The sequence below is a fragment of the Nocardia violaceofusca NBRC 14427 genome, assembly GCF_963869435.1.
GTDB lineage: Bacteria > Actinomycetota > Actinomycetes > Mycobacteriales > Mycobacteriaceae > Nocardia > Nocardia aobensis.
In genome coordinates this window covers 1-95,291 of sequence record NZ_CAWMPM010000041.1, presented here as the reverse complement: position 1 = coordinate 95,291, position 95,291 = coordinate 1, and the positions used below count along the sequence as shown (strand labels likewise).

Annotated in this window: 89 protein-coding genes, 1 tRNA gene and 2 pseudogenes; 47 read left to right on the top strand and 45 right to left on the bottom strand. The window is 67.6% G+C overall.

Annotated elements, in window-relative coordinates; genetic code table 11:
• Window positions 1–120 (bottom strand): annotated as a pseudogene (locus AC5592_RS30335) (oxidoreductase); the annotation flags it as partial.
• 167 nt (window positions 121–287) lie between these two features.
• Between AC5592_RS30335 and acs the strand changes: the two are divergent.
• From acs to AC5592_RS30315, 4 genes are all read left to right on the top strand, one after another.
• Window positions 288–2,276 (top strand): acetate--CoA ligase, encoded by a 1,989-nt coding sequence (gene acs / locus AC5592_RS30330; protein ID WP_036497383.1) that lies wholly within the window; start codon window positions 288–290, stop codon window positions 2,274–2,276.
• Window positions 2,277–2,485: 209 nt separating this feature from the next.
• Complete coding sequence (gene nhaA / locus AC5592_RS30325; RefSeq protein WP_063066166.1) at window positions 2,486–3,697, top strand: Na+/H+ antiporter NhaA; 1,212 nt, start codon at window positions 2,486–2,488, stop codon at window positions 3,695–3,697.
• Window positions 3,698–3,736: 39 nt separating this feature from the next.
• On the top strand, window positions 3,737–4,228 hold the full coding sequence (locus AC5592_RS30320; protein WP_036497381.1) for a phage holin family protein: 492 nt from the start codon (window positions 3,737–3,739) through the stop codon (window positions 4,226–4,228).
• Window positions 4,229–4,249: 21 nt separating this feature from the next.
• Entirely contained in the window at window positions 4,250–5,221 is a 972-nt protein-coding gene (locus AC5592_RS30315; RefSeq protein ID WP_036497380.1) for an alpha/beta fold hydrolase, read from the top strand.
• Between the two features lie 13 nt (window positions 5,222–5,234).
• On the opposite strand, the gene AC5592_RS30310 is transcribed toward AC5592_RS30315, so the two are convergent.
• The 4 genes from AC5592_RS30310 to nth all read right to left on the bottom strand — a co-directional run bounded on the left by AC5592_RS30310 (window position 5,235) and on the right by nth (window position 8,646).
• Window positions 5,235–6,428 carry a MarP family serine protease gene (locus AC5592_RS30310; RefSeq protein ID WP_036497378.1) on the bottom strand — a complete coding sequence of 398 codons (1,194 nt, stop codon included), beginning with the start codon at window positions 6,426–6,428 and terminating at the stop codon, window positions 5,235–5,237.
• Entirely contained in the window at window positions 6,425–7,174 is a 750-nt protein-coding gene (locus tag AC5592_RS30305; RefSeq protein WP_051024135.1) for an NUDIX hydrolase, read from the bottom strand. The genes AC5592_RS30310 and AC5592_RS30305 overlap by 4 nt, the downstream gene beginning before the upstream one ends.
• A gap of 114 nt (window positions 7,175–7,288) precedes the next feature.
• Window positions 7,289–7,942: a TlpA family protein disulfide reductase gene (locus AC5592_RS30300; RefSeq protein WP_036497376.1), complete on the bottom strand. Its 654-nt coding sequence runs from the start codon at window positions 7,940–7,942 to the stop codon at window positions 7,289–7,291.
• Window positions 7,939–8,646 carry an endonuclease III gene (gene nth / locus AC5592_RS30295; protein WP_232329615.1) on the bottom strand — a complete coding sequence of 236 codons (708 nt, stop codon included), beginning with the start codon at window positions 8,644–8,646 and terminating at the stop codon, window positions 7,939–7,941. Before nth ends, AC5592_RS30300 begins: the two co-directional genes overlap by 4 nt.
• 262 nt (window positions 8,647–8,908) lie before the next feature.
• Between nth and AC5592_RS30290 the strand changes: the two genes are divergently transcribed.
• Window positions 8,909–9,148 carry a hypothetical protein gene (locus AC5592_RS30290; RefSeq protein WP_030516432.1) on the top strand — a complete coding sequence of 80 codons (240 nt, stop codon included), beginning with the start codon at window positions 8,909–8,911 and terminating at the stop codon, window positions 9,146–9,148.
• 268 nt (window positions 9,149–9,416) lie between these two features.
• On the top strand, window positions 9,417–10,091 hold the full coding sequence (locus AC5592_RS30285) for a Crp/Fnr family transcriptional regulator (RefSeq protein WP_019044571.1): 675 nt from the start codon (window positions 9,417–9,419) through the stop codon (window positions 10,089–10,091).
• A gap of 31 nt (window positions 10,092–10,122) precedes the next feature.
• Here the strand turns inward: AC5592_RS30285 and AC5592_RS30280 are convergent, their stop codons facing one another.
• From AC5592_RS30280 to sp36, 3 genes are read right to left on the bottom strand one after another with little or no spacing between them, the layout of a single operon-like run.
• Window positions 10,123–10,914, bottom strand: a complete 792-nt coding sequence (locus tag AC5592_RS30280) for an MBL fold metallo-hydrolase (protein WP_063066165.1) — start codon at window positions 10,912–10,914, stop codon at window positions 10,123–10,125.
• A gap of 9 nt (window positions 10,915–10,923) precedes the next feature.
• Window positions 10,924–11,391, bottom strand: coding sequence for a RidA family protein (locus tag AC5592_RS30275; protein ID WP_036497372.1), 468 nt, complete (start codon window positions 11,389–11,391; stop codon window positions 10,924–10,926).
• Window positions 11,388–11,552, bottom strand: coding sequence for a Sp36 family protein (gene sp36, locus AC5592_RS30270; RefSeq protein ID WP_085997207.1), 165 nt, complete (start codon window positions 11,550–11,552; stop codon window positions 11,388–11,390). The genes AC5592_RS30275 and sp36 overlap by 4 nt, the downstream gene beginning before the upstream one ends.
• A gap of 164 nt (window positions 11,553–11,716) precedes the next feature.
• Between sp36 and bagA the strand changes: the two genes are divergently transcribed.
• Window positions 11,717–12,754, top strand: coding sequence for an ATPase BagA (gene bagA, locus AC5592_RS30265; RefSeq protein WP_051024132.1), 1,038 nt, complete (start codon window positions 11,717–11,719; stop codon window positions 12,752–12,754).
• Window positions 12,754–13,962, top strand: coding sequence for an ATPase BagB (gene bagB, locus AC5592_RS30260; RefSeq protein ID WP_051024130.1), 1,209 nt, complete (start codon window positions 12,754–12,756; stop codon window positions 13,960–13,962). Before bagA ends, bagB begins: the two co-directional genes overlap by 1 nt.
• A gap of 100 nt (window positions 13,963–14,062) precedes the next feature.
• On the opposite strand, the gene AC5592_RS30255 is transcribed toward bagB, so the two are convergent.
• On the bottom strand, window positions 14,063–14,386 hold the full coding sequence (locus AC5592_RS30255) for a WhiB family transcriptional regulator (protein ID WP_030516437.1): 324 nt from the start codon (window positions 14,384–14,386) through the stop codon (window positions 14,063–14,065).
• A 281-nt stretch (window positions 14,387–14,667) separates the two neighbouring features.
• On the opposite strand from AC5592_RS30255, the gene AC5592_RS30250 reads away from it, so the two are divergent.
• The gene (locus AC5592_RS30250; protein WP_036497371.1) at window positions 14,668–17,031 is read left to right on the top strand and encodes a penicillin-binding protein; all 2,364 of its coding nucleotides are present in this window, start codon (window positions 14,668–14,670) and stop codon (window positions 17,029–17,031) included.
• Window positions 17,032–17,098: 67 nt separating this feature from the next.
• On the opposite strand, the gene AC5592_RS30245 is transcribed toward AC5592_RS30250, so the two are convergent.
• Window positions 17,099–17,563 (bottom strand): GatB/YqeY domain-containing protein, encoded by a 465-nt coding sequence (locus AC5592_RS30245; RefSeq protein ID WP_062994581.1) that lies wholly within the window; start codon window positions 17,561–17,563, stop codon window positions 17,099–17,101.
• A gap of 148 nt (window positions 17,564–17,711) precedes the next feature.
• Here AC5592_RS30245 and AC5592_RS30240 point away from each other — a divergent pair, with 148 nt between their 5' ends.
• The 4 genes from AC5592_RS30240 (at window position 17,712) to AC5592_RS30225 (ending at window position 20,912) form a co-directional block, all read left to right on the top strand.
• The gene (locus tag AC5592_RS30240) at window positions 17,712–18,698 is read left to right on the top strand and encodes a metallophosphoesterase (RefSeq protein WP_039775551.1); all 987 of its coding nucleotides are present in this window, start codon (window positions 17,712–17,714) and stop codon (window positions 18,696–18,698) included.
• Window positions 18,699–19,130: 432 nt separating this feature from the next.
• Window positions 19,131–20,279: a DUF8017 domain-containing protein gene (locus AC5592_RS30235; protein WP_063066164.1), complete on the top strand. Its 1,149-nt coding sequence runs from the start codon at window positions 19,131–19,133 to the stop codon at window positions 20,277–20,279.
• 56 nt (window positions 20,280–20,335) lie between these two features.
• Window positions 20,336–20,409: transfer RNA gene (locus AC5592_RS30230), tRNA-Pro, on the top strand.
• Window positions 20,410–20,588: 179 nt separating this feature from the next.
• Window positions 20,589–20,912 (top strand): hypothetical protein, encoded by a 324-nt coding sequence (locus AC5592_RS30225; RefSeq protein WP_157122317.1) that lies wholly within the window; start codon window positions 20,589–20,591, stop codon window positions 20,910–20,912.
• A gap of 43 nt (window positions 20,913–20,955) precedes the next feature.
• Here AC5592_RS30225 and AC5592_RS30220 read toward each other — a convergent pair whose 3' ends face one another.
• Both AC5592_RS30220 and AC5592_RS30215 read right to left on the bottom strand, forming a co-directional pair.
• Window positions 20,956–22,224 carry a low temperature requirement protein A gene (locus AC5592_RS30220; RefSeq protein WP_063066162.1) on the bottom strand — a complete coding sequence of 423 codons (1,269 nt, stop codon included), beginning with the start codon at window positions 22,222–22,224 and terminating at the stop codon, window positions 20,956–20,958.
• A 69-nt stretch (window positions 22,225–22,293) separates the two neighbouring features.
• Window positions 22,294–23,337 carry an ABC transporter substrate-binding protein gene (locus AC5592_RS30215; protein ID WP_063066161.1) on the bottom strand — a complete coding sequence of 348 codons (1,044 nt, stop codon included), beginning with the start codon at window positions 23,335–23,337 and terminating at the stop codon, window positions 22,294–22,296.
• Between the two features lie 211 nt (window positions 23,338–23,548).
• Between AC5592_RS30215 and AC5592_RS30210 the strand changes: the two genes are divergently transcribed.
• A complete protein-coding gene (locus AC5592_RS30210) occupies window positions 23,549–24,553 on the top strand; it encodes an isopenicillin N synthase family dioxygenase (RefSeq protein WP_063066160.1) in 1,005 nt (334 codons plus the stop codon).
• Window position 24,554: 1 nt separating this feature from the next.
• On the opposite strand, the gene AC5592_RS30205 is transcribed toward AC5592_RS30210, so the two are convergent.
• Window positions 24,555–25,388, bottom strand: coding sequence for an SAM-dependent methyltransferase (locus AC5592_RS30205; RefSeq protein WP_036497360.1), 834 nt, complete (start codon window positions 25,386–25,388; stop codon window positions 24,555–24,557).
• A 367-nt stretch (window positions 25,389–25,755) separates the two neighbouring features.
• Between AC5592_RS30205 and nicT the strand changes: the two genes are divergently transcribed.
• Together nicT and AC5592_RS30195 are read left to right on the top strand one after the other, a co-directional pair.
• Window positions 25,756–26,862 (top strand): Nickel transporter NicT, encoded by a 1,107-nt coding sequence (nicT, locus tag AC5592_RS30200; RefSeq protein ID WP_063066159.1) that lies wholly within the window; start codon window positions 25,756–25,758, stop codon window positions 26,860–26,862.
• 137 nt (window positions 26,863–26,999) lie between these two features.
• On the top strand, window positions 27,000–28,400 hold the full coding sequence (locus AC5592_RS30195) for a lipase family protein (RefSeq protein ID WP_063066158.1): 1,401 nt from the start codon (window positions 27,000–27,002) through the stop codon (window positions 28,398–28,400).
• Window positions 28,401–28,505: 105 nt separating this feature from the next.
• On the opposite strand, the gene AC5592_RS30190 is transcribed toward AC5592_RS30195, so the two are convergent.
• Entirely contained in the window at window positions 28,506–30,131 is a 1,626-nt protein-coding gene (locus tag AC5592_RS30190; protein WP_063066171.1) for a succinic semialdehyde dehydrogenase, read from the bottom strand.
• A gap of 136 nt (window positions 30,132–30,267) precedes the next feature.
• Between AC5592_RS30190 and AC5592_RS30185 the strand changes: the two genes are divergently transcribed.
• Window positions 30,268–31,089, top strand: coding sequence for a crotonase/enoyl-CoA hydratase family protein (locus AC5592_RS30185; RefSeq protein ID WP_062994590.1), 822 nt, complete (start codon window positions 30,268–30,270; stop codon window positions 31,087–31,089).
• 115 nt (window positions 31,090–31,204) lie between these two features.
• On the opposite strand, the gene AC5592_RS30180 is transcribed toward AC5592_RS30185, so the two are convergent.
• The 5 genes from AC5592_RS30180 to AC5592_RS30160 all read right to left on the bottom strand — a co-directional run bounded on the left by AC5592_RS30180 (window position 31,205) and on the right by AC5592_RS30160 (window position 36,243).
• Window positions 31,205–31,972 (bottom strand): SDR family NAD(P)-dependent oxidoreductase, encoded by a 768-nt coding sequence (locus AC5592_RS30180; RefSeq protein ID WP_036497328.1) that lies wholly within the window; start codon window positions 31,970–31,972, stop codon window positions 31,205–31,207.
• Window positions 31,969–32,655 carry an acetoacetate decarboxylase family protein gene (locus tag AC5592_RS30175; RefSeq protein WP_036497327.1) on the bottom strand — a complete coding sequence of 229 codons (687 nt, stop codon included), beginning with the start codon at window positions 32,653–32,655 and terminating at the stop codon, window positions 31,969–31,971. Before AC5592_RS30175 ends, AC5592_RS30180 begins: the two co-directional genes overlap by 4 nt.
• Before the next feature lie 133 nt (window positions 32,656–32,788).
• Window positions 32,789–34,402 (bottom strand): acyl-CoA synthetase, encoded by a 1,614-nt coding sequence (locus tag AC5592_RS30170; protein ID WP_063066157.1) that lies wholly within the window; start codon window positions 34,400–34,402, stop codon window positions 32,789–32,791.
• A gap of 45 nt (window positions 34,403–34,447) precedes the next feature.
• Complete coding sequence (locus AC5592_RS30165; protein ID WP_198163970.1) at window positions 34,448–35,689, bottom strand: hypothetical protein; 1,242 nt, start codon at window positions 35,687–35,689, stop codon at window positions 34,448–34,450.
• A 5-nt stretch (window positions 35,690–35,694) separates the two neighbouring features.
• Entirely contained in the window at window positions 35,695–36,243 is a 549-nt protein-coding gene (locus tag AC5592_RS30160) for a Cif family virulence factor (RefSeq protein ID WP_036497324.1), read from the bottom strand.
• Window positions 36,244–36,642: 399 nt separating this feature from the next.
• On the opposite strand from AC5592_RS30160, the gene AC5592_RS30155 reads away from it, so the two are divergent.
• The 7 genes from AC5592_RS30155 (at window position 36,643) to AC5592_RS30125 (ending at window position 43,463) form a co-directional block, all read left to right on the top strand.
• Entirely contained in the window at window positions 36,643–37,566 is a 924-nt protein-coding gene (locus AC5592_RS30155; protein ID WP_063066155.1) for an NAD(P)-dependent oxidoreductase, read from the top strand.
• Window positions 37,556–37,963, top strand: coding sequence for a carboxymuconolactone decarboxylase family protein (locus AC5592_RS30150; protein ID WP_036497322.1), 408 nt, complete (start codon window positions 37,556–37,558; stop codon window positions 37,961–37,963). The genes AC5592_RS30155 and AC5592_RS30150 overlap by 11 nt, the downstream gene beginning before the upstream one ends.
• A gap of 14 nt (window positions 37,964–37,977) precedes the next feature.
• Window positions 37,978–39,462, top strand: coding sequence for an FAD-dependent oxidoreductase (locus AC5592_RS30145; RefSeq protein WP_063066170.1), 1,485 nt, complete (start codon window positions 37,978–37,980; stop codon window positions 39,460–39,462).
• A gap of 26 nt (window positions 39,463–39,488) precedes the next feature.
• The gene (locus tag AC5592_RS30140; protein ID WP_063066154.1) at window positions 39,489–40,349 is read left to right on the top strand and encodes an LLM class F420-dependent oxidoreductase; all 861 of its coding nucleotides are present in this window, start codon (window positions 39,489–39,491) and stop codon (window positions 40,347–40,349) included.
• Between the two features lie 69 nt (window positions 40,350–40,418).
• Window positions 40,419–41,678, top strand: a complete 1,260-nt coding sequence (locus AC5592_RS30135) for a glycosyltransferase family 4 protein (RefSeq protein WP_036497320.1) — start codon at window positions 40,419–40,421, stop codon at window positions 41,676–41,678.
• Entirely contained in the window at window positions 41,672–42,403 is a 732-nt protein-coding gene (locus tag AC5592_RS30130; protein WP_036497318.1) for a class I SAM-dependent methyltransferase, read from the top strand. Before AC5592_RS30135 ends, AC5592_RS30130 begins: the two co-directional genes overlap by 7 nt.
• On the top strand, window positions 42,390–43,463 hold the full coding sequence (locus AC5592_RS30125) for a prenyltransferase (RefSeq protein ID WP_036497316.1): 1,074 nt from the start codon (window positions 42,390–42,392) through the stop codon (window positions 43,461–43,463). The genes AC5592_RS30130 and AC5592_RS30125 overlap by 14 nt, the downstream gene beginning before the upstream one ends.
• Before the next feature lie 41 nt (window positions 43,464–43,504).
• Here the strand turns inward: AC5592_RS30125 and AC5592_RS30120 are convergent, their stop codons facing one another.
• Window positions 43,505–44,191 carry a class I SAM-dependent methyltransferase gene (locus tag AC5592_RS30120; protein ID WP_036497315.1) on the bottom strand — a complete coding sequence of 229 codons (687 nt, stop codon included), beginning with the start codon at window positions 44,189–44,191 and terminating at the stop codon, window positions 43,505–43,507.
• A 169-nt stretch (window positions 44,192–44,360) separates the two neighbouring features.
• Between AC5592_RS30120 and AC5592_RS30115 the strand changes: the two genes are divergently transcribed.
• Window positions 44,361–44,927, top strand: a complete 567-nt coding sequence (locus tag AC5592_RS30115) for a TetR/AcrR family transcriptional regulator (RefSeq protein ID WP_083870533.1) — start codon at window positions 44,361–44,363, stop codon at window positions 44,925–44,927.
• Between the two features lie 28 nt (window positions 44,928–44,955).
• Here the strand turns inward: AC5592_RS30115 and AC5592_RS30110 are convergent, their stop codons facing one another.
• On the bottom strand, window positions 44,956–45,447 hold the full coding sequence (locus tag AC5592_RS30110; protein ID WP_036497314.1) for a glutathione peroxidase: 492 nt from the start codon (window positions 45,445–45,447) through the stop codon (window positions 44,956–44,958).
• Between the two features lie 313 nt (window positions 45,448–45,760).
• Here AC5592_RS30110 and AC5592_RS30105 point away from each other — a divergent pair, with 313 nt between their 5' ends.
• On the top strand, window positions 45,761–47,377 hold the full coding sequence (locus AC5592_RS30105) for a GMC family oxidoreductase (RefSeq protein WP_063066153.1): 1,617 nt from the start codon (window positions 45,761–45,763) through the stop codon (window positions 47,375–47,377).
• A 489-nt stretch (window positions 47,378–47,866) separates the two neighbouring features.
• Here the strand turns inward: AC5592_RS30105 and AC5592_RS30100 are convergent, their stop codons facing one another.
• Both AC5592_RS30100 and AC5592_RS30095 read right to left on the bottom strand, forming a co-directional pair.
• Window positions 47,867–48,148 (bottom strand): hypothetical protein, encoded by a 282-nt coding sequence (locus AC5592_RS30100; protein WP_036497311.1) that lies wholly within the window; start codon window positions 48,146–48,148, stop codon window positions 47,867–47,869.
• 6 nt (window positions 48,149–48,154) lie between these two features.
• Window positions 48,155–48,340 (bottom strand): hypothetical protein, encoded by a 186-nt coding sequence (locus tag AC5592_RS30095; RefSeq protein ID WP_036497309.1) that lies wholly within the window; start codon window positions 48,338–48,340, stop codon window positions 48,155–48,157.
• Between the two features lie 351 nt (window positions 48,341–48,691).
• On the opposite strand from AC5592_RS30095, the gene AC5592_RS30090 reads away from it, so the two are divergent.
• From AC5592_RS30090 to AC5592_RS30065, 6 genes are all read left to right on the top strand, one after another.
• Complete coding sequence (locus tag AC5592_RS30090) at window positions 48,692–49,582, top strand: helix-turn-helix domain-containing protein (protein WP_063066169.1); 891 nt, start codon at window positions 48,692–48,694, stop codon at window positions 49,580–49,582.
• Window positions 49,579–49,785, top strand: coding sequence for a DUF397 domain-containing protein (locus tag AC5592_RS30085; RefSeq protein ID WP_063066152.1), 207 nt, complete (start codon window positions 49,579–49,581; stop codon window positions 49,783–49,785). The genes AC5592_RS30090 and AC5592_RS30085 overlap by 4 nt, the downstream gene beginning before the upstream one ends.
• Before the next feature lie 132 nt (window positions 49,786–49,917).
• A complete protein-coding gene (locus AC5592_RS30080; protein ID WP_084507399.1) occupies window positions 49,918–50,430 on the top strand; it encodes a MarR family winged helix-turn-helix transcriptional regulator in 513 nt (170 codons plus the stop codon).
• A 178-nt stretch (window positions 50,431–50,608) separates the two neighbouring features.
• Window positions 50,609–51,034 (top strand): CBS domain-containing protein, encoded by a 426-nt coding sequence (locus AC5592_RS30075; RefSeq protein WP_063066151.1) that lies wholly within the window; start codon window positions 50,609–50,611, stop codon window positions 51,032–51,034.
• 164 nt (window positions 51,035–51,198) lie between these two features.
• Window positions 51,199–52,239: a tellurite resistance/C4-dicarboxylate transporter family protein gene (locus tag AC5592_RS30070; RefSeq protein ID WP_157122315.1), complete on the top strand. Its 1,041-nt coding sequence runs from the start codon at window positions 51,199–51,201 to the stop codon at window positions 52,237–52,239.
• An 86-nt stretch (window positions 52,240–52,325) separates the two neighbouring features.
• Complete coding sequence (locus AC5592_RS30065; protein WP_036497302.1) at window positions 52,326–52,991, top strand: LutC/YkgG family protein; 666 nt, start codon at window positions 52,326–52,328, stop codon at window positions 52,989–52,991.
• Window positions 52,992–53,343: 352 nt separating this feature from the next.
• Here AC5592_RS30065 and AC5592_RS30060 read toward each other — a convergent pair whose 3' ends face one another.
• The gene (locus AC5592_RS30060; RefSeq protein ID WP_036497300.1) at window positions 53,344–54,081 is read right to left on the bottom strand and encodes an SDR family oxidoreductase; all 738 of its coding nucleotides are present in this window, start codon (window positions 54,079–54,081) and stop codon (window positions 53,344–53,346) included.
• Between the two features lie 104 nt (window positions 54,082–54,185).
• Between AC5592_RS30060 and AC5592_RS30055 the strand changes: the two genes are divergently transcribed.
• Together AC5592_RS30055 and AC5592_RS30050 are read left to right on the top strand one after the other, a co-directional pair.
• Window positions 54,186–54,857, top strand: a complete 672-nt coding sequence (locus tag AC5592_RS30055; RefSeq protein WP_063820324.1) for a TetR/AcrR family transcriptional regulator — start codon at window positions 54,186–54,188, stop codon at window positions 54,855–54,857.
• Window positions 54,858–54,874: 17 nt separating this feature from the next.
• Window positions 54,875–55,090, top strand: coding sequence for a hypothetical protein (locus AC5592_RS30050; protein WP_036497299.1), 216 nt, complete (start codon window positions 54,875–54,877; stop codon window positions 55,088–55,090).
• A gap of 78 nt (window positions 55,091–55,168) precedes the next feature.
• Here AC5592_RS30050 and AC5592_RS30045 read toward each other — a convergent pair whose 3' ends face one another.
• Both AC5592_RS30045 and AC5592_RS30040 read right to left on the bottom strand, forming a co-directional pair.
• The gene (locus AC5592_RS30045; RefSeq protein WP_036497346.1) at window positions 55,169–56,635 is read right to left on the bottom strand and encodes a catalase; all 1,467 of its coding nucleotides are present in this window, start codon (window positions 56,633–56,635) and stop codon (window positions 55,169–55,171) included.
• Window positions 56,636–56,705: 70 nt separating this feature from the next.
• Window positions 56,706–57,128: a Fur family transcriptional regulator gene (locus AC5592_RS30040; RefSeq protein WP_039775502.1), complete on the bottom strand. Its 423-nt coding sequence runs from the start codon at window positions 57,126–57,128 to the stop codon at window positions 56,706–56,708.
• 173 nt (window positions 57,129–57,301) lie between these two features.
• Between AC5592_RS30040 and AC5592_RS30035 the strand changes: the two genes are divergently transcribed.
• Window positions 57,302–58,648, top strand: coding sequence for a serine hydrolase domain-containing protein (locus tag AC5592_RS30035; protein WP_063066149.1), 1,347 nt, complete (start codon window positions 57,302–57,304; stop codon window positions 58,646–58,648).
• A 24-nt stretch (window positions 58,649–58,672) separates the two neighbouring features.
• On the opposite strand, the gene AC5592_RS30030 is transcribed toward AC5592_RS30035, so the two are convergent.
• Window positions 58,673–59,089 carry a nuclear transport factor 2 family protein gene (locus tag AC5592_RS30030; protein WP_063066148.1) on the bottom strand — a complete coding sequence of 139 codons (417 nt, stop codon included), beginning with the start codon at window positions 59,087–59,089 and terminating at the stop codon, window positions 58,673–58,675.
• Between the two features lie 94 nt (window positions 59,090–59,183).
• Between AC5592_RS30030 and AC5592_RS30025 the strand changes: the two genes are divergently transcribed.
• Window positions 59,184–59,780, top strand: a complete 597-nt coding sequence (locus AC5592_RS30025; protein WP_036497294.1) for a TetR/AcrR family transcriptional regulator — start codon at window positions 59,184–59,186, stop codon at window positions 59,778–59,780.
• A 69-nt stretch (window positions 59,781–59,849) separates the two neighbouring features.
• Here AC5592_RS30025 and AC5592_RS30020 read toward each other — a convergent pair whose 3' ends face one another.
• Together AC5592_RS30020 and AC5592_RS30015 are read right to left on the bottom strand one after the other, a co-directional pair.
• Window positions 59,850–60,884, bottom strand: a complete 1,035-nt coding sequence (locus AC5592_RS30020) for an aspartate-semialdehyde dehydrogenase (protein WP_063066147.1) — start codon at window positions 60,882–60,884, stop codon at window positions 59,850–59,852.
• Window positions 60,885–60,886: 2 nt separating this feature from the next.
• Window positions 60,887–62,152: an aspartate kinase gene (locus AC5592_RS30015; RefSeq protein WP_036497291.1), complete on the bottom strand. Its 1,266-nt coding sequence runs from the start codon at window positions 62,150–62,152 to the stop codon at window positions 60,887–60,889.
• A 388-nt stretch (window positions 62,153–62,540) separates the two neighbouring features.
• On the opposite strand from AC5592_RS30015, the gene AC5592_RS30010 reads away from it, so the two are divergent.
• Window positions 62,541–62,957: a secondary thiamine-phosphate synthase enzyme YjbQ gene (locus AC5592_RS30010; RefSeq protein WP_030516482.1), complete on the top strand. Its 417-nt coding sequence runs from the start codon at window positions 62,541–62,543 to the stop codon at window positions 62,955–62,957.
• A gap of 6 nt (window positions 62,958–62,963) precedes the next feature.
• Here AC5592_RS30010 and AC5592_RS30005 read toward each other — a convergent pair whose 3' ends face one another.
• On the bottom strand, window positions 62,964–63,539 hold the full coding sequence (locus AC5592_RS30005) for a dihydrofolate reductase family protein (RefSeq protein WP_063066146.1): 576 nt from the start codon (window positions 63,537–63,539) through the stop codon (window positions 62,964–62,966).
• Between the two features lie 193 nt (window positions 63,540–63,732).
• On the opposite strand from AC5592_RS30005, the gene AC5592_RS30000 reads away from it, so the two are divergent.
• The 3 genes from AC5592_RS30000 (at window position 63,733) to AC5592_RS29990 (ending at window position 65,910) form a co-directional block, all read left to right on the top strand.
• Window positions 63,733–63,918, top strand: a complete 186-nt coding sequence (locus AC5592_RS30000; RefSeq protein ID WP_036497343.1) for a DUF1918 domain-containing protein — start codon at window positions 63,733–63,735, stop codon at window positions 63,916–63,918.
• A gap of 273 nt (window positions 63,919–64,191) precedes the next feature.
• Window positions 64,192–64,650 carry an SRPBCC family protein gene (locus AC5592_RS29995; RefSeq protein WP_063066145.1) on the top strand — a complete coding sequence of 153 codons (459 nt, stop codon included), beginning with the start codon at window positions 64,192–64,194 and terminating at the stop codon, window positions 64,648–64,650.
• 54 nt (window positions 64,651–64,704) lie between these two features.
• Complete coding sequence (locus AC5592_RS29990; RefSeq protein WP_063066144.1) at window positions 64,705–65,910, top strand: low temperature requirement protein A; 1,206 nt, start codon at window positions 64,705–64,707, stop codon at window positions 65,908–65,910.
• Window positions 65,911–65,923: 13 nt separating this feature from the next.
• Here the strand turns inward: AC5592_RS29990 and AC5592_RS29985 are convergent, their stop codons facing one another.
• From AC5592_RS29985 to leuA, 8 genes are all read right to left on the bottom strand, one after another.
• Window positions 65,924–66,751: a hypothetical protein gene (locus AC5592_RS29985; RefSeq protein WP_063066143.1), complete on the bottom strand. Its 828-nt coding sequence runs from the start codon at window positions 66,749–66,751 to the stop codon at window positions 65,924–65,926.
• A 74-nt stretch (window positions 66,752–66,825) separates the two neighbouring features.
• Window positions 66,826–68,442, bottom strand: a complete 1,617-nt coding sequence (locus tag AC5592_RS29980; RefSeq protein WP_036497285.1) for a GMC oxidoreductase — start codon at window positions 68,440–68,442, stop codon at window positions 66,826–66,828.
• A gap of 126 nt (window positions 68,443–68,568) precedes the next feature.
• The gene (locus AC5592_RS29975) at window positions 68,569–69,279 is read right to left on the bottom strand and encodes a type 1 glutamine amidotransferase (protein ID WP_063066142.1); all 711 of its coding nucleotides are present in this window, start codon (window positions 69,277–69,279) and stop codon (window positions 68,569–68,571) included.
• Window positions 69,279–70,514 (bottom strand): Mur ligase family protein, encoded by a 1,236-nt coding sequence (locus tag AC5592_RS29970; RefSeq protein ID WP_063066167.1) that lies wholly within the window; start codon window positions 70,512–70,514, stop codon window positions 69,279–69,281. Before AC5592_RS29970 ends, AC5592_RS29975 begins: the two co-directional genes overlap by 1 nt.
• Window positions 70,515–70,588: 74 nt before the next feature.
• Window positions 70,589–71,206, bottom strand: coding sequence for a pyridoxamine 5'-phosphate oxidase family protein (locus tag AC5592_RS29965; RefSeq protein ID WP_036497338.1), 618 nt, complete (start codon window positions 71,204–71,206; stop codon window positions 70,589–70,591).
• A gap of 36 nt (window positions 71,207–71,242) precedes the next feature.
• Entirely contained in the window at window positions 71,243–72,997 is a 1,755-nt protein-coding gene (locus AC5592_RS29960) for a hydroxysqualene dehydroxylase (RefSeq protein ID WP_198163969.1), read from the bottom strand.
• 129 nt (window positions 72,998–73,126) lie between these two features.
• Complete coding sequence (locus AC5592_RS29955; RefSeq protein WP_232329613.1) at window positions 73,127–75,292, bottom strand: nucleotide-binding protein; 2,166 nt, start codon at window positions 75,290–75,292, stop codon at window positions 73,127–73,129.
• 242 nt (window positions 75,293–75,534) lie between these two features.
• Window positions 75,535–77,337 (bottom strand): 2-isopropylmalate synthase, encoded by a 1,803-nt coding sequence (gene leuA, locus AC5592_RS29950; protein WP_036497282.1) that lies wholly within the window; start codon window positions 77,335–77,337, stop codon window positions 75,535–75,537.
• Between the two features lie 200 nt (window positions 77,338–77,537).
• Between leuA and AC5592_RS29945 the strand changes: the two genes are divergently transcribed.
• Entirely contained in the window at window positions 77,538–78,179 is a 642-nt protein-coding gene (locus AC5592_RS29945) for a hypothetical protein (RefSeq protein ID WP_036497280.1), read from the top strand.
• Between the two features lie 57 nt (window positions 78,180–78,236).
• On the opposite strand, the gene recR is transcribed toward AC5592_RS29945, so the two are convergent.
• Together recR and AC5592_RS29935 are read right to left on the bottom strand one after the other, a co-directional pair.
• The gene (recR, locus tag AC5592_RS29940) at window positions 78,237–78,845 is read right to left on the bottom strand and encodes a recombination mediator RecR (protein WP_030516496.1); all 609 of its coding nucleotides are present in this window, start codon (window positions 78,843–78,845) and stop codon (window positions 78,237–78,239) included.
• Window positions 78,846–78,866: 21 nt separating this feature from the next.
• Window positions 78,867–79,205, bottom strand: a complete 339-nt coding sequence (locus AC5592_RS29935; protein WP_083870525.1) for a YbaB/EbfC family nucleoid-associated protein — start codon at window positions 79,203–79,205, stop codon at window positions 78,867–78,869.
• Between the two features lie 171 nt (window positions 79,206–79,376).
• Between AC5592_RS29935 and AC5592_RS29930 the strand changes: the two genes are divergently transcribed.
• From AC5592_RS29930 to AC5592_RS29920, 3 genes are all read left to right on the top strand, one after another.
• The gene (locus tag AC5592_RS29930; RefSeq protein WP_051024119.1) at window positions 79,377–79,982 is read left to right on the top strand and encodes a hypothetical protein; all 606 of its coding nucleotides are present in this window, start codon (window positions 79,377–79,379) and stop codon (window positions 79,980–79,982) included.
• A 41-nt stretch (window positions 79,983–80,023) separates the two neighbouring features.
• Window positions 80,024–80,845, top strand: a complete 822-nt coding sequence (locus AC5592_RS29925) for a MerR family transcriptional regulator (RefSeq protein WP_063066140.1) — start codon at window positions 80,024–80,026, stop codon at window positions 80,843–80,845.
• 62 nt (window positions 80,846–80,907) lie between these two features.
• Window positions 80,908–81,261: a VOC family protein gene (locus tag AC5592_RS29920; protein ID WP_036497276.1), complete on the top strand. Its 354-nt coding sequence runs from the start codon at window positions 80,908–80,910 to the stop codon at window positions 81,259–81,261.
• A 165-nt stretch (window positions 81,262–81,426) separates the two neighbouring features.
• Here AC5592_RS29920 and AC5592_RS29915 read toward each other — a convergent pair whose 3' ends face one another.
• On the bottom strand, window positions 81,427–81,861 hold the full coding sequence (locus AC5592_RS29915; protein ID WP_036497274.1) for an SRPBCC family protein: 435 nt from the start codon (window positions 81,859–81,861) through the stop codon (window positions 81,427–81,429).
• 137 nt (window positions 81,862–81,998) lie between these two features.
• Here AC5592_RS29915 and AC5592_RS29910 point away from each other — a divergent pair, with 137 nt between their 5' ends.
• The 3 genes from AC5592_RS29910 to AC5592_RS29900 all read left to right on the top strand — a co-directional run bounded on the left by AC5592_RS29910 (window position 81,999) and on the right by AC5592_RS29900 (window position 85,908).
• On the top strand, window positions 81,999–82,721 hold the full coding sequence (locus AC5592_RS29910) for a hypothetical protein (RefSeq protein ID WP_063066139.1): 723 nt from the start codon (window positions 81,999–82,001) through the stop codon (window positions 82,719–82,721).
• A 419-nt stretch (window positions 82,722–83,140) separates the two neighbouring features.
• Window positions 83,141–84,592, top strand: coding sequence for an FAD-binding oxidoreductase (locus tag AC5592_RS29905; RefSeq protein WP_063066138.1), 1,452 nt, complete (start codon window positions 83,141–83,143; stop codon window positions 84,590–84,592).
• Window positions 84,589–85,908, top strand: coding sequence for a class I SAM-dependent methyltransferase (locus AC5592_RS29900; protein ID WP_063006937.1), 1,320 nt, complete (start codon window positions 84,589–84,591; stop codon window positions 85,906–85,908). Before AC5592_RS29905 ends, AC5592_RS29900 begins: the two co-directional genes overlap by 4 nt.
• A gap of 64 nt (window positions 85,909–85,972) precedes the next feature.
• On the opposite strand, the gene AC5592_RS29895 is transcribed toward AC5592_RS29900, so the two are convergent.
• The 4 genes and pseudogenes from AC5592_RS29895 to AC5592_RS29880 form a co-directional block, all read right to left on the bottom strand.
• Entirely contained in the window at window positions 85,973–89,563 is a 3,591-nt protein-coding gene (locus AC5592_RS29895; protein ID WP_063066137.1) for a serine/threonine-protein kinase, read from the bottom strand.
• 198 nt (window positions 89,564–89,761) lie between these two features.
• Entirely contained in the window at window positions 89,762–91,924 is a 2,163-nt protein-coding gene (locus tag AC5592_RS29890) for a 3-hydroxyacyl-CoA dehydrogenase NAD-binding domain-containing protein (protein ID WP_063066136.1), read from the bottom strand.
• 37 nt (window positions 91,925–91,961) lie between these two features.
• Window positions 91,962–93,173: an acetyl-CoA C-acetyltransferase gene (locus AC5592_RS29885; RefSeq protein ID WP_036497267.1), complete on the bottom strand. Its 1,212-nt coding sequence runs from the start codon at window positions 93,171–93,173 to the stop codon at window positions 91,962–91,964.
• Window positions 93,174–93,472: 299 nt separating this feature from the next.
• Window positions 93,473–95,291: pseudogene (locus AC5592_RS29880) on the bottom strand (hypothetical protein); the annotation flags it as partial.

Genomic DNA, 95,291 nt, shown 5'->3' with positions numbered 1-95,291 from the left:
GGTCGGCCAGCCCCGCCGGTTCGCCTTGTGCCGGTGGACTTCGGCGAGCGCGTCGCGGGCGCGGTCGGCCGCATCGCGGACACCGGGCAGCTCGACCAGGGGTTGCAGCACATCGGTCACGACCCACACGCTAGCCGAGCGCATCACGGGGCCGACCGGGGTCCGCGTCCCGGGCCCACCGTTCGGGACCGGTACGCGGCGCAGGTCACAGTCCGTTAGGGTCACATCGTGGCCGCGGTCACGCTGCGGCCGACGCGTATCCGATGGACAGGCCCGATGGAGGCGAGATGACCGACACCACCGCTGAGCACCGAGACGTGTACCCGCCTACCGCCGAATTCGCCGCGGCGGCCAATGCCGATGCGTCCATCTACGAGCGGGCGACGGCGGATCGCGACGGGTTCTGGGCCGAGCAGGCGCAGCGGCTGCACTGGCATCAACCGTGGGATCGGGTGCTGGACTGGGACGACGCGCCGTTCGCGCGCTGGTTCACCGGCGGCAAGCTCAACGTCGCCTACAACTGCGTGGACCGCCACGTCGCCGACGGCTACGGCGACCAGGTCGCCATCCACTGGGAAGGTGAGCCCGGCGATTCCCGCTCGATCACCTACGCCCAACTGCAGGCCGAGGTGAGCCAGGCCGCCAACTACTTCACCGAACTCGGCCTCGTCGCCGGCGATCGGGTCGCGATCTACATGCCGATGGTTCCCGAGGCCATCGTCTCGATGCTGGCCTGCGCGCGGCTGGGCCTGACCCATTCGGTGGTCTTCGCCGGCTTCTCCCCCAGCGCCCTGCGCCAGCGCGTCGACGACGCCGAGGCCCGCCTGGTGATCACCACCGACGGACAGTGGCGCCGCGGTAAGGCCGCACCGCTGAAGGAAGCCGTCGACGAGGCGCTCTACGCCCACGGCGACGTGCCGCACAGCGTGGAACACGTACTGGTGGTGCGCCGCACGAATATCGAGATCCCGTGGACCGAGGGCCGCGACCTGTGGTGGCACGAAACCGTCGCCCAGGCCAGTCCCGAGCACGAGGCCCAGCCTTTCGATGCCGAGCACCCGCTCTACATCCTCTACACCTCCGGCACCACCGGAAAACCCAAGGGCATCCTGCACACCTCCGGCGGCTACCTGACCCAGGTCGCCTACACCCACCACTACGTCTTCGACCACAAACCCGGCGCCGACGTGTACTGGTGCACCGCCGACATCGGCTGGGTCACCGGGCACTCCTACATCGTGTACGGCCCGCTGGCCAACCGCGCCACCCAGGTCGTCTACGAGGGCACCCCCAACTTCCCCGACGAGCACCGGCACTGGCAGATCATCGAAAAGTACGGTGTCACAATCTATTACACCGCACCCACGCTGATCCGCACCTTCATGAAGTGGGGCCGCGAGATCCCCGACGCCCACGATCTGTCCTCACTGCGCGTGCTCGGCTCGGTCGGCGAACCGATCAACCCCGAAGCGTGGCGCTGGTACCGGGAAGTCATCGGCGCGGGCAGCGCACCCATCGTGGACACCTGGTGGCAGACCGAAACCGGCGCCATCATGATCTCCCCGCTGCCCGGCATCACCCCCGCCAAACCCGGCGCCGCCATGGCCCCGCTGCCCGGCATCACCGCGAAAGTCGTGGACGAGGAAGGCAATTCGGTCGAAAACAATCGAACCGAAGCCGAATCTTCGGACCGCTCCGCAAGCTCCGCGGTCGTCGGATACCTCGTGCTGGACCAGCCGTGGCCGTCGATGCTGCGCGGCATCTGGGGCGACGACGAACGCTACAAGGCCACCTACTGGGAACGCTTCGCCGCCCAGGGCTGGTACTTCGCCGGCGACGGCGCCAAGATCGACGCCGACGGCGCGCTGTGGGTCCTGGGCCGCGTCGACGACGTCATGAACGTCTCCGGCCACCGCATCTCCACCGCCGAAGTCGAATCCGCGCTCGTCGGCCACCACAGCGTCGCCGAGGCCGCGGTCGTCGGCGCCAGCGACGCCACCACCGGACAGGGCATCGTCGCCTTCGTCATCCTCACCGGCGGCTCGAACAACTCCGGACAACAACTGGTGGACGAGCTCAAGGCCGAGGTCTCCCGCGAGATCAGCCCCATCGCACGCCCCCGCGAGATCCACATCGTGCCCGAACTACCCAAGACCCGCTCCGGCAAGATCATGCGCCGCCTGCTGCGCGACGTCGCCGAGGGCCGCGAACTCGGCGACACCTCCACCCTGGTCGACCCCAACGTGTTCGAAGCCATCCGCGCCTCCAACGCCTGATCGACCGCGCTTGTCGAGCCCACGTCCGGTGCCGCACCGGGCGTGGGCTCGCCCGTTCGCGCCGCTGGAACGCGAAGGCGGCGGTAGCCGGCCACATCGGAACCGGTAAAATTCGTCGAGGAGTGCCGGGAAGTCTGGTCGGCGTGTGGTTGGTGAGCCCGTTGCGGGAGTGCCCGCCGCAGTCGCCGTCCGCTCCCGAAAGGATCTCCGTGATCGTCGCGCTGCGCTCCGAGCTCGCTCGTTATCTCCGCACCGAAACCGTCGGCGGCGCATTACTGCTCGTCGCCGCGGCGGTGGCGCTGCTGTGGGCCAACTCTCCGTGGCGCGACAGCTATTTCGCGATGGTGGACACGCCCCTCGCGATCCCGCCGCTGCATCTGGACCTCACTCTGGGCGATTGGACCGAGGACGGTCTGCTCGCGGTGTTCTTCTTCGTCGCCGGGCTCGAGCTCAAACGCGAACTCGTCGTCGGCGAGCTGGCCGATCGCAAACGGGCCACGCTCCCGGTGGTGGCCGCGGTGGGCGGGGTGATCACCCCCGCGGTGATCGCCTTCACCATCGGCTGGGGTGTGCCGGGGATGGATCGCGGCTGGGCGATTCCGGTGGCGACCGATATCGCCTTCGCGCTGGCCGTCCTGGCCATGACCGGCTCGCGAATTCCGTCCGGGGCGAGGGTGTTTCTGCTCAGCCTGGCCGTCGTCGACGATCTGATGGCGATCGTCTTGATCGCGGTGCTGTTCACGACCACGGTGGCCGTCGGCTGGCTGGCCGGCGCGGCCGCCTGCTTCGCGGGCTGGGCCGTGGCGCAACGACTGCGTATTCGTACCCCGCTGGTGTATGTGCCGCTGGCGCTGCTGTCGTGGTACGCCCTGCACGAGGCCGGGATTCATCCCACGCTGGCGGGTGTGATCTGCGGGCTGCTGACCCGGGTACGCCCGGATCCGGAGGAGGACGAGGCGCCGGCGGCCCGGCTGGAGCATCTGTTCCAGCCGATTTCCGCGGGCGTGTGCGTCCCGTTGTTCGCTCTGTTCGCCTCCGGAGTTCCGTTGTCCACCAAGGTTTTCGGCGAAATGTTCACCTCCCGGCTGTCCCTGGCGATCATCGCCGGACTGCTCATCGGCAAAACCGTGGGCATCTTCGGCTCGAGCTGGCTGGCGATACGGTTCGGAATCGCCAGGCGGCCCGCCGGTCTCGGCAATCGGGATATGTCGGCCCTGTCGGTACTGGGCGGGATCGGTTTCACCGTTAGCCTCTTGGTGGCAGAACTCGCGTTGCCCGACCGGGCCGCGACCGAACTGGCGAAAGCCGCCGTGTTGATGACGTCCTTGGCGGCCTCTCTGCTCGGTTCGGCGCTACTGTTGCGGCGTGGGCGGGCGCATCAGGCGCGGCGAGACGCGAGTGCGGCCACCGAATACGAGTGAAGGCCGGACAGCACCGGGACATGGAGAAGGGTCGAGCAATTGAGCTTCACAAACGGCGGTAACGACGCGGGCCGAAACCGGACCATCACCTCGATTCCGCTGTCCGAGGTCGATACCACCGCGAATGCCAGCGTCGGGGATCTGGTGCGCGACGCCGCCGAGCAGATGTCGACGCTGGTCCGCGCCGAGGTGGAGCTGGCCAAGGCCGAGGTGACCGGCGAGATCAAGAAGGGCCTGCAGGGCAGCGTCTTCTTCATCGGCGCGCTGACGGTGCTGCTGTTCTCGTCGTTCTTCTTTTTCTTCTTCCTCGCCGAGCTGCTGGATGTGTGGCTGTACCGGTGGGCGGCGTTCCTGATCGTCTTCGTGCTGATGATCGTCGTGGTGGCGGTGCTGGGGCTGCTCGGCTACCGGAAGGTCCGCAAACTGCGCGCGCCGGAGAAGACGATCGAATCGCTCAAGGAAACCCGGACGGTGCTGCCGCACGGCTTCGGCTCACACGCCGACGGCCCGGCCGGCAAGCCGACGGCATAGTCCGGCGATTACGCTTTCGGCGTGTCGTCGAATCCGCTTCCCGATCCGTCCAGCGTCCGCTTCGACGGCCCGTGGACGCATCGCGACGTGCACGCCAACGGCATCCGCTTCCACATCGCCGAGGGCGGCGCCGACGATGCGGTGGGCGATCCCGCGCGGCCGCTGGTCGTCCTGCTGCACGGCTTCGGCGATTTCTGGTGGTCTTGGCGGCATCAGCTGACCGGCCTCACCCAGGCCGGCTATCGCGCGGTCGCGGTCGATCTGCGCGGGTACGGCGATTCCGACAAGCCTCCGCGCGGCTACGACGGCTGGACGCTGGCCGGTGATATCGCCGGCCTGGTGCGGGCGCTCGGGCATACCGACGCCACCCTGGTCGGCCATGCCGAGGGCGGGCTGGTGTGCTGGGCGACCGCGGTGCTGCATCCGCGGGTGGTGCGGTCGATCGCGCTGATCGCGTCACCGCATCCGGTGGCGTTGAAGCGGGCCGTGCTGCGCGATCGTCGCCAGCGCGCGGCCTATCTGCCGAATTTCCTGCGGTATCAGCTGCCGCGGTACGGCGAGCGCCGGCTGACCCGCCAGGACGGATTCGAAATCGAACGTCTCGTGCGCGAGCGGGTCGCGCCGCGGTGGGCGGGCACCACGGAGTTCGTCGACACCGCCCAGCGCATGCGCTCGGCGATCCGGATACCCGGCGCGGCGCACTGCGCCCTGGAGTATCAGCGCTGGGCCTTCCGCAGTCAGTGGCGTCCGGACGGCCGCCGCTTCCTGGCGGCGATGCGCGAACCCGTCCGTGTGCCGACGCTGATCCTGCGCGGCGACGCCGACCACTACATGCTCGAATCCACCGTGCGCGGCGCCGGCAAACTCGCGCCCGGCCGCCGCGTGGTCACGATTCCGGCGGCGGGGCACTTCGCCCACCAGGAGAATCCGGACGCCGTCACGACGGAACTGTCGAAACTGCTGGGCGACCCGGCCACCGCGCAATACGCCTGACGCGAGCGGATCCTCAGCTCAGGACGCAGTCACCGGTGCCGACGGGCGCGGTCGAATTCGACGCGGCCTCCAGATCGGATTCGACCTCCTTCAAGGTGAGGACATAGCCGGTGTCGTCGTCGGTGACCGCCGCGCCGAAGACCACGCCCAGCACCTCACCGTCGGTGTCGACCAGGGGGCCACCGGAATTGCCGGCGCGGACCCGGCCACGCACGGTGTAGACCTGCCGTTCGACGGTGTTGCTCTTGTAGATGTCGGGACCGGTCAGCTCGAGCGTCTCGCGGACCCGGGCCGCGCTGGCGGTGTAGGGGCCACCGCCGGGATAGCCGAGGACGATCGAACTCTGGCCGGACTTTCCGGGCGACGGCGCGAGCGGGATCACCGGCGCGTTGAGTCCGGGAACGGCCAGGATGGCGACGTCCTTGGACGGATCGAACAGCACGACCGTCGCGTCCAGGCGGCCGCGCGCGGTGTCGACCTGCACGGTGGAGGTGCCCGCGACCACGTGCGCATTTGTCATGATGCGCTCGGGCGCCACGACGAATCCGGAGCCCTCCAGCGCGCGCTGGCAACTCGGCGCGACCCCGTTCACACGCAACACGCTGTGCTGAAGATTCAGCGCGACGGGCGTGTCGAGAACGCTCGGGTCCGGCGGCTCGACCGCGGCGATCGGCGCGCGGCCGAACGGGCCGATCACCTCCGGCAGGCCCGACGTGTTGAGCAGTTTGGAGAATTCGTTCGGCACCCGGCGCAGCCAATTCGGCGCGACCCCGTTCACGTCGGCGAGCACCCGGGAACCGTTGACCGCGGCCGCGATACCCGGTTGCGACGACGATGCCAGCGGCAACGCCAGCAGCCAGGCGGTGACCAGCACGGCCACGCACTGCAGCGCCGCACCCACCACGCTGTCGATACTGCGGGTGAACGGATGCCGCATACCGCTGCGCGCCGCGCGGCCGAGCACCATGCCCGCCACCTCGCCGACGATCACCAGCGCGACGATGAGCACGACGCCCACCAGGACGCGCTTACGGCCCTCGCTGATGTGCTGCAGGATGTGCGGCGCGATCAGGATGCCGGCCACCGCGCCGAGCACCACACCGAGAAATCCGAGCGCCGAGGCCACCGCACCCTGTCTCCACCCCGAGGTGGCGGCCAGCAGCGCGATGATGACGACCGCGAGGTCGAGCCACCCGGAACTACTCATAACGTCATCCCCACTGCCGCGAGCGAAGCCTGCAGATCACGCACGTCGTGGTGATCCCAGTCCCGCTCCCATCCCGATACCGCAAGCAGACCGGCGAGCACACCGGCGGTGAAACCCCAGACGAGCATGCCATCGACGGCGAAGGCCGGCCCCATGTACCCCAGGGGATGGCGAACGACGAACCGGTTCGCCGGGTCGATCAGATCCGCCAGCGGCACCCGCACCACGCGGGCGGCTTCGGTTTCGCTGACCACCCCCACCTCCCCGGGCGTGCGCCAATACGCGACCACGGGCGTGACGTCGAACCGGGACGGTGGGACGAAGATCTTGGGCAGGACGGCGAACGGTTCGACACCCACGGGGTCGAGACCGGTCTCCTCGCGCGCCTCGCGCAGTGCGGTGCCGACGGGACCGTCGTCACCCGGCTCCACGCCTCCGCCGGGGAACGCGACCTGCCCGCGATGTTGGCGCAGGGTGGCCGCACGCTGAGTCAGCAATACGTCCGCGTCGGCGGGCAGGCCGCCACGAGCTCCCGGATCGGCGTCCGGCGAACCGCCGAACAACACGAGTACCGCGGCCTCCCGGGGTCGCAACGCGGCCGATACCAGCTTGCCCGCGGTGCGATTGAGCACCTGATTCACGCCCGTCGGATCGGCCGGTTCGTGTTCGGCGACTCCGCGCAACCAGTCCGGGATGTCGGTGGCGAGCAGGTGCGGCCGGTGTTCTGCTGTCGAATTGTCGTTCATATCGGATCTATCGAGCACGGACGAGGTCCTCCACGGTTGTGCGCACTGCCTCCGCGTCCGGTCCGTACCGGTCGTGCCGGATCAATCCCTCGCCTGTCCTCGCGTCCCGCCCGTTCACACCCGCACCCCCAATTCCTGCGCGACCGTGGCGGCGACGTCGTCGGCGGTATCGAACGGCCGGACCACCACCTTCGCGATCGAACCGTCGGCGCGGACCAGGACCGAGACCGGCAGGACCGCCGGCGCCCGCACCGCCGTCCGCACCTTTCCGGCGCCGTCCTGCGTACCCGGCAGATGCACGTCGAGGTCGCGCAACCGGGCCATCGCCTTGGCCTCGTCGGGATCGCTGTGCACGGTCAGCACGGTCAGCGCGCTACCGGCGCGGGCCGAGAATTGCTGCAGCGCGGGCAGTTCCCGCGCGCACGGCTCACACCAGTAGGCCCACAGATTCACCAGGGCCGGACGGCCGGCCAACGCCTCGCCGAGGTCGACCGGACGCCCGTCGGCCAGACATTCGAGCGTGATTCCGGCCAGCGGACCGGCGGCAGGCGTAGGTGGCCGCCCCGTCGGATCACCCGGCCGCGGGCAATCGGCCAGTGCGGCCGCGGCACGCTGCCCGTCGGACACCGCAGCCGGCCCACCCTGGACCGCGGTGGTGGTGACGGACGGGCCGCGGTCGTCGCCGCGCGGCCAGACCGCGACCGCGAGCGCCACCACCGCTATGAGAATGACGAACGCCCATCGCCACGCCGTCGGAACCGATTTCACCGGCCCACCAATTCGAGCAGATGCTCGGCCTCGGGTCCCTTCACCAGTGCGGCGGCCGTCACGGGGTCGGTCGGGCCGATTCCGAACGAGGGGCAATCCTTGGCCAGCAGGCAGGCGCCGCACGCCGGTTTACGGGAATGGCAGACGCGGCGGCCGTGGAAGATCACCCGATGCGAGAGCATCGTCCATTCCTTGCGCTCGATCAGTTCGCCGACGGCGTGTTCGATCTTGACCGGATCGTCCTCGGTGGTCCATTTCCATCGCTGCACCAGCCGCGAGAAATGGGTATCGACAGTGATTCCCGGCACATCGAAGGCATTGCCGAGGATGACATTGGCGGTCTTGCGCCCGATGCCCGGCAATTTCACCAATTCGGACATCGTGTGCGGCAGCACGCCCTCGTGCTGTTCCACCAACGCCTGTCCCAGCCCGATCAGCGAACTCGTCTTGTTGCGGTAGAAGCCGGTGGGCCGGATGTATTCCTCGAGTTCCGTGCGGTCGGCCGCGGCATAGGCCTCGGCGTCGCGGTACCGGGCGAACAATGCCGGGGTCGTCTGATTCACCCGGACGTCGGTGCATTGCGCGGAAAGGATTGTGGCAACGGCCAATTCGAGCGGGGTGGTGAAATCCAGTTCGCAGTGCGCGTCGGGAAATGCCAGCGCCAGCGTGCGATTCATCCGCCGGGCGCGGCGTACCAGACCCAGCCGGGTTTCGTCGGCGAATCGGGCGGCCGGTTTCGAGTTCGCACTCGCGGATTTCTGCGGAGATTTTTTTCGAGCCACTGAACTCGATTCGGTCGATGTGACCGACGCCGCATCGGTGGCCGTCGCGGCCGTCTCGTGCCCGTTCACGGCGGTGGATCTGGGTTCACGCACTCGTCCACCATACGGAACCGCACCGACGTGAGCGCGATCGCGAACAATCCCCGTGTTCCATCTGAGACCTTCTCCGTGTTTACTCACCCGTATGCAAGGACTCGCTGTGGTGCTCTTCCCGGTGGTGTTGATGCTTTTCGCACTGTTCATGGAACGTGTCGAAAACCGCCTGCGCAAGCTGCTCGAACCGGGTGAAGAGGTCCAGCAATATCTGGACAGGGCTAGCAATGCCGAGGTCAACGAGCTGGCCAAGTTGGGCGTGCCCGCGCACGCCGGCTCCGGCGGCCGCCGCCGTAATCGCGACGAATTGGACGTCGCCCAGGCCAGCTGACCCGATTCCGCCGCCCGGCGATACCGCCGCCCCGACCCGCGAATACCCGAGCCCGGGAACTTTCCGCGGCGCCGCGCCCGTTCACAAACCGCACGTTACGTGGTGTCTGTCACTACGCTGCGTGGATGGCAAGTAGACTGCACTGTCGGCCGAACGCTTCGGTCCAGCACTGTGGCGAGCGACGCCGAGCCAGGCGGCAGCCTGCGTACCACGTAGGGACCCGCTGACGCCGCAGTAAGCACCGTCAATTCCCATAAGGAGCACATTCGTGGACGAGGCCCTCGCCAGAGCAGGCATCTTCCAAGGCGTCGAGCCCACCGCGGTGGCTGCTCTCGCCAAACAGCTTCAGCCTGTGGATTTTCCACGTGGCCATGTCATTTTCAACGAGGGCGAGCCCGGCGATCGGCTGTACATCATCACGTCGGGCAAGGTGAAGATCGGCCGCCGTTCCCCGGACGGGCGCGAGAACCTGCTGACCATCATGGGCCCGTCGGACATGTTCGGCGAGCTGTCGATCTTCGACCCGGGCCCGCGTACCTCCACGGCCACCACGGTGACCGAGGTGCGTGCGGTGACCATGGATCGCGATGCGCTCAAGGCGTGGATCGACCAGCGGCCGGAGATCGCCGAACAGTTGCTGCGGGTGCTCGCCCGTCGCCTCCGGCGTACCAACAACAACCTGGCCGACCTGATCTTCACCGATGTCCCGGGTCGAGTCGCCAAGGCGCTGCTGCAACTCGCGCAGCGGTTCGGCACTCAGGAGGCCGGTGCCCTGCGGGTCACCCACGACCTCACCCAGGAAGAGATCGCCCAGCTGGTCGGCGCCTCGCGCGAGACGGTGAACAAGGCCCTGGCCGATTTCGCCCACCGCGGGTGGCTGCGGCTCGAGGGTAAGAGCGTGCTGATCTCCGATTCGGAGCGGCTGGCTCGCCGGGCGCGGTAGGGATTTCCCACCGCGCTCCGGCGCATCCGGCTCAGTTCCGGCCGCGCAGATAGGCGAGCTGGGCCTTGACCGAGCTGCGCGCGGCCGGCCACAGCCGTTTGTCCACATCGGCGTAGACCTTCGCCACGATCTGCAGCGGTGTCGCGTTCTCACCCAGTTCGCGCAAGGCCGCCCGCACCTGGTCCAGGCGCTGATGCCGATGCTCGATGTAGTAACCGATCACCGGCTCGGCCCGCGGGTGGTCGGGGCCGTGCGCCGGGAGCAGCGCACGGCCGGGGGCGTGCCGGGCGAGCAGCGCGAGCGAGTCGAGATAGTCGCCGAGTGCGCCGTCCCTCGATTCCAGCACCGTCGTACCGCTGCCGAGCACGGTATCGCCGGTGATCAGCGCGTCGTCGAGCAGCAAGCTGACCGAATCCTGGGTGTGCCCCGGGGTGCCCAGCACCGTCAGGCGCAGCCCGGCCGCCTCGACCACTTCGCCGTCGGTGAGCGGCGCCGAGGAGCCGGACAGATATTTCGGATCCATCGCCCGTACCGGCGTTCCGGTCAGCTTCACCAGCCGATCGATGCCGCCGGTGTGGTCGTGATGGTGATGGGTGATCAGCGTCAGCGCGATATTGCCGTCGGTGGCGCGGGCGATCGCCTCGCTGTGCGCCTTGTCCTTGGGCCCCGGATCGATCACCACACAGTCGGATCGATCCGGCGCCCGCAGAATCCAGGTGTTCGTACCCTCCAGGGTCATCTGGTTCGGATTGTCGGCCAACAACACCGAAGCGGTCCCGGTGACCGGCCGCAGTTGTCCGTACGCGGGATGAGTGAGGGTCATCTCCCTTGCCTACCGCACTTCGGCGATCAGCTCCACCTCAACCGGAGTGTTCTTGGGCAACTCGAAAACGCCGACCGCGGACCGGGCGTGCACTCCCGCCGCGCCGAAGACCTCGCCCAGCAGCTCGGACGCGCCGTTGATCACCAGCGGCTGATCGGTGAAACCCGGCGCCGAGGCGACGAATCCCACCACCTTCACGATTCGCACGACCGCGTCCAGACCGACCAGATCGTGGACCGCGGCCAGCGCGTTCAACGCGCACAGCCCGGCCGCACGCGCGGCGTCCTCGACGCTCACGTCGGCGCCGACCTTGCCGGTCGCCGACAGCGCGCCGTCGACGAACGGCAGCTGGCCGGCGGTGTAGACCAGCGAACCGCTGCGCACGGCCGGAATGTAGGCGCCCGCCGGAGCCGCGACCGGCGGCAGGGCGAGACCCAGCCGTTCGAGGTTGGCCCGCCAGTCGGTGCCGGCCGTCACTGCTTGGGCCGCTTCAGGTAGGCCACGTGCTGCTCCCCGGTCGGCCCCGGCAGCACCGTGACCAGTTCCCAGCCGTCGGCGCCCCACTGATCCAGAATCTGTTTGGTCGCATGCGTCAACAGCGGCACCGTCGCGTATTCCCAGACCGTCACATCACTCATGTCGCAGAAGCGTACTGGGTGAACCGGCGGTGAATTGTGCGGCCGAGCGACTCGTCACGGACCGATCAGCACATTTCCGGCTCGCACGGAAGTGCGCTGTGTCCTACCAGACAGTAGGGCGATCCTCTGGTCGCTGTTTCGTAACGGGTTATAGGCTCGCGAGCGTGGGAGTACCGACAGCAGTACCCGTTTCGCAAGAGCCGGGACTGAAATTAGGGTGGCCGGACCGAGCCGACAAAGCGCGGCTGCATTACGTGTCCGGCAAGGGCGGGACCGGAAAATCTACGGTCGCAGGCGCTTTGGCGCTCGCATTGGCCGCCGGCGGGCGCCGGGTGCTGCTGGTCGAGGTGGAGGGCCGCCAGTCGATTGCCCAATTGTTCGATCTGCCGCCGCTGCCGCCCACCGAAACCAAGATCGCCACCGCCGACGGTGGCGGCGAGGTGATGGCGCTGGCCCTCGATATCGAACACGCCTTCCTGGAATATCTCGACATGTTCTACAACCTCGGCTTCGCGGGCCGGGCGATGCGCCGGATGGGCGCCATCGAATTCGTCACGACCATCGCTCCGGGGCTGCGCGACGTGATACTGACCGGCAAGATCAAGGAATGCGCGGTCCGCACCGACAAATCCGGTAAGCGCGTCTACGACGAGATCGTGGTCGACGCCCCGCCGACCGGTCGCATCGCCGGATTCCTCGACGTCACCAAGGCCATGGCCGAGGTCGCCAAGGGCGGGCCGATCGCCGGGCAGGCCGAGGGCGTGGCGGCGCTGCTGCATTCCGAGCAGACCGTCGTCCACCTGGTCACCCTGCTCGAGGCGCTGCCGGTGCAGGAGACCGCGGACGCGATCGCCGAGTTGACCGAATCGGATTTCCGGATCGGCACGGTCATCGTCAATCGCGCCACCGAGGGCTTTCTCCCCGCCCCGGTGCGTGCCCGCGTCGCGACCGGTGACCTCGATCTGGACGCCGTCCGCGCGGGGCTGGCCGAGGCCGGAATCACGGTGGACGACAACGACTTCCAGGGCCTGATCCAGGAGGCCGTGGAACATTCGGCCACCCTGCAGGCCCAGGACGACAGCTCCGCCGAACTGGCGAAGGTGGATATCAGCCGCCTGTATCTGCCGGCGTTGCCCGACGGCATGGACCTGGGCGGACTGTACGAACTGGCCGAACATCTGAGCGCGCAGGGAGTCCGCTGATGAGCCATCCAAGCCCGCTGATCCCGCCGGCGACTCCGCTGCTGGATGTCGGGGCCGTCATCGCCGACCCGACCGCCCGGGTGGTGGTGTGCTGCGGCTCCGGCGGGGTCGGCAAGACCACCACCGCCGCGGCGATCGCCCTGCGCGCGGCCGAACAGGGCCGCAAGGTCGTGGTGCTGACCATCGACCCGGCACGACGGCTGGCCCAGTCCCTGGGCGTCAGCGACCTCGGCAACGCTCCCCAGCGCGTCCAACTGCCCGAGACGGCCAAGGGTGAGCTGTACGCGATGATGCTCAACATGCGCCGCACCTTCGACGACATGGTGCTCGAGCACACCAGTCCGGACAAGGCCGAGCAGATCTTCGCCAACCCCTTCTATCAGACCGTCGCCTCCTCCTTCGGCGGAACGCAGGAGTACATGGCGATGGAGAAGCTGGGCCAGCTGGTCGCCAAACGCGAGTGGGATCTGGTCGTCGTCGACACCCCGCCCTCGCGCAATGCCCTGGACTTCCTCGACGCGCCCAAGCGGCTCGGCAATTTCCTCAACGGCCGGATGATCCGCGTCATCATGGCGCCCGGCCGCGGCGTGGGCCGCTTCGTCACCGGCGCGATGAGCCTCGCCGTGCGCGGGGTGTCCACGGTCGTGGGCGGGCAGATGCTCAAGGACGCGTCGCTGTTCCTGCAGTCGCTGGAATCGATGTTCGGTGGCTTCCAGGACCGCGCCGAACGCACCTACGCCATGCTCTCGCGGCCCGGAACCCATTTCGTGGTGGTCGCCGCGGCCGAGCCGGACGCGCTGCGCGAGGCGTCGTTCTTCGTGGATCGGCTCTCCACCGACGGAATGCCGCTGGCCGGGCTGGTTCTCAATCGCACTCATCCGGTGCTGTGCACCCTCTCGTCGGCTCAGGCGACCGCCGCCGCGGACCGGCTCAGCCCGGGCCCGGGCAGTGCCTCCGACGGCACCTCGAAGGAGGCCGTGGCCGCCGCGGACGCCGCCACCGATCCCGCGACGCTGACCGCCGACATACTGCGCATCCACGCCCATCGCGCGGTCACCGCCAAACGCGAACAGCATCTGCTGCACCGCTTCACCGGCGCCCATCCGCGGGTGCCGATCGTGACGGTGACCGCGCTGCCGTTCGAAGTGTCCGATCTGGACGCGTTGCGTGCGGTCGGCGAACAGCTCGCCGGATCCGACGCGGCCTGAATTCTCCAATGGTGATGACGTGCGGCCCCGATTCCGCACGTCACCGGGCGAAAAACGATCCGAGCCCGCACACGCGGACTCGGACCGTACGACTACTCGACTACATCGCGACCTTCTGCTGACGCTGGGCGCGGAAGAAGTCCGCCCAGGAGGTCACCTCGGGATGCTGCTTGAGCAGCGCACGCCGCTGCCGCTCGGTCATCCCACCCCACACACCGAATTCCACTCGATTGTCGAGAGCGTCGGCACCGCACTCCATGAGCACCGGGCAGTGCCGACAGATGGTGGCCGCCTTGCGCTGGGCGGCACCACGCACGAACAACTGGTCGGGATCCACTTCCTTGCATCGGGCCTGGGACACCCAGGCGATTCTCGCTTCGGCCTGCTCCACGTCCAATCGAGCGATGGGGGTAGTCATGTGCATTTGGTGTGCCCCTTTGCAGTCCGAACACCGGGTCAACGGCGCTCCGGAATCGCGTGCAGCCCACAGCAACCCAACCCCGCTGCGCTCCGCACCACATTCCACTTTGAGTGTTAGCTCTATCACACTGGGTTCTCAATCTAGGTAAAGGTATGGGCCCAGCGCAAGACCGTGCCCGTAATTTCTGGTACGCCCGTCCCTGCGGAGGCCGCGCGACCAGGTGTCATGGCGCGCCGCCGACCGCGCACCGCGCGTGTGACGGCGGGCCAATTAGGCTGGGGCGCGTGCCGATCTCACATACGCTCGCGAGGCTCGCCGGCGCCTGCGTCCTAGCGGCCGTACTCGTCGCCGGATTGCTGTTCCCGCTCGCCGGCGGCTTCGGGTACATGTCGAACCGCGCAGCCGATGCCGTGGACAACGTTTCCTCGGAATTGGTGGCGGGCACCGCGCCGGCGGTGTCGACGATGGTCGATGCGACCGGAGCCCCCATCGCGTGGCTGTACGAACAGAGACGTTTCGAGGTCCCGAGCGACAAGATCGCCAACGATATGAAGTTGGCGATCGTCTCCATCGAGGACAAACGCTTCGCCGAACACGGCGGCGTCGACTGGCAGGGCACGCTGCGCGCATTCCTGACCAACACCTCGAGCGGTGAAGTCCAGCAGGGCGCCTCGACCATCGACCAGCAGTACGTGAAGAACTTCCAGCTGCTGGTGGTCGCGAAAACGGACGCCGAACGCCGTGCCGCCATCGAAACCACGCCGGCCCGTAAACTGCGCGAAATCCGAATGGCGCTGACCTTGGAGAAAGAACTCACCAAGGACGAGATCCTCACCCGCTATCTGAATCTCGTACCGTTCGGCAACGGCTCCTACGGCATTCAGGACGCCGCGCAGACCTATTTCGGCGTCGATGCCAAGGATTTGAAGGTCGCGCAGGCCGCCATGCTCGCCGGTATGGTCCAGTCCAGCTCCAAACTCAACCCCTACACCAACCCCAAGGGCGTGCTGGAGCGGCGTAATACCGTGCTGGACACCCTGATCCAGAACATTCCGAGCCGGGCCGACGAATTCCGGGCCGCGAAGGAACAGCCGCTGGGTGTGCTGCCGGAGCCCAAGGGCCTGCCGCGCGGATGCATCGCCGCAGGTGACCGGGGTTATTTCTGTGATTACGCGCTGCAGTATCTGGCCAATGCCGGTATCAGCAAGGATCAGATGGACAAGGGCGGATATCTGATCCGCACCACCTTGGATCCGGCGGTGCAGAATTCGGTCAAGGCCGCCGTCACGGCGAACACCGATCCGAATCTGGAGAATATCGCCGAGGTCATGAGCATCATCGCTCCCGGCCAGGACTCCCACCACATCCTGGCGATGACCTCGAGCCGTACCTACGGTCTGGATCAGGGCGCACATCAAACGGTCCAACCGCAGCCGTATTCGATGGTCGGTGACGGCGCCGGATCGATTTTCAAGATCTTCACCACGGCCGCCGCGATGGAGAAGGGCCTGGGCACCAGCGCTCAGTTGGACGTGCCCTCGTTCTTCGCCGCGAAGGGGATGGGTAACGGTGGCGCTCCGGGCTGTCCGCCCGCCACTTATTGCGTGAAGAACGTCGGCAATTACCGATCGCCGGAGTCGGTGACCGAGGCGTTGGCGCAGTCACCGAATACCGCGTTCGTCAAGCTCATTCAGGATGTCGGCGTGACACCGACGGTCGATATGGCGGTACGGCTCGGGATGCGCTCCTACACGGAAGCGGGCACCTCCGGCCACGGCAATCAGAGCCTGGCGGACATGATCAAACAGCAGAATCTGGGCTCGTTCACCCTGGGCCCGGTCGCGATCAATCCGCTGGAATTGTCCAATGTCGCAGCGACGCTGGCCTCCGGCGGAAAGTGGTGCCCGCCCTCGCCGATCGCCGAGGTGATCGACCGCGACGGTAAGCAGGTGCCACTCACCCAGCAGGCCTGTGAACAGGTCGTCGAGCCCGGGCTGGCGAATACGCTGGCCAATGCGCTGAGCCAGGACGCCGTGGGCGGTACCGCGGCCGGTTCCGCGCATGCGGTGGGCTGGAACGCCCCGGTCTCGGCCAAGACGGGAACCACCGAAACCCACCGGTCCTCGGCATTCCTCGGCTTCACCAATGCGATGGCCGGCGCCGCCTACATCTACGGCGACTCCCCGACGCCGGGCGAGATCTGCTCGTTCCCGCTGCGTACCTGCGGTGACGGCAACCTGTACGGCGGTAACGAACCGGCTCGCAGCTGGTTCGGCGGTATCAAACCGGTACTCGACAAATTCCCGCCGCCCGGATTGCCGCCGCTGGACGACAAATACGTGCGCGGCTCGAACAACGCGCAGATTCCGGATGTGAACGGGATGTCGGAGTCCGAGGCCCGCTCGGTGCTCATCGGCGCCGGCTTCCAGGTGTCGACGGTCACCACGCCCGGGTCGGCGGCGAAGGGCACGGTCACCGCGACCACGCCGAACGGCTCGGCCATTCCCGGATCGGTGATCACGGTGCTCGTCAGCGACGGCACCCAGCGGGAGATTCCGCGCCCCGGACCGGCGCCCGCCCCGCCGATGCTCCCGGGTCTGCCGCCGATACCGAGGCTGCCACCGATCCCGATTCCGATCCCCCGGTAGCGATCCGCGAGAGGCCGGCGAATGTGCGACACATTCGCCGGCCTCCTGCTTTGTCCGGGTAGCGGCCCTACAACCGGGCTTTGACCGCGGCCGAGATCCGCGAACCATCGGCCCGGCCCGCGGCCAGCGCCGTCGCGACCTTCATGACCTGGCCCATCTGCTTCATGCCCGGGCGCTCGCCGAGCTGCTCGGCCACATCGGCGATGGCGGTGTCGGCGATGTCGGCGACCTCGGCTTCGGTGAGCGGGGTCGGCAGATATTCGTCGATGATCTCCTGCTCGGCGCGCTCGTTGGCGGCCAGCTCGCCGCGACCGTTCTGTTCGTAGACGACGGCCGCCTCATTGCGCTTCTTGGCCTCCTTGCCGAGGACCGCGATCACCTCGGCATCGGAGAGCTCCTTCGCCTCGGTACCGGCGACCTCGGCGTTCTGCACGGCTGCCAGCAGCATGCGCAGCGTGCTGAGGCGCAACGTGTCCTTGGCCTTCATCGCCGCGGTCAGATCGGCGCGCAACTTCGATTTGAGTTCCGACATGCGCCACACGCTAGCCGTTGCACGCGGACCCTCCCACCGCATTTCCGCGTGTCGAGCCGGGTGGACGGGCACGCGGACGCCCCACAAACCGGATGCCTGTGCGGAATCACACTCGGTATTCGTCACAGTGGTCGCCTATTCTGGGCTGATGCCCGTATTCTCGTCCCCCGCACTTCGACGAGCAGCGCTGGGCTCCGGAGCTAAGGTCGCCGCCGCGGCCGCCGGTACCGCAGTGGCCGGAATCGGCTATGCCTCGCTGATCGAACGCAATGCCTTCGTCCTGCGCGAGGCCACGATGCCGGTGCTGCAGCCGGGCTCGTCGAGCCTGCGTGTGCTGCACATCAGCGACCTGCACATGACGCCCGGCCAGAAACTCAAACAAGCCTGGGTTCGCGAACTCGCCGCCCTGGAACCGGACCTGATCGTCAACACCGGCGACAATCTCGCGCATCCGAAGGCTGTGCCCGCGGTGGTGCAGTCGCTGACGGCGTTGCTCTCCCGTCCGGGCATCTTCGTGTTCGGCAGTAACGACTACTTCGCGCCCGTGCCGAAGAACCCGCTCAAATACTTCGACAAGAACCACAAGCGCGTGCACGGCGATCCGCTGCCCTGGCAGGATCTGCGCGCGGCGTTCACCGAACGCGGCTGGCTGGATCTGACGCATGTGCGGCGCGATCTCGAGGTCGCCGGAATCAAGATCTCCACGGCCGGCGTCGACGACCCGCATCTGGCTCGCGATCGCTACGACACGGTCGCCGGCTCGCCGAACCCCCTGGCCGATCTGAGCATCGGACTCACCCATTCGCCCGAACCGCGGGTGCTCGATCGGTTCGCCGGTGACGGGTACGACCTGGTGCTGGCCGGTCACACCCACGGCGGGCAGCTGTGCCTGCCGGGATTCGGCGCGCTGGTCACCAACTGCGGTATCGATCGGTCCCGGGTGAAGGGGCCGTCGCGCTGGGGTGCGCACACGCGGCTGCACGTGTCCGCGGGTCTGGGCACCTCGCCGTGGGCGCCGTACCGCTTCTGCTGCCGCCCCGAGGCGACCCTGCTGACGCTGGTGGCCGCCCCGCCGAAAGGCCCCATCGCCGACAGTGGCCATGGCGTCTCGGAATCGGAGGCCGTGGCGCGCTAGGGTGGCGTGCCGAGGCACGACATCAGGCAGGGGTACACGGTGAACAGTGGGTTCGAGCGGAACGACGACCCGACCGCGCGACGAGAACCCACTCCCGACTCGAACGAGACCCCGCCGACACTGGCGATCCGGCGGGTGCCGGGCGCGACTTTCCCTGTGTCACAAGGATCTCCGTGGGCTCGGCCGGGGTCGATCCCTACCGCTCCCGGCGGCGCGTCCGAACCCGCACGATCCGGCTCCCCGGCCGAGCCCGCGGCGCCGGACGCCGGCCGGTCCCCCGGATCGCTGTTGGACGGGAACGACACTGCCGGAGGACAATCCGGGCCGGCCCATCCGTGGTCCCCACACGGCGGCGCGAGCGGAGACGCCTCTCGCGGCACGAATGCGGGCCCGGGACCCCACCATCCCGACGCTCCTCCGACATCGCAGGGCATGCCGCTGGGCTTCGCTCCGTCGCCGCACGGTTTCGCCGCCCCGGGCGGGCCCGGTACGCCGCACAACCCGAATCCCTTCGGCGGGCAGTGGAATTCCGGTGCGCCGGGCGCACGGTCGGGGCCGGGCGGATCCGATGCGCCCACCACCGCCTTCGGGGCCCGACCCGGGACGCCGCAATGGCCGGGCAGCGCGATACCGGGCACGAATAGCGCTTCCCAGCAACAGTTCTCGGCACCGCACGGTAACGGGCGCCCCGAGCCGGATTGGCAATTGGGGGTCGGATCACATCCCGCTCCGCAGCAGGCGTCCTGGGGACCGCCGACGGCCCAGCATCCGCACACCGCGCTGCTACAGGCCCCCGAGCAACAGCCCCGGCGACGAAAGGCTCTGCTGCTCAGCGGAATCGGAGTGCTGGTCGTCGTGGCGATCGGCGCGACGGTGGCGGTGGTCGCGAGCCGGCATTCCGACTCGCCGACCGCCGCGGGTCCCGGCAAGCCCTCCATGGTCAGTGCGCTCAGTAGCGAAAACCAGCCTCCCCCACCGCCGTCGCGGCCGCAGCAGACCGCACCGCAGCAGTCTGCGCCGAAACCGCAGCCCGGCCCCGCGCCCCCGCCGATGGTTCCGGGCTACCAGGTCGTTCAGATCCTGGATCGCGGTGCGGCCTACGACGCCCCCGCGGAGTGGAAGGTCGATCCGATCGGTACCGCCGCCTGGGGTTCGGGATCGAACCCGCTGGAGATCGCCGGCTTGGCACAGGACGGCAAGAACTACTGCCCGAACTACACCCGGACCAACGCCTTCCTCACCATGTCTCCGCAGGCGGACCCGGCCGCGGCCGCCGCGGATATCGGGGCCCGGATGGCCAAGTTCGGCTGGTCGAACGCCACCGTCGCCGCCCCGGCCCCCGCCCAGCCGATGGTTTCGCTGGACGGGCAGCTGCACGGCGCCTTCGTGGAGACCACCGGCAGCGCGCCCCCGCCGGCCCCCGGCTGCGCCACGACCTTCGCGGTCTATACCTTCGCCTTCCCCAGCGAGAACGGGAACTTCGTCATGACCGTCGCCGCCGACACCGGCGTCGACAAGTCCGTGGACAAGGAAACCGCCAAGCGCATCCTCTCCACCATCCGCCCCCTGCCTGCCCGCTGACCTGCGGATTTAATGATCCGCTCCCCCCTGCTGTAAGCTACGACAGGCTCAACTCACGGGGTGTGGCGCAGCTTGGTAGCGCGCTTCGTTCGGGACGAAGAGGTCGCAGGTTCAAATCCTGTCACCCCGACTCGTGTGTGGAGACACGGCAGAGGCCCTGACCAATCCACTGGTCAGGGCCTCTTGCTTTGCCGGATGCGTATCGCGGTGCCGGGTTCGGGAGACTTCACCGTCCACAGCCCGATCCTCTGGGCGAGCTCCCTTCCCATTTCCGGGACCACCGGAAAACCTTGTGCTACAACTTTGTTCGTGGTGGCACTCATCGGCTTGGTGGTGATCCTGGGGATCATCATTCTCATCGCGGGAGCGATTCTGTTGATCGTCAGTCTGGCGAAAGCGCCGGGGCGGCGGCAAGCAGCTTCCGCCCCGGAGGCGTCGCAGCACCAAGACCTGCCGATGTGGACTCCGCCGCAGAATCAAGACGTCCCGTTGTGGAGCCCCCCGCAGAATCAGGATGTTCCCCTGTGGAGTCCCCCGCAGAACCAGGACGTGCCGCTGTGGAGCCCTCCGCAGCAGCATTCCACGCAGCAACCGCCGGCTCAGACGCCGTACTGGTCGCCCGGACCGCGGTAGGCACGGGCTCGCTCACGCGTCTGTCCGGCATCCGAGACCGTGTTCACTCCAGATGCGCCAGCATCTCGCGCTGGTGCCGGTAGCCGATGGTTTCGTAGCCGACCACGGTGATGAACGGGGAGAGCATCACCACCAGCAGGCAGACGGAGATCGAGACGCCGAACGCGGCGAGGATCACCGCGAGGGCCAGCACCAGGGCCGTGAGGGTCAGCAGCAGGATGTGGAATGGGTCGGGCGCCGACAGCAGCAGCGTGTGCAGTAGATAGACCATCAGCAGGTAGACGCCGACCGGCAGCGCCAGGGCCAGGACGACCGCGACCGAGCCGATATGGGAGTGGTGCTCGAGTGACAGGCCCGCGACGTGCAGGCCCGCGCCGGCGCCGGCGATACCCATGTAGAGCGGGATGTGGCCGTATCCGAACAGGTAGCCGCGGTTGCGGCGGTGCACGAGGATCTCGCCGAACGGGGTGGTGAAGTACACCCACCACATGCCGAAGGTCAGGCCCACGCCGGCGACCACGATCGCGATCGCGTCGGCACTCCAGTCCGCACCGTCGCTGCCGCCGAGCAGCCCGCCCGAGGAGGCGACCGTGCCGACCACGCCCTCACCGAGGGCGATGATGGCGAACAGGCTGTAGCGTTCGGCGACGTGGTGCGGATGCCACGGGGTGCCGCTCGCGCGGCCCTGGGTCAGCACCGGTACGAGCAGTTCCAGCACGCCGAGCAGCACGCATCCCACACCGGCGACGAGCAGCGGCATGGGGACGAATGCGATGATCACCCAACCGATTTGGGCGATGATCGTCCAGCGGATACTCCCGTAGCCGACGTGCCGGAAGGAGGGCGACTCCCGCCCGGCGCGCCACCACTGCAGCACCATCGCGATCCGCATCACGATGTAGCCGACGACCATCAACCGCACGTCGAGGTGATGGCCCACGTCGACCGAGTGGAACATCGCGGGCAGGCCGAGGGCGAAGACCACGACGCCGATCATCACCACCATGGTGAGCACGCGGTACAGCCAGTCGTCGGTGTCGAACGCCGAGGCGAACCAGCTGAAATTGATCCAGGCGTTGACGATCGCGAACATCGCCAGCACGAAGGCGACCACCGCCTTGCCCGCATGCCCGTCGGCCACCATCTCGGCGAAATACGACGCCGAGGTGCCGACCGCGACCACGAAGGTCAGATCGAACAGCAGCTCCAGCGGTGAGGACACGCGTCCGGGTTCGTCGGGATCGCGGCCGGTCATCGGGATGCGGCGGTGCGCCGGTCCGCGGGCGCCGCCGGTGGTCACGGAGTCGCTCATGGGCACCGATGATGCCGTACCGGCGGGTCGGCTCGCCGCTACCGACCCGCCGGGGCACGACGTGCTGCGCTACTTCCCGGACGCGTCCGAGGACTGCAGCAGCGAGTTGAACTTGTTCGTGTAGAACTTGCTCGGATCCAGCTTGTGATCGATGGCCCCGGTGTCCTCGAGCCAGCTCTGCCAGCGGGTGAAGTCCTCATCCGACAGCTTGCCGTAGCGGGCCGGAACACCCACGGACAGCCAGTATTTCAGCGTCGAGGTGTCCTCACCGGCGCGGTGGCGGGCGTTGATGATCTCGGTGAACTTCGCGATCACCTGCTCGCGCGGCGTACTGCGCTCCCACTCGATCGCCTTCGCGACGCCGGTGGTGAAGGCGCGGACCACGTCGGGATTCTTCGCGATGAAGTCGTTGCGGAAGACGTAGGGCCCGCCGTTGATCGGACCGCCGTATTCGTCGAGTTCGGTGAAGATCGGCCGCACCCCGCCGTTGGCCACCGCACGCTGCTGGAACTGGCCGTTCAAGGCCGCGGCGTCGATCTGTCCCTGCCGCAGCGCCTGTTCGATATTCGGCGGCGGCAGCGCCACCAATTGCACCGATTTGATCTGGTCGACGCTCAGCCCGGCCTTTTTCAACGCATCGTGGATATCGGCCTCGTTCTGGCCACCGAGCGTATTCACGCCGACCTTCTTGCCGACCAGATCGGCGGCCGTACGAATCGGGCTGTTGTCGAGCGTGTAATAACCCTGGAAGGACTTTTCGTCCGACCCGTAGTAGTTGACCACCGCGGTGATGGGCGCCCCGGCGCCGGCCAGCTTGGCGACCGCACCGGCGAATGCCCCGCCGAAGTCGATCTGCCCGGTCGCGGCGGTCTGGATTTCCTGCGGACCGCTGATGGTGTTGCCGACGTAGTCGAGTTTGATCTTGCCGTCGAAGAATCCGAGGTTCTCCGCGACCTCCGGAAGCGTGACCTGATCGGTCCAGCCCAGATACCGCAGCGAGGTCACCCCGTTCTCGGTGTGGGCGGACCCTCCGCTGCCGCACGCGGTGAGCAGCACAGCGGCAGCCGTACCGGCTGCGAAAATGGATAATGCGGTGCGGATACGTCCGGACATCAGGTAATTCCTCTCGACACTGCGCACGACGGCACGGTGGTGCGCGTCGGCCCGGCCGAGCCTAGGTGGTGCGAATTACGAAGCCTCCCCTTTGAATCACGACGATTCGGTTGGAGCGATTGCATTCCGGGCGAGTCCAACCCTTTCGGACACCTGCGCGAATGCGGTAGATCTGGGGATTACCGCCCGCGAACGAGGATGAGGATGTGCGATGACCGACCGCGTACTCCCGGTACTCGATCTGACGACCGCGGATTCCGATCCACTGCGGTTCCGCAACGAATTACGCGAGGCCACACACGAATTCGGGTTCTTCTATCTGGTCGGTCACGGCGTCGCACCCGAGCGCGGCGCCGAACTGCTCGCCTTGGCGCGGCGGTTCTTCGCGCTGCCGGAGGCGGCCAAGCAGGAGATCAGTCAGTTGCGCAGCCCGCAGTTCCGCGGCTATTCGCGACTCGGCGGCGAGCTGACCAACGGCCGGGTCGACTGGCGCGAGCAGATCGATATCGGGCCGGAGGCCGAGGCGATCGCCGGGGCGGAGGGGTACTGGCGATTGCAGGGCCCCAATCTCTGGCCGACGGCACTTCCGGAACTACGTCCCGCACTGCGTGATTGGGACGAATCTCTCGCTCGGGTCGGGCGTGCCCTGCTGCGGCACTGGGCCGCGGCACTCGGTGCGCCGGAGAACTTCTTCGATCCCGCGTTCGCGGACCGCCCGGCCACCCTGATCAAGGTGGTCCGCTATCCCGGTAACCCGGACAATCCCCAGGGCGTCGGCGCGCACAAGGATTCCGGTGTGCTCACACTCCTGCTGGTGGAACCGGATTCGCACGGTCTGCAGGTGGAGCTGTCGTCCGGGGATTGGGTGGACGCGCCGCCGCTACCGGGCGCCTTCATCGTGAATATCGGCGAATTGCTCGAGGTGGCCAGCGGCGGCTATCTGCGTGCCACCCGGCACCGCGTACTCGCCCCGGAACCGGGCACCGACCGCATCTCCGTCCCGTATTTCCTGAATCCGGCGCTGAACGCCCGCATACCGCTGCTACCACTGCCACCGAACCTCGCCGCGGACGCACGCGGAGTCACCGCCGACCCGGACAATCCGATTTTCGACACGTACGGGCAGAACGCCTGGAAATCACGCATCCGGGCGCATCCGGACGTCGCCGAACTCCATCACGGCATCACCCCGAGCGCACCCGCGCGGGCGTATTGACTCACGGCTTGCGGCCGACGCCGCCCAGGATGCACCGGCGCACGTCCGACAGCGGTGTGAGCCGCGGTCCGTCCGGCCACCAGTCGTCGCACAGTACGAGCCCCGGTTCGACCATCTTCAAGCCGCCGAACAGGGCCTGAATCTCCTCCCGGGTGCGGAATCGCCCGCTGCCCATCGGACTGTGGACGAACCTGTCCTCCATCTTGCGGGCCAGTTCGCTCGGCCCGGAGTCCTCCGGATCGTAGAAGTGCGCGATCGCCACGTACGAACCGGAGGGCAGCGCGTCGATATAGGTCCGCATCAGGGCCGAGGCGTCGTCATCGAGATAGTGCTGCAGGGTCCCGATCTGAAACAGCGCCAGCGGCCGGGAGAAGTCGAGGTCGTCGCGCACCGTCGGGTCGGTGAGCACCTCGTGCGGGCGGAAGATGTCGCAGGCGACGATGCTGGTCTGCGAATTCGACTCGAGCAGCGCCCGTGCGTGCGCCAGCACCATCGGATCGTTGTCGACGTAGACCACCCGGGCCTCCGGCCGGATCCGCTGCACCACCTGATGGGTGTTCTCCGCCGTCGGCAGCCCCGACCCCAGGTCGAGGTACTGGTCGATCCCGGCCTGCGCGGCCAGGAAGCGGCACGCTCTGATCAGGAAGTCGCGGTTGGCCCAGGCCAGATCGTTCACCTGCGGGGCCACGGCACGCACCTGGGCGAGCACTTCACGGTCGACTTCGAAGTTGTCCTTGCCGTTCAGGGCGGCATCGTAGACGCGCGCGATACTGGCACGAGCGGTATCCACCCCGACCGGCACCACACTCGGGTACGCGGCAGAAGACTGCGACATGAAGGCTCCCCTGGCATTGCTGAAACGGCATTGCTGAAACGCTGACCCTGTGGAACTGGTACCCGGCACACAGCCGTCGCACTACAGACTGTGTTACGCCGAGTCTCCCCTATTTCCTGGGCTTACGGGCGCATACCCGACATTTCATCGCGCGGAGATCCGCTCGCCCCGTCGTCGCGACCTGCGATGACCGTGGTCGCACGGGCGCCGGTCGTTGGTATAGTCCGCAGAGTTCTCGCGATGGGAACGGGAAACCGGTGTCAATCCGGTGCGGTCGCGCCACTGTGTTCAGCCCATGCTGTCAGCCAGACCCCTTTCGTCGCTGCGCACGGACGGGGACGCGGGTTCCCCAGAAGGGTTGGGGCCCATGTCCTCTCGTCGCCGTCTACTTCGCGATGTCCTGCGGGACTGGTCCCGGCGCGACTGGCTGGAGGCCGGGGTGCTGCTCGGCGTGGTCGCGCTGATGCATCTGATCGGATTCGGCCTGCTGTTCGGTGCGATCGCCCCGCACGGTTATCGCATCGGCACCGAGGTCTTCGGCATCGGGCTGGGCATCACCGCCTACACCTTCGGGCTGCGTCACGCCTTCGACGCCGACCACATCGCCGCCATCGACAACACCACGCGCAAGCTGATGAGCGACGGCAAACGCCCCAAGTCGGTCGGATTCTGGTTCGCGATGGGACATTCCACGATCGTGTTCGTCCTCGCCGCGCTGGTGGTGGCCGGTGCGCACGTGGTGGGCACACTGGTCGACGAGGACTCCTCGACCCGCAAGACACTCGGCACCATCTCGACCGTGGCCTCCGGCTCGTTCCTGTATCTGATCGGTTTGCTCAATGTGGTTGCGCTGATCGGTATCTGGCGCGTGTTCCGCCGGCTGCGCGACAGCGGGCACTACGATCGCGCGGAGCTGGAGGCGGCGCTCGATTCGCGCGGATTCCTGGCCCGCCTGCTGGCGCCGGTGATGCGGATGGTGGGGCGGCCGGTGCACGTCTATCCGGTCGGTGTGCTGTTCGGCCTGGGGTTCGACACCGCGACCGAGGTGGCGCTGCTCGCACTCGCCGGGTCCGGCGCGGCGGCCGGACTGCCCTGGTACGCGATCGTGGTGCTGCCGCTGCTGTTCGCCGCCGGGATGAGCGTGATGGACACGATCGACGGCCTGTTCATGAACGTCGCTTACGACTGGGCGTTCTCCGATCCGGTGCGCAAGATCTTCTACAACCTGGCCATCACCGGTCTGTCGATCGCGGTGGCCCTGTTCATCGGCTCGATCGAGCTGATCAAGGTGCTGCACGACGACACCGGATTCGGCGGTCCGGTGGCGGAGTGGATCGCCGGCATCGACCTCAACAACGCGGGATTCGCGATCGTCGGATTGTTCGTCCTCGCCTGGATTGTCGCGGTCGCCTACTGGCGGCTGGCGAAGGTGGACGAGCGCTGGGCGCCCACGCCGACCGAAGAATCGGCCTGACCGTTCGAACCGCATCTCGTCGAGCCGCACACAATCGGCGGCCGACGACCGAAATTCTTGCGACGGCGATCACACCTGTGCCATAGTTCGCTGCATATGTGAGACGGAGCAGTCTCGCATTAGCGAAGGAGCCGAGTGTGACCGAACCCTGGACGCGCCGCATCCGCCGGACGATTTGCGTACTCGCCGCGGCGACGGCGCTGACCGTGCCGGCCGCGGTGGTGGCCCATCCGCCCAGCGCCACCGCCGAACCCGCGCCGGTCGCACCCGCGGCCCCGATCCCCCTGCCGCCCGAGCTGGATCCGGGCTTCTATCACCCCGCGGCGGAGATCGTCGCGGCGAAACAGCCCGGCGAGATCATCGCCGCGCGGCAGGTGCGGGTGGCCAATCTGGGGCTGATACCGGTCAACGTCGACGCGTGGCAGATCTCCTACCGGTCGAACGACAGCCGGGACCAACCGATTCCGGCGGTGGCGACAGTTCTGAAACCACGTGGTTCGGCGCCGGACAAACTTGTCTCCATGCAGATCGCCGAGGACTCCCTGGCCGGCTACTGCGCACCCTCCTACGCGATCCAGCACTTCTCGGCCGGTCCGTTCCTGGGCCAGATCGTCGCCCCGGCCGAGTTCGTCATCGCCCAGGGGGCGTTGCAGCAGGGCTGGGCGGTGGTGATTCCCGATCACGAGGGACCGAACAACGCCTACGCCGCGGGTCCGCTCGCCGGCCGGATCACCCTCGACGGCATTCGCGCGGCCCGCGACTTCGAGCCGATGCGGTTGAGCCCGCAGACCAGAATCGGTCTCTACGGCTACTCCGGCGGCGCGATCGCGACCGGCCACGCCGCCGAACTGAAAAGCGGCTACGCCCCGGATCTGAATATCGTCGGCGCGGCCGAGGGCGGTGTGCCCGCGGATCTCGGCATGACACTGAACGTGGCCAACGGACAAGCGACGTCGGGCCTGGTTCTTGCCGCGGTGATGGGCCTGACGCGCGAGTATCCGGAGTTCGCCCGCTTCGTCGACGAGCATATGGACCCGCTGGGCAAGGGCCTGACCACGCTGCAGAGCGGATTGTGCGTGCAGTATGTCAGCGCGCTGCTGCCGTTCCTGAATCTGAAAGGGATGCTGCGGGTTCCGGGTGATCCGATGCAGCAGCCCGCGGTGGCCGCCGTGCTCGACGAGACCCGGATGGGTCGATCGGTGCCGGATATGCCGATGTACATCTGGCAGGGCAATCCGGACGAGATCATCCCGGTCGGCCAGGTGAACACCCTCGTCGACAGCTACTGCCGAAACCCCTCCGCCACAGTGCAATACACCAGGGAACACTTCGCCGAACACGTGGCCACCGAGATCTCCGGCGGCGGGGCAGCGATGCTGTGGTTGCGCGACCGGCTCGACGGCGTGCCGGCCCAGCCCGGGTGCCACACCGCCGATGCCGGATGGTTGTTGCTGGACCCCAACGGTTTCCAGATGCTGGCCTCGACCTTCGGTGAGACCTTCGCGTCGTTCTTCGGCAAGCCGATCGGCGTGAAGTAAACCGGAGCGATCGGCGCAGGACGCCCGGCACAGCGAGGTGCGGGGAGGCGAAGGGCCCGTTCGACGTGGGGGGGCGAACGGGCCCTTCGAGTACCGGTGCGCCGGTCAGCGAATGCGCAGCCGCCGGCTCAGACGCAGTGTCAGCAGGGTGCTCTTGAGCTGCTTCTCGAACGGCATACCCGCCCGCGCCGAGAGCACCTGCTTCTTCTGCACGCCGACATTGACCGTATCGGTGTATTTGAGCAGACCCGCATCGCCGTGCCGGGTGCCGACGCCGGACTGCTTCACGCCACCCGAGGGCGTCATCTTCGCCGAATAGGTCGCGACGAACCCGTCGTTGACGTTGACATTGCCCGCCTCGAGCCGGTCGGCGAGCTTCTCGGCCCGAGCGAAATCCGTACTCCAGATGCTGGCGTTGAGGCCGTAGGTGGTGGCATTGGCCTGCCGGACGGCCTCGTTCTCGTCGGTGTAGCGGTAGACGGTGACGACCGGGCCGAAGGTTTCGACGGTCGCGTGCTCCATCTCGGGGGTCACACCGGTCAACACGGTGGGCTCGTAGAACGCCGGGCCGATATCCGGGCGGGCCTTGCCGCCGGTCAGCACGGTCGCGCCCTTCGCGACGGCGTCGTCGACGTGGGCGGCAACCCGCCGCATGTGATCGACCGAGACCAGTGAACCGAATTCCGGATCGGCGGTGTACGACGCACCCGCCTTCGACCCCAATTCCTCTGCCGCGGCGACGAATCGGCGCACGAACTCGTCATGGACGCGGTCGTGCACGTAGATGCGCTCGATATGCATACACGCCTGACCGGAGTTGCCGTACACGGCGAAGATCGCGCCCGGGATGACCTCGTCGAGGTTGGCGTCCTCGAGCACGATCATCGGATTCTTGCCGCCGAGTTCGAGGCTGCAGCTGATCAGGTTGCGGCCCGCGCGCTCGCCGATGGTGCGGCCGGTGGCGGTGGAGCCGGTGAACATCACGAAATCGCTGTGGTCGATCAGGGTCGGGCCGACGTCGGGTCCGGTACCGCAGACGACCTGGATCAGATCGCGCGGCAGCCCCGCCTTGCGCAGCAGTTCGACGCCGTAGAGCGTGCACAGCGCGGTCTTGTTGTCCGGTTTGATCACCACGCCGTTGCCGGCGATCAGGGCCGGGATCGAATCGGAGATCGAGATCGCGAAGGGGAAGTTCCACGGCGCGATCACCGCGACGACGCCCTTGGGCCGATGCTGTTCGGTGGAGGTGGAGATGATGGGCATCGCGCCGCCACGCCGGATCGGTTTGAGGATCCGCTCGGCGTGTTTGAGGTAGTGGCTGATCACCATCACCGGATCGCACGATTCCTCGATGGCCATCCGGCGGGTCTTGCCGCAGCCGATCTGAATCAGATCCGCGATGGTGTCGAGTTCGGAGAGAATCAGCTCATGGGCCTTCTCGAAGACCTGCAGCCGGCGCTTGACCGGCCAGTTCGCCCATTCCCGCTGCGCCGCCCGCGCCTTGTCGGCCGCCGCGGCGACGTCCTCGGGCGAGGACTGCGGCAGCTCACCGACGACCGCGCCGGTGTACACCTCGATCATGTCGTAGGGTTCGCGCTTCTCCCCCGCGGTGCCCGCGGTGATCAGCCCGGTGAGGCGGTCGATCAGCGTCTTCGTGATCCGCGGCGGCAGCGTGCTCGCGGCGAAGCTGTGCGACGTCGCCTCAGCGCCGCTGTGCGTGGTTGTCTCCATCAGCGATCTCCATAACTTGCCGCCCGTGACGGCGGTCACCATCATCCAAACTAGAACACGTTATTGTTCTGTACAACGTTGCGGGGTAACTTCGTCCGCAAAACGCGAGTAATACCATGAGGAAAGTGGGTCGGCGATGACGACGGCAGCAACTGAAACAGGTAGCAACACGGAACCGCACGCGCTGCTGGAGCGACGCGGCGCGACCCTGATCGTCACCATGAACCGCCCGGCCGTCCGTAATGCGCTGTCGGCCGAGATGCTCGACCTGATGGTGCAGGCCTGGGACACCGTCGACAACGACCCGGAGATCCGCTCCTGCATCCTCACCGGCGCGGGCGGCGCGTTCTGCGCGGGCGCCGACCTCAAGGCGATGACCAAACAGGATCCGGCCAAGAACATGAGCGCGGGCGGCGCGTTCGACCCGACCAACATTCCGGGTCTGCTCAAGGGCCGCCGCCTGACCAAGCCGCTGATCGCCGCCGTCGAGGGCGCGGCCATCGCCGGCGGAACCGAGATTCTGCAGGGCACCGACATCCGGGTCGCCGGCGAGAGCGCGAAATTCGGTGTGTCCGAAGCACGCTGGAGCCTGTTCCCGATGGGCGGCTCGGCGGTACGTCTGCCCCGGCAGATCCCCTACACCGTCGCCGCCGACATCCTGCTCACCGGCCGCCACATCACCGCCGCGGAGGCCAAGGAGTACGGCCTGATCGGACATGTGGTGCCGGACGGGACCGCGCTGGACAAGGCGCTCGAACTCGCCGAGAAGATCAACGCCAACGGCCCGCTGGCGGTGCAGGCGATCCTGAAGACCATGCGCGACACCGAGGGCATGCACGAGAACGAGGCATTCAAGATCGACGCGCAGCTCGGCCTCACCGTCTTCCGCAGTGACGACGCCAAGGAAGGCCCGCGCGCCTTCGCCGAGCGCCGCAAGCCGGAGTTCAAGGGCCGCTGACACCGCATCCGGCTGTCCACCGGATGCGTGGCGGGTGAACATATCGTGCAAACCTCGGCGAGATTGCGAGAAAACTCGATTTCTCGCCGAGGTTTGCACGATCAGTTCAGCACCATCACAGTTCGGGCTTCACCATCCGAGTGACCTGCTTGCGCAGGAAGTTCGGGGCGAAACGTCGTGCCAGCCACAGCGGCTTGGCCGGACCGGGGAAGATGAACAGCGGCGCCTTCGGGTCCGCGACGGCGCGTTCGGCGGCATCCAGCACCCGGTCGGGCGTGATGCCCTTCTGACCGGCGACCACCGCCTCGTTGGCGGCCCGAATGCCTTCCAGCAGGGGGGTTTCCACGATCGGGGGGCAGATCGAGATCACCCGTACCCCGGTCCCGTTCAACTCCTGCGCCAATGCTTCGTGATAGCAGACGACGGCGAATTTGGAGGCCGAGTAGGCGGCCAGGCCCGGCGAGGGCAGCCAGCCCGCCACCGAGGCGAACAGCACCAGGGTCCCGCGGCCCGCCTGCTTCATCTCCGGCACGACGGCCTGGCAGATGTTGATCGTCCCGCCGTAGTTGATGTCCATCACCCGGCGCATATCCGAAACATCGTGCGTCAGAGCGGAACCCACCCGGCAGAGGGCGGCCGCGTGCACGACGTGCTCGATCGGGCCGAGGTCGGAGCGCACCTTGTCGACCACCGCCCGCACCGCCTGCTCGTCGGCGACATCGCAGGCGTAGGTGCTCATATTCGGTGAGCGCCGCGCCGTCTCGGCCAGGCCGGTCTCGTTGATGTCGAGTGCGGCCACCCGATAGCCCCCGGCCGCCAGCCGCTGGGCCGCCATGCGCCCCATGCCGCTGGCCGCACCGGTCACCACTGCCGTCTTGCTCATCGAACCTCCACCGCGTCTTCGAAAGTCATGCGCAGCAGTCCGATCCGGCTGCTGAAGAGTGCGCGCTTGGGCAACCCCAGGGCGCGCATCTGTTCGGCGACGGGATGATCACCGAGCTCGATCCTGGTGCCGCCCAGCCCCATTCGCACCTGCGACGGGTTCATCACCCATGGCGTGCGGCGCAGGATGCCGTCCATATGGGTGTAGGCCGCGATCGACGCGCCGCCCATGCCGCCGGGGGACGGCACCCCGCCACCGACCTCCATCGCCACCACCAGGCGATCGTCGATGCGGACCTCGCAGCGCTTGCCGCGACGCACCGGCGTGATCCGGATATCGGCGATCTCCTTGGGGAAGCCCCAGATCTCGCGGCCCGCCGCGCAGGTGAAGGTCTGGTTCACCGGCAGCCACGGGATGTAGACACCGAGGTCCCGATCCCGGCCGCGCACCATGAGGGTGAGGCCGAATTCGTGATAGGGGCCCAGGTCGCCGTCCACGTAGCGCACGAAGACCAGCGAGCACACCCCGCGTCCGGCGACCGTGAGTGGCTCGAGTCCGGTCGGCGCCACGATCTCCCGGGCCGCTGCCGCGTCGACGAGAAATGTCGCCGCGCAGGCGTCGGCGTCGCGGATCTCGACCGGCATCCTGACTTTTTCACCGAGTACGGAATGCACCGCTGTCATCCTCCAAGTAGAACACGTTCCAGTCTGATTCGGCAGGCCCTCTCGCCCCGGAAATCCCACTCACCGAGATCGCCCGGACACGGCTGCGCCGAACGCCGCGACAGCGACGTCCGGCGCGGGGGCCCGACAGGATTCAGGAGCCGACGGTGTAGGTCGGCGGGTGGGATTCGGCATGGCCTTTCGCCCACCGGTAGTCCGGTTTGCCGCTGGGTGTGCGCCCCACCGCGTCGACCACCCAGATGCTGCGCGGCAGTTTGTATCCGGCGAGGTGTTTGCGGACGTGCGCCTCGAGGTCGGCGAAATCGAGCGGATCGGCGCCGGCGATCGACACCACCGCCGCGACCTGATGGCCCCAGCGCTCGTGTGGAACTCCGATGACCACCACGTCGTAGACGCCGTCGTGGGCCTTGACGACGGCCTCCACCTCTTCGACGAACACCTTCTCGCCGCCGGTGTTGATCACCATGTTGCCGCGGCCGATCAGGGTGATGGTGCCGTCGGCCTCCACCCGCGCGCGGTCGTCGGTGATGACCATGCGGACGCCGTCGACGGTCTTGAACAGCTTGTCGGACTTGGCCTGGTCCTTGTAGTAGCCGAGGGGCACCGAGCCCTTCTTGGCCATCCAGCCCTCTTCGCCGGGCGCCACCTCCCGGCCCTCCTCGTTCACCACGACCGCGCCGCGTCCGGTCTGGACACGCGGCCCGCGGGACGGGTCGTCGTCCTTCTGTGCCACGCCGATGCCACCGAATCCGGTTTCGGAGGACCCGATCGAATCGGTGATCACCGCATGCGGGAACAGCTCCAGCATCTCGTTCTTCACCGGCTGCGACAGCAGCGCCGCACCGGAGGCCAGCGCGACCACCGAGGAGGCGTCCACCGGTGCCTGCCGATAAGAGTTGAGCAGCGGCCGCGCCATGGCGTCACCGGTGATGACCACGATGTTGACCCGCTGGGACGCCACCACCTGCCAGACCCGGTCGGCGTCGAAGCGCGGCTCGTACACGACGGTATTGCCCGACCACAGCGCGGTGAAGGTGGGCATCAGCGCCGCGGCGTGGATCAGGGGCGGCAGCAGTAGCCAGCGCAGCGGGTCGTTCTGCGATCCGACCCGGGACTGTTCGAACTCGTCGGCCACCGGCACATTCGTGTAGAAGTCGATGCCGCCGCCGAGCACCCGCCACATGTCCTCCTGGCGCCACATCACGCCCTTGGGCATGCCGGTGGTGCCGCCGGTGTACATCATGAACAGGTCGTCGGCGCTGCGCTCACCGAAATCGCGTGCGGTGGAGGTGCTTTCGAAGGCGTCGGCGTACGGGGTCGATTCGCTGGGAAGGCCCTCACCGCCCTGATCGTCGTCGACGACGAAGGCATGGCGCAGCGTGGTCACCTGCGGACGGACCTGATCCACGACCTGCGCGTAGCACCGGTGGTGCACCACCGCCTCGAGGTCGGCGTTGTCGTAGACGTAGCGCAGTTCGTCCGCGCCGTAGCGGTAGTTGATGTTGATCGGGACCGCCCGGATCTTGAAGGCGGCGATCAGCGTTTCCATCGTCTCGATGCTGTTGTGCATCTGGAAGCCGATGTGGCTGCCCTCCCCCAGCCCCACCGCGGCGAAGTGGTGGGCGAGCTGATTGGCGCGGCGTTCCAGGTCCTGATAGGTGACCCGGCGCTCGCCCTGAATCAGCGCCACCCGATCCGGCATGGCGTCCACGGCGTGCTCGAACAGGTCGGCGAAATTGTTCGGCATATCTGAGATCTCTCGTCGATTGCGGCGGTTCGGGACTGAGGGCGGTCAGACGACCGTCAGCGGCAGCGACTGCCGGGGGCTGAAGTGGAAGTCCGCCCCGGTGCTGAACCGAGTGATCGCGACCTCCGGCGACTCCCGGAAAGGCGTTGCGGCGGCGGTGATCTCGACGACGAGTTCACGCTCGTCACCCTCGCGGGCATGCACGTCGAACCGCGGGTTCACCCCGCGCACCATGGCGGCCAGCGGCTCCAGATGTTCGGCGTCGACCGCGGCCGGCCAGCCGCCGTCGCGTACGCCCGGGCTGTCGCGCGCGATGCGCAGGATCGCGGAATCGTGATAGGCGTCGACCTGCATGTCGACGTAGGGCAGTGGATTCCACGCCGGATGCAGGCGCAGGACCTGAGCGAGGTCTTCGAAGCCGGTACCGAGGCCGAGGAGCGCCCGCAGGCGTTCGGAGGTGAGCCCGGCGATCCCGGTGAACTGTTTGCGCGCGATCGCGGCGGTGGTCTCCGCATCCGCGCGCTCGCCGACCGCGATCAGGAATCCGAGGTTCAGCAGATGCTGCTGCAGGCATACCTCGTCGGCCATCCGGACCAGCGCCGACTGCGAGAAATCCGCGAAGTCGATATCGCTCAGCAGCGGCCCGCGGTAGTCCGACCGCCCCGGGCCGCCGGCTTCGATCGGCGCCAATTCGATATCGACAGCGGCGAATTCGGCCATGCGCGCCGCATTGCGCGGAACCGCGGGCGGTTCGTTGGCGGGATCGATGCGAACCGTCCACGCGCACACCGGCACTCGATCGGCCGGCTGCCGGGGCGGCCGGTGGATCGGGCGCACCTGCGCGTGCGGATTGGTGGCCAGTGCGGTCGCGTCGAAGGTGGGGTCCTCGATGGTGTGGCACATGGCCACCACGTAGTCCTCACCCATCGGCTCGACGTCGGCGAGCGCGCCGCAGTGGTCGAGCCAGAACTCGCCGTTGTGGTCGTCGTCGACGCGGAACCGGAAGTCCATGAACTGCGGCGGCGCGCCGATATCCAGTTGCAGCCCTTTGAATATGGTGACGACGCCGTCGCCGGGGATGTCGAGGGCCGCGCGCATCCGGCGGGTGTAGATCGGGCTGGCCAGTTGCCATTCCTCGATCGCGACCTCGGCCATCCCGTCGCGGCCGAAGGCCCCGATCGAATGCGCCATCCCCGAGCGATCGATGAGATGCCCGCACAGCAGCAGTTCGGGCACCAGGGCCGCCAGCTGCTCCCGGCTCAGTGTGGCGAAGCGACTCGCGCTCATGGAGCTCACCACAGCGGGACCGGCGACTCGCCGATCTTGTACCAGCCCGGCAGCGGCCCGGCGCCCGAACGCTCGATCCGCTTCTGCATACCCTCCGAGAGCGCGTTCGCGGTGATCATCTCCACGAACAGCGCGGAGACGTTGCCGAAGTCGAAAAAGTCACGCTGCCAAGACCATTGGAAGTCGCCACCGTAGCGGAACCAGCTGCCGCCGATGCCCTCCGGGCTGTAGTGGCTCCCGTCGGGGCGGGTGTTCTCGTTGACCTGTTTCCACAGTCCGATCACGTTGCCGCTGCGCTCGTCGACGACGAATTCCTGGTACGGGTAGGTCCAGCCCTCGAGGCCGTCCATCTCCTGCCCCAGCGCGAGTTCGCGGATCTCCTCGCGGCCCACCGCCATGAACTCCTGGGTCGGGCCGTAGTTCCAGCCGTAGGTGGCGTCCTCGGTGTACATGTCGGCCAGCGGCCGCCAGTCGCCCGCCGCCTCGCAGCGTTCGTTCTCGACCACCCAGCGGCGGACCATCTCGTCGAGTTCGTCCCGGGAAAAACCGGACATCGCAGCTTCCTTCACATTCTGTGTCGAGGGCCGGCGCCGATCTCCGGCGTGGCCTGATCCGGGCGGTCACCGGGCTGCGGCGACCGCGAACGTCGTGGTCCGTCAGCCCGTTTTCGAGAACGAGTTCAGGCCGGGATATCCCTCGCGGACAGGCGCGAAAGACACATCGCTGGACATGTGTCTGGACGGTACCACCGCAAGCGGGGGCCGACAATGGATCGACTATTTTTGCCACCGGGAAGCGGTCGTTCGACCAGTGTGCCGCGGGCCGTCCACGCCGTGGTCGGCGCCGATTCCACACCCTCGGCACAGCCGCGGAATTGAAACAAGTTCTTGCGCCAAGATCAGAGTCGAACCTATAGTTCCGTACACGTGTCCAGACAGCTCCGAAAGGTACCCATGAGCGGGTCCACGAACGACAGCACCAGCGCCGCCGGCTTCATCGGCCTCGGCAATATGGGTGCGCCGATGGCCGAGCGGCTGCTGAACCGCCCCGGTGGCCTCATCGTCTGCGACACCCGGGCGGAGGCCGTACAGCCGTTCGTCGACGGCGGCGCCGAACCGGCGAAGACGGCGGCCGAGGTCGCCGAACGGGCCGGGGTGATCTCGGTGGTCGTCCTGAACGACGAGCAGGTCCGATCCGTGGTCACCGGTCCGGACGGACTGCTGAGCACCGCGCGCCCCGGCACGGTGATCGCCGTGCATTCGACCATCAGCGACCGGACCGCGGTCGAACTCGCCGGCATCTGCGCCGGACACGAGGTGGACTTCGTCGACGCCCCGGTCAGTGGTGGCGGCGCGGGGGCGAAGAAGGGGTCGCTCGCGGTCATGGTGGGCGGCAGCGCCGCCGCCTTCGAGAAGGTGCGCGAACCGTTCGGCTACTGGGCCGAACTGGTGGTGCACGCGGGCGAGGTCGGCGCCGGCACCCGGATGAAACTGGCCCGCAACCTGCTGCATTTCGTCTCGTTCACGGCCACCGCGGAAGCCCAGCGACTGGCCGAGGCGGCCGGGCTGAACATCGTCGACCTGGGCAAGGTGGTCCGGCATTCGGATGCCATCACCGGCGGTGCGGGCGCGATCATGCTGCGCGACACCACCGCGCCGATCGCCGCGGACGACTTCTGGCATTCGATCTTCACCCACACCCGCGACCTCGGCGAGAAGGATCTGTCGCTGGCCCTGGCCCTGGGCGAGCGGCTCGGCGTCGAATTGCCCTTCGCCCGAATGGCTTTGAGCGGGCTCGGCGACGGCCTCGGCGTCGGGCCCGGCGAAGTTTCCCGGGCCGCGCGCACCGACACTTCGGAGGAGAGCAATGAGCGCTGACACCGACGGCCTCACGCCCGAGCAGCGTCGCGCGCGCGGAGTGGCCAAGATGAGCGAGGTCTACGGCTGGGAGATATCCGACGGACCCGGCGCCCATTTCGCCGTGACGGCGGATCACCTGTTCGCCGATATCTGGAGCCGCCCGGAACTGTCCGTGCGTGATCGCCGCCTGCTGCTGCTCGGCGCGCTGACCGCGCAGGGACATCTGGACGTCACCGAGATCCAGGTCAGCGCGGCCCTGCGCAACGGTGAACTCACCGAGGAACAGCTGCGCGAGATCGCGATCTTCCTCTGCCACTACACCGGCTGGGCCGCCGGGACCAAGCTCGACAGCGTCGTCGGCAAAGTCGTGGCCGCCGAAAAGAAGGCTGCCGAAAAGAAGTCCGCCGAGAAGTGAGGAACGAACCCACCATGTCCGACACCCTGGGTGTGCGACCACAGCCCGCCGCCGATATCACCGACTGGGACTACGAGGCCGATGTGGTCATCGCGGGATACGGCATCGCCGGCGTCGCCGCGGCGATCGAGGCCGCCCGGGCCGGCGCCGACGTGCTGGTGCTCGAGCGCACCGGCGGCTGGGGCGGTGCGGCCTCCCTGTCGGGCGGATTCATCTATCTGGGTGGCGGCACGCCGCTGCAGAAGGCGCTCGGTTTCGACGACACCCCGGAGAACATGGAGAAGTTCATGCTGGCCGCCCTCGGGCCCGGCGTGGACGAGGCCAAGATCCACGATTACTGCCAGGGCAGCGTCGAACACTTCAACTGGCTTGTCGCCCAAGGGGTTCCGTTCAAGGAGGAATTCTGGGGCGAGCCGGGCTGGGAACCCCCGCACGACGAGGGCCTGATGTATTCCGGCGGTGAGAACGCCGCGCCGTTCAAGGACATCGCCACCCCCGCCCCGCGCGGGCATCTGCCGCAGATGCAGAACAAGCGCATCGGCGAGCAGGGTGGCGGCTACATGCTGATGAAGCCGCTCACCGACACCGCCGAATCCCTCGGTGTGCGAGCCGAATACGACATCCGGATCCAGCGGCTCGTGGTCGCGGACGACAATCGCGTCGTCGGCGTGGTGGCCAAGCGCTACGGCAAGGAGATCACCGTCCGCGCCCGTCGCGGCGTGGTGCTCGCCACCGGCAGCTTCGCCTACGAGCAGCGGATGATCGAGGGCTACGCGCCGCGACTCATCGGCCGGCCCGCCGCCGCGATCGAGGAACACGACGGCATCGGCATCCGAGTCGCCCAGGCGCTCGGCGCCGAACTGGCGCATATGGACGCCACCGAGGTCGCCTTCTTCGGCGATCCGCAGATGATGGTTCGCGGCATCCTGGTCAACGGCCGGGGACAGCGCTACATCGCCGAGGACACCTATCCGGGCCGGATCGGCCAGGCCACGCTGATCCAGCAGGACAACCAGGCCTACCTGATCATCGACGAGGCCGCGCTCGAGGAAGCGCTGAAGACCGAGACCAGCAGCCCCTTCTTCCGCCAGCCCCCCACCTGGGCGGCGGAGACGGTCGAGGAACTCGAAAGCGATATGGGCCTGCCCGCGGGTTCGCTGCAGGCCACCGTCGAGGTCTACAACCGACACGCCGAATCCGGCTCGGACCCGCTGCTCGGCAAGAAGCCGGAGTGGGTGAAGCCGATCGGCACGCCGGTGGCCGGATTCGACATGCGCAACTTCACCGCCGGCTTCACCCTCGGCGGCCTGCGCACCGATCTGGATTCCCGGGTCATCCACGTCACGGGCGAACCGATCCCCGGCCTGTACGCCGCGGGCCGCTGCACCTCCGGCGTCTGCGCGGGCGGCTATGCCAGCGGCACCTCCCTCGGCGACGGCAGCTTCTACGGTCGCCGCGCGGGCCGCGCCGCCGCCAACGACGGTCCGGCATCGAACTGATGCCCGACCGAATCGAAAGGAACCCCATGCGTTTCGGCATCGTCCTGTTCACCAGCGACCGCGGCATCCGGCCCGCGGTCGCGGCCGCGGCCGCCGAGGAGCGCGGCTTCGAGTCGTTCTTCGTGCCCGAGCACACCCACATCCCGATCAAACGGGAGGCGGCGCATCCGCTGACCGGCGACGAGAGCCTGCCCGACGACCGCTACATGCGCACCCTCGACCCGTGGGTCGCGCTGGCCACCGCGGCGGCGGTCACCGAACGCATCGAATTGTCCACGGCGGTGGCACTTCCCACCGAACACGACCCCATCACGCTGGCCAAGACGATCGCCACCCTGGACCATCTGTCCGGCGGCCGGGTCAGTGTCGGCGCCGGATTCGGCTGGAACACCGACGAACTCGCCGACCACGGCGTGCCGGGCAACAAGCGCCGCACGGTGCTGCGCGAATACCTCGAGGCCATGCGAGCGCTGTGGACCGAGGAGGAGGCGAGCTACGACGGCGACTTCGTGAAGTTCGGCCCCAGCTGGGCGTGGCCGAAGCCGGTGCAGTCCAAGGTGCCGGTGCTGATCGGCACCGCGGGTACCGAACAGGGTTTCCGCTGGATCGCGCGCTCGGCCGACGGCTGGATCACCACCCCGTACGAGACCCACACGCTGCTGGAACGCCTGCAACTGCTGGGCAAGGTGTGGCAGGAGGCCGGTCGCGAGGACACCCCGCGGGTGGTCGCCCTCGACGGCAAACCCGACACGCAGCGGCTGACCGAATGGCACGCCGCCGGGGTGACCGACGTACTGTACGGACTGCCGGACAAGTCCGAAGCCGAGGTGCTGGCCTATCTCGACCGCCTGGCCGGCAAGCTCGCGCCCCTGCGCGCGAGCGCCTGATCGACAACCGCGCGCGAGCGCCTGAACCACTACGCGACCTGGCGCCCGAACAGGAAGTGAGCCGAAGACGTGCGTATCGCCCTGCTGTCCTACCGCAGCAAGACCCACTGTGGCGGGCAGGGGGTGTATGTCCGGAAGTTGAGTCACGGCCTGGCCGAACTCGGCCATGAGGTCGAGGTCTTCTCCGGTCAGCCGTACCCGGAACTGCTCGATCCCCGAGTGCGGCTGACCGAGGTGCCGAGCCTGGATCTGTACCGCGATTCCGACCCGTTCCGCACGCCGCGGCCCGGAGAGATCCGCGACCGCATCGACCTGCTGGAACTGGGCACGATGTGGACCGCGGGCTTCCCGGAGCCGCGCACGTTCAGCCTGCGCGCGGCCCGGCTGTTGCGTTCGCGCGCCGCGGATTTCGATGTGGTGCACGACAACCAGTGCCTCGGTTCCGGACTGCTCGACATCGCCCGGCGGGTGCCGCTGGTGGCCACGATCCACCACCCGATCACCCGCGACCGGGCCGTCGATCTGGCGGCCGCCCCGTGGCGGCGCAAGGCGTTCGTCCACCGCTGGTACGGATTCCTCGGCATGCAGCAGCGCGTCGCCCGGCTGATTCCGGATCTGATCACCGTCTCCTCTACCTCGGCCGCCGATATCGCCGACGACTTCGGCGTCGACGCCTCCCAGTTACGGGTGGTCCCGCTCGGCGTCGACACCGAACTGTTCCGGCCCCGCGAGCGCCGCGTACCCGGCCGGATCGTGGCCGTGGCCAGCGCCGACAAACCGCTCAAGGGCATCTCCCACCTGCTGCAGGCGCTCGCGCGGTTGCGGCTCACCCACGACGTCGAATTGCAGTTGGTGGCCAAGCTGGAACCGAACGGCCCCACCGAGAAGCTGATCGCCGAACTGGGCATCTCCGATATCGTCACGGTGTCGAGCGGACTGTCCGACGAGGCATTGGCCGAACTGCTGGCCTCGGCGCAGATCTCCTGCATTCCGTCCATGTACGAGGGCTTTTCGCTGCCTGCCGTGGAGGCGCTGGCCAGTGGCACCGCCCTGGTCGCCAGCCGGGCCGGCGCGCTGCCGGAGGTGGCGGCCGACTGTGCCGAACTGGTCGAGCCGGGCAATGTGGACGAACTGACCGGCGTCCTCGGAAAACTGCTCGACAATCCGCGTCGCATCGACGACCTCGGCGCCGCCGGGCGCCACCGCGCACTCACCGTCTTCAGCTGGGAAGCCGTGGCAGCCCAGACGGTTTCGGTGTACGAACGCGCCATCGCCCGCCGCCAGGGCACCGATCTGACCGCCGATACACAGGAGGCGACCGTATGCTGACCGTCGATTTCGACCGCTTGGGGATCGGGCCGGGCGTCCGGGTCATCGATGTGGGATGCGGCCAGGGTCGCCATTCCTTCGAGGCGTACCGGCGCGGCGCCGATATCGTCGCCTTCGATCAGAACGCCGACGACCTCGCCGATGTGAAGGTCATGTTCGGTGCACTCGCCGAGGCCGACGAGGCTCCCGACTACGCGCAGGCCGAGACGGTCCAGGGCGACGCGCTGGCCCTGCCCTTCGAGGACGGCGAATTCGACGTCGTCATCGCCTCCGAGATCCTCGAGCACATTCCGGCCGACGACGGCGCCATCGCCGAACTGGTACGCATCCTCAAACCCGGTGGGGCCCTGGCGATCACGGTGCCGCGCTGGCTGCCCGAGCGGATCTGCTGGCTGCTCTCGGACGAATACCACGCCAACGAGGGCGGGCATGTGCGCATCTACCGCGCCGACGAACTGCGCGGCAAGGTCACCGCGCGCGGGATGCGATTCATCCACAGCGAACACGCGCACGCCCTGCACGCTCCGTACTGGTGGCTGAAATGCCTGGTCGGGGTGGACAAGCCCGACGCCCGGCCGGTGCAGCTGTATCACCGGATGCTGGTGTGGGACATGATGAAACGGCCGTGGCTGACCCGTGTCGCCGAATCGGCCCTGGACCCGGTGATCGGCAAGAGCGTCGCCCTGTACTTCACCAAGCCGGCGGTGTCCGGTGCGCGCCGCTGAGCTGCCCTCGATTCCCGGCGTCCTCACCGCCCGGCAGTGCCGGGCCACCGCGGAATCCATTGCCGCACAACAGCACAGCGACGGCGCGATCCCGTGGTTCCGGGGCGGGCACACCGACCCCTGGGACCACGTCGAGTCGGCGATGGCGCTGACGGTGGCGGGTCTGCACGATGCCGCGCGCGCCGCCTATGCCTGGTCGGCGGACACCCAGCGCGCGGACGGCTCCTGGCCGTCGCAGTTCCGCGGCGACGTCGTCGAGACCGCCGACACCGACACCAATTTCTGCGCCTACATCGCCACCGGTGTCTGGCACCACTACCGCTGCACCGGTGATCGGCGCTTCGTGGACACGATGTGGCCGACCGTGCGCGCGGCCATCGATTACGTCATCTCGTTGCAGCAGGGCCGCAACGGCGAGATCTATTGGCTGCGGACCGAAAAGGGCATCCTGCCCGAGGCGCTGCTCACCGGCTGCTCGAGTATGTTCCACAGCATCGGCTGCGGGCTGGCGATCGCGGAACTGCTCGGCCTGGCCCAGCCGGAATGGGAGGTCGCGGCGCTGCGCCTCGGCCACGCGCTGCGGCATCATCCGGAATCCTTCGCCGAGAAGGACCGGTATTCGATGGACTGGTACTACCCGGTGTTGGGCGGTGCGCTGCGCGGCGAGGCCGGACATGCCCGGATCGCCTCGCGCTGGAGCGATTTCGTGGTCGGTGAGATCGGCATTCGCTGCGTCTCCGACCGCCCGTGGGTGACCGGCGCCGAAACCTGTGAACTGGCATTGGCACTGGACACCCTCGGCGACCGCGATCGCGCGCTGCGACTGCTCGCGAGCATCCAGCACCTGCGCGAGGACGACGGATCCTATTGGACCGGACTGGTTTTCGCCGACGGTAAACGCTGGCCGGAGGAGCGCACCACCTGGACCGGGGCGGCGGCGGTGCTGGCCGCCGACGCGCTGACCCGCACCACCGGCGGCAACGGCGTCTTCCGTGACCTGGCGCCCAGTGCGGATATCGCGACCGGCCTCACCTGCGACTGCGTGCGCTCGCCCAGCTGAGGCGGCCGCGACACGGCCCGGCCACCTCAGCCTTCCTCGCTTCAGCCCTTACCGCCGCATCCCGTGCCGCGCTCGAGCAGCCGCAGCGATCCGATGGCCGCGACCTCGCGGAAATTGCCGCTGTCCAATGCCTTTCGATAGATGTGGTACGGGGCCTGCCCGCCGTCGGCCGGGTCCGGGAAGACGTCGTGGATGGCCAGCACGCCACCGGCCGCCACCCAGTGCGCCCAGCCGTCGTAGTCCCGCTGGGCCGCGGCCTCGGTATGTCCGCCGTCGATGAACAGCAGCCGGATCGGGCTGCGCCAGTGCTTCGCCACGGTCGCGGAGGGGCCCACCACGCCGATCACGGTATCGGTCAATTCCGCCCGCACGATGGTGCGGCGGAACGTGGTCAAGGTGTCGAAGCGGCCGGTTTCGGGGTCGACCAGCGAGGTGTCGTGATATTCCCAGCCGGGCTGATGTTCCTCGGACCCGTGGTGATGGTCGATGGTGTAGACGGTGGCGCCGGTGTCGCGGGCCGCCGCGCCGAGATATATCGCCGACTTACCGCAGTAGGTGCCGATTTCCACGATTATTCCGTCGCCCGCGTAACGCCGCGCGGCCTCGTAGAGCGCCCGTCCCTCCTCGACCGGCATGAAGCCCGTCGCCTGCTCGGCCAGCTCGAACAATCGCCGAGTATCCGCGGAAATATCGGATTCCGCGGGAATTATCGAATCGGCACGAGTCATCAGAAGAACACCTTTCGGAAATCATCTCTCGATACTTTGCGAGCGGATGCGATATTGTGTGATTTGCGACCGTATCCACTCCGGCAACAGGTATGCGAGTTGCTTTCGAAGCTTCACTACAGTAGCATCCAGACACGTGTCCGATCCCATTTCCACCGAGCCTACACCGGTGAATATGGAGGCAACTCGCCGCCGCCTCACCGAGAAGCAGGCCGATACCGTCGACCGGCTGACCAAGGCCGCGCTGGAGGTGCTGTCGCGCGAAGGCTTCGCCGGCCTCACCGTGCGCATGGTGGCCGCGGCCGCCGGAGTGGGTACGGCCACCGCCTACACCTATTTCTCCTCCAAGGAACACCTGGTCGCCGAGGTCTTCTGGCGGCGACTGGCGGCCGACGCGCCGCCGGAGCCCGAGGCCGGCGCCGACCGGACCACCCGGGTGGTCGCGGTGTTGCGGCAGATCGCCATGCTGGTCGCCGACGAACCCGCACTGGCCGGCGCGGTGACCAGCGCACTGCTGGGCACCGACCCCGACGTCGCACATCTGCGCACCCGCATCGGGACCGAGATCCGGCGGCGCCTGCTGGACGCCTTGGGCCCGGATGCCGATCCCGATGTGGTGGAAACGCTGGAATTGCTTTACGCCGGCGCCCTGGTGCGCGCCGGGGTGGGTTACGCCTCGTACGCCGAAATCGCCGATCGACTGGAAAAATCGGCCCTGCAGGTGCTGCGGGACTGATCGCGTAATTCCCGGCGCATTCCGGAAATTACGGCAATACCGCTTCGATGGCGGCGACCACATTCGGATCCTGCGGTTCGGTGCGCGGACGGAAACGGCCGACGACCTTACCGTCGCGATCGACGAGGAATTTCTCGAAATTCCACTGAATATCGCCGGCGTCGCCTTCGGCATCGGCGGTCTGCACGAGTTCGCGATACAGCGGATGCCGGTCGTCACCGTTGACGTCGACCTTGGCGAGCAACGGGAAATCCACGCCGTAGGTGGTCGAGCAGAACTGCTGGATCTCCTCCGCGGTGCCGGGCTCCTGCCCCATGAACTGGTTGCACGGCACGCCGACGACGCTGAATCCGCGCGAGCCGTATGCCTGTTGCAGCGCAACGAGTCCGGTGTATTGCGGTGTCAGACCGCATTTCGAGGCGACGTTGACCACGAGCAGGGCCTTGTCACCGGCGAGTTCGGCCAGGGTCGCGGGCTCGCCGGCGAGGGTCTGGACGGGAATTTCACGAATATCGGTCACAGTCGAAATGATAGGTCGAATCTCGGCGGGTGCGAGCGCGACTTCCGTCGCCGGACCCGTCCACGGACGGGGTGCCTAGGGTCGCCGCATCCTCGCACGGACGAACTAACTGCAACCTGTTCTATAGTGTGACGTGGACAACATCCCTGGTCATAGCCAGGAAGTCGCTCCCGGACCGCGTCCCGCGCATCATTTTTCCCCACCGCGCGTCTTCACCATTATTAGAACTTGTTCTACAGTGAGCTGAGGCACGCTCCCGCGCCGAGCGCTGCCGCGATCAGCCGCTACCACTTCGAAGATGAGGTAACCGAACATGACCGACACCAGCGCAGCCGATTACATCGTCATCGGCGCGGGCAGCTCCGGTGCCACTGTCGCTAGTCGGCTCGCCGAGCAGGGCGCCAGCGTCATCCTGCTCGAGGCCGGCCGCAAGGACAACACCAAGTTGGTCACGGTCCCGGGCATGATCACCACGGTTCACACCGTCCCGCAGCTCAAGCACCAGGTCACCTGGTCGCAGTACTCGATTCCGCAGAAGCACGCCGCGGAGCGCCGGGTGCCGATGACGCGCGGCAAGGTGCTGGGCGGTTCGAGTTCGGTCAACGGCATGCTCTTCGTACGCGGCAACAAGGCCAATTTCGATTCCTGGGCCGCCGAGGGCTGTGCGGGCTGGAGCTACGAGGATGTGCTGCCGGCCTACAAGCGCCTGGAGAACTGGGAGGACGGCGCCAGCGACCTGCGCGGTTCCGGCGGCCCCATCGAGGTGACCCGGCAGAAGGACCTCACCCCGATCGCCAAGGAGTGGATGGAGGCCGCGGCCGAGACCTTCGGCGTCCCGGTCATCGAGGACTACAACGGCGAGTCCCAAGAGGGCATCAGCATCTTCCAGCAGAGCGTGAAGGACGGCCTGCGCTACAGCTCCTCGCGCGGCTTCATCACCAACCGCCCCAATCCGAATCTGAAGGTCGTCACCAAGGTGCACGTGGCGCGCGTGGTGATCGAGAAGGGCCGCGCCATCGGCGTCGAGGTCATCGAGAAGAAGGGCCGCCGGATCATCCGCGCCGAGAAGGAGGTCGTGGTCTCCGGTGGCGTGATGGGTTCCGCGCACATCCTGATGCTGTCGGGAGTCGGCCCCGCCGGGCACCTGCGCGACCTCGGCATCGAGGTCAACGCGGATCTGCCGGTCGGCCAGAACCTGCACGACCACCTGTTCGTCCCGATGACCTTCATCTCGAAGAAGGCGCTGCACCGTGGCATTCCGTCGCATTTCGCGGCCGGTTTCCTCAAGGAACTGCGCAGCCCCGGCAGCTCCTGGTTCGGGCGTACGGTCTTCGAATCCGTGGGCTTCGTGCGGACCTCGTTCGCCAAGGACATCCCGGATATGCAGATCCACACCCTGCCGTGGAGCTACCCGACGCCCAACCAGGACGAGGACAAGCTGCACATGGTGGACAAGCGGGAAGCGCTGACGATCTTCCCGACGCTGATCTACCCGAAGAGCCGCGGCGAACTGCGCCTGGCCTCCACCGATCCGCTGACCTCGCCGCTGATCGACCCGGGCTACCTCTCTGACCCGGCCGATATGGACTTCCTGGTCGAGGCCATCGGCATGATCCGCGAGGCCGCGGCGAACAAGGCGATCGCGGGCGACATCACCGAAGAGTTCTCCCCCGGCCCCGCGTTCCAGGACGAGACGGCGCTGCGTCGCGAGCTGCCGATGCGGATCCACTCGGTCTACCACCCGGTCGGCACCTGCCGGATGGGCGTGGACGAGCGCGCCGTCGTCGACCCGCAGCTGCGGGTGCGCGGCATCGAGGGCCTGCGCGTGGCCGACGCCTCGATCATGCCGAGCATCACCGGCGGCAACACCAACGCCCCGTGCTACATGATCGGCGAGAAGGCGGCCGAATTCATCACCGCCTCCGCATAATTCGCCTCGCTCCACCGGCCCCGGTTGTGATCACCGATCGCAACCGGGGCCGTCGTCGTCCGCGGGGTCGGCTGTCGCCGAGATCGTGTCGACGGTGAACGGTGAGCGTTCCCGAGGGGACGGCGCGTGTACTGATCGTGCAAACCTCGCTCGAATTTGCGGTTTTCACGCATTTTCGTGGAGGTTTGCACGATTAGTTCACATCTGGGGATGGGTGGGGTCGGTTTGGTTCGGACGTTGGGGTGTGGCGGGGTATCAGGTCGTTCAGGCAGGGGAAGCTGGTGGCGGGGGTGGCGCGTAGGGCTTGTGCGATTGCCGCGTACCAGTGTGGGTCGCCTTGGATCGCCGGGGCGGATGGTGTTCGTGGAATGCGTTGCGGCAGAGAAGGTGTCATACGTCGTTCCTTGTCGGGCGAGACGACGCGCGAGGCGTTGCGGTGGTGGGGAGTTGCGGTGGCCTGCGGGGTCGGGAGGGGACCCCGCAGGCACCTCAGGCTCGCTCGCGGCACTCGGTGGGGAGTGTGGACGGTGGCGTCGGAACGTCCTGCGAGCGAGGCGTTTTCATGGTGGGCCCGGTGCGGCAGGCGGCGCATTGGGCGGTGGTCACGGCGTCGGGGTCGTGGCCGAGGGTGGTGAGGATGTTGCGGCAGCTGCTGAGCATGTCGCAGGTTTGCGGGGTGCAGGCCGCGTGGCGGTCGGCGTGGATCTCGCGGTGCATCCGCTCCGGGGAGATCGGGTTGGCGAGCGGGCCGTGGAAGATCGGATTGGTCATGGCCGGTCAGATTCCGAAGTGCGGGCGGTCGGCGGGGTGCAGGGCGCCCGTCGCGACGAGCCACAGTTTGGCCTGTAATTTGCGGGGGCACACCGTGATCGGACAATCGAGATGGTCCTGCATGATGCGGTGAGCGAGCGCGGTGGTCATGGTCGGCAGGGCGCTGTGGATGATCGGTCGCAAACCGTGCACGGGAGAACACCTCCGGACATCGTCGGGGCACCAGCGGACACGCGGCTGCTGGTACTCCCGATGGCCGGGGCCATTTTCGGCCACCACCTTGCGGCGTCGGTGCTACGCGGTAATGTCTCGTCGGTATCATCACGGTTGTAGTCGCATCCGGGGGCAACGGTTGTGCGACTTGCCGATTCGAGTTTCCCGGCCATCGGGGTGGCTCAAGAAGACCACCGACTGAGCCGGCGGGACAATAGCGCCATGCATATGCAACGAAGGTTCTGCGACGGCCCAGAGCGGTTCGCACGGGGGTAGCCGATTTCTTTCCTCGTGCAAACGGCGACCGCTCACGATGCAAACGAGGAATCCGTGACGAACATTGGCGAGGACAGTTCGACCACCCTGCCCCGGCGACAATTGGGAAGGTATCTCAAGGAGGCCCGCCTGGGCGTGGGCCTGCGGTTGGAAGACGTTGCGCCGCTTATGCAATGGTCGGCGAGCAAACTGTCTCGTTTCGAGGCCGGAAAGTCGCCCAGCATCCGTGTGCTCGATGTGGAGGCGCTGTGCCGCATCTACGACATCGACGATCCCGAGGTGCGCGCGGGGCTGATAGGCCTAGCGAAACAGAGCACCGAGAAAAGCTGGTGGCAGGCATTCGATGATGTGATCACAGGAAATTTCGACTTGTACGTCGGATTGGAGTCGTCATCGGAAAAGCTGTCGATCTTCCAACCCCATATCGTCGCCGGTCTCCTGCAAACCCCGGCCTACGCTCGCGCGGTTGAACGCGGCTACTACTCCGACATCAGCGAGCAGGAGTTGGAACGACGAATCCAGCTGCGGGTCAAGCGCCAGATGTTGCTGACTCGGAAGGTCAAACCGGTCATGGTTGGATTCGTCATCCATGAATCGGTCCTGCACACCGTTGTGGGCAGTGGAAAGATCATGGCGGCGCAATGCCATCACCTGGCGAATCTTCCGGCTAACGTCACCGTGAGAGTGCTGCCCTACGAGTCCGGATTTCCCGCCGGTCTCCCGACGGGTCCGTTTGCCATCCTGGACTTCGGAACCGACTCGAAGGGACGCGAACTGTCTCCGACAGTCGTGTACATCGAATCCTTTGCAGGCGATCTATATCTCGAGCGAGTGAAGGACGTAGCCAGGTATCGTCAGGCGTACAGCGTCATTCGGGAGGCGGCGCTCGACGTTGTGGACAGCAAGCGCCGACTGCGGCAGATAGCAAGGGAGCACGAACGGTGAACCTGGATCTAGCCGGTGCCGAGTGGTTCAAATCCAGCCGTAGCGGTGGCGGCAAAGAGTGCGTGGAGACAGCGTTCCTCACCACCGGACACATCGGAGTCCGCGACTCCAAGAACCCCACCGGCCCCGCCCTCGTCTTCACCCCTGCCGAATGGGACGCCTTCACCACCGACCTCCGCAACGGCACCCTCGACCACGCTTGATCTCTCCCTAGGCTCACGTTTCCTTGTGCCGCAGAGGAATTCGATTCGCCGACTGATCGCCTTCAAGGTCGGACATGATGCGGCGACTTCGATCGATTTGACGCATCATTTGCACATTGCAACTCTTGTCTAATGCAAGGCCATGAGGAGACCGACGCGGCGGCCGCCGACGCCGCGCCCGAACACAGCACCACCGCCGAGATCGCGGCACTCGAAGCGCTGACCCGGATGCTGGTTTCCATCGCCTGGGACAGCGCTCACGCCGCACCACCCGGCGTCACCTTCCCGCAAATGCGCTTTCTGCTGATCCTGCAGGCCCTGGGCCGGGTGTCGTCGTCGCGGTTGGCGGCCGCGCTCGGCGTCAACGCTTCGTCGGTGACGCGGCTGGCGGACAGGCTCGAGGCCCGCGGATACGTGGCGCGGGGAACCGATGCGCACAACCGCAGCGTCGTCACCATCGAGGTCACCACGGCCGGACAGGCCGTGGTCGATCAGGTGTTGCAGCGGCGGAAGGTCGCCTTCGGATCCTTGCTGGACGGCCTCACTCCCGAGGCACGCGACCGCGTGATCGTCGCGGCGCGGGATCTGGTGCAGGCCGCCGCCACCACGCCCTTCGTCACCGCGACCGGGCCGGGGTCGTTATGAGCGGCGGGCATTCGCGCGCAACGCATCTGGGCGATTTCCAGGTCACCCCGAGACTGCTGCTCATCGCCGCACTTGCGATTCCGGTCGGCGGCGCGGCCGCGGTGGCCGCGCCCGCCGCCGCCTGCATCTCACCCGCGAATACACCACCGACCCACTGGAGACGTTCTTCACCCACGAGATGATGACCGCCGACCCGCTGGTGCTCGGAACCGACGACCTCATCGACCCGATCCTCCCCCGGACCCACTACGCCGGGCTCTATCCGGTGGTCGACGGTTCCGGAGCACTGGTCGGCGTGACCACCCGCCAGGTCCTGCAGCACAGCCCCGGCACCACGGTCGGTGCGGCCACCCTGGACATCCGGACCTCGGTCCATCCCGACAACACCCTGCGCGAGGTGGCCAACGCCCTCGCGATGGCGCACGTGACGGCGGCACCCGTGGTCGCGCGCGACGATCCGAACCGCTTGTGCGGCATCATCACCCTCGAACAGCTGCTCCACGCCCGCCGCCGCGACCTGCACGAGGAACACCACCGCGAACGGCTACTGGTGGTACGCGAGGAACGCCTCACCGAGAACACCCACAAGGCCACCGCCGCCTGAGGGAGTAGATCGTCATGGACCGGACCACCGTAGATCTGCCGGGCAAGCTTCCTTCCCATGGAGGCGGAGCCGCGTCTCCACAGACCGCGGGACGACGATCCGTATCGCGGTACGGCGCGGTGTGGATGCGGGGCTCGGCGGCGTCTGCGTGAAACACTCGCGCTGTGAGCGAGTCGTTCGGGCGGCGAATGCGTTTCGTGGCGGATCTCGGTCCGGGGTGGTTCGCCTCGGTCATGGCGACCGGCATCGTCTCGCGGGCCGTCGGCGCGGCGGGGTGGGAGTGGGGTGGCAATGCCCTGCTGATCGTCGGCCTGATCGCCTACGTCGTGCTCGTGGTGGCGACCCTGCTGCGCATCGCATTCTTCCGCGACCGCGTGATCGGCGATGCGGTGAATCCCGCGACCGGCTTCACCTATCTGGCCTTCGTCGCCGCCACCGGGGTGATGTCGGCGGGGCTGTCCCGGCACGCCTGGGTGGGTGCGGCGCTCGCGCTGTTGCTGGTGGCGACGGTCGTGTGGGCGGTTCTGGTGTACGCGATCCCGGCGCTGCTCATGCTGCATCACGGCGCACCGACCGCGGTGACGGGCGCCGACGGCACCTGGTTCCTCTGGGTGGTCGGTACCCAATCACTCGGGGTGGCCGCCACCGCACTGCCGCAGCCGTGGGGTCAGCGTTTCGCGGTGCCGGCGCTGCTGTGCTGGTCGGTCGGCGTGGTGCTCTACGGCATCGTGGCGACGGTGGTGCTGGGCACCCTGTTCGGTACCTCGCTGACCGCGGAGCGTCTCGCGCCGACGTATTGGATCTTCATGGGCGCCACCGCCATCAGTGTGCTGGCCGGCACCCAGATCATGAATCAGCGGGCGGTGGCGTTGATCGCGACGGTGCGGCCCATGCTCGAGGGGGCGACGCTGGTGCTGTGGGCGTTCGGCACCTGGCTGATGCCGCTGCTGCTGGCGGCCGGCATCTGGCGGCATCTGGTCCGGCATTTCGGGCTGAGCTACGAACCGGGCCTGTGGAGCATCGTGTTTCCCGTGGGCATGTACGGCGTGGGCACCGCCGAACTGGGCAAGGCCACCGGCGAACAGTGGATGGTCGACTTCGGGCACGGTGAGGCATGGGTGGCGCTGGCGGTGTGGGCGGCCACCGCGGCCGATCTGGCGGTTACGCTGATCCGGCGCCGGCGAACCCGGGAATTCGTGGGCTGAGCTCGCGATCTCCTACCGCACGGTAGCCTGGTTCGCGAAGTACGATCCGGCGGGAGGAGCCGGAGGAATGGAACGGGAGATTCACGGTGACCTCGCGGGAGGATTTCCTGCGCCGCGTGCGCGATGCCCTCGAGGCGCTACCGAATGACGAACGTATGGTGCCGGTGCCGCGCAACTATCAGCGCAACGCCCCGGTGCACTCGGCCGCGGACCAGGCCGAGATCGTCGAACTGTTCATCGATCGCCTCAAACATTATGGCGCCCAGGTCCATCGGGTCGGCGCGGACGAGATCCCCGGTGCGATCGATTCGGCCCTGCGCGCCCACGGCGCCCGCTCGGCGCTGGCCCCCGACGGCCTGCCCGAGCATTGGCTGCGGCGCTGGGAACTGACGGGCGAGCATCGGGTCCTCGACGATCAGCCGCAGCTGTCGATCCTCGATCGCGAACGCACCGATGCCGTGGTCACCGGATGTGCCGGCGCGGTAGCCGACGCCGGCACCCTGATTCTCGACGGCGGGCCGGGGCAGTGCCGCCGCGATGCCGCCGTCCTGGCCGACTGTCACATCTGCGTGGTCCGCGTCGAGCAGATCGACTACTCGCTACCGCAGGTCCTGGACAAGCTGGACCCGCGCCGGTCCATCACCTGGTTCGGCGGCCCGACCGCCATGACCGATCCGGAGGCCGATTCCGGCAAGGTCGGCGGAGTCATCGAGGAGACCGAGCGACGGCTGGTCGTCGTCATCGTCGGTTGATCGAGCCGCCCGTTTTTCCCAGCCCCCTTCACAAGCGCTCGTTAAGGGCGCGGCAAGCGCACCCCGGCATTGTCGTCGTCGACACCGGGGGTGCTCCTGCCGCGAGAGGGGGCGGCAGGATCACCCACCGGCTGCGACCGAGGCGTTCCGCTCGGTCTGTCGACGAGGGGTGACAGGCCGAGCGGATCACGATTCGGCAGCGGCGCGGGTGTCCGACTCGAGGAATGATGGGGGTATGGAAACTGCGGTCGTCTTCGTCCTGGCTTGCCTGATCTACTGGTGGGGCTTGATCTGACCGACGGCGCCCCACCGGGCAGCACCTCGCCGGACCGACCACCGGCGAGCGGATACCTCAGCGGCCGGTGGGCAGGTTCGCCCCGCCGGTGACGTCGAGCACCACACCGCTGACGAAGCCGTTGGTGGCGATCATGTGCACGGCCCGCGCCAATTCCTCCGGATCCCCTACGCGCCCGACGGGTGTGGTGGCGGCGAGGCCGTCGAAGAGGGTGCGGCGCTGTTCCTCCGGCACCCGCTCCCACCATTCGGTGTCGATGACGCCGGGGGCCACGGCGTTCACCCGCAGCGGGGCGAGTTCGACCGCCAGCGGAGGCACCATGGCGTTCAGCGCCCCGTTGATCGCGGCCAGTCCGGCGGTGCCGGGGAAGGCCGCATGCGCCGACGCGGCGGTGATCAGGGTGATCGACCCGTTCGAAACCAGATGTGGCAGAGCGGCTTTGACGATTCTCACCTGCGGCCAGAACTTGCCGTCGAACCCCTGCGCCAGGTGGTCGAGATCGAGTTCGGCGAACGGACCACTGCCCGCCGAACCGCTGACCGCGACGACGAGGTGGTCGATGGGGCCGGACTGCGCGAAGAAGGCCGCGATCTGCTCGGCATCGGCCGCGTCCATCCGGTAGCCGCTGGTCTTACCACCCAGCCGAGCCACTGCCGCGTCGAGTTTGTCCTGACTGCGGCCGGTGACCACGACCTCGGCACCCTCGTTCGCGAACAGCGCGGCGGTGGCCGCGCCGATTCCGGAACTACCGCCCATGACGACGACGCGCGGGATGCCGGTGCTGGAAGCGCTCATTGCTACTGTTCCTGTCCTGTACAGTTTGTCGAGACTGACAGTCTCGACAACGAGCGTAACGGGTGCGGTATTCCCGCGCGTCGCCACCGCTGGGAGGTAGGTCCATGGGAACAGCACCGCGGCAACCGGATTCGCAGTCGTCCGAACGCGCGCACACCGGCCGGCGCCGGAACGAGGCCACCCGTCGCGCGATTCTCGACGCCGCCCTCGCTCAGCTCGCCGCCTCCGACGGCGGATCGGTCACGGTCGATTCCATCGCGGCCGCGGCCGGGGTCGGCAAACAGACGATCTACCGCTGGTGGCCGTCGAAGGGCGCGGTGCTGCTCGACGCGCTGCTCGACCGCGCGCGCCGGTCGGTCCCGACTCCCGATACCGGCTCGGTGCGCACCGATCTGCTGGCGGTCGCCGATTCCACTTTCACCGGGGCCCAACAGGTTTCGACCGCTCCAGCGCTACGCGCGCTGGTGCGCGAGGCCGCCCGCGACCCCCACCTCGCCGAACTACTACAGGAGTTCACCGGAGCCCGCCGCGCCGCCGCGCGCGATATCCTCGAGCGGGCGATCACCCGGGGCGAACTGCCCGGCGATACGGATGCGGACCTACTGGTGGATCTGCTCTACGGCCTGTTCTGGTACCGCTTCCTGCTCGGCCATGCCCCACTCGACCACACCACGGCGGCACGGCTCGTCGACATCCTGCTCCCGCCCGCGGTTAACACTTCTCACACACCCGGAGATGAGTCAGCGGATCCGATCCCACGGATCGAAACCCCCTGACGGAAGGCCTGTTCACGATGACTCGGATTTCGCGACTCACCGCCGGCGCACTGGTGTGTGGCGCCGTCCTGCTTCCCCTCGCCCCCGCCCAGGCCGAAACGGTGCCGCAGGCCGCCGCCGTGTCCGCGACTCAGCCGGTCGCCGACGGCGGCACCGGCTCGTCCACGCAGTCGATCATGTGCACCATCGTTCGCCTGATGCTGATGAACCAGGGCCCCACCTGGTGCCAGTAGCGGCCGGCGCCGCGCGGCACTGATCACAGACGACGGGCCGCACCGAAGTCCGGTGCGGGCCCGCAGCTTTCGTCAGGTTCAGCCGTTGCCGTTCAGACCGGCGCGCACACCTTCCTCGATGCGCTTGCCGATCTCCGGATCGACGTTCTTCCAGTAGTCGAACACCCGGCTCAGCACCGGCTCGCGCACGCCGCCGAGCACATGCCCGACCACGTTGTCCACCAAACGCTCCCGCTGCTCGTCGTTGAACACCTCACGCACCAGCGTGCCCGGCTGCGCCCAATCGCTGTCCTCGGCGTGCTGGACGTATCCGGCGCGCACCTGTTCGGGCTCGAAACTCCACGCCGCCTCCTCCGGGGCCGCGGCCGCGTCGGCATGCGGTCCACCGAACGAATTCGGCGCGTAGACAGGCACTTCCGGCGCGTTGAAGTCGTAGCGCATGGCACCCTCCTTGGAGTAGGAGTTCACCTCGGCCGCCCGCGCGCGGTTCGGCGGCAGCTGGTGGTAGTTGGTGCCGATGCGGTAGCGATGGGCGTCGGCATAGGCGAAGACCCGGCCCAGCAGCATCTTGTCCGGCGAATAGCCGATACCCGGCACGATCGCCGACGGCTCGAACGCGGCCTGTTCGATCTCGACGAAATAGTTGCGCGGGTTGCGGTTCAGCGTCCAGGTGCCGACCTCGATCAGCGGGTAGTCCTTGTGCGACCACACCTTGGTCAGATCGAACGGGTTGAAGCGGTAGTTCGCCGCCTCGCCCACCGGCATGATCTGCACATACAGTGTCCAGCTCGGGAATTCACCGCGTTCGATGGTTTCCCACAGATCCTGGCGGTGATAGTCGGGGTCGGTCCCGGCCAGCCGGTCGGCCTCCGCCTGGGTCAGGAATTCGATGCCCTGATCGGTCTTGAAGTGGTACTTCACCCAGAACCGTTCACCCTCGGCGTTGATCCACTGGTAGGTGTGCGAGCCGTAGCCGTTCATGTGCCGGTAGGTCTTGGGAATGCCGCGGTCACCCATCAGCCAGGTCACCTGATGCGCCGATTCCGGGCGCAGGGTCCAGAAGTCCCACTGCATGTTGTGATCGCGAAGGCCGTTGCCCGGCAAGCGCTTCTGTGAGCGAATGAAATCGGGGAACTTGATCGGATCCTTGATGAAGAACACCGGGGTGTTGTTGCCGACCAGATCGTAGTTACCGTCGGGCGTGTAGAACTTGACCGCGAATCCGCGCGGATCGCGCCAGGTGTCGGGGCTGCCCTGTTCACCGGCGACGGTGGAGAATCGCGCCAGCGATTCGGTCCGCGCACCCGGCTGGAACAGCTTCGCCTTGGTGTAGCGGCTGACGTCATTGGTGACGACGAGCTCGCCGAAGGCGCCCGCACCCTTGGCGTGCACGATCCGCTCCGGCACCCGCTCCCGGTTGAACTGGGCGAGCTTCTCGATCAGGTAGTGGTCGTGCAGGAGAATCGGGCCCTCGGTGCCGGCGGTCAGCGATTCGTTGTCGCTGGGGACCGGAGTGCCGGTGTTGGTAGTGGTCGGCCCACTGATCGGCTTGGTCATCGCAGCCTCCTGTTTCAGCTGTCGCCCGGGATGTCCGGGCCATCGTGATGGCGCGTCGTCACCGACGGCATTGCGGGCAGAGTCCCCAGAACACGACCTCGGCTTCGTCGATCGTGAACCCGTGCGCATCCGACGGGTCGAGGCAGGGGGCACGGCCCACGGCACAGTCGACGTCCACGACCGTGCCGCAGTTCCTGCACACCAGGTGGTGGTGGTTGTCGGCGATGCGAGTTTCGTACCGCGCCGCCGAACCGGCCGGTTCGATCCGGCGCAGCAGACCCGCGCCGACACAGGCGTGCAGTACGTCGTAGACGGCCTGTGTCGACACCGAACCCAGCTCCTGCCGGACCGCGGCGGCCACCCGGTCGGCATCCGAATGCGGATGGGCGGCAACCGCTTCCAGCACCGCCACCCGTGGGCGGGTAACCCGCAGGCCGGCCGCACGCAATCGTTCGCGTGGATCGAAACCTTCGGTGTGCATGAGCCCAGTCTGCCCGTTTTCTGGAATAAGTCAAGAAAAGACCGCCAGGGATGTTCCCGGCGTCACATCCGCTCGCTCGGCGTTCGACCGAACGCCGCGACGCCGATTCCGATTTGATTGCGGCGGTTGCGTGTTGGGCACCGTGACCAGATGCCCGTCGTTAACCTCGACGCATGGGACGCCTACACGGCTGGGTCATCGGGGTTCTCGTGGTCGTACTGATCGGTGGCGCCTGCGCCACCGCGGTACCGGCACGTGCGGAGGATCCACCGACCTGCGCCGTCTCGTCCGGACACGAATTCGAACGGGCCACGCCGGAATCGGCGGGCCTGGATTCGGCGCGGCTGGCGTCCGCCCTACGGTTCGCCGACGAACGGAACCGGCTGAACGTCAAGATCTTCCGGCACAACTGCCTGATCGGATCCGGCGCGCACAACGACGCCACCGACGCCACGCCGTGGAATATCTGGAGCGTCACCAAAAGCGTGGTCTCGCTGATCGCCGGAATCGCCTGGGATCAGGGCAAACTCGATATCGATGCGCCGATCGACCGCTATCTGCCGCCCGGACTCGGCGACGCCGCCCACCGCGCGATCACCGTCGAGGATTTGCTCACCGAGCGCTCCGGCCTGCGTGTCGGAGTGATCAACGAGGGCATCTCCGGGGTGGTGCCGATCGATCCGAACAGTGCCGTGCAGGCGCTCGGGGTCCCACTCGACAATCCGCCCGGCACCCGGTTCTCCTACAGTCAGCGCAACGTCGATCTGCTGTCGTATGTGATCGAGCTGGCCGTCGCCGAACCACTGCAACAGTTCGCGCAACGGGAACTGTTTTCCCCCTTGGGCATTCAGCGCGGCGACTACTACTGGGCCCGCGACCGTTCCGGTCACACCTACGGCTACGCGCATCTGATGATCCCGCCGGACGATCTCGCCAAGATCGCCCTGCTGGTCGCCGGCCACGGCGACTGGAACGGGGTGCGAGTGGTCTCGGCCGACTATCTGCACCGCGCCCAGCAGACGGGCCCGGGCCGCGAGTGTTACGGCTATCTGTTCTGGGCCCGTCCCGGGTGTATCGAGATTCCGTCGTTCCTGCCCCCGGATGTCTTCGCGATGTCCGGACTCGGTCTGCAGGACGTCTTCTTCATCCCCAGCCTGGACCTCACCGTCGTGTGGACCGGCGTCTTCGGCAACCGAAGCAACGGTGGCCCGACCGGGATCGTTCAGAACCTGACCGAGCTGACCTGGGAATTCTTCCGGCGACTGCTCGGCGCCTTCGAACAACCGCCGATCGCGGACCCCGGCCCCTATGTCGAGCCGCCGGTGACGTTGGACCCCCGCGCCTTCTTCGATCCCGATATCACCGTCGCGGTATTCGGCATCGGGCCCGACGCCTATCCCGGGTGCACCGTGCTCTCCTGTCTGCAGACCCCGCTGGCGCCGCCCTTCTCCGACGCACCGCCCGGCTGTGCGCTGCTGGCCTGTCTCGGCCCGGACCCTCGAACCCCCGGCATCCGTTGAGGAGGACCGCGCCGGCTGCGCGGGTCAGCCGGCGATCCGCGCGAACCGCGCGGTATCCATGTAGTCCCGGAACAGGGTCACTTCCCCGTTCCGCACGTGCACCACGTTGACCGAGGTGCGCACTCGCGCACGTGGTGCGCCGGGCACCGTCATATCCACCTCGTTCTCCACGAAAAGCACTCCGTCCTCGGCGGTTTCGTAAACCGTGGGATAGACACCGTGCACCTCGATACCCGACACACCCGACCAGCGTTGCGCGAGGTGTTCACGAATCGCCTCCCGGCCCTCGAGCCGCTCCGGCATTCCCGCGATCGGGAACGGGATCTCGAATACCGCATCGGGAGCGAGCGCCGCGACGAAGGCGTCGGCATCACGCACCGGCAATGTCGCGAACAGGTCCTCGACCACCTGGCGGGCACTGCGCACCGAACTGGAAACCATGACAAACTCCCTCTGTTAGAAGCGGAACATACGCCCCGTTTATGATCCGGAACGCACGCCCCGTTTGTCAACGGTTACCGGGTAGACTCGCGCTGTGGCGGAGAAACAGTCAGCGGACCCGGCGGCCGAACCGCGCCGCGCCCTACGCGCCGACGCCCGCCGCAACCGGGAGCGGGTACTCGCAGCCGCGCGGGAAGCCTTTGCCGCCGAAGGTATTTCGGTCCCGCTGGACGAGATCGCACGGCGCGCCGGGGTGGGCCCCGGAACCGTCTACCGCCACTTCCCCACCAAGGAAGCCCTCTTCCACGCCGCCATCGTCGACAACATCGAGCGCATGATCGACTACGCGCGCGGGCTCGAATCCGCCGACGATCCGGGGGCCGCCTTCTTCGACCTGCTGGACCACATGGTCGCCGAAGGAGGCGTCAAGCGGGACCTCGCCGATGCGCTGGGCGGTCACGAGACGATCGAGATCACCGGTCCCACAAAGGAATTCCAGGCGGCCATCGCCCGGTTGCTGCGCCGCGCGCAGGATGCCGGCGCGATCCGCGGCGATATCGAATTCGATGATCTGATGCGGGTACTGAAGGGCACCTTCGCGGGTACGCACACGGCCACCGGCGAGCAGCGAGCCCGCGCTTTCGCCGTCGTGTTCGACGGACTCCGGGCCCGCTGCGCGCAGGCCGGCTGAGCGATCGGCAGCGAAACGGGCCGCCCGTAATCGGACGGCCCGTTCGAAGCGAACCTCGACAACGCAGTGTCAGCGCTGCGCGAGCAGAACTTCCGCGATCTGAATCGTGTTGAGCGCGGCGCCCTTTCGCAGGTTGTCACCGGAGACGAACAGCGCCAGGCCGCGCCCCTCCGGCACGCCCGGATCCTGGCGGATCCGGCCGACCAGCGACGCGTCCTTACCGGCGGCCTCCAGCGGCGTCGGGACGTCGACCAGTTTCACACCGGGCGCATCGGCGAGCAGTTCCTTCGCCCGCTCCACCGAGAGCGGCCGCGCGAATTCGGCATTGATCGACAACGAATGCCCGGTGAAGACCGGCACGCGCACACAGGTGCCGCTGACCAGCAGCTCCGGCAGGCCGAGAATCTTGCGACTCTCGTTGCGCAGCTTCTGATCCTCGTCCGTTTCACCGGAACCGTCGTCGACGAGCGAACCCGCCAGCGGCAGCACATTGAACGCGATCGGCGCGACGTATTTGTTCGGCGCGGGGAACCGCACGGCACCGCCGTCGTGGGTGAGCTTCTCGGCATCCCCGATCACCGCGCGGGCCTGGCCGGCCAGCTCCTCGACACCGGCCAGTCCACTGCCGGAGACGGCCTGGTAGCTGGAGACGATCAGCCGCTGCAGTCCCGCCTCCTCGTGCAGGGGCTTGAGCACCGGCATGGCGGCCATCGTGGTGCAGTTGGGGTTGGCGATGATGCCCTTGACCAGGTTGCGGGTCTGTTCGGGATTCACCTCGCTGACCACCAGCGGCACCTCGGGGTCCTTGCGCCATGCCGAGGAGTTGTCGATGATGGTCACCCCCGCCGCCGCGAACCGCGGCGCCTGCACCCGCGACATGGTGGCGCCGGCCGAGAACAGGGCGATATCCAGTCCGGACGGATCGGCGGTCTCGGTGTCCTCGACCACGATCTCGCCGCCACGCCAGGGCAGCTTCTTGCCCGCCGAACGCGAGGAGGCGAAGAATCGCACCTCGTCGGCCGGAAAGTCGCGCTCCTCCAGCAGTTTTCGCATCACGGCGCCGACCTGCCCGGTCGCGCCGACCACACCTACGCGTACGCCCACAGTTATCGCCCCGATCCCGCGTGCACGACCGCGACCTCGTCGCCGCCGAGGTCGAACGCCTTGTGCAACACCTGCACGGCGCCGTCCAGCTCGGTGTCCTTGACCAGCACGGAAATGCGGATCTCGGAGGTGGAGATCAGGTCGATGTTGATTCCGGCCTTGGCCAGCGCCTCACAGAAGGTGGCGGTGACGCCGGGGTGGCTCTTCATCCCCGCGCCGACCAGCGACACCTTGCCGATGTGGTCGTCGTAGAGAACCTGGCTGAAGCCCAGCTCGCCCTGACGCTTGGTCAGGAACTCCACCGCGCGCGGCCCGTCGGACCGGGGCAGGGTGAAAGTGATGTCGGTCTTGCCCGTCTCGACCTTGGAGATGTTCTGCAACACCATGTCGATGTTGATCTCGGCGTCGGCGATGGCCCGGAAAACCTTGGCCGCGTAGCCCGGCTCGTCCGGCAGGGCCACCACGGTCACCTTGGCCTCGCTGCGATCGTGCGCGACGCCGGTGAGAATTGCGTCCTCCAAGGGGATGTCCTCCATCGATCCGTAGATATAGGTGCCCTTGCGGTCGGTATAGGACGACCGCACGTGCACCGGAACGTTGTAGCGGCGGGCGTATTCGACGCAGCGCAGCATCAGCACCTTGGCGCCGGTGGCGGCGAGTTCGAGCATCTCCTCGAAGCTCACCTGTTCCAGCTTCTGCGCATCCGGCACGATCCGCGGATCGGCGGTGAACACGCCGTCGACATCGGTGTAGATCTCGCAGACGTCGGCCTCCAGCGCGGCGGCCAGCGCGACCGCGGTGGTGTCGGAGCCGCCGCGGCCCAGCGTGGTGATGTCGCGGCTGTCCTGCGAGACGCCCTGGAAGCCCGCGACCAGCACGATCAAACCCTCGTCGAGGGCATCGCGAACCCGGGACGGGGTCACGTCGATGATGCGGGCGTTGCCGTGGGTGCCGGTGGTGATGACTCCCGCCTGGGAGCCGGTGAACGACCGCGCTTCGGCGCCGAGCGAGTGAATCGCCATGGCCACCAACGCATTCGAGATACGCTCACCGGAGGTCAGCAGCATGTCGAGTTCGCGGGCCGGCGGCGCGGGCGCCACCTGCTGGGCCAGGTCGAGCAGTTCGTCGGTGGTGTCACCCATGGCCGAGCACACGACGACCACGTCGTGCCCCTGCTTCTTCGTCTCGACGATCCGCTCAGCGACGCGCCGGATTCGCTCGGCAGACTCGAGCGAAGATCCTCCGTACTTCTGAACGACGAGAGCCACAGTGGGGTCCTCCAAGATCGACTAGCTGCTGTTACAGCCAATAAGACTACCGATCGGAGTCCGCTCGGTGGTCGGCTACCTCCGAGCGGCAACCGGGAGCCGGCGGGTTCGACCACCGAATTCGCTACCCGGACCAGCGGCGATCCCGCCCCGGGACGGCGCGGCGGGGCACGGCCGCGACGGCAGAGCCCTTGCGGGGCATCGGAATCGGCGCGAACAGCCTCGTTCATCAGCGGTTTTCCGGATCCGCCGGAGCCCGTGACCCGATCCCGCCCGAACAGCCGGCGTACCGGTGTGAGTAATCACACCGACCGGTTTAGCACCCGGTCGGCGAACCCCTTCCCGCGAGTTCCCGGTGTACCTCGCGGCGAAAGCGCACGATGGGCCTATGAAGAGCATCGAGATCGAGCTGCACACCGGTGATCGCGAGGTCGTCCACGACCTCACCCCGCAGTGCGCCACGTTTCTGCGCGAGGCCGGCGGCGGCGACGGACTGCTGCACGTCTTCGTCCCGCACGCCACCGCCGGCGTGGCCCTGATAGAGCTCGGCGCGGGCAGCGACGACGATCTGCTGCGCGCCCTGCGCGATCTGCTGCCGGCCGACGATCGCTGGCGCCACGCCCACGGCTCGCGCGGGCACGGCCGCTCGCACGTCATGCCCGCGCTGATCGCCCCGTACGCCACCGTGCCGGTGCTGGGCGGCGAGCTGACGCTCGGCACCTGGCAGTCCATCGCCTTCGTGGACCTCAACGTCGACAACCCGATCCGCCGGGTGCGCCTGTCCTTCCTGCGCGATGCCGGGTGATCCTGCTCAGCCGCGCTCGAACCAGGCGACCTGGGCACCGTTGCCGAATTCCTGCCGCCGGACCGGCCGGAAGGCGGTCGGCGAGAAGTTGCCCGACACCACCGAGATCCCGGCGCCGAGCAGCACGGGATAGCTCTTGATGATCACCTCGTCGATCTCGCCGATCAGGGCGCCGGCGAGTGTGCCGCCGCCGCACAACCAGACGTCCTTGCCGTCCTGCTGCTTCAACTTCCGCACCAGCGCGACCGGATCGTCGGCCACGACCTCGACATTCGGATCGTCCACCGGGTCCAGGGTGGTCGAGACGACGTACTGCTTCATATGCGCGTACGGGCTGGTGATACCGATCTCCAGCGCGGGTTCGTAGGTCCCGCGCCCCATGATCAGCGTGTCCCATTCCCGATTCGGAGTGTCCACCGGCAGATTCACGTGCGGGCGGATATGGGTGGGCACCACCTCCGGATACCGCTCGTTGAACCAGTCCGACATCTCCTGGGACACGGGATAGATGTCGAACTCGCCGCCCGGGCCGGCGATATAGCCGTCGAGGGAGACGCCGACGTAGTAGACGAGCTTTCGCATACCGATACCGCCTTGATTGTTGCACTCTGACTGTAGTGGTTGAAACGTAGTACTACAGCCGCAGTGGTGTCAAGTGGGGTGGCAGGTTTGCCGCGCGCCGGTTCCGGGGATCGCTGAGAGCGGGCGATTTCGCACGACAGGGAACTGCGGCATCGACTTGTGAGCAGTATCACATCGAACGATAATGGCGGTCATGCAGGCGCATGTAGGCGATCACATCCTCGTCCACAGCAATGCTGTGGGAATGCCCGAACGCACCGGCGAAATCATCGAGGCGCGCGGCAGCGACGGCGCCCCGCCCTACGTCGTACGGTTCGAGGACGGACACGAAAGTCTGGTCTTTCCGGGGCCCGACTGGGAGGTCCTCCACCACCGGTAGCTGTGCGGACGAGCAACGTCAAGCCCCCTTTCCCACCCGGGGGCAGTCCCTCTTCGGGCAAGTCACCACTCACCCGGCAATCGCCGGGCCACCGACGCGGCGCGCCGGCGCCGAGTACGCCGCCGATCCGCCCCGGCAGCGCGACCGCAAACGCGGCACGCCCGACCGAACCTAATCAGACTGGTCGGTCTCTGTAACTCGAGGAACAGACCACACGGTTGACGACCGCGTGTGACGGCGGAGACAATCGGCCGAAGCAGTGGAGGGCAAGACATGCGCACGAAGACCGATCACCGATTCATCATCGATGTCGAACCCGATCAGGTTCAGGAAGCATTGCTGGCCGTCGAGCGGATTCCGGAATGGTCGCCCGCGCATCGAGATGTGCGCGTCGCGACCCGCGACGAATTCGACCGTCCCCGCCGCGTCTACGCCACGGTGACGACCCTCAACAACTCCGACCGTCAGGTCCTCGAGTACCACTGCACCCCGGAACGCATCTCCTGGGAAGTGGTGGAGAGCGCCGCCGGTGGCGGCGGCAAGGGCTGGTTCGACATCGAGGAGACCGACGAGGGCACCGAGGTCTGGTACCACTCCGAGGTGTACCTGCCGATCCCCGTTCCCGGTCTGCTGCTCAAGCGCACGCTGTCGCGGGCCAACGACGAGGCCGTGCAGAACCTCATCGAGTACATCGAAAAATTTCCCTTCGGCGAGAACTACGAGGTCGGCTGACCGAGAAGTTCGCCGTCGCGGGCGCTGACGTCGGCTTCCTGCCACGATGTGCGAATGACCGGTGTCAGACGCACACGCATTCAAGCGGTCACCGAGGACGCCTCGGTAACCCAGCTGGAACTCTTCTTCGACCTCGTCCTGGTTTTCGCCTTCACCCAGGTGACCGATCTGGCCGCCCACGACGTCACCGCGCTCAACATGCTGCGGGCCGTGCTGGTGCTCGCGGTGATGTGGTGGGTGTGGATCGCCTACGCCTGGCTGGGCAATGTGGTGAAGGCCGACGAGGGGCTGGCCCGGGTGGCGATGTTCGCGGCCATGGGCGCCGGACTCATCGTGGCCGAGGTGATTCCCGAGGCGTTCCACGACATGCCGGGCGGCTGGTACGGACCGCTCGTGTTCGCCATCGGATATCTCGTGATCCGGCTGGTCCATCTGGGGATGTTCTGGCTGGCCAGTACCGAGGACCGGCAATTGCGCGGCCAGGTCGGCCGCTGGGCGGGCGGCTCGATCACCATCGGAACCACACTGCTGATCGTGGCGGCCGTCGAACACGGCACGGTGCAGATCGTGCTGTGGATCGCGGCCATCGCCGGCGATATGGTCTGGACCTTCTTCGCCGGTAACGACTGGCGCGTGAATTCGGCCTCGCACTTCGCCGAGCGGCACGGCCTGATCGTGATCGTCGCGCTGGGTGAATCGATCGTCTCCATCGGCGTCGGCGTGGCCGGGCTGCCGATCTCGTGGCCGATCACCGTGGGATCGCTGCTGGCACTGGCGGTTTCGGGCCTGCTGTGGTGGGCCTACTTCGACGTCGCCGCGACCGTCGTGGAACGCGCGATGACCGAGGCCTCGGGTCCGCGCCGGATCCGGATCGCGCGCAATTGCTACACCTTTCTGCACTTCCCGATGGTGGCCGGCATCGTCGCCATGTCGCTCGGATTGAAGAAGACGCTGAACTATCTCGGTGGCGCGGCCGGCCATACCCTGCACGATCGGCTGCACGGCATTCCCCTGTTCGCGCTCTACGGCGGCGTAGTGCTGTACCTGCTGGCACTGGTCTGGTTCCGGCACTACGCGACCCGGGTGGTGCTGTGGCCGCGCCTGGCCACCGCGGCGGTGCTGATCGCTCTGGTTCCGATCGCCGGACAGCTGCCGGCGATGGCCGCACTGGGACTGCTGTGTGCCGTGCTCACCGTGCTGATCGTCTGGGAGACAGTGCGTTACGCGCAGCCCCGCGACGCGGTGCGGCACGCGCACTGACCGCCGAAGCGGACTAGCGCGGTGCGCGATCGGGCGAAATACGCTGCTGGAGTTTGTGATCCACCGCCTCCGGCACGTGCCCGCCCTCGCGCACCGCGTCCCTCATCTGATTGATGTTCTCGCGCAACACATCTCCGACCAGTTCGTCGGTGCGCGGATCGGCCAGCACCTGGAAGACGATCCGGAAGCTGGTGTCGGCGATACCGCGGATGATCTCCTCGTGGAACGGCAGGTAGCGCACCCGCCCGACCGCCGGATCCTTCTTGATCAGCTCGAGGATCATGCCGTCGAGTTCGTCGCGGTTCTCCTCCAGCGCCGCGGCGATGTTGTGGGTGTACCGCCCACGACGCAGCACATCGGCGACCTCCTCCAGCACGGCCATGGTGACCGGGCGCCTGACCGCGTCGACGATCACGCCGACCGATCGGTTCACCACCGCGGCGGTGACCCGGTCGCCGAAGGCCCGGTCGGCGACGCGGGCCAGCCGGACCAGAATCACGATGATGCGCAGCAGCCGGAAACCCCGGAAGAACGGGCTGGTCACCGGGATCATGCCCAGGACCTCGTACCAGTAGACGAACGGGAAGGTCCACGACCAGTCCGCCCGCCGCCAGCGCCAGAGGAATTCGAGGGCGAACACCGCGCAGATCGAGATGTCGACCACCACGATCACGTGATACGTGTGCTGCGGCACGGTGAAGAAGGTGATCCAGGTGACCAGAGCCACCGAAACCACGGCGAGCACCAGCATCAGCAGGTCGGTCCACAGCGCCGGCGGCTTGCGCGGATATCCCTCGGGCAACGATCCAGCCGGGTACTGCGCCACAACGGTCCCTTCCACATCGAACGGGTACCTGCCGAGAGTAGCGGCACCGGCGGCGCCGGGAAGCCGCCCCGAAGCTCGGGGCGGCGGAATCAGCGCCCGGCGCGGATGATCGCCTCGACGTTGCGTTCGGCCAGCGCGGTGATCGTCAGCGACGGATTGGCCGCGCCCGTGCTGCCCGGGATCGCCGCGCCGTCGACCACGTACAGCCCCGGGTAGCCGTTGACCCGGCCGTAGTTGTCGGTGGCCCGGCCCAGCACCGCACCGCCCAGGGGATGGGCGGTGAACGGAGCATTGGCGTCGTAGCCGAGCACCTGATAGTCGAACAGCGCGCCCGACCGTTCGGCGATGCGCTGGTCGACCGCGCGGCAGGCGGCCACGATCCGATCCTGAGCCGCACGCGGCCAACTCAGGGCGGGGGCATTGCGCGCGGCGTCGTAGGTGATGCGCGTCCGGGTCGGATCGATCACCAGCCCGAGTGAGGCCAAGGCGCCGGTCTCCACCGGAATTCCGGGGATGTACCAGCTCTCCAGGGTCAACGGCATGCCGGATTCGTCGAAGATCCGGCTGGCGCTCGGCACGCCCTGCCCCAGCCCCGAGAGCCGGCTCTCACCGCGGGCCAGCGCGACGTCGCCGTTGGTGCCCCAGCCGTCGCCGACATGTTCGTCGAGGTTGGGCAGCGTGCCGGTGGCGCGGGCGCGAACCAGCAGTTCGGTGGTGCCGATGGATCCGGCGCCGAGGAACAGCTTGTCGCAGGTCAGAGTGCGGATGCCCAGGACCTTGCCGGTCGGGTCGATTTTCGAGACCTGGAGGACGTAGCGGTCACCGTCGCGGCCGATGTTGTCCACCCGATGTCCCGGAAACACCGACGAGCGGCCCGTGGCATGCGCGTACTTCAGATAGTTCTGGTTGAGGTCGAACTTCGCGCCGTTCGAGTTGCCGAGATTGCTGCGGGCCGCGGTGGCCGACGCGCGCGTGGCACCGGCCAATTCGGCGCGCACCGTATCCCATTTGAAGATGGACTCGTTGGGCACCGGCTCGTATCCGGCCGCGCGCACCTGATCGTCCCACATCCGGGAATGGGCGAACGGCGGCGAATTGTAGATGTCGGCCGGCATGACCGACAGGCGGAGCATCTGCCGCACGCGCGGATAGTAGGTGCGCTCCAATTCGGTGTAATCGACTGTGCCACCGAAGATCTCGTCGAAGTGCCGGCGCTCCGGAGCGATCATGCATCCGGAGAAGATCACCGATCCGCCACCCACGGCCGCGGCCCGCCACACATCGATCCCGTCGAATTCGGTGACATCGAGGACACCGCCGAAATCGGCGAAATGCATGGCGACCTTGGTGATGCCGGTGAAGCTGGTGCGATGCCAGAATCCGCGGCCGTCGGGCAGATCGTCGCCGGTGAAGATCTCTCGCCAGGGATCGTTCGGCCAGCGCGACCCGCGCTCCAGCACGGTATTGGCGATACCCGCCTCGGCCAGTCGCAGTGCCGCGACCGCGGCGCCGAAGCCGGATCCGATCACGATCGCCTCGGTATGCTCCGGCGGATCCGCGAGCGGCACGAAGATCTCCGACACCCAGTTGCGGAACATCCCGTCCCACGCCGGATCGGCGGTGGCTGTTCCGGTCTCGCGCAACGCGCCCGTGGCACCCAGCAAAACCGCAGCACCGGCCGCCTGTAAAAAGGCACGTCTCCGCACCGGCCACCTCCCTCATCACGCATGGCCGCGCGCGAGATTACCGCCGAACTTCCTATCTCTCAACAGGATCGGCGCCGGCGACCGCGCTGTTACATGCGCGATCGCTATATCACGTAGTAGAGGGACTCAGGCGCGCAGACGTTCGCGACGCAGCCGCTCGACCTCGGGCAGATCGAGCGGTTCCAGTTCGCGACCGCCGAGGGCCCGCGTGAGCAGGTGGTCGGCCAGTTCGGGGTTGCGGGCAAGTGCCGGGCCGTGCATGTAGGTGCCGAGCACCGAGCCCTGCACCACACCCTCGAGGCCGTCGCCCACACCGTTGCCGACGCCCTTGGTGACCCGGCCCAGTCCGGTCGCGTCCGCACCGAGAGTCGTTCCGCCCCGGTGATTCTCGAAGCCGGTCAGCGGCTGGGACAGGCCGGCGAGCAGCGGTGTGGTGGCGACCTCGCCGATGGACCGGACCCGCTGCGGCGCGGTGGTCACGTCGAACAGGCCGACACCGTCCACGCGCTCCCCCGCCGAGGTTTCGTACCAGTTGCCCAGCACCTGGATCGCGGCGCAGATGGCAAGTACCGGAACACCTTTCGCGGCCGCACGCTGCAGACCCGGATAACGCTGCAGATGCCTGGTCGCCAAGCGCTGCGCGGAGTCCTCGGCGCCGCCGAGGGTGTAGATGTCCAGCGTCTCCGGCACCGGGTCCGCGAGCGTGATCTCCACGATCTCGGCATCGATACCGCGCATACGCAGCCGCTGCCGCAGCACCAGCGCATTGCCGCCGTCACCGTAGGTGCCCATCACATCGGGCAGCACCAGCCCGATGCGTACCGTCGATTCAGCCATCAGTGGTTTCCGTCCAGATCGCGATTCAAATCCCGGAAGGCGGTGTAGTTGGCGAGCACCTCGACCCGCCCGGGCGGACAGGAAGCGATGGCGCGCAACGGATTCGGCACGGTCGTGTGCTCGACACCGGCGTAGGTCAGCCGCACGCCCAGGTCGGTGGCGCGCTCGCCTGCCGCGACCACCTGAGTGCCTTCGAAGTGCTCGAAGCGCACATCCCACAGCCAGGACAGATCCTCGCCGTCGGGCACCTGGCCGTTGACCGCGATCACCAAACCCGTGGCGTCGGGGTCGATCATGGACAGCGCCTCCTGCCACCCGGCCGGATTCTTGGCCAGCAGCAGGCGCGCGGAGTGCTCACCCACCTGGACGGTGCGGTAGCGCCCCGCGATCTCGCGAACGGTTCCGGCGGCCTGCGCCGCGGTTTCCGCACGGCCGCCCAGCGCGACCGCCGCGGCCACCGCCTGTGCGGCGTTACCGCGATTGGCGCGCCCCGGAAGTGCAAGGTGCAAAGGCAGTTTCAGCCCGTCGGGCCCGCACAGATACTCCGCGTCGACCCACCACTGCGGAGCGGGCCGATGGAAGTCGGCACCGGTGCTGCGCCAGTGGTTGCCCTCCCAGACGATCGGCTCGCCGCTGCGAGGGCAGCTGGTGGCGTCGACCGCCCAGCCGCTGCCCGCCGACACCCACACCACATTGGGATGGTCGTAGGCGATCGAGGTGATCAGCACGTCGTCACAGTTGGCGATCAGCACGGTGTCGGGATGGCGGGCCATACCCTCGCGCAGTTTGCGCTCGATCATGTTGATCTCGCCGACCCGGTCGAGCTGATCGCGGCTCAGATTCAGCAGCACCACCGCGGCCGGGTTCAGCGCATCGGCCACGTGCGGCAGATGCAGTTCGTCGACCTCGATGGCGGCCAGCGGCGCCGCGCGGTCCACACTGAGCGCGGCGACGATTCCGGCATCCATATTGGCCCCGTCGGCCTGGGTGACGACGCGGCCCAGTTCGGCCAGCGCGGCCGCGGTCATCCGGGTCGTCGTCGACTTGCCGTTGGTGCCGGTGACCAGCACCGTCCGCCGATCGCGGCCCAGCTGGGTCATGATGTCCGGGGCGATCTGCAGGGCGATCAGCCCGCCGATCATCGACCCCTTACCGCGTCCGGCCTTCTGCGAGGCCCACGACGCCGCTGCCGCCGCCCGCAGCGCCAGCCGTCCGCGCACCGAGATGTCTGCCACCACGCGAGTGTATTGGTGGACGGACACCCGTGTGCGACCGGCCGATGTGATCTGCGACCGGGAGCGGGAGGCGGTCAGTAGAGCATGCGCCGGTAGTTCTCCGGTGCGTAGTAGTCCCGCAGCTCTTCCAGCGATTCGGTGGTGTTGCGCTGTACCTCCTTCACCAGGACCGCGTGGCCGGGCAACGGATCCTCCGGCCAGCGTTCGGGCCGCCACAGCTCGCTGCGCAGCAACGCCTTGGCGCAGTGGTAGAAGATCTGCTCGATCGCCACCTCGATGGCGAGGATCGGCCGGTGCCCCTTGACCACCATGTCGTCGAAGTAGGGTGCGTCGCGCAGCAGCCGCGCCCGGCCGTTGATCCGCAGCGTCTCGTTGCGTCCGGGGATGAGGAAGAGCACACCGACGTGCGGATTGGACAGGATGTTGAAGTATCCGTCGCCCCGGCGGTTGCCCGGCCGCTCCGGGACGGCCAGCGTCCGGTCGTCGATCACGTGCACGAAGCCGGCCGGATCGCCCTTCGGGGAGGCATCGCAACGCCCGTCGGCGTCGCTGGTCGCGAGGATGGCGAACGGCGCGGTCGCGATCCACTCCCGATCGAGCGGATGCAGGCGCGTCCGCTCCTTCGTCGCGGCGCGCGGCGCCGGCTCACCGAGCAGTTCCCGAAGTTCGGCGGCGCTGGTGATCTCGCTCATCACCCCATTGAACGCGCGAGATCCGCCGCGCGCCACCTACATCGGGACGTCGAACATATTCGGCTGTCCGGCCGCGTAGCGCGCGCTGTCGGCCTGGCGCAGCGGCTCCAGCTGCGGCGCCCGGTACAGCTGGAACAGCCGGCAGCGGGCGGCATTCGACCCGGCGACGTCCAGCAGCGCGTTCACCGCGGTGCGAGCAGCCTCGCAGGCACCTTCCATCGTCGCGAGATCGATGTTCGTGCGGACGTAATCGCCTGCGAGGAACAGGTTTTCCAGACCACCATGCGCATTCGGGCGCGCCGCCCACGAACCGGCGGTGTTGATCAGCAGCGGATCGGCGTTGGTGTTGCGGTTCTGCGCGGCGTCCCAGCTCACGCCGGTATCCAGGAACCACGACACCAGATCCGAATCATCCAGCGCCGCACGGCCTTCCAGATGCCGCTGCAACTGCGCCCAGACCTCGCGGGCGATTTCGTCGTGGGTGCACTCGATCGCCGGCTTGCCGTACAGGATGCCCGGTGTATTCCAGTCCGAGATGTCGACCGACAGGCAATCCCGCACCGAACCGTCCCCGGATTCGGAAAGCCTTGTGCGCGACCAGAACTGATTCTGCGCGATGGAGGTGAGCGACCACGGGGAGTCGACATAGGCGGTGTGGCCGCGCGCGATCTGGGTGGGACGGCGCAGATAGAACTGCATTCCGCTCATCCAGTTCACCACCAGGCCGTCCATGGCCGCCAATTCCGGCTGCACGGCGAGGATTTCCGGCGTCCACAGTGTGCGCGCGACCTCGACCGGCACCGCCAGCACGAAGTAGTCGGCGTCGACCGCCCGCTCGCCGCCGCCGACGGCCACCCGGGCGCCCGAGATGCGCCGCTCGCGCACGTCGAGCCCGCGCAGTTCGGCGGTGTCGAAACGCACCCCCAGGCCGCGCAGATGGGCCACCCACGGGTCGATCCAGGCCTCGTTGGTCGGGCCGTTCAGCAGCCGGTCCAGCGGTCCGTCGTTACCGGTCTCCAGCGGATTGCCCAGGAACTGCTCGCCCATGGAACCGATGGTCCGGGTACTGGCGTGATCGTCCTTCGCCGCGACCAGCAGTGTGGTGAGGGTGCGCGACATCAGCATGCGGAATTCCTGTGAGCGACCGCGGGCGCCCACGAAATCGCGCCAGGCGAGTTTCTCCCACTCGCCGAAACGGCGATCGTCGCAACTGGTGTTGAAAACCAGGAGCCGATTGGCGAAATACGCCGCATCGGTCATCGGCATCTTCATCGAGGTGGAGATCACCGAGGCGACGGTCTGACGGAAATCGTCGGGGGTGGCCCACGGTTTTCCGGCGCGACCCATCGGCACGATGGTGTCGTCGGCGCCGGCGCGGGAGAATCGCGCCTCGGCGGCCGGGACCAGATTGTCCCAGACACCGTTGGCATTACCCGCGAACGGAATTCGCCGCATGGTGTCGGGAAGGTGGTGATAGAAACCGGGGAAGAATCGGAAACCGTGCTCGCCCGGCAGATCGGCACGGCCGCCGCGACCAGTGTCCGGCACCGGAATGCTGCGCGCCTTACCGCCCAGCGCCCGGCGTTCGTAGACCGTGACGTCGAATCCGCGTTCGGCCAATTCGTGCGCCGCGGTCAGTCCGGCGACGCCGCCACCGAAAATCGCGACCCGCCGACCGGGATCGGCATTCGCACGAATCGGGCGCATCATGGCGCCCGCGGTTATCACACCCGCGCCGGCCGCCCCGCGAAGTACCGTCCTTCGCGAGACGGCCCCGTATTTCTCTGCCATCTATCGGGACCTCCACACCGCGGGTAACTGTATGCGGTGCGGCCGGGCTCTGTCTCGATCGGGGTGACAATTCGGCCGGGCAGCGATTCGGCGGGGAGAAATCCTCGCAAAACCGGTGCCCGGCGCGAATCAGTAGCCCTGCGGGCCCGGATAGTGCCCCTGCGGACCCGGATACTGGGTCTGCGGACCCGGGAACGGCGGCTGCGGGACGTGATATCCGAAATCGTCGGCGACCATGGCCGCCAATTCCAGCAGCGCCCGCCGGGTCGGCTTGCCGACCAGTTCCAGATCGATCTCCGCGCCCTCGGCGAGATGATCGTCGAACGGCACCACCTGCACCGCGCGGGTGCGGTCGAGGAACAGCTTGCGCAGCTGATCCAGGTCGACGGTCGAGGCGCCGCGGCGGGAGGCGTTGACCACCACCACGGTCCGCTCCACCAGCTTGCTGTAGCCGTGGTGCTCGAGCCAGTCCAGCGTCGCCGAGGCACTGCGCGCGCCGTCGATGGCCGGGGAGGTGACCAGGATCAGCGAACTCGCCATATCCAGCACACCGGCCATCGCCGAATGCATCAGGCCGGTACCGCAGTCGGTGAGAATGATGTTGTAGAACTGCTGCAGGATGCCGATCGCGCGCCGGTAGTCGGCCTCGCTGAAGGCCTCCGAAACGGCCGGATCCTGTTCGCTGGCAAGCACTTCCAGCCGGCTCGGCGCCTGCGAGGTGTGGGCCCGCACATCCGAGTAGCGGCCGATGTGCTGATCCTCGAGCAGATTGCGGACCGTCGAGCGGGTCTGGCGCGGCACCCGGTGGGCCAGGGTCCCGAGGTCGGGATTGGCGTCGATGGCGATGACGCGGTCACCACGCAGCGAGGCGAAGGTCGAACCCAAACCGACTGTGGTCGTGGTCTTTCCGACGCCGCCCTTGAGTGACAGGATGGCGATCCGGTAGTCGCCGCGCACCGGCTGATTCACCCGGTCCACCAGTTCGCGGTAGATCACATCGGCCGACGATTCGCCCGGATTGATGGCGCCACCGGTCACCTTGTGCACGGCGCGGCGCCAGCCGCTGCGCGGTGAACGCCGCGCCCGCTTGAGCAGATTCAGGTCGTTGACCGAACTGCCCGGCTGCACCGGCTGGGTCATGTGCTGCGGCTGGAACGTCGACTGCGGCGGCTGCTGCTGATACGCCTGCGGCAGTTGCTGTTGCGGCCCGGGGCCGCCCTGCCAGCCGCCCTGCTGCTGCGGTTGATACTGCTGGGGCTGCTGCGGCGGAGTCGAGGGCAGCGGCGGCGGCGCCCAGCTGAAGATCGGTCCGCCCGCATCGGCGTCCCCGCCCTGCTGCTCGGGACCGGGCGGGGCCTGCCGCTCGTCGAAGACCCGGCGGACCATGCCGTCGGCGCCGATCTCCTGGCGGATTTCACCGTACGGCGTTTCCTGGCGGACCTCGCCGTACCCCGGTCCCGGCTCACCGGCACCGGGCCGGAAACCGCCCTGCTCACCGGGATTGCCCTGCGCGGCGAAACCACCCGGATCACCCGGATTGCCGTGCGGCGCGAATCCACCCGCGTCACCCGGATTGCCGTGCGGCGCGAATCCACCTGGGTCACCGGGGTTTCCGTGCGACGGAAAACCGCCCTGCTCACCGGGGGGCGCGAAACCGTTCTGCTCGCCGGGGAATCCGCCCGGCGCGAAACCACCCTGTTCACCGGGATTTCCGGGAGGCGGGAAACCACCCTGCTCACCGGGGTATGCGGCCGGTGCGAAGCCCGGTTCGCCGGGGTGGCCGGGCGGCGGGAAGCCGCCCTGATCGGCGGGGCCGCCGGGCGGCGCGAAACCGCCCTGCTCACCGGGGAATCCATTGGGCGCGAAACCATCCGGGCCGGGACCGCCCGCCCACGGCGGCGGGAATCCGTTCGGATCTCCCGGCGGGGCGAAGGGACCGCCATGGTCGTTCATCGGGAAGCCCGGCGGCGCGAAACCCTGATTCGGCGGATACGGGTTCGCTCCCGGCGGCGCGAACGGGCCCGGTGCGAATCCCCCCTGCTCGGGCGGGGCGAAGCCGTCGGGCCCGAACTGCGGACCGGGTGCGAACGTGGTCTGCTCGATACCGTCGGGCACCGGCGGAATGATCCCGGACGCCGCGTGTTCGAATTCCGCGGATTCGTCGGCCGGTGCGCCGTTCGGTTCGGCGTCGGATGTCACGTTCGCCGTCCCGTCGGATGCCGTTGTGTCCGCGTCGGATTCGTCCTGCGACGGCAGCGAGGTCGGATTGTCCTGGTCGGCAGCTGTATCGCCCATTCCCTGCCCCTGCAACCAAGGCGGTGAAGTGGAGTTGTCGTTAGTCGTCACGTTTCCCCCATCTGCTCGACAGAGTTCGAGCAGAGAGCTCGCGGCCAATGCGCCACAACGCTAGCACGCTGGCCGAATACGAGTCCCCCGGTGAACAGGGGCCGCACCCCGTACCGGACGGGTTGCCGCAGAACACCGCCCACCGCCTTCCCGGCGGTGGGCGGTCCCGGCTGTCGAGCGGGGTGTGTGGATCAGCGAGTGCGCTGTGCGCGGTTCACCGCGGAGACGACCGCGCGCAGCGAGGCGGTGGTGATGGAGGTCGCGATGCCCACACCCCAGGTCACCTTGTCCCCGATCGCGCATTCGACGTAGGCGGCGGCCTGTGCGTCGTCACCGGAGGACATCGCGTGCTCGGAGTAGTCCAGTACCCGCACGTCGTAGCCGATGGTCGCCAGCGCGTCGACGAACGAGGCCAGCGGGCCGTTACCGGAACCGACGATCTCCTGTTCGGCCCCGTCCACCTTCACCACCGCGGTGATGGTGTCGGTGCCGGAATCGGTTTCGGCGGCCGACATCTTCTGCCGGATGCGCTCCAGCGGCAGAATCGGGTTCAGGTACTCGTCGGCGAAGACGTCCCACATCTCCTTGGGCGTGACCTCGCCGCCCTCGCCGTCGGTGATCTTCTGAATCGCCTGCGAGAACTCGATCTGCAACCGCCGCGGCAACACCAGCCCGTGGTCGGTCTTCATGATGTAGGCGACGCCGCCCTTGCCGGACTGCGAGTTCACCCGGATCACAGCCTCGTAGGTGCGGCCCACATCCTTGGGATCGATCGGCAGGTACGGAACCTCCCAGACGATGTCGTCGATATCGGAATCGGCGCCGTCCGCCGCGGCTTTCATGGCGTCCAGGCCCTTGTTGATCGCGTCCTGGTGGCTGCCGGAGAAGGCGGTGTAGACCAGGTCGCCGCCGTAGGGGTGGCGCTCGTGCACCGGCAGCTGGTTGCAGTACTCGACCGTGCGGCGGATCTCGTCGATATCGGAGAAGTCGATCTGCGGATCCACACCGCGGGAGAACAGGTTCATCCCCAGGGTGACCAGACAGACGTTGCCGGTCCGCTCACCGTTGCCGAACAGGCAGCCCTCGATGCGGTCGGCGCCGGCCTGATAGCCCAGTTCGGCGGCCGCGACCGCGGTGCCGCGGTCGTTGTGCGGGTGCAGCGACAGCACGATCGAATCGCGGCGGGCCAGGTTGCGGCTCATCCACTCGATGGAATCGGCGTACACGTTCGGCGTCGCCATCTCGACCGTCGCCGGCAGGTTGATGATCAGCGGCTTGTCCGGGGTCGGCGCGATGATCTCCGAGACCGCGTCGCACACCTCGCGGGCGTAGTCCAGTTCGGTGCCGGTGTAGGACTCCGGGCTGTACTCGTAGCGCCAGTTGGTGTCCGGATAGCGCTGCTCGATCTCCAGGCACAACGTCGCGGCGTCGGTCGCGATCTTCTTCACCGCGTCGCGGTCGGCGCGGAACACCACGCGACGCTGCAGGATCGAGGTGGAGTTGTAGAAATGGACGATCACATTGGCGGCGCCCTGGCAGGCCTCGAAGGTGCGCTCGATCAGCTCGGGGCGGCACTGGGTCAGCACCTGGATGCTGACGTCGTCCGGAATCGCGCCGTCCTCGATGATCTCGCGGACGAAATCGAAGTCGGTCTGGCTGGCCGAGGGGAAGCCGACCTCGATCTCCTTGTATCCCATCCGCACCAGCAGGTCGAACATGCGGCGCTTGCGGGCCGGGCTCATCGGGTCGATCAGGGCCTGGTTGCCGTCGCGCAGGTCGACCGCGCACCAGCCGGGAGCCCGGTCCACGACCTGGTTCGGCCACGTGCGGTCGGGCAGCGTGATGGGCTCGACCTCCTCGGCGAAGGGCCGGTACCGGAAGGTCGGCATCGAGGAGTTCTTCTGCTGGTTCCACGCGGGCTGATCGGCGGGCGCGGGTTTGGACGGCGCGGTGATGGTGCGCGTACCGGATACGAAGGCGTCAGCGGGTGACATGGCGTTTCTCCGAGGGTGTGGGTGGGTGTCCCAAGTATGGGGTCGACCGGCACAGCTGAACCCCGCGACGGGAGCCGGTCCGATTCAGACCCCGTCGCGGCGGCCGAGGAGGAGTGCCCGCTGCATGATGTCGGCCAGTTTACAGGTCGGTCCGCGGCCGGGAAAAGGACCCTCGCCACACCCCCACGTAGCCTGGCCGGATGAGTTACGACCACGTGTTGCTCCCCGCGGGCATCGCCACCTCGCCCGATGCGGTGGAAACCTACCTGGCCGCACAGCAGGGACGGCCGCAGACCGACACCGTGGCGGCGATCGCGGCCGAGGTGAACCGGCGCAACGACGCGCTGCCGGAGGAGGAGGCGTTCCTCAGTGTCGCCACCGGCGGCGACGGCACCGGCGGCGCGCTGTACGTCGCCGCCCGCTACGACGCCATCGGCCACGTGCGCAACCTCCTGTTCGAACTCGCGACCCCGCGTGACTACGCGCTCTACGATCCGCAGCTGAACTGGCTGATCGATCCGACCGGTCGCATCGACGTCACCGTCACCCACGGCGGTGCGGGTGAATTCCCTTATCTCACCGAGCAGCTCGCGCACCGGTGGATCACCGAACTCGCGGAACCGAATCCGTACCTGATCGTGGAGCGCGCCGACCACCTCTACATCCAGACCTATCGCGACGAGCCCGGGCTGTACACGCTGGAATACCGCGACGGCGGCCCCGACCGGCATTTCGCGGTGCAGCTGGAGGACGGCGACCAGGTCGCCGCACTCGTCTGGGACTGGACCGCCGGGGAGCGCGGCCGCCTGGATGAGCTCGACTGGGAGGCGGTGACGTTCTGACGGAGACGTTCTGACGGAGACGTACTGACGGCCGTTGCGATCGGCGCCTCCGCGCCGTCAGAGCGTTCGGCGTCCCGACAGGGCGCGGCCCAGGGTCAGTTCGTCGGCGAATTCCAGGTCGCCGCCCATCGGCAGACCGGAGGCGAGCCGGGTGACCGACAGGCCCGGGAAATCCCGCAGCATCCGCACCAGATAGGTGGCCGTCGCCTCGCCCTCGGTATTGGGATCGGTGGCGATGATCACCTCGGTGACATCGACACCGTCCTCCTGATTTCCGATGCGCGCCAACAACTCTCGAATGCGCAGCTGATCCGGGCCGACCCCCGAGAGCGGATCCAGCGCACCGCCGAGCACGTGGTAGCGGCCGCGGAATTCGCGGGTGCGCTCGATGGCCTGGACGTCCTTGGGTTCCTCGACGACGCAGATCATGGTCCGGTCCCGGCGTGGGTCGGCGCAGATGCGGCACAGTTCTCCGTCGGAGACGGTGCCGCAGACCGCGCAGAACCGCACGCCGTCGCGCACCTTCTGCAGCGCCGACTGCAGCCGATCGATCTCCGGCGGCTCGACCGACAACAGATGGAAGGCGATGCGCTGGGCGCTCTTCGGACCGACGCCGGGCAGTTTCCCCAGTTCGTCGATCAGATCCTGGACCGGACCCTCATACACGGATTCGTCCTATCGGGCCGCTCAGAACGGCAGGCCGGGCACGGAACCGCCGCCCATGCCGCCGGCGAGCGGGCCCAGTTTCTCGGCGGCCAGCTGCTGCGCGTTGGCCATCGCGTTGTTGACCGCCCCGACGATCAGATCCTGCAGCGTCTCCACGTCTTCCGGATCGACCACCTTCGGATCGATCTGCAGCGACTGCACCTCGCCGCTGGCCTTGATCGTCACCCGCACCAGACCGCCGCCGGCCTCACCCGTCACATCGGTGGCGGCGATTTCGGCCTGCGCGGCCATCACCGCCTGCTGCATCTGCTGCGCCTGCGCGAGCAGGGCCTGCATATCGAGCTGTCCACCAGGCTCCACGGGGATGTCCTCTCTGCGGGATGCGGATGTGCACCAGCGTAGTCACGTTCGGATCCCGTCCGGTACCGGCCCGGTCCGGGCGCCTTTACCATCGGAACAGGGCCGGACGTCGGCACACGGGTCGGGCCAATCCGGTGGAGGCCGGTTATGTATCGGGATCAAGATCAACACATGTCTTCCGCATCTGCGCACACCCCATCCGCACCACCGCCGCGTCGCGGGCGGCGGAGTTCGGCACTGACGGCCGTCGTCGCGATCGCCGTTCTGGGCCTCGGGTCCGCCGTCCTGGCCCCGGCCGCCTCGGCGGATACCGATTACGGCGGTGGCTGCGTGCTCTACACCGACGATCCGGCGGCGACGATCGACGCGCTGCACAACCACTGTTCGGCCGAACAGCAGGATCAGATCTTCCGGGACGCACCTCGCGGCGACGTGCCGACCGGGGTGACCAACGGCTGGGTGACCCGCCCGCCGGTGATGGAGGCGGTGGCGCCGCCGTTCTGGATCGGCAAGAACTTCTACACCGGCCCCGACGGCGGCACCCTCACCAACCGCATCACCGCGGCCGGCATCGAGGGTTTCCCCGCCGACGTCTATTCCGGACCCGCCCGTCTGGACGGCCAACCGGCCTGGCTACTGGACTACCGCCCCTCGATCACACCCCAGATCCTCGACGAGATCCGCCAGGTGACCCCCGGTGTCTGGTTCGGTTACTCCTGGTGGAGAGGGTTCTTCCAGACCACGCTGCTGCTGACGTTCGCCCTCACCGAGCAGTAGGACTTGACTCTCCTGTTGCTGGAGGGTGTTCGCTTGTCCTCATGCCCGCGACAGTCTCCATAGGCGAGTTCTCCCGCCTCACCTATCTCAGCGTGAAAACGCTGCGGTACTACCACGAGATCGAGTTGCTCGAGCCGGTGTCGGTCGATCCCGGCTCGGGGTATCGGCGGTATTCGACCGCCCAGGTGGAGCAGGCGCATCTGATTCGCCGCCTGCGCGATCTCGATATGCCGATGCCGCAGATCCGCGCGGTCCTGGCCGCGCCGGATCGGTCGACCCGCGATGCCGCGCTGGCAGCGCATCTGGAGCGAATGGAAGCGGAGTTGCTGCGGACACGCGATGTGGTGGCATCGCTGCGGGCGCTGCTGTCACCCGGCGCGCCGATCGACGTGCGGTATCGCCTGGTTCCGGAGTTCACCGCCGTGACGATTCGCGCGCTGGTGTCGCGGGCGGAGATCGGTGAGTGGTGCGGTGCCGTGTTCCCCCGGCTGTACGACGTGCTCGCGGTCGCGGGGGTGGCCCCGGGCGGCCCGAGCGGGGGGACGTATTCGGCGGACTTCTTCGAGAACGAGATCGGCGAGGTGGTGGCGTTCGCGCCGCTGGCAGCGGATCCGGGCACCGCCTTCGACCGACACCGTGAGGTCGCGGTCCGCCGATTTCCGCAGCGCCGCTTCGCGATTGCGGTGCATGCCGGACCGTTCACCGACTTCGATCGCACCTACGGTGCGCTGGGTTCGCATGTGGCCGAACACGATACCGCGCTGAGCGAGCCGATTCGCGAGATCTACGTGGTCGGCCCGCAGGACTGCGCGGATCCCGCCGCGCAGCGCACCGAGGTCTGCTGGCCGATCGCATCGGCCTGATCGGGCGAACCGCGCGACACGCCTCGCGTATTCACGAATTTCCCACGAAGAGAGGATATTTCATGTCGATCAGTCTGGCCGCCGTCACCTTCGACTGCCGTGACGCCGCCACCTTGGCGAACTTCTACGCACAGCTGCTGGAGCGTCCGGTGGACCCGGAGGCCAACGAGTACTTCGCCTCGATCGGCCGCGGTGACGACGGCGATACGGCGCTGATGTTCATCCAGGTTCCCGACAAGACCCCGGGCAAGAACGTGGTCCACCTCGATCTGAGCGCACCGGACTGGCGCGCTCAGATCGAGCGGGCGGTCTCGCTGGGCGCCGAACACATCGGCGATTTCGACGAATACGGCGTGCGATGGGTCACCCTCGCCGACCCCGAGGGCAACCTGTTCGACATCGCCCACCAGCACTGACCGAAGCGACCGAAGATAGCGGTCACCCAGTCCGTGCACCCCAATGGTCTCGGCCCGCCTCGATTTTGGACTGACGGAGCGAGGGAGCGCAGCGACTGAGCGGAGGAGGGAAAAAACGAGGCCCAAGGGGCCGAGACCCGCCGGAGCGAAGCGGAGGCCGAAGGTTCAGCTCAACTCGCGCTTCAGGTTTTCCAGAACCTCGGCCTGGATCTTCTTCAGGCCGAGCGGGGCGAAGATGCCCTCGAAGAAGCCGGGGACGCCGCCCGCACCCTTCCAGCTGGTGCGAACCGTCACCTGCGAACCCTCACCCGAGGGGGTGACGGTCCAGGTGGTGACCAGCGTGGAATTCGAATCCCGTTCGGTCACCATCGAATCGGAGACCGAGACGACCGCGTGGACGTTGCGGGAGCGCTTCTGCGTCGCCTGCAGCGTCCATTCGGCGACGGTTCCGGCGCCCTTTCCGCCTTCGAGCACCTTGTAGTCGTGGTAGTGCGAAGACAGGATGCGGGGGCGCACATCCTGATAGTCCGCGATCGCTTCCAGCGCACGCTGCGGTTCCGCAGCGACGACGGTCGAGCTGGATGCACTGACCTGTCCCACAATGAGCTCCTAGTCGATCCGGGGTCGTTCGGGTTTATTCGAGCCGTTCTGCGGGGCTATGCTACGCCGCGTCCGGTGCAGTTCCGGACCGGCAGACGCGGTTTCGCTCTGCCCGCAGCTACGCCCGGGGGGATGAGGTGTCGAACGTCGCTATCGGCGCGCGCCGTGTCAAGAATGTGCTCAAGTGGGTCGGCGTGATGGTCGTCGGCGTCGTCATGATCGTCGGCGCGATCACGATGCTGAACAGTCACGGCAGGGTCGACTGCGGCGGTGAGACCATGCGGTCCGGGGACCAGTGCGTCGAGGTGGGCAAACACGGCCACCGCACCACCCGCTCGATGGACGAGCAGGCGTCGGACAACACCCGGACCGGTTGGCTGCTGCTCGGCTTCGGCGTGTTGATGATCGTCGGCGGGGGCGCGTTCCTGGCCGGAGAACTGCGCCGCTCGGGCGGTCTCGGCACCAAGACCGGTATGCGGGTGGTACCGAACCCGGCCGCCTATCCCCCCGGCGGTTCCGCGTATCCGGTGACGCATTCCACGCCACCCGGCGCGCCCGCATATCCGGGCGTCGCGAATGGGGGGCAACCGCCCGCGAATCCGGCGGCCGGCCGGTCTGCTCCCGGCTATCCGTCCGGTGCGAGCGGATATCCTGCGCCCGGTTACGCTCCGGCGGGAACCGGCTATCCTCCGCCGCCACCGGGGTATCCAGCCCACTCGGGCGCGTCGGGTCACGCGGAATACCTTTCTGCCGCACCGCATTTCGTGCCGAGCGGGCCGGCGGGGAGCTACCCTCCGGCGCCACCCGGTTATCCGCCGGCCGGCCCGGATGGGATGCGCCCCGGCTATCCGTCGCACTGAGCTGCGTCGCACCGAACTCGAGCCATCGCTCTTGTCTGTCGCACCGCGCACTCCCGGCCGAGCGGTAGCGACCGGCATCGGCGACGGGCACGGTCCACGATCATCGGCGCTCGAATACGGACCGGCCGCCGGTGTGACGGATGATCGATCGAGACCCTTCGGCGGCATCCGTTCACGGCCGAACCGGAACGCTCGTTCCGGGACCGGCGACGAATTTCGACGGGTTCGTCACAAGCCCCGGGTCAGCCCACAGCCGCACGATTCCGCTCGGAAACATGTCCGCGAGCTGGGCGGATGACCCACAAGCGTGGGCCCGGCCCGTGATCGAACGCAATGCAACATATGCGTGAAGAATCGCGCCCATAGGTACCCTCGCGGTGGCCGGGGGAAACCAGGAGAGATAGCGTCAGGGGGTGGCAGTGAGTCTGTTGGGGAAGGCCGGCCGCGCGGCGGCCGCACGCGAATCAGGTTTTGCCGCGCACCGAGAAGGTGTCGAGCGTCTGCTCGCCAGCTATCGTGCGATTCCTTCGGATGCCAACGTGCGGTTGGCGAAAAAGACGTCGAACTTGTTTCGCGCCCGGGCGAAGAACCCCGCACCCGGACTGGATGTTTCGGGCCTGAACCGGGTGATCGCGGTCGATCCCCAGGCGAAGACCGCGGATGTGGCCGGTATGACGACCTACGAGGATCTCGTCGCCGCCACCCTGCCGTACGGTCTGGCGCCCTTCGTGGTTCCGCAGTTGAAGACGATCACGCTGGGTGGCGCGGTCACCGGCCTGGGAATCGAATCGACCTCGTTCCGCAACGGTTTGCCGCACGAATCCGTCCTCGAGATCGATGTGCTGACCGGTGCGGGCGAGATCATCACCGCCACACCGGACGGCGAATACGCCGATCTGTTCCGCGGTTTCCCGAATTCCTATGGCACGCTCGGCTATTCGACTCGACTGAAGATCGAACTGGAATCGGTGCAGCCGTATGTGGCGCTGCGCCATGTACGTTTCCACGATCTGCGCGAACTCGAAACCGTGATGGCACAGATCGTCATCGACCGCAGCTACGACGGCGAGCGGGTCGACTATCTCGACGGCGCGGTATTCACCGCCGAGGAGAGCTATCTCGTCCTGGGCCGTCAGACCGACGAACCGGGCCCGGTCAGCGACTACACCGGGATGGATATCTACTACCAGTCCCTGCGGCACGACAGCGCCGAGCCCAAGCGCGACCGGCTGACCATCCACGACTATCTGTGGCGCTGGGACACCGACTGGTTCTGGTGCTCACGGGCATTCGGCACCCAGAATCCGAGAATCCGCCGGTTCTGGCCGAAGCAGTACCGCCGTTCGAGCTTCTACTGGAAGCTGATCGCGCTCGATCACAAATACAACATCGGCGACAAGCTCGAGGCACGCAAGGGAAATCCGCCACAGGAGCGCGTGGTACAGGACATCGAGGTGCCGATCGAGCGCACCGCCGATTTCCTGCACTGGTTCCTGCGCGAAATTCCGATCGAACCGCTGTGGCTGTGCCCGCTCCGGCTGCGCGACAGCGCGGAAGTACCGGGAAAGCCCGAGGATCCGTCGCGTCCGTGGCCGCTGTATCCGCTGGAGCCGGATCGCACCTACGTCAATGTCGGTTTCTGGTCGGCGGTGCCGAAACAACCCGGGCAGATCGAGGGTGCGGCCAATCGCGCGATCGAGGACGAGGTCGCCCGCCTGGACGGCCACAAGTCCCTCTACTCGGACTCCTACTACGCAGAAGACGATTTCGCGCGCCTCTACGGAGGCGATCACTACGCGAATCTGAAGAAACGATACGACCCCGATCATCGTTTGCTGGATTTGTATTCGAAGGCGGTGCAACGCAAGTGACGACATTCAAGGATTCCCAGCTGCCCCCGTTCTCGGAGCTGGGAACGAAACTCAGCATTGCCGAAATCTTCGAGACGCTCGTCGACGGCGGCGTCCCGATCCGGTTCTCCGCCTACGACGGCAGCAGCACCGGACCCGACGATTCGAAGTTCAGCCTCGAGATCACGACTCCGCGCGGTATCAACTACATCGCCACCGCACCGGGCGATCTCGGCATGGCGCGGGCCTACATCTCCGGTGATATGGCGGTCGACGGCGTCCACCCGGGCGATCCGTACGACATCCTGAAGGCGATGACCGACCTGAAGTTCCGGCGCCCGTCGGCGCTGGCGCTGGTCACCATCGCGCGCTCGCTGGGCTGGGACGCGCTCAAGCCGATCGCGCCGCCGCCGCAGGAGACGCTGCCGCGCTGGCGGCGCATCGCGCTCGAGGGGCTGCGGCATTCGAAGAACCGCGACGCCGAGGTGATCCACCATCACTACGACGTGTCCAACCGGTTCTACGAACTGGTGCTCGGCCCGTCGATGACCTACACCTGTGCCTGCTACGCCGACGAGAACCAGACCCTCGAAGAAGCCCAGGAGAACAAGTACCGCCTGGTGTTCGAGAAATTGCGGCTGAAGGAAGGCGATCGACTTCTCGATATCGGCTGCGGCTGGGGTGGCATGGTCCGCTACGCGGCCCGGCGCGGCGTCAAGGTCATCGGCGCCACCCTGTCCAAGGAACAGGCCGAATGGGCGCAGGCCAAGATCGTCGAGGAGGGTCTGCAGGAGCTGGCCGAGGTCCGCCACAGCGACTACCGCGATATCGCCGAATCCGGTTTCGACGCGCTGTCCTCGATCGGCCTCACCGAGCACATCGGGGTGCAGAACTACCCGAGCTACTTCGGCTTCATCAAGAGCAAGCTGCGCGACGGCGGCCTGTTCCTGAACCACTGCATCACCCGCCCCGACAACACCCGCACGACGAAGGCCGGCGACTTCATCGACCGCTACGTCTTCCCGGACGGGGAGCTGATCGGATCCGGGCGCATCATCACCGATATCCAGAATATCGGGCTCGAGGTGGTGCACGAGGAGAATCTGCGCCCGCACTACGCGCTGACCCTGCACGAATGGTGCAAGAACCTGGTCGCGAACTGGGACGAGTGCGTCGCGGAGGTCGGTGAGGGCACCGCCAAGGTGTGGGGTCTGTACATGGCCGGCTCCCAGCTGGGCTTCGAGCGCAACGTGGTGCAGCTGCACCAGGTGCTCGGGATGAAGCTCGGCGACAAGCAGACCTGGGACGTGCCGCTGCGTCCGTGGTGGAACGCCTGAACTTGCACGAAAAGCGTTGCCGGCGGGCCGGATTCGTGGTGACGAATCCGGCCCGCCGGCGTTCTCAGTGCAGCAGCGCGTTCAGGAACGGCCGCGGAATATCGAACGATCCGGTGCCCTCACCGGCGAGCAGTACGTCGTCACGCAGTGAATGCAGCAGATAGCTCAATTCCGGGCCGGCGTCGAGAAGTGGTCTGGTCCAGCCCAATCGGGCGCAGCGATCCAGCGCCGGCAGCAGTGAGGTGATCGCCTCGCCGTTCCATCCGGCGACCGAGAGGCATTCGACCAGCAGCAGCGCGGCATCCAATTCCGCCCGGGGACGGTTCTGTTCGACCATCCGGCCGTAGAGCGCGCGCGCCCGTTTCACCGCCGATTCGAGGCCCTCGGCCGCCACGTTCTTCCCGTCCAGACCGCGATAGTGCCGCGCCAGCAGCACGCGCACGGCCGCGACCTCCTCGGCCTCCGCGGTGAGCGCGACGGTGCCGGCGGACTGGCGCAGCACCGGGGCGGGCGGCTCCGGCCCGGCGGGTGGTTCGACCAGCCCCAACCGCAGCCGTTCCGCCCGGATGTGGGCGGCCATGCGCGGAAGTTTGCGCTCGGCGGCCATCCGCGCGCCGTCGTCGAGCCGGGCGCGCGCGGTCTCGGTATCGCCGAGCACGGCCTTGACCCGCGCACCCACGACGAAGGTGGTGATCATGAAATCCACCGCACCGATCCGCGCCGGCAACCGATGGCTCTGCTCGAGCAACCGGTCCGCCGCCTCCAGGTCGCCGCGCCGATAGGTCAGCTCCCCCAGCAGCGCCGCGGCCACCCGCACCGCGTGCGAACGTGGGCCCGAGCGCTCCCGCCCGATCTGCCAGGCCTTCTCGAAACACCGGGTGGCGGTGTCGATATCGAGCTGTTCATAGGCCACCGCGCCGGTGTTGAGCAGACCCAGCACCACACCGAGCGGATCCTTGGACCTGCTGTGATAGGGCGCGGCCCAGTCCTGGATGGAGAGCGCACCGTCGAAATCGAAATCGCACAGCCGCACGAACGACACCAGATTCGCGGCGGTGGACACCGTCCACGGCGGCAGTTCGTCGGGCTCCTCCAGACACGGCAGCACCTTCTCCAGCACACCGTCGGTGCGGTCGCGGGCCACCAGGTCGGCGGCCGACAACACCGCGGCCTCACACCGCTGGCGGGTGGCATCGGCATCCGAGGGTGAGCTGCGGGCGAGCATATTCGACAGTCGCCCGAGCGCGGTGCGAGCCGCTCCGGACTGCTGCAGATTGATATTGGCCCGGGCCAGTGTCATCAACAGCTTCGACCGCGAAGTCACCTGCTGCACAGGAAGTTTGGACACGGTGCCGAGCAGGGTCGCCAGGCGGGAGGTGTCGATCAGATCCATGCCGCCGTTCTCGACCAGATCCACCGCCATCTTCAGGTCGGTGGCGGCCAGCGCATGATCCACCGACTTGCGCAGTTGCTGATGTTCGGCGTACCAGCGAGAAGCCTTGCGGTGCAACGACTTCAACTTGCCCGGATGCACTCGTTCGAGCCGGGCACGCAACTGCTCGGCGAACAGCGGCTGGATCCGGAACCAGCCCGGATCGTGTTCGACGCGGGTGACGAACAATTCGCGCTGTTGCGCCTGCTCCAGCAGTTGCTCGGCATCCGGCTCGCCACTGAGCGCCGTAGCCAGCCCGCCGTTGAGCTTCTCCGCTACCGAGATCGACATCAGGAATTCGAGCATGCGCGGTTCGAGCCCCGCCAGCACGTTCTCGGCCAGATATTCCCGAATGGCCTGGTTTCCGCCGGACAGATGGGCGATCAGCTGCGCCGGATCCACCGGAGCGCCCGTGGTGGCCCCGCGCAGCGACAAGCTGACCAGCTGGATCGCGGCCGGCCATCCGTCGGTCGCGGCGTGGATCTGCTCGGCCTGTTCATCGGTGAGCGGAAACTTGTTGCGCTCCAACAGGATCTGCCGCGTCTCGGCGAGCGTGAGCCGCAGTTCGTGACTGCCGATCTCGACCAGCTCGTCGCATACCCGCATCCGGCTGAGCGGCAGACCGGCCTGCTCGCGGGTGGTGATCACGAAGCGCAGATGGTGGCATCCGTTCTCCAGCAACGCATCCATCACCCGATGCGCGCCTTCGTCGGTGACCCGATCCCAGTTCTCCACCACCACCACGACGACCTGCCCGCCGCTGTGGATCTCGTCGATCAGCGTGGAGATCGCATAGGGCACCGCCTCCGCGGGGCGTTCCTCGAGCACCTCCGCCAGCCCGGAACCGATATCCGGCGCCACCCGCCGGATCGCCTGGATCAGATGGGCCAGCAGCCACACCTCGTTGTCGTCGTCGTGATCGATTCCGATCCACGCCACCGCGATGCCGTCGGCGGTGAGTTCGGTGCGCCACTGGGCGGCGATCGTACTTTTTCCGAAGCCCGCCGGTCCGTGGATCACGGCCAGCCGGCGGCGGCCACCCGTGCGCAGGATATCGAGCAGCCGGGGCCGGGGAATCGGCTCGCGGGCCGGGGTCGGCGGACGGAATTTCGTTGCGGCCGTGGGCGGTAGCGTCGGGGGCTGGGCGAGACCGGGCGGCCCCGGAGTGCGCAGCGCGGGCAGGCCGAGGACCGCGCGGCTGCGGCGTGAGGTGATCGGATACGCCGTCGCGTCGGGTTCGGCCGTGCGGCCGTCGGTCGTTTCGCCGTCGAGCAGAGCCATCTCGTCGGCCGTCTCGCCGTGCGCGATCTGCACGGCACGCATCTCCTGCCCGAATTCCAGGGCCGAGGCCGGGCGATCGGCGGGATCCTGAGCCATCGCCGATTCGATCACGCCCGCCACATCGGCCGGAATGTCCTGTTCGCGCAGGTCGGGGACCGGCTGGGTGGTGATCCGCAGAAATTGGGCGACGACGCGCTCACCGGAGCGACGTTCGAAGGCGGCGTGCCCGGTCAGCAGCGCGAACAGCGTGGCGCCCAAACCATACACATCGGACCGCACGGTCGGTTCCTCGCCCTTGAGCACCTCGGGCGCGGTGAAGGCCGGCGATCCGGTGATCATGCTGGTAGAGGTCTGAAAGCCACCCGGGATGCGCGCGATGCCGAAATCGGTCAGCTGCGGTTCGCCGTAGCGGCTCAGCAGCACGTTCGCCGGTTTCACATCGCGATGCAGGACGTGCACGCGATGTGCGCTCTCGATCGCGCCCGCGAGTTTCACGCCCACCCGCAGCGAATCCGACCAGCTCAGCGGGCCGTGATCGCGAATCAGCTGTTCCAGCGAGCCGTGCGCGGCGAACGGCATGACGAGGAACGGCAAGCCGCTGGGCGTGACGTCGACCTGCAGGACGTCGACGATATTCGGATGGCCCGACAGCCGGCCCATCGCATGTTCCTCGCGCAGGAACCGCTCCCGGCTCTCCTCGTCGATCTCCGAGGACAGCACCTTCACCGCCACCACGCGATCCAGCGCCCGCTGCGCACAGCGATAGACCACCCCGAAACCGCCGCGCCCGATCTCCTGGGCATCGAACAGCCCCATCGCCTCGAGTTCATCGGCGATGCGAATCGGTTGGTAGCGCTGGGTATTCGCCCCCGCGGCTGCCTCCGAGTCCGCCGCGGGATCGGGATCGTCGTCGCTGCGGACCTTGCCCGTCTGTGGATTCATCTGGCCACCTCGAACGTTCCGCCCTCACTCCAACGTAGCGCGGTCGATGCGCATCCGGGCGCGGTTCCGCTCGCTTCGAGTCGCGACCGTTTCCGTCGGCCGCGGCCACACCGGTGAGAGCGACGAGACAGCAAACGGCCCGGATCACGCGGGAACGTGATCCGGGCCGTCGCAGGGAATCTCGGCGTGGCGAGAACCTTACTTGCGCAGCGAGTCCGGCACCTGGAAGCGCTCACCGAACTTCGCGGCCAGCTCGTCGGCACGGGCGACGAAGCCTTCCGTGCCACCCGGGTAGCCGACGATGAACTGGTGCACACCACCGGTCCAGGCCGGGTAGCCGATACCGAAGATCGAGCCGATGTTCGCGTCGGCGGTGCTGGTCAGCACGCCTTCGTCGAAGCACTTCTGGGTCTCGATGGCCTCGATGAACAGCATGCGGTCCTTCAGATCCTGCAGCGTGACGCCCTCGGGCAGCTCACGCTTGGAGTTGAAGGCGTCGCGCAGGCCCTCCCACAGGCCGGCGGTCCTGCCGTCGGCGTAGTTGTAGAAGCCCGCACCGTGCAGCTTGCCCTTGCGGTCGAACTTGTCGATCATGGTCTCGACCACGCGGCCCGAGGCCAGCGAAGCGGCGGAGATCGCGATGCCGTCCTTCTCGGCGGCCTCCTTGGTCTCCTTGAAGATCTTCTGCATGGTCTCGAAGTTGAGCTCGTCGCTCAGCTTCAGCGGCGCGGCCGGGTAGCCCGCCTGCAGACCGGCCTGCTCGATGGTCTGCGGGTCGATGTTCTCCTCGAGCATCATGATGGCCTCGTTGATGAACGTGCCGATGACGCGAGAGGTGAAGAAGCCGCGGCTGTCGTTGACCACGATCGGGGTCTTGCGGATCGCGAGGGTGTAGTCGTACACCCGAGCCAGCGCCTCGTCGGAGGTCTTCTCACCACGGATGATCTCCACCAGCGGCATCTTGTCGACCGGGGAGAAGAAGTGGATGCCGATGAAGTCCTCGGCCCGCTTCACACCGTTGGCCAGCAGGGTGATCGGCAGGGTGGAGGTGTTGGAGCCCAGCAGCGCGTCGGCGTCGACGACGTCCTCGATCTCCTGGAAGACCTTGGCCTTCAGGTCGGGGTTCTCGAAGACGGCCTCGATCACGAAGTCGACACCGGCCAGATCCTTGGGGTCGGCGGTCGGGTGGATGCGATCCAGCAGCGCCTTGGACTTCTCCTCGGTGGTCTTGCCACGCGAGAGCGCCTTCTCCTCGATCTTCACCGAGTACTGCTTGCCGCGGTCGGCGTTCTCCTGGGAGACGTCCTTCAGCACGACCTCGTAGCCGGCCTTGGCCGAGACGTAGGCGATGCCCGCGCCCATCATGCCGGCGCCGAGCACGCCGATCTTCTTGATGTCCCGCTTGGGCACGTCCTTCGGACGCGAACCACCGTTGTTGATGGCCTGCAGGTCGAAGAAGAACGCTTGGATCATGTTCTTCGCGACCGGGCCGGTCAGCAGCGAGACGAAGTAGCGCGACTCGATCAGCGACGCGTTGTCGAAGTCGACCTGCGCGCCCTCGACCGCGGCGGCCATGATGGCCCGCGGCGCCGGCATGTTCTGGCCCTTGAGCTGCTTGCGCAGGTTGGCCGGGAAGGCCGGCAGGTTGGCGGCCAGCGCCGGGCTCGACGGCGAGCCGCCGGGGATCTTGTAGCCCTTGCGGTCCCACGGCTGGGTGGCGGCCTCGGCGTTGTCCTTGTTGTCCTTGATCCACGCCTTGGCGGCCGGGACGAGCTCCTCGACGCTGCCGACGACCTCGTTGACCAGGCCCTTGGCCTTGGCCTTCTGCGCGTTGAACTTGTTGCCCTGCAGCAGCACGCTCATCAGGCCGTCGGCGATGCCGAGCATGCGGGTGATGCGGGTGACACCGCCACCGGCCGGGAGCAGGCCGAGCGAGACCTCGGGCAGACCGATCTGCACGCCCTTGACGTCGGCGGCGATGCGGTAGTGCGTGGCCAGCGCGATCTCCAGGCCACCGCCGAGCGCGGCGCCGTTGATGGCGGCCACGACCGGCTTGCCCAGGGTCTCGAGGCGACGCAGGTCGGCCTTGATGCTGGTGAGCTCTTCCATGATGTCCGGAGCGTTCTCCGGAGTGGTCTTCATCATGTTCTTGAGGTCACCGCCGGCGAAGAAGGTCTTCTTCGCGGAGGTGATGACGACACCGGTGATGTCGTCGACCTCGGCCACCAGGCGGTCCACCGTGGCGTGCATCGAGCTCTTGTAGAGCTCGTTCATCGTGTTGGCGCCCTGGTTCGGGTCGTCCATGGTCAGCACGACGATGCCGTCGGCGTCCTTTTCCCAGCCGATCATGTTCTCTGTCATAGTTTTTCGTTCTCCTGGAGAATGTGAAGGGTGGGGATCAGACGCGCTCGATGATGGTGGCCACACCCATGCCGCCGCCGATGCACAGGGTCACCAGGGCGTAGCGGGCGTTGCGGCGCTCCAGCTCGTCGACCATGGTGCCGGTGATCATCGCGCCGGTGGCGCCCAGCGGGTGGCCCATCGCGATGGCGCCGCCGTTGACGTTCAGCTTCTCGTCCGGGATCTTCAGATCCTTCTGGAACTTCAGCGCGACCGAGGCGAAGGCCTCGTTGATCTCGAACAGATCGATGTCGTCGACCGACAGACCGGCCTTGGCCAGCGCCTTGTGCGCCGCCGGGGTCGGGCCGGTGAGCATGATGGTGGCGTCGGCGCCGCTGGTGGCGGTGGCGACGATGCGGGCGCGCGGGGTCAGACCGGAGGCCTCCCCTGCTTCCTGGGAGCCGATCAGCACCAGCGCGGCGCCGTCGACGATGCCCGAGCTGTTACCGCCGTGGTGCACGTGGTCGATCTGCTCGATGTAGTGGAACTTCTGCAGCGCGACCGCGTCGAAGCCACCCATTTCGCCGATGCCCGCGAAGGACGGCTTCAGCTTGGCCAGATCCTCGACGGTGGTGCCGGGACGCATGTGCTCGTCCTGGTCCAGCACGGTCAGGCCGTTGATGTCCTTGACCGGCACGACGGACTTGGCGAAGTAGCCGCCGGACCACGCCTGCGCGGCCAGGTCCTGCGAGCGCACGGCGAACTTGTCGACGTCCTCGCGGGTGAAGCCCTCGATGGTGGCGATCAGGTCGGCACCGATGCCCTGGGGCGCGATGTAGAGGTCGTAGCTGGTGGCCGGGTCGGCGAACAGCGCACCGCCGTCGGAGCCCATCGGCACGCGCGACATCGACTCGACACCACCGGCGATGACCAGGTCCTCGAAGCCGGAGCGGACCTTCTGCGCGGCCATGTTCACGGCCTCGAGGCCGGAGGCGCAGAAGCGGTTGATCTGCACACCGCCGACCGTGTCGGGCAGGCCCGCGGTCAGCACGGTGGTGCGGGCGATGTCGGCACCCTGGTCACCGATCGGCGACACGACACCCAGGATGATGTCCGAGATGCGATCCTCGTCGAGGTTCGGGAAGCGGTTGCGCAGCTCCTGGACCAGACCGGTCGTCAGATCGATCGGCTTGACCGAGTGCAGCGAGCCCTTCTTGTTGCGGCCGCGCGGGGTGCGGATGGCCTCGAAAATGTAGGCCTCTGTGGTCATATCGGAGTGTTTCCTTCCTTAAAGGTGCCGACCGGCCATCCGACCGACCGTGTTCGATCCCGGCGAGCCCTCGGGCACACCACACCGGCGAACCGGGAGGTCACACACGGTTTCCTCCGGAAGTCCGCCGAGCGCATAACGCTGTACAAACGCCGACACGCATCGACCTACGAGGCTCCGGGATGCCCGTATGCCTGGGCATACCATAGAACCTCGTAGCACCGATGCTGACGACCACCCGTTCATAGTACAGCGGGATGCGAACTCCGGTTAACTTAACGTATTCCGGCAGGTGACTGTCAACCACCCAGATGTGTGGCACCCAACTCAGTTCGCAGCAACTCCAAGGCCACCTCATCGGGGTCGCGGCGCTGTTCCGGCGGGACCGGTCGCGCCGATTCCGCGAGCATCTCCTGCTCTTCTTCCGGCGTCAACGCAGGTGGGACACCGTCGTAACCTACCGGCGAGTAGTCCGACGGCCCGGGGTCGTCCGGAAGGTCCGGCGCCTCGGGCGGCGGAATATCGTCGTCGGGCGCGGTTCGGTCGCCGGCGCCGGCGCCGCGCGGCGGGCGGAACTCCCGTCGCTGTCCCTGCCCCTGACCGTCGCGCCGATCGGCCGCGGCGCCCCGGGTATCGGTCTGACCACCACGGGTCTCACCTTCCGCCGACTGCGCCTGGCTCTGGCTGGGCCGGACGAATCGCGGCGGTTGCGACTGCCCCGGATTGTCCCCACGCCCACCACGGCCGGCCGACGGTTCGGCGCCGCCTCGCGCAGGTCGCTCGGACGCCGCACCACCGGTGCGCGCACCACCGGCATCGCCCGACCCGACTTCCCACCGCACGCCGTACTGCCGGCCGATCACCGCGTGCACCGCGGCCCGCACGGCGTCGATGTTCTGCGGAATGGACAACCGCTGCGCGAGCGGAGCATGCGGATGGGCGAACACGATCGTGTCGCCCTCGACCCGGACGGCCCCCACCGCACCCGACAGCAGCGCCGGCAGGGCGGCACTCGACTCCCGCGCCTTGGCTCGGATATCGGCCCAGGCGGCCTCGATCTCCCGCAGGACATCGCCACTGCCGGCCTCCGCGGGCGACGTCACCGGCTCCGCGGGCGCATCCGCGATCCGGTCCGCCTCGTCGGCATCCGACGGATCCCGCCTCTCCGGGCTGTCGGCCGAAGCCGACTCCGGGGTGGCAGACCGGGCAGCGTCGGAATCGGTGACGGAATCGACCGCGGGACCGTGGGCATCCGACCCCGCGACGGCATCCGGGCCGCTCGAACTCGCGGCACCCGTCGACCGGGCGGCCACACCGGCCGGCTCCGAGTCGCGATCGGACTCGACGGTTCCTTCGGCGCCCGCGCCCGACTCGCCTCCCGTTTCGGGGCGGTTGGCGACGTCGCCGGAAGCGGTCGCGTTCGGCCCACGGTGGCCGCGCTCGGCGGCGTCGTCGGATCCGGCCGACACCGATTCGCCTCGATGGACAGTGGAGGCGGCGTCGCCGGGCGCGGGATGCATCGGGTCGGATGATTCCGGCCGGGCCACAGAATCCGCAGCGGGCCGGTGGACGGCGACCGACTCGGCTGCGCCCAGGTCGGGAGCCAACTCCTCCGTTTCGGCCTGTCGCTCGGTGTCGGTCACCGGCTGCGCGCCGGAGGGAGACGCACCCTCCGGCCCGGACCCGGCGACCTGATCCGCATTTCCTGATTCGGCACCGGAATCGGTTGTCGCCGTGGAGATTTCACTTGTTTCCACACCGACCGACGCCGGGCGGACAGCTTCGCTGTCGGCCGATACGGCACCGACGGCTACGGAGCCGGTCCCGGAGACCTGCTCACCGCTCATCGAAATACCGGCGGCACCGGGTCGGTCATCCGGAACCGGACGATCGGCCGCCGCCGGGTACGCATCCTGCGTCCCATCCGAAACTTCTTGCGGCCGTTGATCTTCCGATTCGTTCTGCGATTGCGGCGCCGCTGGTGATTGCGGGCCGGTCGGCGACTGCGCCCGCTGCGCCGGATGCGGCGCGCTCTTCTTCTCCCGCATCGCGGCGAGGGCTTCCGCGCCACGGCGACGCGGCTCGCCGGACGACCGGGCCGCGCCACCGGCTGACTCC

Excerpts from the sequence above, each read along its gene's own strand:
- acs (WP_036497383.1), top strand. The coding sequence starts at position 288 with ATGACCGACACCACCGCTGAGCACCGAGACGTGTACCCGCCTACCGCC.
- AC5592_RS30310 (WP_036497378.1), bottom strand. The coding sequence starts at position 6,428 with ATGAGTAGTTCCGGGTGGCTCGACCTCGCGGTCGTCATCATCGCGCTG.
- AC5592_RS30305 (WP_051024135.1), bottom strand. The coding sequence starts at position 7,174 with ATGAACGACAATTCGACAGCAGAACACCGGCCGCACCTGCTCGCCACC.
- AC5592_RS30290 (WP_030516432.1), top strand. The coding sequence starts at position 8,909 with ATGCAAGGACTCGCTGTGGTGCTCTTCCCGGTGGTGTTGATGCTTTTC.
- AC5592_RS30280 (WP_063066165.1), bottom strand. The coding sequence starts at position 10,914 with ATGACCCTCACTCATCCCGCGTACGGACAACTGCGGCCGGTCACCGGG.
- sp36 (WP_085997207.1), bottom strand. The coding sequence starts at position 11,552 with ATGAGTGATGTGACGGTCTGGGAATACGCGACGGTGCCGCTGTTGACG.
- bagB (WP_051024130.1), top strand. The coding sequence starts at position 12,754 with ATGAGCCATCCAAGCCCGCTGATCCCGCCGGCGACTCCGCTGCTGGAT.
- AC5592_RS30255 (WP_030516437.1), bottom strand. The coding sequence starts at position 14,386 with ATGCACATGACTACCCCCATCGCTCGATTGGACGTGGAGCAGGCCGAA.
- AC5592_RS30245 (WP_062994581.1), bottom strand. The coding sequence starts at position 17,563 with ATGTCGGAACTCAAATCGAAGTTGCGCGCCGATCTGACCGCGGCGATG.
- AC5592_RS30240 (WP_039775551.1), top strand. The coding sequence starts at position 17,712 with ATGCCCGTATTCTCGTCCCCCGCACTTCGACGAGCAGCGCTGGGCTCC.
- AC5592_RS30235 (WP_063066164.1), top strand. The coding sequence starts at position 19,131 with ATGCCGCTGGGCTTCGCTCCGTCGCCGCACGGTTTCGCCGCCCCGGGC.
- AC5592_RS30220 (WP_063066162.1), bottom strand. The coding sequence starts at position 22,224 with ATGAGCGACTCCGTGACCACCGGCGGCGCCCGCGGACCGGCGCACCGC.
- AC5592_RS30215 (WP_063066161.1), bottom strand. The coding sequence starts at position 23,337 with ATGTCCGGACGTATCCGCACCGCATTATCCATTTTCGCAGCCGGTACG.
- AC5592_RS30210 (WP_063066160.1), top strand. The coding sequence starts at position 23,549 with ATGACCGACCGCGTACTCCCGGTACTCGATCTGACGACCGCGGATTCC.
- AC5592_RS30205 (WP_036497360.1), bottom strand. The coding sequence starts at position 25,388 with ATGTCGCAGTCTTCTGCCGCGTACCCGAGTGTGGTGCCGGTCGGGGTG.
- nicT (WP_063066159.1), top strand. The coding sequence starts at position 25,756 with ATGTCCTCTCGTCGCCGTCTACTTCGCGATGTCCTGCGGGACTGGTCC.
- AC5592_RS30190 (WP_063066171.1), bottom strand. The coding sequence starts at position 30,131 with ATGGAGACAACCACGCACAGCGGCGCTGAGGCGACGTCGCACAGCTTC.
- AC5592_RS30185 (WP_062994590.1), top strand. The coding sequence starts at position 30,268 with ATGACGACGGCAGCAACTGAAACAGGTAGCAACACGGAACCGCACGCG.
- AC5592_RS30180 (WP_036497328.1), bottom strand. The coding sequence starts at position 31,972 with ATGAGCAAGACGGCAGTGGTGACCGGTGCGGCCAGCGGCATGGGGCGC.
- AC5592_RS30175 (WP_036497327.1), bottom strand. The coding sequence starts at position 32,655 with ATGACAGCGGTGCATTCCGTACTCGGTGAAAAAGTCAGGATGCCGGTC.
- AC5592_RS30170 (WP_063066157.1), bottom strand. The coding sequence starts at position 34,402 with ATGCCGAACAATTTCGCCGACCTGTTCGAGCACGCCGTGGACGCCATG.
- AC5592_RS30165 (WP_198163970.1), bottom strand. The coding sequence starts at position 35,689 with ATGAGCGCGAGTCGCTTCGCCACACTGAGCCGGGAGCAGCTGGCGGCC.
- AC5592_RS30160 (WP_036497324.1), bottom strand. The coding sequence starts at position 36,243 with ATGTCCGGTTTTTCCCGGGACGAACTCGACGAGATGGTCCGCCGCTGG.
- AC5592_RS30155 (WP_063066155.1), top strand. The coding sequence starts at position 36,643 with ATGAGCGGGTCCACGAACGACAGCACCAGCGCCGCCGGCTTCATCGGC.
- AC5592_RS30150 (WP_036497322.1), top strand. The coding sequence starts at position 37,556 with ATGAGCGCTGACACCGACGGCCTCACGCCCGAGCAGCGTCGCGCGCGC.
- AC5592_RS30145 (WP_063066170.1), top strand. The coding sequence starts at position 37,978 with ATGTCCGACACCCTGGGTGTGCGACCACAGCCCGCCGCCGATATCACC.
- AC5592_RS30140 (WP_063066154.1), top strand. The coding sequence starts at position 39,489 with ATGCGTTTCGGCATCGTCCTGTTCACCAGCGACCGCGGCATCCGGCCC.
- AC5592_RS30130 (WP_036497318.1), top strand. The coding sequence starts at position 41,672 with ATGCTGACCGTCGATTTCGACCGCTTGGGGATCGGGCCGGGCGTCCGG.
- AC5592_RS30120 (WP_036497315.1), bottom strand. The coding sequence starts at position 44,191 with ATGACTCGTGCCGATTCGATAATTCCCGCGGAATCCGATATTTCCGCG.
- AC5592_RS30105 (WP_063066153.1), top strand. The coding sequence starts at position 45,761 with ATGACCGACACCAGCGCAGCCGATTACATCGTCATCGGCGCGGGCAGC.
- AC5592_RS30100 (WP_036497311.1), bottom strand. The coding sequence starts at position 48,148 with ATGACCAATCCGATCTTCCACGGCCCGCTCGCCAACCCGATCTCCCCG.
- AC5592_RS30080 (WP_084507399.1), top strand. The coding sequence starts at position 49,918 with ATGCAAGGCCATGAGGAGACCGACGCGGCGGCCGCCGACGCCGCGCCC.
- AC5592_RS30075 (WP_063066151.1), top strand. The coding sequence starts at position 50,609 with ATGATGACCGCCGACCCGCTGGTGCTCGGAACCGACGACCTCATCGAC.
- AC5592_RS30060 (WP_036497300.1), bottom strand. The coding sequence starts at position 54,081 with ATGAGCGCTTCCAGCACCGGCATCCCGCGCGTCGTCGTCATGGGCGGT.
- AC5592_RS30055 (WP_063820324.1), top strand. The coding sequence starts at position 54,186 with ATGGGAACAGCACCGCGGCAACCGGATTCGCAGTCGTCCGAACGCGCG.
- AC5592_RS30050 (WP_036497299.1), top strand. The coding sequence starts at position 54,875 with ATGACTCGGATTTCGCGACTCACCGCCGGCGCACTGGTGTGTGGCGCC.
- AC5592_RS30040 (WP_039775502.1), bottom strand. The coding sequence starts at position 57,128 with ATGCACACCGAAGGTTTCGATCCACGCGAACGATTGCGTGCGGCCGGC.
- AC5592_RS30035 (WP_063066149.1), top strand. The coding sequence starts at position 57,302 with ATGGGACGCCTACACGGCTGGGTCATCGGGGTTCTCGTGGTCGTACTG.
- AC5592_RS30030 (WP_063066148.1), bottom strand. The coding sequence starts at position 59,089 with ATGGTTTCCAGTTCGGTGCGCAGTGCCCGCCAGGTGGTCGAGGACCTG.
- AC5592_RS30010 (WP_030516482.1), top strand. The coding sequence starts at position 62,541 with ATGAAGAGCATCGAGATCGAGCTGCACACCGGTGATCGCGAGGTCGTC.
- AC5592_RS30005 (WP_063066146.1), bottom strand. The coding sequence starts at position 63,539 with ATGCGAAAGCTCGTCTACTACGTCGGCGTCTCCCTCGACGGCTATATC.
- AC5592_RS30000 (WP_036497343.1), top strand. The coding sequence starts at position 63,733 with ATGCAGGCGCATGTAGGCGATCACATCCTCGTCCACAGCAATGCTGTG.
- AC5592_RS29995 (WP_063066145.1), top strand. The coding sequence starts at position 64,192 with ATGCGCACGAAGACCGATCACCGATTCATCATCGATGTCGAACCCGAT.
- AC5592_RS29990 (WP_063066144.1), top strand. The coding sequence starts at position 64,705 with ATGACCGGTGTCAGACGCACACGCATTCAAGCGGTCACCGAGGACGCC.
- AC5592_RS29975 (WP_063066142.1), bottom strand. The coding sequence starts at position 69,279 with ATGGCTGAATCGACGGTACGCATCGGGCTGGTGCTGCCCGATGTGATG.
- AC5592_RS29965 (WP_036497338.1), bottom strand. The coding sequence starts at position 71,206 with ATGAGCGAGATCACCAGCGCCGCCGAACTTCGGGAACTGCTCGGTGAG.
- AC5592_RS29960 (WP_198163969.1), bottom strand. The coding sequence starts at position 72,997 with ATGGCAGAGAAATACGGGGCCGTCTCGCGAAGGACGGTACTTCGCGGG.
- AC5592_RS29955 (WP_232329613.1), bottom strand. The coding sequence starts at position 75,292 with ATGGGCGATACAGCTGCCGACCAGGACAATCCGACCTCGCTGCCGTCG.
- leuA (WP_036497282.1), bottom strand. The coding sequence starts at position 77,337 with ATGTCACCCGCTGACGCCTTCGTATCCGGTACGCGCACCATCACCGCG.
- AC5592_RS29945 (WP_036497280.1), top strand. The coding sequence starts at position 77,538 with ATGAGTTACGACCACGTGTTGCTCCCCGCGGGCATCGCCACCTCGCCC.
- AC5592_RS29930 (WP_051024119.1), top strand. The coding sequence starts at position 79,377 with ATGTCTTCCGCATCTGCGCACACCCCATCCGCACCACCGCCGCGTCGC.
- AC5592_RS29925 (WP_063066140.1), top strand. The coding sequence starts at position 80,024 with ATGCCCGCGACAGTCTCCATAGGCGAGTTCTCCCGCCTCACCTATCTC.
- AC5592_RS29920 (WP_036497276.1), top strand. The coding sequence starts at position 80,908 with ATGTCGATCAGTCTGGCCGCCGTCACCTTCGACTGCCGTGACGCCGCC.
- AC5592_RS29895 (WP_063066137.1), bottom strand. The coding sequence starts at position 89,563 with ATGAATCCACAGACGGGCAAGGTCCGCAGCGACGACGATCCCGATCCC.
- AC5592_RS29890 (WP_063066136.1), bottom strand. The coding sequence starts at position 91,924 with ATGACAGAGAACATGATCGGCTGGGAAAAGGACGCCGACGGCATCGTC.
- AC5592_RS29885 (WP_036497267.1), bottom strand. The coding sequence starts at position 93,173 with ATGACCACAGAGGCCTACATTTTCGAGGCCATCCGCACCCCGCGCGGC.